Raw genomic sequence first — 114,793 nt, forward strand, 5'->3', positions numbered from 1 at the left:
AACTGACGCAGGGCATGGGCGACACGTCGTTTGACCGACGCGCCCGAGTAATCGCGGAAGTCGTAGCTGTATTTCAGATAGATCGCCTCAATCAACAAGCGCAATTCGATATCGGTATTTCGCTCATTGGCCATCGATAAAACCTGGTCTTTCTGCGGGCGTGGTCAATTGATCCGATCCATTCAGATACGTTCCATTTTCGGCAGCCACACGCGAATCAGCGAGAACAGACGATCCAGATCGATCGGCTTGGCCAGGTAATCGTTCGATCCCGCCTGCATGCAGCGGTCCTGATCGTCCTTCATGGCCTTGGCGGTGACGGCAATGATCGGTAGCTTGCGCCAGCGGGGGTCTTTGCGGATCTCGGCGGTGGCTTCGTAGCCGTCCATCTCAGGCATCATCACGTCCATCAACACCAGATCGATGTCGTCGACCGTGTTGAGCTTCTCGATCGCTTCCAGGCCGTTCCGGCCGACTTCGACGATGGCGCCTTTGTGCTCCAGCGCGCTGGTCAACGCAAAGATGTTGCGCACGTCGTCGTCCACCACGAGGATCTTGCGGCCCTCGAACACCCGGTCGCGGCTGCGTGCGGTCTTGAGCATCTTCTGCCGCTCGTTGGAAAGTTGCGATTCGACCTTGTGCAGGAACAGGGTGACTTCGTCGAGCAGGCGCTCCGGGGAGCGTGCGCCCTTGATGATGATCGTGCGTGAATATTTGAGCAGCTCGGTTTCTTCATCGCGGGTCAGGTTACGCCCGGTATAAACGATGACCGGCGGGAACGCACAGATCTCGTCGGTCGACATGCGTTTGAGCAGGTCATTGCCGAGCATGTCGGGCAGTTTCAGGTCGATGATCATGCAGTCATAGGCATTGTCGCGCAGCAGCTCCAGGGCGTCCTGCGCAAAACCCACCGCAGTGATCTCGACGTCGTCATCGCCGATCAGGCGCGCGATGCTGTCGCGCTGCAAGGCATCGTCTTCGACCAGCAGCACGCGCTTGACCTTCTGAGTCAATTTGGCCTCCAGGCGCGCGAACACGTCCTTGAGCTCTTCGCGCGTGGTCGGCTTGACCGCGTAGCCAATGGCGCCCATCTGCAACGCGGCTTCCTGACGGTCTTCGACGGAGATGACATGCACCGGAATGTGCCGGGTGCTCGGCATCTCTTTCAGGCGCTGCAACACGGTCAGACCGGAATGGTCCGGCAGACGCATGTCCAAAAGAATGGCATCCGGCAAGAAGCTCGACGCCAGATCGAACCCTTCGTCTGCGCCATGGGCGACCAGGCAGTTGTAGCCCAGTTCGTGCGCCAGGTCGTAGAGAATGTGGGCAAAACGCACCTCATCCTCGATCACCAGAATGCAACGCTTGTTGAACGGGGCCTTTTCGCGGTCATCGGCAAATCGCGGAATGGGTTGGCTGACCGGGACAGGCGCCGGTACCGGGGCAACCGGCGCAGGCTTGGGTGCCGCCTGAACGGCGGCAGGCGGCGTCTCCACATACGGGTTCAGCGGATGTTCCACATACTCCTCAGGCAAGACGAGGGTGAAGATACTGCCCTGCCCCGGCGCACTGGTGACCGAAATCGAACCGCCCAGCAGCTTGGCCAGGTCACGGGAAATAGACAAGCCCAGGCCCGTGCCGCCATAGCGGCGGTTGGTGGTCCCGTCGGCCTGACGGAAGGCTTCGAAAATGCTTTCCTGCTGGTCTTCGGCAATGCCGATACCGGAGTCGCGCACGGTAAAGGCGATGCCCTCGCCCGGCTGACGCGACACGGTCAGGCTGACCGCGCCCGCTTCGGTGAATTTGACCGCGTTGGAGAGCAGATTTTTGAGGATCTGTTCCAGACGCTGGCGATCGGTGTACAGCGACACCGGCGCGCCCGGCTGCACTTCCACCGAGAACTGCAATTGCTTGTCGGCCGCCAGCGGCTCGAACGTCATGCGCAGGCCATCGACCAGACGGCTGACGCTGCTGTTTTCCGGGCGCATGTCCAGCTTGCCCGCCTCGACCTTGGAGATGTCGAGAATGTCGTTGATCAGGTTCAACAGGTCGTTGCCGGCGGAATAGATCGATTCGGCAAACTTGACCTGCTCCTCGGTGAGGTTCTCTTGCGGGTTCTCGGCCAGCAGCTTGGCCAGGATCAGCGAGCTGTTCAGCGGTGTGCGCAGCTCGTGCGACATGTTGGCGAGGAATTCGGACTTGTACTTGCTCGACCGCTGCAGTTCGTCGGCCCGCGCTTCGAGCTCGACTTGCGCCACGCTCAGCTCTTCGTTGTTGCGGTCCAGCGCATCACGCTGCTCTGCCAGCGCCTTGCCTTGTTCGGCCAGCTGCTCGTTGGTTTGCTCAAGCTCGGCTTGCTGGGTCTCCAGGTGCGCCTGGGATTCCTTGAGGATCCGCGACTGTTCTTCCAGTTCCTCGTTGGCGGTGCGCAGTTCTTCCTGCTGCACCTGCAGTTCTTCGTTGAGTTGCTGGGTTTCAGCCAGCACTTCCTGGAGACGCTGGCGGTAACGCGCCGCTTCGATGGACGTCCCGACGTTTTCGGCCACCAGTTCAAGGAACTCGAGGTCACGCGCGGTCAGCTCGCGCAGGAAACCCAGTTCGATCACGCCGTTGACCTGATCGTCGTTGCTGGTCGGCACCACCACCACGCTGCGCGGTGAGCCATCGCCCAGGCCCGAGGAGACCTTGAAGTAATCCTGCGGTACGTCGTCCAGCCTGATGATCTGGTCCTGCTCGGCCGCTTTGCCCACCACGCCCTCACCGTTGTAGATCGACTGTTCCTGCAGCTCCTGTTGGCGCGAAAACCCGTAAGAAGCAACACGCACCAGGCCGCCGTGCTCCTGACGCACGTAGACCGCCGCCACCACGGCTCCCAAGTATTGAGCGAAGAACTGCAGCACATTGCGCCCCAGCAGATTCAATGTCAGTTGCCCGATCACTTGCTCGGCAAGCTCGCTCTGACCATTGCGCAGCCATGCAACGTGGGCCAGACGATCGGCGTCTTCCTGTTGGGCCTTGAGGTTGGCGGTGTAGGTGCTGGACAGCGTGGTCATGTCACGGCGCCCTACCCAGGCGAGGATACCGCTGACAATCAGAATGAATACGATGTACAGCGAGACCGAGATTACCGTGGTGTGGGTCACATCGGTATTACGCGTCAGACGCAACTGATGCTCGATATTCGTTGCCTGATCGTACTGTTCACGAATTTCGTCGGCCAGCCGCTTGCCCCGGCGGTTTTGAATCGGTGTTGCGTAATCGCCGTTGGTACGCCGCAGGGTGATCATTTCCTGCGCAAACTGATTCCACGTCTCCTGCATCGCCGCCAGACGTTTGAAGCGGTCGACCTGATCGGGGTTGTCCGCCACCAGGTCTTCCAGGCCTTTGAGCTCGGCAATGATGCTCGGCTTGGCGACTTCATAGGGATCGAGGAAGCGCTCATCGCCCGTCAACAGGAAGCCGCGCATGCCGGTTTCCATGTCCACCGACAGCTTCAGGGAACGGTTGATGTTGTTAATCACCCGATCGGTGTGTTCGACCCACTGGATGACAGATAGCAGGTACGAGATCAGCACAACGAAAAAAGCGCCGCTGAGCACACCGACTGCCAAGGGCAAACTGACGTTGCGGCTTAGAAGTTTGCGGAAACGTTGCTCATCGACTGCAGAGTTTTGGATCATCGCAAGGCCCCAGGGCGAATTCGGCTAAACGACGGAGTTTGCCGTAAACTTCAGCAAAAAACTCCAGCTTCTTACATACAAGATTGAATTTTCAGACTTTAGCTGTAGGACAAAACTCGGCGTACTATACGTTTGAGTGATTCCTTAGCGCCATCACACTCATTTGAATTGTGTCGTTGACGGCGGGAACTTGTCACAATTGCCAGGTCAGTTATTGAGTCGCTATTCAGCTGATCGGACGTACCTTGTCCGATCAGGACCCCGACATTTCCAAGGAAAATTTACATGTCCGACCCAGCCAGCACGATTCTGGTGGTTGAAGATGACGGCATCGTCCGGATGCTGATCGTCGACGTTCTCGAAGAACTCGAATACTGCGTGCTCGAAGCGGCCGACGGTAAAGAGGCAATGGCCTTTCTGCAAAAAACAGACGAGAAGATCGATCTGCTGATGACCGACAAAGGGTTGCCAGACATGGACGGCATCAAATTGGCGAAAAACGCCGCCGAACTGCGACCCTCTCTGCCCATTCTGTTTGCCAGCGGTTACGCCGAAAACATAGAGTTGCCGCCAGGCACACACCTGATCGGCAAGCCGTTCTCCATTGACCAGCTGCGCGACAAAGTGAAAAGCATTCTTGGCCAGTGAACACCTCTCCGCCGACCGCCACACCCATGTCCTGATCATCGGCTACGTATGGCCGGAGCCGCGTTCGTCGGCCGCCAGCGGTCATGTCATGCAATTGATCGACTGTTTCCTCGAGCAGGGCTGGCAAATCACCTTTGCCAGCCCTGCCACCGAGGGCGAGCACAAGGCTGATCTGGCGGCACTGGGCATCACGGAAGTCGCGATCGAGCTGAACAACAGCAGTTTCGACAGTTTTGTCTCTGAACTGCAGCCGGATGTGGTGGTGTTCGACCAGTACGTCATCGAGGAGCAATTCGGCTGGCGGGTCGAGAAACACTGCCCAAACGCCGTGCGTGTACTCGAAACGTCCGACCTGCAAAGCATGCGTCACACCCGTCATCAGTTGATCAAGGACCTGCTACAAGGCCAGCCGGACAGCGAACTCGCGGACTACTTTCAGATGCCCCGAGACACGCTGTTCTCGCACATGTCGGGGACCGACATCGCCCAGCGGGAAATCGCCGCGATCTATCGCAGCGACCTGAGTCTGATGGTGTCGGACATAGAAATCGAGCTGTTGACTGAACAGTTCCGCATGCCCGCCTCCCTGCTGCACTGGGCGCCGTTACTGGTGCGCGAGGTTTCCGAGCAGGCCCCGTCTTTCGAAGCGCGGGAGCATTTCCTGATCATCGGCAATTTTCGACATGCGCCCAACTGGGATGCCGTGCTCTGGCTGAAGAACACGATCTGGCCACTGATTCGTCAGCAGCTACCCACCGCCCACGTGCACGTCTACGGTGCTTACACCCCACCCAAGGCCACGGCGCTGCATAACGCCGCTCAAGGCTTCCACATCATGAACTGGGCCGAAGATGCGCTGGAGGTGATGTCCAGAGCCCGAGTGTCCCTTGCGCCGATACGCTTTGGCGCTGGCATCAAAGGCAAAATCATCGACGCGATGGCCTGTGGCACGCCGACGGTGACCACCCCGATTGGTGCTGAGGCCATGCATGGCGACCTGCCGTTTCCCGGTGCCATCGCCAGCGATGCGCAGACAATCGCCGACGCCGCGGTTCGCCTGTACAAAGATCCATTGCGCTGGGAAGAGGCTCAACGGGCCGGCTGGGCGGTATTGCAGGCGCGGTTCCAGCATAACCGGCACGCGGCCACGCTGATCGAACGTATCAACCAGTTGCGGGACAACCTGTCGGCCCACCGTACGGCCAACTTCACCGGCGCGATGCTTCGTCATCACCAGCACAAGAGCACGCAGTACATGGCGCAGTGGATCGAGGCGAAAAACAAAAACGCCTGAGCGCCAGGCGTTCAGGACGCGTTCAATCCAGCGGGCGGCGTAGCAGGTAGGTGTCCATGATCCAGCCCTTCTCTGCTCGCGCCGCTTCGCGGGTGCGCTTGATCTGCTCGCAGACCTCGCGCAGCGGACCGGCAATCAGGATTTCATCCGGCGTCCCCAGATAAGCGCCCCAATAGATGTGCAGGTCCTGGTCGAGGAACTCTTCGAAGGTGGTGCGCGCATCCAGCATCACCACCACGTTGTCGAGTTCGGCGCCTGGCTGCCGAGCCAGACGCCGGCCGGTCGTGATCTGGATGGGTTCACCGATGCGGTTCAAGGGCACGCGGTGTCGTGCGGCCAGGGCCTGGATACTGGTGATGCCTGGAATCACCTCGTAATCGAACGCCTGCCGGCCTCGCGCCAGCACGCGCTCAAGGATCCGCAACGTACTGTCGTACAACGCCGGATCGCCCCAGACCAGAAACCCGCCAATCCCCTCTTCCCCGACCTCATCGGCGATCAGTTGCTCGAACAGCGCCGCACGCTGCTCATGCCACTGCTCGATGCCATTGCGGTAGGACTGCGGATCGTCTTCGCGTTCAGGGTCACGCACTTGAACCAGCCGGTAATCATCGCCCTGGATGTGCTGCTCGCACAGGTCCCGGCGTAACCGCACCAGATCGTCGCTGGCGTACCCCTTGTCGAGAATAAAAAGTACCTTCGCCCGGTTCAGCGCCTTGATGGCCTGAACCGTGATGTGCTCCGGATTGCCCGCGCCGATGCCGATGACGAGGATTGTTTTCATATGCTTACAGTTCCGACGTAGCGTTGAAGGTGACGAGTCGCAATAGTGACGGCCCCGGCCCGTTGGAGCAAAGTCAACAGGTTGACCTCATACCCATATAGGTATAATTTCCAGCATGTCATACGGATTTGAAAAGCCGCTTTTTTGGGTGGCCAGTAGCAGAAAGGATCTCAGCAGCATGCCCTCGGTTGTGCAAGACACGTTCGGATATGCCTTGTACCTCGCGCAAACGGGTGGCAAACATTCGGAAACCAAACCACTTAAAGGTTTTGGCCATGCCGGTGTTCTGGAGATTGTCGAGGACTTTCATGGGAACACCTATCGCGCCATCTACACAGTGCGTTTCGGCGATGCGGTCTACGTACTTCACTGCTTCCAAAAAAAATCCACGAAAAAAACGCAAACACCTCAACACGACATCGCTCTCGTCAAAAGTCGACTGCTGGCAGCGGAAGCTCATTGGAAAGGACTGACCCATGACTGAAATGGAACAGGGTAGCGGTAACGTTTATGCCGACCTCGGGATCGCCGACGCGAACGAGATGCTGGTCAAGGCGCAACTGGCCGCCAAGATCGGCAGCATCCTCAAGGCGCGACATCTGACTCAAGCCCAGGCGGCAGAAATCCTGGGCATCACACAGCCCAAGGTGTCGGAAATGTTGCGAGGAAAGTTCAGGGGCATCAGCGAAACTAAAATGATTGAATGTCTGGCGCGCCTTGGGCGTGATGTTCAGATTGTGGTGAAGCCAGCGCCACGCTCACGCAAGGAAGGTAAGGTCGAAGTGGTTTTCGTTTGAGGCCTCGTCTCTGTATTACTTGGGTTAATTAGTGCACATTACGCCCAGGCTCTCCCCTGAATCCCGGCAACAGCATGACCAAAACAACAAGAATCACCGACCCTTCCTACGAGCTGATGGACGACCACAACGGCCTGTCGATCATCTACCGCGAACACGGTTTTCCCTGCCCGCTGGTGCGCTGGCATTTCCACAAGGAATACGAGTTGCACCTGATCGTGGCCAGCTCTGGCAAGGTGTTCGTCGGGGATTACATCGGCAACTTCTATCCGGGCACGCTGTTTCTCACCGGGCCCAACCTGCCGCATAACTGGATCAGCCAGGTCGAGGAAGACGAGGTCGTGCCCAAGCGCGACATGCTGGTGAACTTCACCGAGGAGTTGCTCAACAGCGGTAACCAGGTGTTCGCCGAGCTCAAGACCCTGACGCCCCTGCTGGAGCGTGCGCAATACGGCATCGAGTTTCGCTGCAAGCGCACGATCCGTCAGGCCATGAAGCTGATGCAGAAGATCGCCGACTCCTCCGGGATGACCCGCCTGGGCCATTTCTTCATTCTGCTGGAGTTACTGGCCGCCAGTGACGACTTCCAGCTGCTGTCCGGCACCATGGCCTCGCAGCTGTCGGACGATCACGCAGTCGAGCGCACCAACAAGGCCGTTGAATATATCTTCGCTCACTATGCACGGGAGTTGACCCTGGAAGAGGTCGCCGACCATTTGGGGATGAAACCCACCTATTTCTCCCGGGTGTTCAAACAGGCCACGGGGCGCACGTTTGTCGAGTTCGTCAATCGCCTGCGCATCAGCAAGTCCTGTGAACTGCTGGCCGATGGCGAGAAGCCGGTAACCGACGTGTGTTTCGAGTCCGGTTTCAACAATATTTCCAACTTCAACCGGCGCTTTCAAAAGCTTAAAGGCATGACACCCTCGCACTATCGGCGCCTCGCCGTGCAGCGGCTGACTGAGCAAAACCTGTACTGATTCACCCACTTCCCGCCTTCGTCTACTACGCTGGAACTGCGCCAGGCCCTGCCGGAACGCCGTTTCGGTGTGCCGCCGCCTGAACTCCCAGTGCAAGAAAGTATCAGTTCCAGTGCGTCGCAGGATTTGTCAACGTCCCTGCAGACCGTTGTAATCAACTGACCTTCTTCCATGTCTCCGGAAGGAACAAAAACAATAACCAAGCTTCTGCCGTCCTTCGGGACACAGAAGAGGAGTGATAAATGAAGACCTCTGCAAAAGTTCTGCTGGCTGGCACCTGTCTGACACTCTCAACCCTGGCCACCCTGGCCGAAGCTGGCGACGTGACCATCGCCACCGTCAACAACAGCGACATGATCCGCATGCAGCGGCTGTCGAAAACCTTCGAAGAACAGCATCCCGATATCAAACTCAAGTGGGTCGTCCTCGAAGAGAACGTACTGCGCCAGCGCCTGACCACGGACATCGCCACCAAGGGCGGTCAGTTCGACGTTCTGACCATTGGCATGTACGAAGCCTCACTCTGGGGCGCGAAAGGCTGGCTGAAAGAAATGGACAACCTGCCAGCGTCCTATGCGCTGGATGACGTTTTTCCGTCCGTGCGCGACGGCTTGTCGGTCGACGGCAAACTCTTCGCCCTGCCGTTCTACGCCGAGAGCTCGATCACCTATTACCGCAAGGACCTGTTCAAGGCGGCCGGCCTGACCATGCCGGAACGTCCGACCTGGACGCAGATTTCCGAATTCGCCGACAAGCTCACCGACAAATCGAAAGAACAGTATGGCATCTGCCTGCGTGGCAAGGCCGGCTGGGGTGAAAACATGGCATTGATCACCACCGTGGCCAACGCTTTCGGGGCGCGCTGGTTCGACGAACAGTGGAAACCGCAGTTCGATCAGCCTGAATGGAAAAACGCGCTGACCTTCTACACCAACGTGATGAAGAAAGACGGCCCTCCTGGCGCTTCGAGCAACGGCTTCAACGAAAACCTCGCGCTGTTCAACAGTGGCAAATGCGCCATCTGGGTGGACGCCAGCGTCGCCGGTTCATTCGTCACCGACAAGTCCCAGAGCAAGGTGGCCGACAACGTAGGCTTCACTTACGCTCCACACGAAGTGACCGACAAGGGCTCGGCCTGGCTGTATTCGTGGGCCTTGGCCATTCCGACCAGCGCCAAGAACGACAAGGACGCACGCGCCTTCACCGAGTGGGCGACGTCCAAAGAGTACGCGGCGTTGGTGGCCGAGAAAGACGGCGTGTCCAACGTGCCGCCAGGCACACGCGCGTCGACCTACACCGATGCGTACAAACAAGCCGCGCCGTTCGCCAACATCACCCTGGAATCGCTCAAGGCCGTGACGCCAAAATCGCCGACCCTCAAGCCTGTGCCTTATGTCGGCATCCAGTTGGTGACCATCCCTGAGTTCCAGTCGATCGGTACGTCCGTGGGCCAGCAGTTCTCTGCGGCGCTGGTCGGCACCTCTTCCGTCGATCAGGCACTGACCAACGCGCAGAGCGTGTCCGAGCGTGAAATGAAGCGAGCCGGTTACCCGAAAAAGGGATAACGCCCGTTGCTTCAAGGCAGCAGTCGGCAACCCGCCACTGCTGCCACGTTCACGCTTTTGCCCCGGTTCGGAGTCATCATGAACACGTCAACCATTACCCCTCGTACGGCCTCGACCGACGAAAAGTCCTCCTCCAAAGGCAGCGTCACCAAACCCGGCTGGTTTCTGGTCAGCCCGTCGGTGTTGTTGCTGCTGGTCTGGATGATCGTCCCGCTGGGCATGACCATTTACTTTTCGCTGATTCGTTACAACTTGCTGAACCCGGGCGAGAACGAATTCGTCGGGCTCGAGAACTTCGAGTTCTTCGTGACCGACGCAGGCTTTTTGCCAGGCGCCCTGAACACCCTGCTGCTGGTCGGCAGCGTGCTGGCCATCAGCGTGATCCTCGGGGTATTGATCTCGGCGTTGCTGGAAGCCAGTGAGTTTCTGGGTCGCGGGATCGTGCGCGTGTTGCTGATCTCGCCGTTCTTCATCATGCCCACGGTGAGTGCACTGATCTGGAAGAACCTGATCTTTCACCCGGTTTCCGGGATTCTTGCCTCGGTCTGGAAGCTGTTCGGCGCACAGCCCGTGGACTGGCTGGCGAATTACCCGATGCTGTCGATCATCATCATCGTGTCCTGGCAGTGGCTGCCGTTCGCCATCCTGATCCTGATGACCGCCATGCAGTCCCTGGACCAGGAGCAGAAAGAAGCCGCGCGGCTGGACGGTGCAGGCCCCATCGCGATCTTCTGGCACCTGACCCTGCCTCACCTTGCGCGCCCCATCGCCGTGGTGGTCATGATCGAAACCATCTTCCTGCTGTCGGTGTTCGCGGAAATCTTCACCACCACCAACGGCGGTCCGGGCTTCGCTTCGACCAACCTCGCCTACCTGATCTACAACCAGGCGCTGTTGCAATTCGACGTGGGCATGGCATCGGCAGGCGGCTTGATTGCCGTGGTCATTGCCAACATTGCCGCCATCATCCTGATCCGGATGATCGGCAAAAACCTCACCGACAAGTCTTGAGGGCAAGGTCATGATGACGCTCAAACAATCCCGTCGCCTGCAAAGCGTGCTGCTCGGCACCTTGTCGTGGGCGATCGCGGCGCTGATTTTCTTCCCGATCTTCTGGATGGTGCTGACCAGCTTCAAGACCGAGATCGACGCCTTCGCCACGCCGCCACAGTTCATCTTCACGCCGACCCTGGAAAACTACCTGCACATTCAGGAACGCAGCGATTACTTCCACTTTGCCTGGAACTCGATCCTGATTTCCTTCAGCGCCACACTCCTGTGCCTGCTGATCGCGGTGCCGGCCGCGTACTCGATGGCATTCTTTGAAACCAAACGCACCAAAAGCACCCTGCTGTGGATGCTCTCCACCAAGATGCTGCCGCCGGTGGGCGTGCTGATGCCGATCTACCTGCTGGCCAAGACGTTTGGCCTGCTGGATTCGCGCATCGCCCTGATCGTGATCTACACGTTGATCAACCTGCCGATCGTGGTCTGGATGATTTACACCTATTTCAAGGACATCCCTGGCGAGATCCTCGAAGCCTCGCGGCTGGACGGTGCCACCACGCGCCAGGAAATTTTCAGGGTGCTGATTCCGATCTGCAAAGGCGGTCTGGCTTCCACGGCGCTGTTGTCGCTGATCCTGTGCTGGAACGAAGCGTTCTGGTCCTTGAACCTGACCTCGTCCAACGCCGCGCCACTGACCGCCCTGATCGCCTCCTACTCAAGCCCTGAAGGTCTGTTCTGGGCCAAGTTGTCGGCGGTGTCGACCTTGGCCTGTGCACCGATCCTGATCTTCGGCTGGATCAGCCAGAAACAACTGGTCCGCGGGCTTTCATTTGGTGCGGTGAAGTAGCCGGAGTGAAATGACATCCACCCTGTAGGAGCGCGCTTGCCCGCGATTGCGGTGCATCAAGCGATAAATTCTGCGTTGAGCCACCGCAATCGCGGGCAAGCGCGCTCTTACAGTCGGTGTAGAGGTCTAGTGATCATCTACAGCAATTCTTGAAGAATAAAACTGGAGCCCCACATGGCTAACCTGACAATCAGAAATCTGCAAAAAGGCTTCGACGGCCACCAGATCATCAAAGGCATCGACCTGGACGTCAAAGACCGTGAGTTCGTCGTCTTCGTCGGTCCGTCCGGCTGCGGCAAATCGACCCTGTTGCGGCTGATCGCAGGCCTTGAAGACGTCACCAGCGGCAGCATCGAACTCGATGGCCGAGAGATCACTCAAGTCACCCCGGCCAAACGTGACCTGGCGATGGTGTTCCAGACCTACGCCTTGTACCCGCACATGACCGTGGGCAAGAACCTGTCGTTCGCGCTGGACCTGGCGGGCACACCGAAAGCCGAGGTCGAGAAGAAAGTCGCCGAAGCCGCCCGCATCCTGGAACTGGGACCGTTGCTGGAGCGCAAGCCCAAGCAGCTGTCCGGCGGACAGCGTCAACGCGTGGCGATCGGCCGCGCCATCGTGCGCAACCCGAAAATCTTCCTGTTCGACGAACCGCTGTCCAACCTCGACGCCGCACTGCGCGTGCAGACCCGTCTGGAGCTGTCGCGCCTGCACAAAGAGCTGGAAGCAACCATGATTTACGTGACCCACGACCAGGTCGAAGCCATGACCCTGGCCGACAAGGTGGTCGTGCTCAACGGCGGACGCGTGGAGCAGGTCGGCTCGCCGCTGGAGCTGTATCACCACCCGGCCAACCTGTTCGTCGCCGGCTTCCTCGGCACGCCGAAAATGGGCTTTCTCAAAGGCAAGGTCAGCCGTGTCAGCAGCACCGGCTGCGACGTCACGCTGGACGCTGGCGCCACCATCAGCCTGCCGTTCACCAACGCGCAACAGAGCGTCGGCGATGCCGTGACCTTGGGCATTCGCCCCGAACACCTTGAGCTCGCCAAAGAAGGTGATTGCCAGCTGAAAGTGGTCGCCGACGTCAGTGAACGCCTGGGCAGTGACACCTATTGCCACGTGCGCACGACCTCCGGCGAACCCCTGACCCTGCGGATTCGCGGAGACCTTGCCAGCCAGTACGGGGAAACCCTGAACCTGCACCTGGACAGCACCCATTGCCATCTGTTCGACGCCCAGGGCCAGGTCATTCGCAAGGCCCTGCAAGCCGCCGCCTGAGCCGACGAACATCACAGAATCAGAGACCGCCGTCATGAAACTGAACAAGCAGAATCTTACCAACCTGGGTGCTGGCATCGCATTGCCGACCTACGCCCTTGAAGACCGTCGTCAGGGCATCGCCCACATCGGTGTCGGCGGTTTCCACCGCGCGCATCAGGCGTTTTACACAGACGCATTGATGAACACCGGTGAGGGGCTGGACTGGGCCATCTGTGGCGTCAGTCTGCGCGAGGAAGACCGCGCCAATTTCGAAGCACTGAAGAGCCAGGACTTTCTGTTCACGCTGTTCGAACTGGGCGATACCCCGGACACCGAAACCCGCATCATCGGTTCCATGAGCCAGATGCTGATGTCCACCGACAATGACCTGGCGCTGATCGACAAGCTCGCCAGCCCCGAGATTCGTATCGTTTCGCTGACCATCACCGAAGGCGGTTACTGCATCGACGACAGCACCGGCGAGTTCATGAGTCACCTGCCGCAGATCCAGCACGACCTGCAGCACCCGGCCACACCGAAAACCGTGTTCGGTTATCTCTGCGCCGCTTTGAGCCGACGCCGCGCCGAAGGCACCCCGGCGTTCACGTTGATGTCCTGCGATAACCTGCCGCATAACGGCGCCGTGACCCGCAAGGCGCTGCTGGCGTTCGCCAAACAGCGCGATGCCGAATTGCATGACTGGATCGCCGAAAACGTCAGCTTCCCCAACGCCATGGTCGACCGCATCACACCGATGACCAGCACGGCGCACCGCCTGCAACTGCACGACAAAAAAGGCATCGATGACGCCTGGCCAGTGGTCTGCGAACCGTTCGTGCAATGGGTGCTGGAGGACACGTTCGTCAACGGCCGCCCTGCCTGGGAAAAAGTCGGCGTGCAGTTCACAGACGACGTGACGCCTTACGAAGACATGAAGATCAAGCTGCTCAACGGCAGCCACCTTGCCCTGACGTACCTGGGTGCGTTGAAGGGCTATCGTTTCGTTCACGAAACCATGAACGACCCGTTGTTCGTCGACTACATCCGCACCTACATGGACCTGGACGTCACCCCGCAACTGGCGCCGGTTCCGGGCATCGATCTGACCGACTACAAGCAGACGCTGATCGACCGGTTCTCCAACAAGGCCATCGAAGATCAACTGGAGCGGGTGTGCTCCGACGGCTCGTCGAAGTTTCCCAAGTTCACCGTGCCGACCCTCAACCGCTTGATCGTCGACGGCGGCAACATGGACCGCGCCTCGCTGGTGGTCGCGGCCTGGGCCTTGTACCTGCAAGGCAACAAGAACCGCGACTTCAAGGGCGAGAACGGCGTTGAATACAAGGTCGTCGACCCGCGCGCGGACTTCTGCAAGGCGCTGGTGGCCGATGACGTACTGGTCACGCAACGCCTGTTGGAGGTCGAAGAAATTTTTGGCGCGGCGATTCCGAAATCCGCTGAATTCGTGGCATCGTTCGAGCACAACCTGAACAGCCTGAAGCAACTGGGCGTCAGCAAAACCCTGGAAAACCTGTTAGCGAAAACCGTCTGAGCGCATAGGGAAGAGGTGAACATGTTTCTTGGCATCGATTGCGGCACCCAGGGCACCAAGGCAATCGTCCTTGACGCCGTCAGCGGCAAGGTCCTGGGCGAAGGCTCGGGCGCGCATCACATGATCAGCGGTGCCAACGGGCGCCGCGAGCAGGACGTGCAGGAATGGCTCAACGCCTTCGAACAGGCCACCACCGCTGCGCTCGCGCAGGCCGGCATTTCCGGTGCCGAGATTCAGGGCATCGGCGTGTCCGGCCAGCAACACGGGCTGGTGATGATCGACGAGCTCGGCCATGTGTTGCGCCCGGCCAAACTGTGGTGTGACACCGAGTCGGCACCGGAAAACGACCGGCTGCTGGACTACCTGGGTGGCGAAGCGGGTTCGCTGGAGCGCCTGGGCATTGCCATCGCGCCGGGCTACACCGTGTCGAAACTGCTCTGGACCAAGGAGCAGTTCCCTGAGCTGTTTGCGCGTATCGACAAGATCCTGCTGCCTCATGACTTCCTGAATTACTGGCTGACCGGCCGCTGCTGCAGCGAGTTTGGTGATGCTTCGGGCACGGGCTATTTCAACGTCCGCACCCGCGAATGGGACCTCGACCTCCTGCGGCACATCGATTCGACAGGCCGGCTGGTCAACGCCTTGCCTCAATTGCTGGAAGCCCATGAGGCGGTCGGCACGATTCTGCCGGCGATTGCCGAACGTCTGGGCATCAACCCCAACGCCATTGTGTCCAGCGGCGGCGGCGACAACATGATGGGCGCCATCGGCACCGGCAACATCGCCCCGGGATCGATCACCATGAGCCTGGGCTCGTCCGGTACGGTGTATGCGTTTGCCGACGAAGCCAACGTCAGTGCGCAACCGTCGGTGGCGACGTTCTGTTCGTCGTCCGGTGGCTGGCTGCCGCTGATCTGCACCATGAACCTGACCAACGCCACCAGCGCCATCCGCGAGCTGTTTGCCCTGGACATCGGTGCGTTCAATGCCGCGATCGCGTCCTCGCCCATCGGCGCACAAGGCGTACTCATGCTGCCCTTCCTCAACGGCGAGCGTGTGCCCGCCCTGCCCCACGCCACCGGCAGCATTCTGGGGCTGGACAGCACCAACCTGAATCAGGCCAACCTGTGCCGCGCTGTGGTCGAGGGCACGACCTTCGGGCTGCGCTACGGCCTGGACCTGCTGCGCGACAGCGGCATCAAAAGCGCCAACATCCGCCTGATCGGCGGCGGCGCCAAGAGCGCGATCTGGCGGCAGATCGTCGCCGACATCATGGACACCCCGGTCATCTGCACCACGGGCGCCGAAGCCGCGGCACTGGGTGCTGCAATCCAGGCGGCATGGTGTCATTCGCACGCCCAGGGCACCGGAGAGTCACTGCACGCCCTGAGTGAACGTTGCGTGAGTCTTGACCCCGAGAGCGAAACCCGTCCGGTGGCCGAGCACGTGGCGGCGTATCAACAGGTTTATCAGCACTACCGCAATCAATTGCAGGGCGTTTAACGAACGCCCTTTATGGAGCACCTATGTACCTGGTTTGTGGCGAAGCACTGTTCGACTTTTTCAGTCAGCCGGACGTCGATGCAAAGAGCAACCGCATCGGCTACCAGGCCGTCGCGGGCGGCTCACCCTTCAATGTTGCCGTGGGCCTTCGCCGGCTGGGCGTGGAAGCCGGTTTCTTTGCCGGACTGTCCACCGACTATCTGGGCAAGCGTCTGGCGACCGTGCTCGAAGAAGAAGGCGTGCGTGGCGACTTCCTCATTCACTTCGACGCCCCGACGACGCTGTCGATGGTCGCCGTGGGTGCCGATGGCTCGCCGCAGTACAGCTTCCGTGGCGAAAGTTGCGCCGACCGGCTGCTGACCGTGGAGCACCTCCCTGTCCTGGACGCCAGCGTGCGCGGCCTGCATGTCGGTTCGTTCTCGCTGGTGGTGCAGCCGGTGGCCGATGCCCTGCTCACGCTGGTGCGACGCGAAAGCGGCAAACGCCTGATCACCTTCGACCCCAACGTACGCCTGAATCCGGCACCGAGCATCGAACTGTGGCGCAGTCAGGTGGCGAAATTCGCCGAGCAGGCGCACCTGATCAAAGTCAGCGATGAGGACCTGCACCTGCTGTACCCCGACATCGACGCCGAAACCGTCGCCAAGGGCTGGCTCAAGAACAATTGCCAGTTGGTGATCATGACCCGGGGTCGTCAGGGTGCGACGGTTTTCACCCGCGAGTTGGGCACCTGGTCCGTCCCGGCCCGCGAAGTGAAAACCGCCGACACTGTGGGCGCCGGCGATACCTTTCAGGCGGCGCTGATCACGTTCCTCACCGAGCGTGGACTTGACACCCCGGCCAGCCTGCCGTCGCTGGACCGCGAGACGCTGACACAGATGCTGGACTTTGCCGTGGCGGCCGCTGCGGTGACCTGCACACGGGTGGGACCGGATCTGCCGTATCGCGATCAGGTGGTTCTATAAAATCATGCGCGCGGATGTCGTAAGGTCGTCGTGATAGCGAAAGGCTGCAAAACAGCCGCCGTCGATCTCGCTGCGACGTTATGAGTCTTCAGCCGCCGTCGTCGTGCGGGCTTGCCGTGCGTCCATGATGCGCGGCAGGTTCTGTTCGATCCAGGTGGTCAAGCCGTTCACCTGCATTGCCACTTCTTCACCCAGCGGTGTGAGCCGGTATTCGACGTGAGGCGGGACCACCGGCAGCGCTTTGCGATCAACGAACCCGTCCTGTTCAAGGCTTTGCAGGGTTTGCGAGAGCATCTTTTCGCTGACCCCGCCGATCTTGCGTCGCAGTTCACTGAAGCGGTGCATGCCATCGAGCAACACCACCAACACCAACACGCCCCACCGGCTGCAGACATGGTTGAGGACTTCCCGCGAGGGGCAATCGCGCGCCAGGATTTCGCCCATGCGAATGCGCTCAAGCAGCGAAACATTCTCCGCCGACGGGCTGGAAATATCGTTCATGACACTTACCTTTTTGTGCGTACTTACGAAAGGTTAGCATGATGTCTATGCTGATCGCACATTCATTGTCTGCAGGAAATCATCATGATTGTCGTTACCGGTGCATCGGGCCAGCTTGGCCGCCTCGTCATTGATCGACTGCTGCAAAAAATCCCTGCGTCAGAGATTGTCGCAGCGGTGCGCAGCCCTGAAAAAGCGGCAGATCTGGCGGCCAAGGGCGTACAGGTCCGCCAGGCCGATTACGCACAACCCGCCACGCTGGAGGCCGCATTTGCGGGCGCGAAAAAGATTCTGTTGATTTCATCCAGCGAAGTCGGCCAGCGCGTCGCTCAACATCAGGCCGTGATCGACGCGGCGCAGCGCGCCGGGGTTGAACTGCTGGCATACACCAGCGTGCTGCACGCCGACACGTCACAGTTGGGGTTGGCCGAAGAGCACCGCCAGACCGAAGTGGCGCTCGCCGCCTCCGGCGTCCCAGGCGTGGTGTTGCGCAACGGCTGGTACCACGAAAACTACACCGCTGGCATTGCGGGAGACCTGGCCCACGGCGCGCATTTCGGCAGCGCTGGCGACGGGCGAATCAGTTCGGCGGCGCGCGCTGACTATGCCGACGCAGCGGTGGCCGTATTGACCTCCCGTGACGATCAGGTCGGCCGTGTCTATGAGCTCGCCGGCGACGAATCCTACAGCCTTGCGGAGTTCGCAGCGCAGGTGAGTCGTCAATCAGGCAAACCGGTGGTCTACACCGATCTGCCGGAGGCTGGCTACAAGGCAGCGCTGTTGCAGGCCGGTCTGCCGGAGTTCGTGGCGCAGTTGCTGGCTAATTCCGATACGGCAGCGGCCAAGGGCGCGTTGTTCGACGACGGGCGCCAGTTGAGCAAACTGCTCGGCCGGGCGACGACACCGTTGGCCGTGAGCGTGGCCGCCGCTTTGCAGAGCTGATACCTGCCCTGTGGGGCGAAGTCATTCGCAGGAGCGTGCAGGCGAGTTCGCAGGAGCGTGCAGGCGAGAAAGACGGGCCAGATTCACCACCGTTTCGCGAATGAATTCGCTCCCGCAGGGTCATGTGTGCCTGCGACACCGTTGTAAACCACGGAATGATTCACGCCTGACAAGGTCGGAGGTAGTGAACAGCGCATTACGCACTGGATAAGGAGCTTCGAATGAAAAACAAATCGCTCATCGCCGGTCTGACGATTCTGGGCTGTGTTTCACTCGCCAGTTTCGCGGTGCAGGCCGAAGACGCACCTGCGCAGACTGTTCAATCCTCCAAGGACAACCTGCGCGATCTCGAGAAGGGTGACCGCGCGCCGGAAAAATTCCAGCGCCCTGACGCCGCCATCAAGGACTGGAAGGCCAAAGGTCTGAAAGAGCCTTCCAAGCAAAGCCAATGGGTGCGCATCAACGATAAGTATGTCGAAGTGCAAACTACCAACGGCCAGATCACCGACATCACCCCCGTCAAGAAATGAGCCTTCTGGGTGCCCGATATCACTCGGGCACCCTTCCTGCTTCTTACGCCGAGCGCTCTGGACCAAGCCTCCGCGCCAATAAAATCGACGCCTATCAGGCAAGAAAGGTTGGACGCTAACGATTTCCGACCTTAATCTTTGCCGCTTGTTTCAGCGTGTTGCCGTCAAACACCAAGGGCCGAGATCCGATGTCATCCGTTTTAAACGTCCTATTGCCGATCTTTGCCTTGATTCTGGTCGGTTACCTCTGCCGTCGCACCAACCGTCTGGGCCCGACTGCCGCGTCTGAGATTAACCGGATGGTGGTCTGGTTGTGCCTGCCCGCCTTGCTGTTCACGGCAACCGCAACCGCCACTTGGGAACAGATCTGGCACCCCGGGTTCGTGGCGGTGTTCACCCTTTCCACAATGGCGATGTTCGTCATCACCCTGCTCATCCGGCGCAAGAAAGCCGGGCACTTTGCCGACGCCAGCATTGACGCACTCAGCGCTTCCTACGCCAACACGGGCTACATCGGCATCCCGCTGTGTGTGATGGTGCTGGGGCACAATGGCCTCGAACCGGCCTTGATCGCCTCGCTGCTGGTGGTCTGCGTGCTGTTCGGCATTGCGCTGGTGTGCATCGAGATCGGCTTGCAAAGCGAAGCGCAGGTGCATCGCATCGTCCTCAAAGTGCTGAAGGCGCTGGCGAAGAATCCGCTGGTGGTGTCGCCTATTCTCGGCGCGTGCTGGGCCTCGACCGGCATCCCGCTGCCCGGGGCACTGGACAAGTTTCTCAGCCTTTTAGGTGCGGCAACGACGCCGTGCGCGCTGATTTCCCTCGGCCTTTTTCTGGCCCACAAACACCAAGGCCCGCGCCATGGCACGAGCCTGTTGGTGCTGATCAAGTTGATCGCCCATCCCCTGCTGACCTGGGTCCTGGCGTTTCACGTTTTTCACCTGCCGCCATTGTGGGCCAATTCCGCGCTGCTGCTCAGCGCGCTGCCCACCGGGACCGGCCCTTTCATGTTGGCCGAATACTACAAGCGCGAAGCGTCGGTGGTGTCCAGTACGATCCTGATCTCAACCCTGGGCTCGCTGGTGACCTTGTCGTTGTGCATCTATTACATCAACGGCTAGACCTCAGCCGTCCCCACGCGAGACGAAATTGCCGTCAGCTCACACGAACATCCCGCCAGACGCCTCGATGCGCTGCGCCGTGATCCAGCGCCCGCCGTCGCTCAGCAGCATCGCAATCGCCGCTCCGATGTCATCAGGCAAACCGGCGCGTTTCATCGCGGTGTTCGCGGCCACCCAGGCGTTGACGTCTTTGTTATCGCGCACGGTGCCGCCGCCGAAATCGGTCTCGATGGCGCCAGGGGCCAATGCGTTCACCGTAATGCCTCGAGGACCCAGCTCGTTGGCCAAATAACGTGTCCAGACCTCAACAGCGCCTTTCATCGAGGCGTAGGCGGCGTAGCCGATTGGCGAGAAGCGCGCCAGACCCGACGACAGGTTAACGATGCGACCGCTATCGGCGATCAGTGGCAGCAGTTTCTGGGTCAGGAAGAACGGGCCTTTGAAGTGCACGTTCATCAACTGATCGAACTGCGCCTCGGTGGTTTCAGCACAACTGGCGTACAGGCCGATACCCGCGTTGTTCACCAGGTAGTCAAAACGTTCCGCTTTGAAATAACCACTGAGCAGCGCCGACACCTGCGTTGCAAAGGTCTCGAACCCACCGCTGTCGCCAACGTCCAGTTGCAGCATCCTGGCCTTGCCGCCCAGCGCCTCAATCTCGGCGACAACGCTGCGCGCTTCGTCTTCACGGCTGCGGTAGGTGCCAATGATGTCGATGCCCTGTCTGGCCAAATGCAGCGCGGTGCTCTTGCCCAGGCCACGGCTGGCGCCAGTGATAATCGCGATCTTGTTGCTCATCGGTGTTTCCTCGATTGGCTGTGTTCAGTCAGTGAGGAGCAGAGTATTGTTCGATCGGGCTTTGATAAACGCCCATCCAACGAAATGACTGATCGTCAGTGACGAACAATCGAGGGTGATGCCGATGAACAAACTCGAACTGCTGAAGACCTTCGTTCGCGTGGCCGAGCTTTCAAGCTTCACCTTGGCCAGTGACGCACTCGGCCTGCCCCGCTCCAGTGTGTCCGAGCAGATTCGTGCCCTTGAGCAACTGATGAATACACGCCTGTTGCTGCGCACCACCCGCAAGGTGCAAACCACCCCGGACGGTCAGGTGCTGTATGAGCGCAGCAAAGACCTGCTGGCGCAGATGGACGAAGTCGAAAGCCTGTTTCGCCAGGACAATGCGGCGCTCAGCGGGCGCCTGCGGGTCGACATGCCCACTGCCATGGCACGCAGGCTGGTGCTGCCACGCCTGAGGGAGTTCATCGACCGGCATCCCCTCATTGAAATGGAAATCAGCAGCACCGACCGCCGCGTCGACCTCGTGCGCGAGGGCTTCGATTGCGTCATACGCGTGGGCGAGCTGCCTGACACCTCGTTGGTCGCGCGCAACGTCGGCCACTTCAACATGATCAATTGCGTCAGCGCAGGCTACGCCGAGCGTTATGGCGTGCCACACACGCTGGAAGACCTGCAGCAGCACCTGTTGATCGATTACGTCAGCGCCTTCGGCGCAGGCAACGCGATGTTCGAATACCACCGCGACGGCAAGGACCATCGCATCGCCATGCCCAGCAGCGTCAAGGTGAACAACGTTGAAGCCTACGAAGCCGCCTGCCTCGGCGGACTGGGCATCGTCCAGTCGCCGCTTTTGTCCAAGGAACATCAACTGCAACGTGGCGGCCTGGTAGAGATTCTGCCCGACTACAAGCCGGCGCCGATGCCCGTCTCGCTGCTCTATGCCCACCGCCGCCACTTGCCGCAACGTTGCCGGGTGTTCATGGACTGGATGGAAGGCCTGTTGGTGGAATATGGCGTGGTGCGGTGATCGTTTCGGCGCAGCCATGCGTCGCTGAAAACTTTTTCAAAAATATTTATGTCTGGCTGTAACCGTCTTCGTTTCTCCAGCGAACTACCTTTCGGATCAGATGCACAGCGTCACTTAAACGCCGGTGCTGCGACCACCCTCAATCAAGGTAATTGGAGAAACAACATGAACAACATCAAACTCGCTGCCGCTGCTCTGGCTTTCGCTTCCATGGCTTCCGGCGCAATGGCCGCTGAAAAGATGGCCGCTCCTGCCATGGAAAAATGCTACGGCGTGGCCATGGCCGGCAAGAACGATTGCAAGGCTGGCGCTGGCACAACCTGCGCAGGCACCGCCAAGACCGACTACCAGACCAACGCCTGGAAGAACGTTCCAGCCGGCACCTGCACCTCGATCAAAACCCCACACGGCATGGGCTCGCTGACCTCGATGTAATTCGAGCGCTCGCGAAAGCGAACGCGCGAAGCAATACCGTCAACACCATCGCAAGGGCAGGCGTCGATCATGAACACATCACTCACACTGGGTGCCGGACTGGGCCTCAAGGCCGACCACTACGAAGCCGCGTTTGACTGCGCTGCCAAGGGTGTGTGGTTTGAAGTCCATCCGGAAAACTACATGATCGACGGCGGCCCGCGCCTGGCATGGCTGGAAACGATTGGCAGCCGTCACCCGCTGTCACTGCACGGTGTGTCACTGTCCCTGGCGGCCGATTGTCCGCCCGATCTCGAACACCTGCAGCGGCTCAAGGCACTTGCCGACCGCGTTCAGCCAGCCCTTGTTTCCGAACACCTCGCCTGGTCCACCTGGCGGGGTCAGTACCATCCCGATCTGCTGCCCTTCCCTCGCACCGAGCACGCCCTGCAGCGGATTGCCGACAACATTCAGCGCACGCAAGACGTTCTCCAGCGGCGCATCGCCGTCGAGAACCCAAGTCACTACGTGCAGCTTGAAGGTCACGCGTTCAGTGAGACTGAGTTTCTCGCCGAACTGAGCGCGCGCACCGGCTGCGGCCTGTTGCTGGACATCAACAACGTGTTTCTCAGCGCCCACAACATGGGCTATGACGCCAACGCCTACGTCGACGGATTTCCCGGCGACGCCATTATGGAAATTCATCTGGCCGGGCACAGCACCGACCCTGGAGGTGCTGGCTTGCTGATCGATTCCCACGACGCCCCGGTGGCAGAGCCCGTCTGGACCTTGTACCAGCGCTTGATTCAGCGCGTGGGCCCACGGCCGACACTGATCGAACGGGACGACCATATCCCTGCGTTCGGTGAGCTGTTGCTGGAACGCGACCGTGCTCAAACCCTGCTGGAGGGTCTTTCATGCAACCGTCTCTGACCGATTTTCAGGACCTCTTCGTCGAGGCGTTGTACAACCCCGAAGCGGACAGCCTCACCCTGCTCACCGACCAGCCTGGTTTTTCGGTGTACCGCAACACGGTGATGAAGGGTGCCGTGGACGCTTTGCAAGCCAACTTCCCTACGGTGGAGCGTCTGGTAGGCAGCGAATGGTTTCTGGCGGCGGCTGCGATTCACGCACGTCACGCGCCGCCGGTCGATGCGCGGCTGGTGTACCACGGCAGCGGATTTCCCGCGTTTCTCGACCGCTTCGAACACGCGCAGCAGATGCCCTATCTCGGCAATGTCGCGCGGCTCGATCTGCTGTGGAACCAGTGCCATACCGCCCATGAAGAGCCCGGTGTCGATGTCAACCGCCTTGCCAGTCTGGCGCCTGAAGAGTTGGCCACGCTCGTGCTCAAACCCCGTCGTGCCGCGCAATGGCTTTGGTTTGCCGAGCAACCGGTCTTCACGATCTGGCGGCACAACCGCGAACAAATTCCGATGCCCGAAGACCTTGCCTGGCACGGCGAAGGCGCGCTGCTGGTCCGCAGTGGCGGTGTCGTCACCTGGCACGCGCTGACGGTCGGCGAATGTGCCTTTCTCGATGCCTGCAAAGCGGGTGCACCGCTGGAGCACGCCGCGAAACAAGCGACCGAGGTCGAGCCGTCACTGGACATGCTTGACCTGCTGACACGGCTGGTCGGCGCCGACGCGTTTACAACAACCGAGCCTGCCTGACGGCCCACCCCCGAACCTGAAAGCCCTTACCCAAGGGCAAATGGAGAACACCATGGACACCGTACGCACCGACTATGCGGGGCATAAATCCCTGCGCGCCATCTGGGGCCGTGCCGCAGACCGCCTGCACCTGCTGATCAACGATTCGTTGCTGTCACTGGTGGCACGCTTTGCCATTGCTGGCGTGTTCCTGATGTCCGGCCGGACCAAGGTGGAAGGTTTTCTGACCATCACCGACAGCACCTACGAGCTGTTCCGCACCGAATACAAACTGCCGCTGGTGCCCCCGGAAATCGCCGCGCACATGGCGGCCTATGCCGAGCATCTGTTTCCAGTGCTGCTGATCCTGGGCTTGTTTTCACGGTTGTCGGCATTTGCGCTATTGGGCATGACCACCGTGATCGAGGTGTTCGTCTACCCCGATGCCTGGGCCACGCACCTGACCTGGGCAGGACTGCTGCTGATTATCATCGCCAAGGGCGCGGGCAAACTGTCGCTGGACCACAGACTGGGGATCAAGTAGGACAGCGCCCGTTAAAGGCGCGGGCGTGCTCTGCGACCCAGAGCACGCCCGCGACAACGGGGGCTGGAGCAAACTCAGACCGCCCGGGTCTTCAACGCCTGCGCGATGAACTCCGCCTGCCGGATGGCCAGTGTCACAATGGTCAGCGTCGGGTTTTCTCCGGCACTGGTGGTGAACTGGCTGCCGTCGGAGATGAACAGGTTAGGGATTTCATGGCTCTGCCCATGCTTGTTGCACACCCCGTCCTGCGCCTTTTCGCTCATGCGGCACGTGCCCAGGTTGTGGGTCGACGGGTACGGCGGCACCCGAAACGTCTTGACGGCGCCGACCGACGAATACAACGCCTCACCCTGCTTGAACGCATGCTCGCGCATGGCCAAATCGTTGGGGTGATCGTCGTAATGCACGTTGGGCACCGGCAAGCCGTACTTGTCTTTGACGCTGTCATTGAGGGTAATGCGGTTGCTCTCCTGGGGCATGTCCTCGCCCACGATCCACATCGCCGCCAGCTTGCTGTACTGCTCCATGACATCGGTGAACTCCCGGCCCCATGCGCCGGGGTTGAAAAACGCCGCCAGAAACGATGGGCCCAGGGAGACTGTTTCCATCTCGTAACCGCCCACAAAACCGCGATCGGGCTTGTGATGAATCTCATCACCGATGAGCCCGGCCATGATCGTGCCGCGATAAAAGTGGACCTCTTCGTTAAACGAGGCGAAAACGCTGCCCGTGGTGTGACGCATGTAGTGTTTGCCGACCATCCCCGAACCGTTGGCCAGACCATTCGGAAACTGGCTGCTGGACGAATTGAGCAGCAATCGCGGGGTTTCGATGGAGTTACCGGCCACCGCGACCACCCTCGCCTTCTGCCGCTGCTCCTTGCCCTGCGCGTCGAAATACACCACCGCACTCGCCCGCCCCTTGTCGTCGTGCTCGATCTTCGCGACGTGGCACTGGGCCCGCAGCTCCAGCTTGCCGGTGGCTTCGGCGGCGGGGATTTCGGTGTAGAGCGTCGACCATTTCGCGCCCATCTTGCAGCCCTGGAAACAAAAGCCCAGTTGCTGACAGCCAGCGCGCCCGGCACGCGGTGCGCTGTTGATCGCCATGTGCCCGGTCGAGCACTCCTTGTAACCCATCTTCTGCGCGCCGTTGTACATCACTTTGAAGTTGTTGTTGCCCGGCAGACCTTCGATGTTGTTGGTGCGGGTCACGCCCATCTTGTCTTCGGCACGGGCGTAGTACGGCTCGAGTTCCGCCAGGGTAACAGGCCAGTTCAACAGGTTAGCGCCCTCGACTTTGCCGTAAGTGTCGAGCGCGCGGAATTCGTGTTCCTGAAAGCGCAGGCTCGCGCCCGCCCAGTGCGTGGTCGTCCCGCCTACTGTCTTGCAGATCCAGGCCGGCAGATTCGGAAAATCCTTCGCCACACGCCAGCTGCCTGACGTGGTGCGGGTGTCGCCCCATGCCAGCTGTGCAAACGAAGGCCATTCGTCGTTGATGAACGTGCCCGGCGATTGCCGCGCCCCCGCTTCCAGCAGCACCACCGGCACGCCCTTCTGGCACAGCTCGTTCGCCAGGGTTCCGCCGCCCGCGCCGGAGCCGATGATTACCACCACTGAATCGTCGTCAAAATTGTAGGTCGTCATGAGTGCGCTCCTCAGGCAGGGACATTCGGGCTGGCATCGACAGGCGGGTTCGGCAACCATTTCAGGTCGTTGAAACCGCGATGGATGTAACCGCCCTTGGGGAAGGAAGCGCCTTCATAACCGAAGTGTTTGTAGGCCAGTTCGTTGCTGTACAGGCTGTTGACGGAGACACCGCGTACCAGCGCGAAGAAAGGGTCGGATTGAATGTCTTTGAGAAACCCGACCTGCTTGTCTTCGGGCAACTTGCTCCAGTCGCCGCCGGCACGCTGGTCGAGATCGGCCAGCCCTTTTTTCAGGGTGTCGGCGACGCTCGGGTCCTGGGAGGCCTTCTCATCGAGGGCTTTGACGGAAAACGCATAAACCGCGTCTTCCATGGTGTCGTGAGGGAATATGCGACGGATGACCAGCAACAGCCTGCTGCCGGTAGCGCTGTCCAGCGTGTTCATCTCCAAGGCCCATGTCCGGCTTGGAGCAAGCAGTGCAATAGGGCCGGAACCGAATAACAGCGTTCCCAGGAGCAGTCCACCGCTTCCTTGCAAAAAGCGGCGACGATCGAGCTTCAGGTCTCTCATGGCTTTTGTCCTTATTATTTTTTTTGTCGGTGCAGTCAACCTCACTGGATAGTAGTAGCGCCGTCGGCGGAAAGGTAATAGCGAGCTACTACGTCGCTATAAGAGCGTAGCGCAGACCCGGTTGCAGTAACGTGGCGTGTGCCTGGGCCCCACGCGGAGCCGCAGCGGCCCCCGGCTGCCTGTCACTCGGCAGGTTGAGAGTCAGCGTTGGTAGCGGATGTAGATGTTGATCATCCGGGTGCCCACGCCTTCAACTCGGGAAAGAAGGGTGACGTCCTGCTGAGTGATGATGTGATCAAAACCGAGCACGCCCACCACTTGCTTATCGCTTCTGCACCATTGAGCTTCCGTCACGCCCGTTAACGATTCGACCCTGGTGAGGACTTGCTGCAGAAGCCCTTCAAAATGCCCCGCGTCATCAAGGGTCCACATGATGAGGCAGAGACAGGTGGCATTCGAATGGGTCGCTTTTTGAGAAAACACCTCCAGAGCAAGTCGTTGCCTTCCAAGGGTTCTTGGGAGAACACGCTTGCTCCAGGGACTGTTGTTCGAGCCCGAGATTGCCAAATAATCAGGCGAATCGAACACGCCGAAATCCCTCAACTTATAACGCGCCAAGTATCGAGGCCAGCCGGCGATTGCAACCCAGCGCTCTCCACTGACGAATCCCGGCACCCCCATCCTTTGAGGGAAGTGTTCAAAGTCATACCAGTCATTGAATTCCTCTTCCAGCGGAGCAGGAGGCTCCAGCAACACCAGCAGTAGCGCTGCGCTTTGTGGAATTTCATGGAGACGATCAGGCGAGTGGGTCATGTTCAAACTCGGATGTGTGCCAGGCACTGCGCTTCTCCCCGGCAGCAGACAGGACGTAGACCGTGTCCGGGGGAGAAGCGTGTTTGGGCTTTTGCGCGCGACTATACGGACGTCCTGAGCCGTGCGATGAATAGGTGTTGATGGTGTGAGCGACGACCTTCAGCGCTGCTCGTTCACCCTTTTCGCAAACGCAGCAATAGCATCTGCCATTTCCTTAGGGCGCTCAGGTGCCATGGCATGGCCAGCGCCTGCAATGACTGTGTGCTCAACCCGATCCCCCAGCATTGGCTTCAAAATATTCGGCAGCACGACGGCATCGTGCTGCCCCTGAAGATCGAGAATGGGGACGCTGTTGCCCCCTGACCAATAGCTATCGACTGGAGTGGAATCACGCGCATGATCCTGAGCTTTGTGTGTCTCGTCGTACCATCCGGTCAGCCAGGCTTTTGGGTCATTGCCAGGCGCAAAAAAAGCTTCCTGCAGGTAAGCGATTCTCTTTGCTTCAGGGAGTGAATAGTCGCCTGCGCCTTTGATCGCTTCGATCATCCGCCCATAAGGCTTTTCCGATGAGCCTGGCGGGAGCTTGCCGATGGAGGCCGCTGCCAGCACGATTCCTTTCACTAAATCCGGTCGGTCTACTGCCAGGACACGTGCAGGCTGACTGCCCCAGGCGTGACCCACCACGATAGCCGGCCCGGTGTGCGCCTTGTCCATGATCAGCGCGACGTCAGCTGCGAAGTCATGCAGCGTTGGATTCTCCATGGGTGCCCTGCTGCCGTTCACACCTCTCGGTTCAGGTCGGATGACCCTGTAGCCGTCATCAGCAAGGAAGCTGGCTACGCGATCATAGTCATGAGCGCCCCGACCCTTTGAGGGCAAAATCACGATCACATTACCGCTACCTTGATCAAACGCCTCAATGTGAACGTCCCCATTTTCGGCAGTGATCATTCGAACCACAGGAGCTTCCTCCGCTGAACAGCTGATAGCGAACAAACCAGAAAGCATCAATATAGGTAAAGCCGGATTCAAACGCATGCGTGGACCTTTTGTTTTTGTTCAAGAGAGAAACGAATCGGCTAAAGAGTGGAGTGCCCTGCACCGCCGACATCAGCTTGAGTACGAATACGCGTTCATCGACAGGACAGGCAGCAGTGGCTACCTGTCCTGAACCAAGGGCGAATTACTGCTTGGCGTACTGCGTTTTAGCGAAGGTTGCGATGGCGTCGGCCATCGCCTTGGGTTGCTCAGGCGCCATGGCATGCCCAGCATCTTTGAGCACCACGATCTGCACCCGATCACCCAGCATGCTTTTCAGCACACCAGAGAACCGTCGAGGCGCCACGGTATCTGCCTCACCTTGCAAATCCAGAATAGGAACGGTGCCGGCTGCAAAGTAATCATCGACCGGCGTGGTATTACGGGCGTGGGACTCAGCTTCGTGAGTTTCGTCATGCCAGCCGTTCAGCCAGACGGCCGGGTCGTTGCCAGGTGCAAAGAACGCTTTGCGCAGATAGATCAGACGTTGCTCCTTGCTGAGACTGAGGTCACCGGCGCCATCGATTGCCTGGCGCATTTCTGCATTGATCGGTTTTTCCGTCGATCCAGGCGGCACTTTCCCCGCCGATGCAGCGGCCAGCACGACGCCACGCACCAGGTCCGGGCGGTCGGCAGCGAGCATGCGAGCGGGGAAGTTGCCCCAGGCGTGCCCTACTACAACCACCGGCCCTTTATTTTCGTGTTCAACGACCGCTGCCACGTCCTTCGCGAAATCATGCACCGAGAGATTTTCCATTGGGCCTTTGCTCTGACCAATGCCACGCGGTTCCGGGCGCACTACCCGGAAACCATCCGCTTGCAGATAGTTGGCGACTTGATCGTAGTCACGACCGGAACGGCCCAACGAGGGGAGCATTACGATGATCGGCCCTTTACCTTGTGAATTGACCTCGATCTGGACATTGCCGTAGCGGACAACATCTTGCTTGACTGGAGTCCCCGCCAACGCAACGGCAGCGGTCAGGCTCAAGGTTGCAGCAAACAGAAAACGTGAGATTTTTTTCATTGTCATGTTCCTCGGCTTAGTGAGATTTCGCAGGCTCAAGGCCGCTTTTCACGAGCAGTTCACGGGCTTCGTCGCTATTAAGAAAGGCAATGAATTCCTTGGCAGGTTTTGAGTGGGGCGATTGCCCGGCGACGGCCGCACAGAAGCGGCTGACCTTTTGAACCGCGTCGGGAAGCGGCCCCAGATAGTCCACGCCAGGGGTAACCTTCAGCTCACTCACCTGCTGCATTCCGATGTCGGCTTCACCTCGGGCCAGCGCTGTTCCTACAAGCTCCTTCCCTTCAACTTCAACCGTTTTGCCTTTGACCTGATCGGAAATGCCTAGCCGCTCGAAGAGTTCTGTTCTGATGAAGACGCCGCTCGCGCCTTGGGAGTAAGCGATCTTGTCAGCGTTGAGCAGAGCCGATTTCAGCGCGGCAACGGTCGAGATATCCGGTTTAGGTTTGCCGTGAGGTACGCCGACACCAATCCGCGAATCGGCAATCTCCCGGCGTGTCGCCATATCAAACGCGCCCGATGGAGCGAGCAGCTCCAGGGTCTCATCGGCCATGACGGCCAGGTCCATGGGTTCTTTATGCTTAATGCGCTGGGGAATCGACTCTGGAGACTCGCCCATGGACGGGCCCCAACTGATAGACAACGTGTTACCACTGGCCTTTTCGTATGCCGGTTGCAGCGCGGCCATCGCACCTCTGAGGGCACCGCTGGCGATGATCTTCAATTCGGTGGCGTCGGCCATCTGGGTGAACGTCAGCAGGCTGGCCAGGCCAGTCGACAGTAAAAGGGGCGCGGATGTTGTTTTTTTCATAGTGCTTCCTTCATGGCGGGGCGTTTTCAGGCGCCGCGAGTGTTAACGAACAACGAATAAAGAGAGGTCGTGGAGGCCATCAGCAGCCGGTTATTTCGCGGGCCGCCGAAGCACAGGTTGGCGCACCGCTCGGGCAGCTCGATATGACCGATTGCAGTGCCATCAGGTGCAAAGACCCTCACACCGTCGAGCGCTGCGTCGGGAGCGCCCCAACCGCACCAAAGGTTGCCGTCAACGTCTATACGCAGCCCGTCAGGCAGCCCCTCGCCGGCATCAATCAGGACGCGACGATTGCTGACCTCGCCCAGGCGATCGACGTCGTATGCAACGATCCGACGCGGTCGAGCTCTGGACTCGACCAGGTAGAGGGTTTTTTCATCGGGTGAAAACGCGAGTCCGTTGGGGCCTTCCAGATCCTCGGCGATGCACTGGACAGTCCCGGTGGAGTCAATTCGGTAAAGGTTGGCTGGCAGCGATGGAGTCCCTTGTTGACCCATGTAATCACTGACCAGGCCGAAGGGTGGATCGGTGAACCACACACTGTCGTCAGACCTCACTACGACGTCATTCGGGGAGTTCAAAGGCTTGCCTGCATAGCCGTCGGCCAACACGGTGATGCTGCCGTCATATTCTGTGCGTGAGACTCTGCGCGCCCCGTGCTCACAGACAATCAGACGGCCCTGGCGGTCTCGGGTCATACCGTTTGCCTGGCTAGAGGGCTGCCTGAACGTACTCATGGCGCCGGTCACTTCATCCCAACGCATTATTCGGTCGTTCGGCAGATCGGTGAGCAAGACATAACGACCGTCTCCAAACCAGGCGGGGCCTTCTGCCCACCGCATTCCTGTGCCCAGGCGCTCCACTTTGGCGTGGGGCAGTCGGTAGTGTTCGAACCTGGAATCAAGCACGCGTACCCGTGGATCGGGCACGCGGGTGCTTGGACGCCAACTGATTTCGTCCATTACTTACTCCTTTCAGATCAAACGTAATCAGGCGTAGAGGCGAGCCGGGTTGTCGACCATGACTGCTTTTTGCAAGGCAGGTGTGCCGCACACCTGCAGAATGAACTCCATCAACTGAGCGTCGTCGGGGACCGGGCCCTTGATATTGGGATGAGGCCAGTCTGAACCCCAGATGGCTCGCTCAGGCGCGCAATCGAGCAGTGTTCTGACTTGATCCATTGCGTGTGGCCACGGCCCCGGCGCGCCTTGCATCACCCGATCAATACCGGAGAGTTTGATCCAACGGTTCGGTCGCCCGAGCTCAGTCTCAAGTGCAGACAGCACGTCCTTGTCCACAGGCTTGGTGAAGTCCGGCCGGGCCATGTGATCGATCACCAGCGGTGTGTCGAGATCTTGCCAAGCCTGCAAAAACGGCATCAGGTCCTTTATTTCGCCATGCACGAGCACGTGCCATCCCAGTGGCGCAACCCGTTCAGCCATTTGGCGAAGCTTGATCGGATCCCGGGCCCCAGGAAGGTGCCCCATCAGGTTGAAGCGGATCCCCCTCAGGCCACCCTCGTGCAACAACTGGAGTTGCTCATCGGTGGTGTGGTCATCAATGATCCCCACACCGCGATAGCGTCCACCGCTGCTTTTGATTGCGGCCAGGATTGCGGAATGATCTGTACCGTAAGGGGCAGCCTGTACCAGCACGCCCTGACTGATGCCCAGACGTTTATGCAGGGCCAGCAACTGGGAAAATGGAGCCGGTTGTGGGGTGTACGCGGCGTTCGCCGGCAGAGGGAACTGTTCCCACGGGCCGTAGATATGCGTATGGCAATCCCACATACCCGTTAAGTTGGAGGGAGTAGACATAGTAGCTCCGAGGGACTCTTTCACCGCGCCGCCGAGCAAGCCGACGCCTGCGGCAGCCACTGCGGTTTGCTTGATAAACAGGCGGCGCGCCGCCTGGCTGAAGGACAGTTCATCCATGGTGCTTCACTCTTATTCTTATAGGGACAAGGGCAACGGCGTGCGAAGCCCCTGGGTGGATCAGTCGCAACGAGCGCTCATGCCGCCGTCCACAACGATCTCGGTTCCAGTGACAAAACGGGACTCGTCGCTGGCCAGATAAAGCGCAGCAAATGCGGTATCGCGCCCGTCCCCCATGAAACCCAGCGGGATCCGCGCGAGGCGAGAATCGAGGAGCTTGCTGACATCGCCGCCGGTGCGTTGCCCCGCCAGGCGCACTTCGACCATCGGGGTGTGCAGTTGGCCAGGAATAACAGTGTTCACGCGAATGCCTTTCGGGGCGTATTCGACTGCAGTGACCTTGGACAGATGAATAACACCGGCTTTGCTCGCGGCGTATGCAACCTGTGCCGAGCCGGTGAAGCGAATGCCGGACGTCGAAGCCGTGTTGATGATCGATCCACTCCCCTGCGCTTCCATGATCGGCAGTACGTGCTTGCAGGTGAGGAAAACACTCTTGAGGTTGAGCGCAATCTGGGCATCGAACTTGTCTTCGGTCAGGGCGACCGCGCCCCCTGCAGCAGAACCGCCGACGTTGTTCACCAGAATGTCTACCTGGCCATACGTCTCTTTGCAGGCCGCAACCATGGCAGCGACGGCGGTGCTGTCAGTGACGTCGCAGGCATAAGGGGTGACCTCACCCCCAAATTCCCGAATTCGCCCTAACGTCTCTTCCATCGCATCCAGGTTTCGATCCACTGCGAACACCTTTGCGCCAGAAGAGGCGAACAAGACTGCGACGGCACGTCCGTTGCCCCAGCCTGCGCCCACGCAGCCTGCGCCGGTCACGATAGCGACTTTGCCCTTCAGGCGATCACTGGTTGGAAGCGTATCAGTCATGGGAAATTCCTTCGCTTAAGTGAGTAGGGAGTTCGGGGGCGGCACCTGCCGGAGGTGGAACCTCGAACACCTTGATGGTCATGGAAATGAGGGTGTAGTACCCGGCAATACCCACTAGGTCGACGACGGCGTCATTGCCCAACAGGTTCGTGAACTCGCTGTAGAGTGCGTCGCTGATGCCGCGCTGGGCATGGAGTTCGCGAATAAAGCGGTACACCAACAGCTCATCTGCCTTTTTGAATGCAGGCTCAACCCCATCCCGGATCGCGTCGATGATCTCTGGGGCCAGGCCGGCCTCTAACGCAAATGGCTTGTGCGCGGCCCATTCGTACTCCGCCAGCCAGTGGCGACCCATGAGCAGGATCGCGAGTTCAGAGAGACGCGGCTCCAGGCTGCTGTCATACCGGCAATAACGTCCCAGTGCCTGGGAACACTCCGCGAGTTGCGGGCGATGCAGCCATATCGCAAGAGGGCCGCGCACACCTTTGCGGGGGCCGTTTGCAATGCGGTCATAAACCAACCGCTGGGCATCACTCATTTGCTGCGGATCGATTGGCAACAGTCGATTCATGACTTATTCCTGTCAGGAGTTCTGAGATTGAGGTTTGCGGGTCGCCTCAATGGCGCCCTCACGAGAGAGGGTGTCTGCCGATGGACGCAGAAGGGTTCGCGATGGAGTGCGGCCGGTTTCACGTTCAAAGGCTTTGGGATCGAAGGCACCTTCCCATCGGGCAATTGCGAACACGGCGATGGTGTTGCCAACGATGTTGGTCAGGGCTGTGGCAGTTGCCATGATTCGGTCAATACCGAACAGTAATCCAAGGCCGCTGAGAGGCAGGGTCTGCACGGACTGCAGGGTTGCGGCGAGCTTGATGAATGCGCCGCCGGCGACGGTGGTGCCCCCTTTGGACGTCACGCTAAGGATTGCCAGCAGCCCAAGCTGTTGCCACAGCGAAAAAGGTGTGTCGGTGGCTTGAGCGATAAAGCCGACGGCGATGGCCATGTAGATGGCTGTGCCGTCCAGGTTGAAGCTGTAGCCCGCTGGCAGTACGAAACCCACCACGACTTCATCGCAGCCGCTGCGCTTGAGCTTCTCCACCAGGCGTGGGAATGCCACCTCTCCGGATGCCGTTCCGAAGACCAGAAGGATCTCCTCTCTGATAAGGCGAAGAACGCTGCCGAATGGAAGGCCGATTGACCAACTGATCGTACCCAGCACGCCGAAAACGAAGAACAGCGACGCTGCGTAGTAAACCGCGATCAGCTTCAAGAGGTAGAGAAGCGTGTCACCGCCATAGCTGCCGATGGCCGCGGCCATCGCGCCAAATGCTCCGAGCGGGGCAAGCTTCATGATGAAACCGAGCATCTTGAACAGAATGTCCTGGGCTTCACCTATCGCCCGAACGGCGACCGAATCCTGTCCGCAGACACGATTGATGGCAATGCCGGCCAGCACCGAGATCAACAACACCTGGACGATATCGCCTTTAGCGAACGCGTCTACGAGCGTATGAGGAATCAGGCTAAGCAGATACGAAACCATCGACACACTGCCCGCCGCCGAGGTGGCTTTAACGGCTTCTGCAGACTCATTCATGCCTGTCGCATGCAGGCCGACCCCCGGCTGGACGACGTTCACCAGGACAAAGCCGACGATCATCGCGATGGTGCTGACAACCTCGAAGTACAGGAGCGACTTTATCCCCATGCGTCCGAGCTTACGCATGTCCTGAACGTGGGTCAGGCCGTGTACGAGCGTGACGAACACGATAGGCGCGAGCATCATTTTCAGCAGCGCAATGAATGCTTGTCCGATGGGCTTCATGGCGATGGCCCATTGCGGGGCGGCGAAGCCGAGGATGATCGCAGCGACGAGTGCGATGAGCACTTGCACATGCAGTTTCTTCAACTGATTCATGGCGTTTCCTCGCCCTTGGAGGGCGTCATTGTTCTTGTGATTTCGTCTGTCGCGGTGGCAAGTTGCGAACAGGCGAGGTATTTGTCAGGAGCATAGAAAAAAGCAGGGCTAGGCGCAAAAACCTTATTTTGATAAAAAGCTATGCTGAAACGGCATGGGAGTCCTGTGATGGACATAAGAGAGTTACGTTCATTTGTAAAAGTCGCGCACGCAGGTGGATTCAGCAGGGCTGCCAGAGAGCTGTTTATCGCGCAACCTGCGCTGAGTCGGCAAATTGCGAAACTGGAGGAGCAACTCCAGGTAGAGCTGTTTAACCGTCATGGTCGAGGCGTCGAGCTGACTGCGGCCGGTTCCAGGCTTCTCGAGCGTGCAGAAGTGATGCTGCGATACATGGAAGAAACGACCGATCATGTCCGCAACAGCGCGATTGAAGAGCGCGGCCACCTGGCAATCGGATTGCCTCCGTCCATTGGAGCAACGGTGGGGCCGCAGCTGATTGGCCGGTTTCGAGAGCGCTGGCCGAAAGCGTCGTTGCATGCGCTGGAAGGCCAGAGTACCTCCCTGCAGGAATGGTTACTTTCCGGACGAATTGAAGTCGCCCTTGTCTATAACCAGCCACTTTTGGAAGCGTTCGATGTGAGACCGCTCTTCAGTGAGCGCATGATCTTGGTCGGCCCACCAGAAGAAGTCTCTCGAAGCGTGCGAATCGGTGCACTCTCGGAATATCCGCTGATATTGCCAGGCTTACCTCACAGCAACCGTCGGCTTGTAGAGCAGGTTGCCGTCCAAAATGGCGTGCAGCTGAACATCATATTTGAGGTCGATAGCGTCGGCCTGACCAAGAAGCTGGTCTCTGAGGGGATGGGTTATTCAATCATTGCCCACGCGGCGGTGCAGGAAGACATTTCTAAAGGCCTTTTGGTAGGACATCCTATTGAGCGGCCTGGCATTCGATCCACCGTTTCCATGACGACTCTCAGGGACCGTCGGTTGAGCCGTCTGGCGCTGAGTTGGGAAAAAATCGTGCTGGAAACCCTGGAGGAGTTGGTAACCGTTGGTGCCTGGGCAGACGCGACTCACTGGCTGGTTCGCGAAGCAAGCCAATAGGTTTTTGACCGGCCAGATTGTCCCCGGTCCAGAGCAGAGGAAAACGGGGGCTCAACGCAAGATTCAGCTAATCAATGGTGAGGTAGCACGGTGTGTGAAAAGCAGATTGCAGCGGTCACTCAGGCCGTTGAAGCGTCCATTTGGCAAGCGGCCAGTTGGCTGAATAAACCAAGCCTTTGCCAACGCCTATCTGACGACTCTTTAGAGGTTGTCACTGACTTCCAAACCGATTTTTGGCGCGAAACTCATTACGGGTTCGTTCGAGATAGCGGACATTTCCTAGGGTTCGAAACCGCTGGAGATTTTACCGCCCAGGTCAGAGTCAACGCCGATTTTCGCGAGCTTTATGATCAAGCGGGAATCATGGTCAGGCTCAATGAGCACACCTGGCTCAAAGCCGGGATAGAGCATAACGATGGAAGCCCAATGATCTGCAGCGTGCTGACCCAAGGCAAGTCAGACTGGGCACCCAGCGGCTTTTCGGGCGACCCGAACGATTTTTGGCTTCGTCTGACCGTTTCCGAGGGTGTGCTGCGCTTGCAATATTCAACGGATAGCAAGACTTGGCCCTTGCTCAGGCTTGCCCCATTTCCAAAGGCAGAAAGCTATACGGTTGGCCCCATGTGCTGCACACCTCAGCGGCAGGGTTTGAAAGTAAGGTTTTCTGAATGGTCGCTGAGCCAGCCTCTCGGACGAGACCTGCATGATTTGAGCTAGCCAATCGGTGGTGATACGCGACGCTCAAGTCGACAGCAAACGTTGTAGGAGCCGTCGGAGGCTACGACGGCCGCGAATGCGTTCTGTCTGACACACCGCCATGGCGACCGTCGTAACCTCCGACGGCTCTTATAGGGTCATGCGTAGCCTCTGAAAAACCGTAGTAATCCGGTATTACCCGCCCGCGAAGCAGGGTAACTACACTGCAAGACCACTCACTAAGAGCAGCCTGCCATGTCCTTCGTCAGCGAATCTCAACCCGGTGTCTGCCTGACGCCTGATGCCGTCACCCAGGATTACGTGTTCAACCACACCATGTTGCGGGTCAAGGATCCCGAGCGTTCGCTGGATTTCTACACCCGGGTGTTGGGCATGCGGCTGCTGCGCAAGGTGGATTTTCCCGAGGCGAAGTTTTCGCTGCTGTTTCTGGCGATGACCAAAGGCGGTGAGGTGCCGGACGAAACGTCGGCGCGCATGAGCCATACCTTCAGCCGCGAATCGGTGCTGGAACTCACGCATAACTGGGGCACCGAGAGTGACGACTCGCAGTACCACAATGGCAACAAGGACCCTCGCGGGTTCGGCCACATCTGCTTCTCGGTCCCGGACATCGAAGCCGCCTGCGTACGGTTCGAAGCCCTTGGCGTGCCCTTCGTCAAACGGCTGGACAAAGGCATGAAGCACGTGGCGTTCATCGCCGATCCGGACGCGTACTGGATCGAGATCGTCCAGGCTGACCTGCTCGGCAACCTGGGTCAGTAACCGTCTGGTAAAAGCCGCCCTGATCCGGGCGGCTCCGGTCCGCTGAACGGCTATTTCAGCTCGGCGACCACCGCATCAAAGAACACCATCGGGTCGATGGGTTCTTTGTCGACCGGCTTGGGCTGCGCGCCAAACGTGACGATCACCACGTTGTTGGCCGGGTTGACGTAGATGTTCTGCCCCTGGATGCCGACCGCCGCGTAAGCGCCGTCCTTCTTCGACGGATCAGTCCAGGCGGTCCACCACATGTAGCCGTAATCCAGCTTTTTGCCGCCCTTGAGCGTTGTCGGCGTTGTGGCTTCCTTGACCCAGCCCTCCGGCAGGATCGATTTCCCGTCAACCTTGCCGTTGTTCATGAAGAACAAGCCGAACCGACCGTAATCGCGCAGCGTGGCGCTGATGCCACTGCCGCCGATCTCCACGCCATTCGTGGAGTCCAGCCACCATTTGGCGTCGCTTTCCATGCCATACGGCTGCCAGATCTTCTGCGACAGGTAATCGGCCAGCGGCATCTTCACCGCGCCACGCACGATTTCACCCAGGATCTGTGTTTCACCGGTGCTGTAGTTGTTCACCGTGCCGGGTTCCGCTGCTCTGGGCAGTTTGGCCATCAGCGCCACCGCCGACCGCGGCTTCTGTGAAATCTGCGCATTGAGCAACGCACGGCGGTCTGACTTCGGATCCGTGTAGGTCTCGTTCCATTTCACCCCTGACGACATCATCAGCACATCGCGCACGGTCACACCCTCATACGCGCTGCCCTTAAGCTCCGGCACGTAATCGACCACCTGCGCGTCGAGGCCTTTGATCAGGCCGTCATGAATGGCGGCGGCAGCCAGGGTCGAGGTGATGGACTTGGCGACCGACATCGACATCCAGCGGGTTTTCTCGGTGTTGCCGCGCTGATAGGTTTCGTAGGCGATCTTGCCGTCCTTGATCACCAGCATCGCGGTCACGCTGTCCAGCGCGACGTAGTCATACAGGTCGTACTGCTTGCCTTCATACGTGAAATGCACGTTGCCCAACGGCTTGTCGGATTTGGGCAATGTATACGGGTGACCGCCGGCCTTGATGGTGTGGGTCGGGAACAGCCGGTCAATGTTGCGATAGGTGCTTACGGCTAGGTCCGGCAACATGGCACCGTCGTAGATTTGCTCGACGGTGCCGATGGCTTCATGGGCATGGGGGTATTCGGCATCTGCGGCCCAGACACCCGAAACGGTGCCTGTCGCGAGCAGGCTCAAGGAAAGGGTCAGCGGTTTGAGTCGCTGAAAGGGACGAGAAACAGCGCGTGTGAACATAAAGCTTCCTTCTTCTTAATTGACCTTCTTGTTTATTGACGTTGTTGCGAGGTCGGGACTTCTGCCCGCTTGAACCATAGTCCACTGGCTAGCAATCCACCCCACCGTCAGTTAAGCGTTTGCAGAACCTGAGGTGTGAAATCCTGTACGCGACGCAATGCCGATGCCTTTCACACTGGCGTCGTTTTTCTTGAACATGCCTTTCTCACACAACGGAGTGCACATGACCGCCCCCATCACTCACCAGACTGCCAAGCCTTCACCGCGATTGTTCAGCTTCTTCTGCCTTGCCAGTTACCTGCTCTCGATGGCGTATGGCTCGACGTTCCTGCTAGCACTGCTGATCGGCAACCACGGCGGTAATGAAAAGGATGCAGGGTCTGTCATTTCGGCGGCCATGATCAGCACCTTCATCGCCGTGGTGTTTTCCGGCCATCTGTGCGATCGCCTGGGCGCTGCGCGCTCGATTGCGCTTTGCGGCATCGCGCTGGTCATCGCCAACATCGGCTTTGCCGTCAGTGCGAACCACCTGCACCTGATGATGCTGTTTGGCCTGGTGCTCGGGGTTGGCTGGGGCGTGTTTTACACCTTGGGCCCGATCATCGTGGCGATGATCGTCGAACCCACCCAGCGCGCCCGTTACTTCGCGTTGTTGTCCGGCAGCATGATGAGCGGGATCGGGTCCGCACCGCTGCTGGGGCGGCTGGCCACTCAATCGGGGCTGCCCGTTTCCTCGGCATTTTTCATGTCAGCCCTGGCAAGCGTGGTCGGGGTGATGCTGTTCTGGCATCTGGCGGGCGACCTCAACCGACTGCCTGACCGGTCGGGCACCGTGGCGTCGAAGCTTTCGCTGACAGGTGCGGTCGCGGTACTGCGCTCCAAAGCGGTGTTCGCAATTGTGATGGTCGGGCTGGGCGGTGCCATTTTCGGCGGGCTGTCGAGCTTCCAGACCCGCTACGCCCATGACCACTCACTGGATTACTCACTGTTTTTCATCGGTTTCATGAGCGCCGCGATTGCCGGGCGGATGCTGGTGGCCGGCATCGTCGTCAGACGCGATCCCTACGTCATGGCGTGTCTGCTGTCAGGGCTGATCGTCGTCTCGATGCTGATGTTTCAGTACGTCGTCGCCAGCAGCCTTGGCTATCTGTTGGCCGCGATCGTGTTGGGCGTCGGATACGGCCTGACCTATTCGGTGATCAACGGCCTGGCGGCCAACGAAGCCCCCGCGGGCAAAACGACCCAGTCGCTGTTGTTGTTCAGCCTGGCGTACTTCATCGGAGTGTTCGGTTTTCCCTTGCTGGCGGGCAAGGTGATCGTCGAGAGCGGGATGTCAGTGATGCTGACGATCTTGCTGGGGGTGGCGGTGGTGAACTGGTTGATTACCGTGGGGCGGCTGGTGTGGCGGCGTAATGCGGTCTCTGCGCGGCCTCTCGAAGGTTGACCCCGCGTAATGTGCCTACGTGCAGTCCCCACACTGTGGGAGTGAATTCATTTGCGATTGGCCAGCAAGGCCGATGCATCTCAATTGCCTGGCGGTTTTTTCGCGAATGAATTCGCTCCCACAGTGCAGCTGCGCGCCCTGACCGCATGAGCAAACCGCTAACGCCGCCCAATAAAAAACCACCGCCAAAAGGCGGTGGTTTTTTATTGCGCGTTCGCTTCGGTCAGGTTCAGACCTTGACGACCCAACCCGCCGGGCCTTCGATCTCGCCGAACTGGATGCCGGTCAGCTCCTTATACAGGCGCTGGGTCACCGGACCGACTTCGGTCTCGCTGTGGAACACGTGCAGCTTGTTCTGGTAGCTGATCCCGCCGATCGGGGTGATCACTGCGGCGGTACCGCACGCGCCCGCTTCCTTGAACTGATCCAGCTTGTCGATGAAGACTTCGCCTTCGGTGACTTTCAGGCCCAGACGACTCTCCGCCAGTTCGATCAACGACAGGCGAGTGATGCCTGGCAGCACCGACGGCGATTTCGGCGTGATGAACTGGTCATCATGCGTGATGCCGAAGAAGTTGGCCGAACCGACTTCTTCGATTTTCGAGTGGGTCAGCGGGTCGAGGTAGATCGCGTCGGCAAAGCCGTTCTTCTTGGCTTCGGCGCCCGGCATCATGCTCGCGGCGTAGTTGCCGCCGACCTTGGCCGCACCGGTGCCCTGAGGGGCGGCGCGGTCGTAGCTGGAGATCACGAAGTTGTGTGGCTTCATGCCGCCCTTGAAGTAAGGGCCGACCGGAATGCAGAACACCGAGAAAATGAATTCAGGGGCAGCCCGCACGCCGATGTTGTCGCCCACACCGATCACGAACGGACGCAGGTACAGGGCGCCGCCGGTGCCGTAGGGAGGAATGAAGCGCTCGTTGGCACGCACCACGTCCTTGCACGCTTCGATGAACATGTCGGTCGGTACGTGTGGCATCAGCAGACGCGTGCAGCTGCGTTGCATGCGCGCGGCGTTCTGGTCCGGGCGGAACAGGTTGATCGAACCGTCTTTGGCGCGATAGGCCTTCAGGCCCTCGAAGCACTGCTGACCATAGTGCAGCGCGGTCGAGCCTTCGCTGATGTGCAGCACATTGTCTTCGGTCAGGGTGCCCTTTTCCCACTGGCCATCACGCCAGGTGGACAGGAAGCGTTTGTCGGTCTTGATGTAGTCGAAACCCAGCTTGTCCCAATTAATGCTCTCGTTACCCATGACACCCTCTATTTCCTGACCAGCGCGCCCGGCGTTGGCGGGGGCTGGTGTTTCATCAATATGGTCGTGAAGGCCCGGCACAGGACTGGCCTACACCGATGTTGCGCCATATTACTGATTTTTTGCCCGACAAACCGCCTCCAACGCACACGACCTTAAAAAGAACCGCCAAAGACCCGCCAAGGTGGTTCAAAAAAACCGGACAACCTGCGACGCTGACGGCGGTTCTCCTCTTTCACCGGGACCGAGGCACGCGCCATGCTGAGAAAAGTCGCAGACCAGTGGTATTCGCTCGAGAAGATCGACGACGCCATCACGCTGATCACCGAACCCCATGTCACCCCGTGGTTGCGCTGCAATATCTGGCACATTCGCGGGCGCGATCAGGATGTCGTGGTCGACACCGGCATGGGCATCTGCAGCCTGCGCGAGGCCGCGAAGAACCTCTTCGGCCAGCGCATCAGTGCGGTGGCCAGTCATGTGCATCTGGACCACGTCGGCTGTCACCATGAGTTCGATCAGTGCCTGGTTCACAGCGCCGAAGCCGATGGCCTGCGCGGGTCGGACGGCTATTTCACGTTGGTCGAGCCCGACTTCGACCCAAACGACTTCAGCCTCGCGACCCTGGGCGGCGAGCGCCTGGGGCCGATCATCAGCGCCCTACCCTCACCCGACTACGACTTGAACAGCTGGAAGATCCAGGCCGCCCACGTCACACGCACGCTGGAAGAAGGTGATGTCGTGGACTTGGGTAATCGCCATTTCGAGGTGCTGCACCTGCCCGGCCATTCACCGGGCAGCATCGGCTTGTGGGAGGCATCGACCCAAACGCTGTTTTCCGGCGATGCCATTTACGATGGCGAACTGCTGGACAACCTCGTCCACTCCTCAGTCGAGGACTACGTACGTACCATGCGACGCTTGCGAGCACTCCCCGCCCGGGTGGTGCACGGCGGGCATTGCAAGAGCTTCGGCCGCGAACGGTTGATCGAGCTGGCAGACGGCTACTTGAAAAAATTCGACTGAATGCGCCTCCCGCGCGCCCAACGTTCACCTTCAAGGAACAACCATGACCACACCCCTTGACCTGCCCAAACACGGCGCCGTGCTGTTCGCCAAAGACCTGCCACGGGTCGCGGCCAGCCGAGCAACTGCAATACTCTCGACAGTGCACCGAGCGAATGAGCTGTTGAGTCAAGCCCACGCCACGATCAGCAGGTGACCTAATACCTATGGGACTGAGCTTGTTCAGGAGAGCGGCGTGTCCGTCGACTTCACCGTCACTGGGCCGACGCCTTCGCGAGCAAGACCCTCCCACAGTATCAGCGTCGTCCCCAAGTCTTCGTAACGACGCGAACCCTGTAGGAGACGTCCGAGGTTACGAGGGCAGCGAATGCGGTGTGTCAGTCACCGTCGATGCGGCTGACCCACCGCCTTCGCGAGCAAACTCCCACTGGGTCGATTTCGATCGCAAGACCGCGCATTCGCTCAAAGCACAAATCACCCACCTCGTTTAGTATCGGCGCACCGCCGCTTTCACGAGGACCTGTGCATGTCCGATACCTTTGCCCACACCGATGTCGAATCCCTGCTGCACTGGATGAACGAGCGTTCATTCGTCGCCCTGACGGGCGCGGGCATCAGCACCTCTTCCGGCATCCCTGACTATCGCGACAGCGACGGTGTGCGTCGCGGTCGGCAACCGATGATGTTTCAGGAATTCCTCAACGCCCCCGAGGCACGCCGGCGTTATTGGGCCCGCGCCATGCTCGGCTGGCCACGGGTGCGCGCCGCTCAGCCTAACGCCGCGCATGAAGCGCTGGCCACGCTGCAACGTCACGGCATCATCAGCGGCGTGATTACCCAGAATGTCGACACCCTGCACGATCAGGCCGGCAGCCATGATGTGGTCGAACTGCACGGCAGCCTGCACTGGGTGCTGTGCCTGGACTGTCGGCAGCGCACCGAGCGCGACCTCGTTCAGGTCACGCTGCTGGAACACAATCCCTACCTCGCCGGTGTCGACGCCATTCAGGCGCCCGACGGGGACACCCTTCTTGAGCCGGCCTTTGAAGAACGCTTCCAGGTCCCGCATTGCCCGCACTGCGGTGGTGAGAGAATGAAGCCGGACGTGGTGTTCTTCGGGGAAAACGTCGCGCCGCCCACCGCCGCCAAAGCCATGGCCCGGGTCGAACAGGCCGAGGGGCTGCTGGTGGTCGGCTCGTCGCTAATGGCGTATTCGGCGTTTCGCTTGTGCCGCGCCGTCGCCGATCAGGGCAAACCGCTGATCGCCATCAACCTGGGCAAAACCCGCGCGGATGATCTGCTGGATCTGAAAATCGGGGCGTCGTGCGAGGTGTTGCTGCCAGCACTGACCCAGCGCCTCGTTGACGGGCTGGCCTGAGCGGCGCGGACTCCACCCAGACCCAGCGTGCGCCTGCAAAGCCTCAGCGTGCGATGCCCGGCAGCGCGGCCAGCGCCTTCTCCCAGATCTGCCGCGTCCTCACCCACACCACTTCCTGCCAGTCCGGGTCGGCGGGGTAAAACTGCTCCAGCAACCCTTGCTTGATCGCGCGACCGGTTGCGTCCAGCGGGTCGCCGTGAAGGTGCAACCAGTGATCGTCACGCAGATGCCCATGCACGATCTCGCCGGCGTAGGTCCCGCACTCGATGACAAACGGCATCAGATGAACACCCGGCAACGCGTCCAGCAGCATCTGTGAGGTGTAACCCGTGGAAGTCGCTGCCACACCGGTCTCACTGACCTGATTGGCCCCTGTAATCAGGGTGAACAGCCACGGACCGAACAGCGCTTGTGCATCGGCGAGCGCGGGATAGGCTGACTCCACAATGCTCATCAGCATCGGATGACCGTAATCCCCCGCCCCTGTGTGGAGGTCGAAGCACGCCGCCACCTCGACGCCGCTCAGGTGTTTGTCGACAATGGCGCGCAACGTCCGGTTCGACCAGCTCGGCCCAGTCCCGCCATAGAACAGCCCGTCCGCAAACGCGTATTGCCCGGCTTCCACCACCGACATCAAGCCTGACCAGCCCCGCTGCGCGACAGCGGCGTTGAACCGCGCGTCGACCTGATCACGCTGCGGCCCGCGCAGTTGCTCGCAGCTATAAAAGGCATGCACATCGTGGTAGGCACGGTTGTCAGGCAGCGGCTGGCTGAAATCCAGGTAATTGCGGTTCTGGTCGAGATTGTCTTCGTTGACGCGGCGCATCCACGCAGTGCCCCACGGGTTGATCAGGTGAATCATCAGCACCGCCACGCCTTCAGGCAGCGTGCGGCCCTTCAAGCTTTCCAGCCAGCGACTCTGACAGTTGGAACCGTAATACCCCTCCACGCCATGTGTGCCGCTTAACGCCACCAGCACCTTGCTGGCATCCGGTGCACCGATCCAGGCCACGTCGGTGAACAACGCTTCGCCGAACGGCCCCTGAAGCGGATGCGGGTATTCACTCAGTGCCGCACCCACACCGCTCGCAGCCTTCAGAAAACGTTCACGCAGTTGACGGTAACCGGGCTGCTCAGGAAAAAACTGGCTCATCAGGACCCTCTCAAGACTCAGGAACATGGGCAGTCGATGCAGGCGTGAACGCTGTCAATCGACCGCCGCATCAAAATTGTTACAAAAGGACAGCTTTTTGGCACATTTCTTTCAAGGTATTTCACAAGTGGAACGCCAGTACCACCAATAGACCCAAACGCCCCACAAAGCCGTGAGTCTACGCTGCCAATCGGTGCGCAACACGCACCAACGTGCAGGAAAAGGACAGCACCCTGTCCATTAACAGTGCAGGACGCAAACCCGCCGTTTGTCGTCCGTCGATAAGGAATTCGATTCGTGTCTGACCTGTCCCTGCTGTCTTGCGCCACACCCCGCCACACCCTGCCGTTCCCGTCGGTGCCCGTTGCTCTGTCTCAAGCCGTCTTGCGCACCTCGCCGCAGGTCCATCACCTCGTCGTCGAACCGTCCTTGCTCAGCGTCTGATTTTTTAATTCTTACAACACCCGGAGCGCTCGCGTTTTCACGCGGGCCATTCCTTTATTTTTTGCTGTCCGTTAATCGTGATAATCCACTCCAGCTCTTGATGATGGAAAAGACACTAACGATCACACACTTCTCAATTATATCAACGGGACATTCCCGTATAAGAAACAGCACACACATTAAATAGCCATCACTTACCGATGGACACTCTTGCTCACCCGTTGAAAAGACACTCGATAATTAAATGACCCGACAGTCACCTTTAACCTGGACGTTCACCATGCACAGTTAAACCTTCACGCACCAATTCGAACCTCAATTGCCGAGTTTGGTGCACCGCCGGCCGTTTATATAAATACGGGCTTTCGCGAACAGTATTCGCCGGGCTCGGCGGACGCACTCGCACCAACGTTAACCTTGGTTCCAAAGGTTCACCGTTGTTCGCTAACGCTTTAATCGTAGAATCGATAAAAAATTACAGTAATGCGACATCTGCGCCGAATGGGCCAAAAACCCCATTGCAGAGGGCTCTGCTGGCATAGCGGTTGCTATTGAACCTCTGTAGTGACTCAGACACATCGCTGTACATCCAGGTACACAACAAGAAAACAGGGAATATCCATGTCGTCTCCATAACCCACTCTGCACCCTCACTTCCGATAAAGAGCTGACGCACCTCTGTCTGCTCACGGGTGTTTTGCGCCTCATGAAAGTGCAAGCATCAGGGATTCGAACATTCACGAAATGTTTGAACGGAACCTTATTGCCCTTCAATGACCCGAGGGAGCTTTAATGAACGACGCGGTAAACATGAAAGCCTTGCCCGAGCCATCCCCGGAAGAACTTTCCGGGGTTTGGCCGAGTATTCCTTTCACGGAAAACACTTCACGCCCTGGCGGATTGAACCGGCCACAGGTGTTGTTATTGATTGCCGCTTCGGTCCTTATTCACGGGGCCATCTGGTGGTACATGCAAACAGCGAAAGCCGACGTTCCGGAAGTTGCGCCGCAAGTGCCCGAGATGACGGTCGAGTTGAGCAGCCCAACGCCGCCCACACCGGAGCCTCCGCCGCCCGAATCGCCGCCACCTCCACCGCCGCCGCCACCTGAACCGGAGCAACCGGTGGAAGATCCGGACGCGGTCAAGCCGCCACCCAAGCCCGTTGAAAAGCCCAAGGTCGAGAAGCCCAAACCGGTGAAAAAGCCGGAGCCGGTGAAAAAGCCAACGCCGCCCGCGCCCCCCGTGCCCGCCGCACCGAGTACGCCAGCGCCGCCGGCTCCGTCACCGACGCCCGCACCCGCGGCACCTGCTGCTCCAGCGGCACCGGTCAAGGAGTCGGCAGCGATTTCAGGGCTGGCCAGCCTGGGCAACCCGCCACCGGAATACCCCGGCGCGGCACTGCGTAAAGGCATGGAAGGTCGCGTGATTTTGCGCATCAAGGTGCTGCCCAACGGCCGCGCCGGCAGTGTCGAGGTGACCAAGTCCAGCGGCAAGCAAGTGCTCGACGATGCGGCGGTGGAAACGGTGCGCAACTGGAAGTTTATTCCGGCCAAGCGCGGCGATACACCGATTGAAGGCTTCGCGACCCAGACCATCGATTTCAAGTTGCCGGAATGACCCGGCAGGCAAACGACTGACAACTCTTAAATAGCTGGTGAGGTGTAACCATGAACGAATCGCTCTCTTCCATGATTGTCCCTGGCGTGCTTTGGGCACTGGTGGTGTTCTCGGTGTTGAGTTGGGGACTGCTGCTGATCAAATCTGCGCAGTACCTGAAGTTGAAAACCCAGAACAAACAGTTCAGCAAAGCCTTCTGGACAGCACCGGACCTGCTCACCGCTGCCGAACACGCCACCCAATACCCAGGCTCGCTGGCACGTATCGCCAACAGCGGCTTCGAGGCCATGGCGGTCGACGAATCGCCGCGCACCACTCAGCAACTGGCCCACACCATCAACCGCTCGGACCGTCTGGAACGCAACCTGCGCCAACAGATTCAGAAAGAGCGCCGCGCGCTGGAAGCCGGTCAGGCCATCCTCGCCAGTATCGGCAGCACCGCGCCTTTCATCGGTCTGTTCGGCACGGTCTGGGGGATCATGGAAGCGCTGCAAAGCATCGGCGCCAGCGGTTCGGCCAGCCTGGAAACCGTGGCGGGTCCCATTGGCCATGCGCTGATCGCCACCGGCGTCGGCATCGCAGTCGCGGTACCCGCGGTGCTGATTTACAACTTTTTCCTGCGGCGCCTGAAGCTGGCCGTGGCCGACATGGACGACTTCGCCCATGACTTCGACTCGCTGGCGCAGCGCAGCGCCTTCGCTGTCAGCCGTCAGCCCATCGCCCACAAGCACGGCCAGTCCGTGCGGGAGGCGAGCTGATGTCTTTCTCCACTCAGGACAGCGATGAAGTGCTCAGCGAAATGAACGTCACGCCGCTGGTGGACGTGATGCTCGTGCTGCTGGTGGTGTTCATCGTCACCGCGCCGCTGATGACCAACGCAATCAAGGTCAACCTGCCGAAAACCGACGCCGTGGCACCCGCTGAGAAGAAGGATCCGGTGGTGGTCAGCGTCGATCAGGACGGCAAGTTCTACCTCGCCAAATCCGAGATCGCCCCGGAGTCACTGGAGATCAGCCTCAAGGACGTCAAGGCCAAGGACCCTGAAGTGCGCGTGCAATTGCAGGCGGACACCAGCGTCAACTACGGCCAGGTGGCCAAGGCCATGGCGTCGATCGAGCGCTCGGGGATCACGAAGATTTCGGTGATGACCTCCAAATGATCAACGCGCCATGACCTGAGGGCTGCGTCCGAACGCAGCCCTTCGCACCCAACTCCCGATGTAACGGCCGTCCGTGGTTTTGCCATGGAGGGGAGCGGCTTGCTTGAAAAACGGATTTCCCGACCGCCACAACCGCGTCGGAGCAACGAGGGCTCACAAGGCCATTTCAATAACATCTGGAATAAGTCGGAAATTACCATGCTGATGAGTTTTCCTGGTTTTACCCTCAAGCCTCTTGTTGTTGCAGTACGACGGCACCCGCGCGCGTTGATCTGCGCGCTCGCCGTGGGCATGAGCACGGCACACGCGGCGGACAGCACCGATACCGCCGTCGAGGCAGCACCGGCCAGCGAGGCCGCCGTTCCGGCTGCCGCCGCAGTGCCCGCAACCACCCAGCTCAAACGGCTGGAAGTGACCGGCTCGGCGATTCGTCGCGCCGATGCCGAGACCGCCGTGCCGGTGACGATCCTGCGTGCTGACGAGCTGAAAAAACAGGGCGTGACCACCACCGAACAGATGGTGCAGCGCATCACCGGCAGCCAGTCGATGATGAACAGCGCAGGCTCGGTCGGCGCGTCCACCGGCGGTGCGTCCTATGCCGACATGCGCGGCATCGGCGCCAACAAGACCCTGGTGCTGCTCAATGGCCGTCGTCTGGCCAACAACGCGCTGTCGGGCGTCGGCACGCCGAACGGCAGCGCCATCGACCTGAACATGATTCCGTTTGCCGCCATCGACCGGATTGAAGTCTTGCGCGACGGCGCCTCTGCGCTGTACGGCACCGACGCCATCGGTGGCGTCATCAACTTCATCACCAAGAAGTCCATGACCGACGGCACCCTGAGCCTGGGCGGCGACACGCCGACCGCCAGCGGTGGCGGCGCCAGCAAGGACATGAGCGCCAGTTGGGGCTTCGGAGATCTGGACGAAGACCGTTTCAACGTGATGGGTGTGTTCAACTACAACAAGCAGCAGAACCTGGACGCCAACGACCGTTCTTTCGACAAGGATTACGTACCGGGACGCGGCCTTAATCAGACGTCCGGCACCGCCTTTCCCGGCAACTATTATCAAGGCGACAACAGCGCCAACCCCCTCGGTCCGAACTGCGCCGGCCCAAGTCTGGTGGGCGTCGACGGCGTCTGCCGGTTCAGTACCCGTGAGTACATCGACCTGATGCCGCAAACCGAGAAGACTTCCTTTTTCGGCCGTGCGACCGGCAAGCTGGCGGAGGACCACAATGTCAGCCTCGAATACTTCTGGGCGCGTAACAACAACGCCACCAGCATTGGCCCTGCGCCGCTGACCGACCTGAGTATCGACCCCACCTCGCCTTACTACCCGGGCAACGGCATCACCCCGGCCCCGACCAACTTCGCCCTGGACCCGACCCAGCCGGTGGACACTGCCTGGCGCGAAACTGCGGCAGGTCCGCGTGGCAGCAAAGACCAGAACACCAGCCAGCGCTTGCTGTTGACCTTCGACGGCACCGTCGGCGGCTGGGACTACAACGTCGGCGCCAACTACAACCAGAACAAGGTGCTGTCCTCGGTCACCTCGGGCTACGTCAGTGATGCGGCGCTCCGGGCCGGTCTGGCCAGCGGACTGCTCAATCCGTTCGGCCCGCAATCGGCAGCGGGTCAGCAATACATCGAAAACGCGGCCTACCACGGCCAGTACTCAAGCGCGGTCGGTCGCGTGTACGGATTAGACGGCAAAGTCAGCCGCGAGATCGGCGACTGGTTCGGTGCAGGCCAGGCCGGCCTGGCGCTGGGCGGCGAATACCGCAAAGAGAAGCTGCATCAGGACTACGAGGCTTTCGTCGACGACATCAGCAGCCTGGGTCTGGATTCGGCCGGCAGCGTGTCCGGCGACCGCAGCGTCAAGGCCGAATACGCTGAGCTGAACGTGCCGGTGCTCGACAGCCTGGAACTGACCGCCGCCGTGCGCCACGACAAGTACAGCGACTTCGGCAGCACCACCAACCCGAAATACTCGTTCCGATTCCAGCCGTTCAAGGAACTGGTGATGCGCGGCGCCTACAGCGAAGGCTTCCGCGCCCCGTCGCTGTATGAGCTGTATGCCCCGCAGAGCCTGAGCTACAGCCAGGGTTACTACGACGACCCGACCCTCTGCGCTGGCGGCACTGTGCAGCCTGGCGGTCAGACCGGTCGCGACTGTAACCAGCAGTTCCTGAACCTGAGCGGCGGCAACGCCAACCTGGCGCCGGAAAAAGCCCGCAACGTCACACTGGGCTTTGTCTATCAGCCGATCAACAACCTGTCGATGGGGCTGGATTTCTGGTGGATTCACATCTCCAACCAGATTCAGTCGTTCCCTGAATCGACCGTGTTCAACCAGTCGGACCTTTACGGCGACCGCATCATCCGCAACGCCGACGGCTCCATCGCCAATATCGTGACCGGCAACTCCAACCTGGGCATCGTCAAGACCAGCGGCGTCGACGTGACACTGGACTACCGTTTCCCGAACACGCCATACGGGCAGTTCGGCGTCGGTCTGACCGGCACCTACGTGGATCGCTATGACTTCCAGAACACCATTAACGGCCCGTACACCGACAAGGTCGGCGACTTCCAGGGCGACGGCGTGATCGCGCGCTGGAAACACGTGTTGGTGGGCACCTGGAACCTGGGCGACAGCCGCGCGTCCCTGACCAACCGCTTCACCAGCGGTTACAACGACTATGACCGCAGCACCAACGGCACCGTGCCGTCGTACTCGCTGTGGGACCTGTCGGTCGGGCATACCTTCGAGAAGGTGCTGGACATCGACGCCGGCGTGCGGAACCTCTTCGATCGCGATCCACCGTTCACCAACCAGGCCTACAACTTCCAGTCCGGCTATGACCCGCGTTACGCCGACCCGCTGGGCCGTACCTTGTTCGCCCGCGCCACGTACCACTTCTAAGTGACCGCCCCTGACGCGCTCATGCTCCGGCGCGTCAGGGTACTTCTGCGAAATCGCGCCCCCGGCTTTCAGGTCTCGTCCACCTTCCCCGGCCGGGGGATTTTTTCCAGCGCTGGACGTGCGTCGACCTGCAAACCAAGGATTGTCCGAACATGTGCGCCTCCCCCCTTTCGTTGCGACGCCTGCTGCCCGGCATCGCGTTGCTCTACACCGTGGTGTTTTTCATCTCGCTGCTGTCCGGCGTGCCGATGGCCATTGCCGCCCCCGCGCATGCCCTGACCGTGTACGGCGAACCGCCGAAATACCCGGCCGACTTCACCCATTTCGATTACGTCGATCCTTACGCGCCCAAAGGCGGGTCGATGAGCCGCGCGGCCGAGGAGATCGGCCAGTACAACTACCTGACGCCCTATGTGGATCAGGGGATTTCCGTGAGCCAGATCGACACCTGGGTCTACGCGCCATTGGCGTATCGCTCACTCGACGAACCCTACACCGTGTACGGACTGGTCGCGCAAAAGCTGGAACGCGACCCCGATAACCTGTGGGTGCGTTTCTACTTGAATCCCAAGGCGCGCTTCGATGACGGGACGCCGATCACCGCCGAGGATGTGCGTTACACCTACCAGACCCTGATCACGCAAGGCAGCTTCAGCTACCGGCCGTTGTACGGCGACGTCAAGGACGTGGTGATCGAAGCCCCTGGCCAGATCCGTTTCGACTTCAAGAACACCCTCAATCGCACCCTCGCGCTGGACCTGGCGAGCATGCGCATTCTTCCCGAACATTGGTGGAAAACCCGCGACTTCACCAAAGGCGGCGGTTTCGAGCCACCGTTGGGCAGCGGGCCGTACCGCGTGTCCCGCGTCGACGCCGGGCGCAGTGTCAGTTTCCAGCGCGTTAAAGACTGGTGGGCCAAAGACTTGCCGGTCAGCCGCGGGCTGTACAACTTCGACACCCTGACCGTGAATTTCTACGGCGACACCGACGTCGCCCGGCAGCTGGTTCAGGCCGGAAGCTTCGATTACAACCGTGAGTTTTCATCCTCCGGTTACGTGGTCGGCTACACCGCGCCCGCGCTGCTCGACGGCCGCCTGCAAAAAACCATCCTGGCCAAACGGCGCCCGGTTGCCGGGCAAGGGTTCGTGTTCAACCTCGACAAGCCGATGTTTCAGGACCGCCGCGTGCGCGAGGCGCTGGCCATGCTCTGGGATTTCGAGTGGGTCAACGGGCAGATCATGCGCAACTTTTATGTGCGCGAGCAGACCTATTTCCCCAAGAGCGAGATGGCCGCCACCGCGCTGCCAGATGCGCAAGAACTGAACATCCTCGAGCCGCTGCGCGGACAGGTCCCCGACGAAGTGTTTACCCAGGTCTGGCAAGCCCCGAAAACCGACGGCAGCGGCTACATCCGTGACAAGCAATTGAAGGCGCTGAAGTTGCTGGCCGAGGCTGGCTGGCATCCCAAGAACAACCGTTTGGTCAATGCGGCAGGCCAGCCGCTGACATTCACCTTTCTCGACGGCCAGGGCGGTTTCGACCGCCTGGTGCTGCCCTACAAGCGTGTGTTGGCGCAAATCGGCATCACCCTGAACTTTCGCCTCGTCGATTCAGCGCAATACATCAACCGTCTGAACGCGCGGGACTACGACATGATCGTGGTCACGCTGCCCAACAACGGCAATCCGATCCTCTCGCCCGGTCGCGAACTGTACAACCTGTTCGGCTCCCAGAGCGCGCGGCAGGTCGGCAGCTCCAACGCCATGGTGCTGCGCAATCCGGCGGTGGACACGCTCATCGACGGGCTGGTGGCCGCCAACAGCCGCAATGACATGCTGCATTACGCACGTGCGCTGGACCGGGTGCTGCTGTGGGGCTTCTACATGATTCCGAATTATTACTCCCAAGGCACGCCCGTGGTGTTTGCCAACCGGTTTGGACGGAAGAAGGTTGAGCCGATCTATGACGTCGGGCTGGACAGTTGGTGGGAAGTCAGCCCGGTGGCCCTGACCAACGAGGCCATGGCCGCGCGCCTTGCACCCCAAACCAGCGCGCCATCCGCGTCCGCTATTCAGAACGAGGGGCGCTGAGATGCTGGCTTACGCACTGCGTCGACTGTTACTGATCATTCCCACCCTGCTGTGCATTCTGGTGGTCAACTTTCTCATCGTGCAGGCCGCGCCCGGTGGCCCGGTGGAACAGGCGATTGCGCGGGTCCAGGGGCTGAGTACCCACGCCGGGATTGGCGGGGGCGGTGGTGAAGTCGCCGCCAGCGGCAGCGTCAGCCGCAGCTCGCAGGGGCTGGATCCGGCGCTGGTGGAGGCGATCAAGCACCAGTACGGTTTCGACAAGCCGATGCACGAACGCCTGTGGCTGATGCTGACCCACTACGCACAGCTGGATTTTGGCAGCAGCTTCTTTCGCGGCGCGACGGTGACTGGCCTGATTGCCCAGAAACTGCCGGTGACCCTGTCGCTGGGCCTGTGGGCGACGCTGATCACCTACCTGATTTCCATCCCGCTGGGCATCCGAAAGGCCGTGCACCACGGCAGCCGGTTCGATGTCTGGAGCAGCACGATGATCATCATCGGCTACGCCATTCCGGCCTTTCTGTTCGCGATCCTGCTGATCGTGGTGTTCGCCGGCGGCAGCTACCTGAGCTGGTTTCCGGCGCAAGGGCTGGTGTCGGACGACTTCGACAGCCTCTCGACCTTCGGCAAGCTGCGCGACTACCTGTGGCACCTGGTGTTGCCCGTCAGCGCGCTGGTGATCGGCGGATTCGCCACCCTGACCATCCTCACCAAAAACAGCTTTCTCAACGAGATCAGCCGCCAGTACGTGGTCACCGCGCGGGCCAAAGGCCTGAGCGAAAACCGGGTGTTGTACGGGCATGTGTTCCGCAACGCGATGCTGCTGGTAGTGGCCGGGATTCCCCAGGCGTTGATCGACGTGTTCTTCGCAGGATCCCTGTTGATCGAAACCATCTTCGGCGTCGATGGCATCGGCCGCATGAGCTACGAGGCCGCCGTGTCCCGCGACTACCCGGTGGTGTTCGGCACGCTGTTCCTGTTCACCCTGTTCGGCCTGCTGATCAAGCTGGTGGGCGACCTTTGCTACACCCTGGTCGACCCACGCATCGACTTTTCCGCGAGGAGCGCCTGATGTTCGAATTTTCACCGCAAAGCCGACGCCGGATGGCGCTTTTCAAGGCCAACCGGCGTGGGTGGTGGTCATTGTGGATCTTCGTTGCCCTGCTGGTCATCTGCCTGTGCGGCGAACTGATTGCCAACGACCGGCCGCTGATCGTCAGTTACCAGGGCAACCTTTATTACCCGACGCTGCATCAGTACGTGGAAACCGATTTCGGCGGCGAACTGCCCTTTGAGCCGGACTACGCCAGCGATTACGTGCGCAACCTCATTCAATCCCAAGGCGGCTGGATGCTCTGGGCGCCGATCCCGTTCAGCTACGACACCATCAACTATGACCTCAAGGCCCCCTCGCCCAGCCCACCGAGCGCACGCAACTGGCTGGGCACCGACGATCAGGCACGCGATGTGATGGCACGGGTGTTGTTCGGCACGCGGGTGTCGATTCTGTTTGCCTTGTTGCTGACCGCCATCAGCACGGTGATCGGCGTGTTTGCCGGCGCAATTCAGGGCTATTACGGCGGGATGGCGGACTTGATCGGCCAGCGCTTGCAGGAAATCTGGTCGGGGCTTCCGGTGCTGTACCTGCTGATCATTTTGTCCGGTTTCGTCGAGCCGAGTTTCGGGTGGTTGCTGGGCATCATGGCGCTGTTCTCCTGGCTGGCGCTGGTCGACGTGGTGCGCGCCGAATGCCTGCGCGGACGCAATCTGGAATACGTCAAAGCCGCTCGCGCGCTGGGCCTGACCGACAGCGCCCTGCTGCTGCGACACATCCTGCCCAACGCCATGACGAGCACCCTCACCTACCTGCCCTTTATCGTCACCGGGGCCATTGCCACCCTGACCGCGCTGGACTTCCTGGGCTTCGGCATGCCTGCAGGCAGCGCATCGCTGGGCGAACTGATCGGCCAGGCCAAGCGCAATTTGCAGGCGCCGTGGCTGGGCCTGACAGCGTTCTGTTCGCTGGCGCTGATTCTTTCGCTGCTGGTGTTCATCGGCGAAGCCTGCCGTGACGCTTTCGATCCCAGAACCTGAGGTGCGACCTTGAACGACGCTAAACATGAGAGCCTGATCGAGATCCGCCAACTGCGCGTGGCCTTCAATGGCACCGAGGTGGTCCACGGCATCGACCTGAGCATCCGCCGGGGTGAATGCCTGGCACTGGTGGGTGAATCAGGATCGGGCAAGTCGGTGACGGCCCACTCGATCCTGCGCCTGTTGCCGAAGAAGACCGTCACCACGCAAGGCAACATCTGCTACAACGGCATCGATCTGGTGCATGCCAGCGACAGCCAGTTACGCGGCCTGCGCGGCAACCGGATCGCCATGATCTTCCAGGAGCCGATGACCTCGCTCAACCCGCTGCACACGGTGGAAAAACAGATCGGTGAAATCCTCGCGATGCACAAAGGCCTCAAAGGCAAGGCGGCGCGTGCGCGAACGCTTGAATTGCTGGAGCTGGTCGGCATCCACAACCCACAGCATCGGCTCAACGCCTATCCCCATCAGTTGTCCGGCGGTCAACGGCAACGGGTGATGATTGCCATGGCGCTGGCCAACGAGCCCGACCTGCTGATCGCTGACGAACCCACCACCGCCCTGGACGTGACCGTGCAGGTGAAAATCCTTGCGCTGCTGAAGTCGTTGCAGGCTCGACTGGGGATGTCATTGCTGCTGATCAGCCACGACCTCAATCTGGTCAGGCGCATCGCGCAGCGGGTCTGCGTGATGCGTGCCGGCGAAATCGTCGAACAGGCGGACTGTCAAACCCTGTTCAGCCACCCGCAGCATGAATACAGCCGGTTGCTGATCAATGCCGAGCCGGACGGCGAGCCCGTGCCCAGCGTGCACGCGCAAACGCTGCTCTCGGTGGATGAACTGAAGGTCTGGTTTCCATTGCCCAAGCCACTGTTCAGCCGCGAGCGCCAGTACATCAAGGCCGTGGACGGGGTCAGTTTCGAGCTGGTCAAAGGCAAGACGCTGGGGATCGTCGGCGAATCAGGGTCGGGCAAATCCACACTCGGGCAAGCGATCTTGCGACTTATCGATTCCGAAGGCGGGATTCGCTTCGGCAACAAGGAACTCAGCCTGCACAGCCAGAACCTGATGCGCCCGCTGCGTAAACGCTTGCAGGTGGTGTTTCAGGACCCGTTCGGCAGCCTCAGTCCGAGGATGACCGTGCAGCAGATCATCGCCGAGGGTTTGTTGACCCACGGCATCGGCACGCCACAGACGCGCGAAGAAACGGTCATTCGGGTGTTGCGCGAAGTCGGGCTGGATCCGGAAACGCGTCATCGTTATCCCCACGAGTTTTCCGGCGGGCAACGCCAGCGCATCTCCATTGCCCGCGCGCTGGTGCTGGAGCCGGACCTGATCCTGCTGGACGAACCGACCTCGGCACTGGATCGCACGGTGCAGAAGCAGATTGTCGCCTTGCTGAGGGATTTGCAGATCCGCCACGGCTTGACGTACCTGTTCATCAGCCACGACCTGGCCGTGGTCCATGCCCTGGCCCACGACCTGATCGTGATCAAGGACGGCAAGGTCGTGGAACAAGGTCCCTCCCGGCAGATATTCGCTCATCCGCAGCAGCCCTATACGCGGGCGTTGTTGAACGCTTCGGGATTGGTATTCGGAGGCTGACACGTTGAGTCTTCTGACGCTGATCGGTTGCCTCAGTCTGGCAGAACGCTGCTGTGCATACCCGACACACCCTGCAACAGCTACTACACTGGTTTGCGAAAGCGTATCATCGCGCCCCTGTTTTCTTGCCTCGGTGCCCCTCATGTCCACACTCCCGCTCGCCACTGAACGCCGTGGCTGGTCATTTTGGTGGAAACCTCTGGTGTTTCTGCTGGTGGCCGCCATCGGTCTGTACTACGTCAAATGGTCGCCGTATTACCTGAAGTCCTTCGTCGCTGCCGATACGCACAACATCGGCGGCTCGATCATCAACGACAACCCCGCCAACCCGTGGGCCGCTGCGCTGGCTTACGCTCAGGTGTATTTCCTGGCGATCTGGAAAGCGGCCGTGCTGGCGGTGATCCTCGGTTCGCTGCTGCAAGTGCTGATCCCGCGTGACTGGCTGCTGCGCATGTTCGGTCGTGCCGGCCTGGGCTCTACCGTACGCGGCGGCCTGTTCGCCCTGCCCGGCATGATGTGCAGTTGCTGCGCGGCGCCGGTCGCGGCGGGTATGCGAAAGCAGAACGTATCGGTAGGCGCGGCGTTGGCGTTCTGGATCGCCAACCCGGTGCTCAACCCGGCGACGCTGGTGTTCATGGGCTTCGTGCTGGGCTGGGGTTTCACCGCGTTGCGCCTGGTGGCGGGCATTGTGCTGGTGATCGGCGTTTCGCTGGTGGCGCAACGTATTTCACGGCCCGAAGCATTGCCGGAACAGGCCGTGGAAGCCGTGGTTGACGCGGAAGCGCCGGAACAAGGCAGCCTGCTGAGCCGTTGGGGCAAGACAATCTGGCAGCTGTTCTGGACCACCATCCCGATCTACATCGTGGCCGTGCTGGTACTGGGGGCTGCCCGCGTGTGGCTGTTCCCGCATGTGGATGGCGCGATGGGCAACAGCCTGCTGTGGCTGGTACCGCTGGCCATCGTCGGCACGCTGTTCGTGATCCCGACCGCCGCGGAAATCCCGATCGTGCAGACGTTGATGACGCTCGGCCTGGGCACCGCACCGGCCGTGGCCTTGCTCATGACCCTGCCGAGCGTGAGCCTGCCGTCGCTGCTGATGCTGCGTAAATCCTTCGACAGCAAAGTGCTGGTGACGGTGGGCGTGCTGACCATGGTGATGGGCGTCGTCAGCGGCTTGATTGGGGCTGCGGTGTTGTAAAAGTGGACGCAGGACCTGCGTCCAGACTGCCGTCAAATGCGGCGGTCTGGGCCAGGGACTTGTGTTACACCCAGCCCGGACTGTGGGCGCGATTTCATTCGTGAGGCGGTGGTTCAGGCCACGAATGAGTGTCGACCGTATTGGCCTCTCGCGAATGAATTCGCTCCCACGGGGACCCCATCACCCACAGGAACGTCCACACCCTTCCACATCGCCAGGGTTACCGAGCCGTTCTGTGCCTCAAGTACTCAACGACCGCCGCCTGATCACCGGCAAATTCGATCCGCGGGTTCTTGCTGTCGCGCTGATGGACGTACATCGGGTCGTAGTATTCGCTCAACATGGCGCTGATCCAGGCCCGGTGTTGATCGACGTCGCCGCTGCGGGCCTGCTCTTCCAGCGCACTGTCCATGATCGCTGACAGCCGCTGATAACGCTCTCCGCCCAGGCGGCGCACGATGCTCGACAGGCTCTGTTTCAGGCGTTCGGCATAGCCTGCAAAGCCCGTTTCGACACCCTGCACCTCAATGAACTCGGCACACAAGTCGATCACGTAATCCTTGAGAATCCGCTCGACCCGGCCTTCGAAGCTGTCTTCCAGCCACACCAGCGGCGCAGCCTGCATGATCCGGTACAGCTCCAGCGGGACCGCACGACTGCCGACGATCCGGCCTTCATCCTCGATCACGAACTGATGCAGGTGTGTGGCGCGCTTCTTCAGAATGTCGATGGCGAGCTGGTTTTCGAAATCGATCTGCCCCGGCTGCGGCGTCGCGTGTTTGCCGAAGCTTGAGCCACGATGATTGGCGAGGCCTTCCAGGTCCAGCGCGTTGTCCAGTTGCTGCAGCACTTCGGTCTTGCCGGTCCCGGTCAGGCCGCCAATCAGCACGAAATCGCACTCGGCGACGGCTTGCTCGGTGACCCCGATCAGGAAGTTACGCATGGCCTTGTAGCCGCCGATGATGCGCGGGTACTGAATACCCGCCTCGGTCTTGAGCCATTGCTGGGTGATCTGCGAACGCAGTCCACCCCGAAAGCAGTACAAAAAGCCTTCCGGGTGCTCGTTGGCAAAGGCCGCCCACGCTTCGATGCGCGCTTGCTTTAGCTCGCCGGACACCAGTTGGTGGCCGAGCTCGATGGCCGCCTGCTGCCCTTCCTGCTTGTAGCTGGTGCCGACCTTCTGCCGCTCGACATCGTTCATCAGCGGCAGGTTGATCACGCCCGGAAACGCGCCCTTGACGAATTCCACCGGGGCGCGCACGTCCATCATCGGGATGTCGTGGAGAAAGATGTCGCGAAAGTGGGCGCTGTTGTCGCGCATCAAGACACCTCGACGGCGAGCCGCTGTCGCTCGACCAGTTCGCCAATCGGCGACAGGCTCAAGCCCAGCTCAACGGCCATGGCCAGGAACGCGGCCTCCTCGGACGGCTCGACCGCGATCAGCAGCCCGCCACTGGTTTGCGGGTCACAGAGCAGCAGTTTCTGTGCCTCGGTCAGCGCGCCGATACGTTCGCCGTAGCTGTCGTAGTTGCGGTGCGTGCCGCCGGGAATGCAGTCCTGCTCGATGTAGAAATCGACACTGCCCAGGCGCGGCACTGCGGCGGCATTCAAGCGTGCGGTCAGCTGGCTGCCATCGGCCATTTCCACCAGATGCCCCAACAAGCCGAACCCGGTGACATCCGTCATGGCCGTGACGCCTGCCAGCCTGGAAAAGCGGCTGCCGGGTTTGTTCAGGGTGCACATCACGTCGCGGGCCAGGCCCACGTCTTCGTCGCGCAGCAGGCCCTTCTTCTCGGCGGTGGTCAGAATGCCGATCCCCAGCGGCTTGGTGAGGAACAGCTTGCAGCCCACGGTGGCGGTGTCGTTACGCTTCATGAAGCGCTTTTCAACAAGGCCGGTGACGGCCAGGCCAAAGATCGGCTCGGGTGCGTCAATGGAGTGACCGCCTGCCAGCGGAATACCCGCAGCGTCACACACTGCGCGGCCGCCGCGGATCACCTCTCGGGCGATTTCGGGGGCCAGCACGTTGACCGGCCAGCCGAGAATGGCGATCGCCATCAACGGGTCACCGCCCATGGCGTAGATGTCGCTGATGGCGTTGGTGGCCGCGATACGGCCGAAATCGAACGGGTCGTCGACGATGGGCATGAAGAAGTCGGTGGTGGAGACCACGCCCTTTTCGTCATCGATGGCGTAGACAGCAGCGTCGTCACGCGAGGCGTTACCGACCCACAGACGCGGGTCGAGGTTCTGTGCGCCACTGCCGGCAAGAATGGTTTCCAGGACTTTGGGCGAAATCTTGCAGCCGCACCCGGCGCCGTGACTGTATTGGGTAAGACGAACGGTGTCGTTCATAGGAGGCCCCTTGGATTCAAGGCGCTGAAGTCTACCAGAGCCGGGGCGCGTTGGTGCTTCGGGTGGATGGTCGGGATCTGCATCGACCTGTAGGAGCGCGCTTGCCCGCGATCACGATGGGTCCTGTGATAAATCAGTCAAAGGACCACCGCAACCGCGGGCAAGCGCGCTTCTACCGTGGATTTGTCACGAATCAGGACTCGGCCTTGATCAGCGATTCCAGCGAGGCGTCGAACTTCTGCAACGCATTGATCTGCACCTGACGCTGTTGATTGATGTCGGCGGCAATTTCGGGAGCACGTTTGGTGTGGCTCCAGATCGGCGACATCGACTTGGCGTCGCTGCCTTCAGCCTTGCCGATGAACTTGAAATCACCGTCGAAAAACTCGGCAGAGATGCTGGCCTGAACGTCCGAACTGCGCTCGGTCACCAGCTTGCTGCGGGTGTCGAGCAACACGATCACATCAGGCCGGGCGGCCAGGACGTCATCCAGGTTTTCGTAGAAATCGACGGTCGCGAACTGTTTCTCCAGCGACTGGGCGAACCAGTTGATCGCCAGCTCAGGGTCCGAGCTGTTCACGTAGGCCTCAGTGATGCGGCTGTCCGTCAGTTTGGCGGCCAGGCCGTCTTGCGCCGTGGCGTTGTAGCGCGCCATGTAGGCCAGATTGGCCACGGTGTTCTCAGTGAAAATCACCCCAACGGTCTGGGTATGCTTGAGCGCTACGCTGGAGGTCACCGCAGAAGCTCGAAACGGCCCGTCAGGCGCATCGGAATAGCGCGGAGCGCCAGGAACGGCACAACCGGCCAGGGCGGCGACCAGTGTCAACAGGGCAACAATTCGAAGATTCATTCGGCTTTCTCCAAGGGGAGGCTCAGTAGGCGTGCCGCCATGCTGAGCCTCTGGAGGAAAAAGCAGAACTTGAGCCGATCAATGTTGAACATTGATCAAAGCAATAGTGGGATCAGGGCCTGGCGACGCGGCGTGCGCTCAGGACTTGCGCCAACATCAGCACGCCGACACACAACAAGGCGTCGCGAAGCCCGATGAGGTGAGCAACGAAACCGATCAGGGCGGGCCCCAGCAGGATGCCGCAATAACCGATACCGGTGATGACCGCGATTGCCAGCCCGGCCGGCATCGCAGTCTGCGCGCCGACCACCGAGCAATAAACGGGGAACGCGTTCGCCAGCCCGAGTCCGATCAGCGCAAAACCCAACAGGAACAACGGCCACGGCTGCAACAGCACCGCCATGGCAAAACCGACCATGACCAGTAACCCGCCGCCGATCAGCAGCGACACAGCGCCAAACCGTTTTCGCAGCGCGTCCCCAGAGAAACGCCCGGCGGCCATGGTCAGGGAGAACACCGCGTAGGCGCTCCCGGCGACCGACAGGTCAATCTGATGGGCCCGGTTGAGGAACACGGCGCTCCAGTCGAGCACCGCCCCTTCGACCAGCAACGCAATGAAACAGAGCACGCCCACCGCCAGCACCTTGGCAGACGGCCAGGCAAAAGGCGCTGCGGGGTCGTCGGCGCCATACGGCAGCAAATGCCGGGCATGCCAGAGCAGCAATCCGCCGACGATCGCCACGACGACCGAAACCGCGAACAGCGGCGACGCACCGCCCCACAGCAAGACGCTCATTAACAGCGCACTGGCAATGCCGCCCAGACTGAACAAGCCATGAAATCCGGACATCAGCGGGCGACGATGGTCACGCTCGACCATCAGCCCTTGCACGTTCATCGCGACGTCGATGCTGCCAAGTCCCGCGCCGAACAGCGCCAACGTTATTGCCAGCGCGGTGAAGGATGAAAGCGTCGCCAACAGGGGCAACATGCTGCAGATCAACGCCCCACCGATCAGCGACACGAACCGGCAACCCTTGTGGGTGGTCAACGCCCCCGCCAGCGGCATCGCCAGCATGGAGCCCAGGCCAAAGCACAACAGCAGCAACCCGAGTTGAGCCTCGTCGAGCTCTGCCCGCTCACGGGCAAACGGCACCAGTGGCGCCCAGGCGCCCAACGACATGCCGGAGAGCAGGAAGGTCAGGCGGTAACTCCAGAGGTGGACAAGCGTCGGGGCGTTCACGGCTTGCACGGTTACATCATCGGCGAGGCCATGCTCACCACCCGCAATGCCAGGCCTTCATAGGCGTCGAGGGTAATGGTGAACTCGCCCTCCTCCGTCAGATCGCCTTCGACCCGCTCGTTGATGATGTCCACCACCGGGCCCGGAGCAATGCCGGGCAGGTGCAGGGTTTCAACGATGGCTTCAGCGCTGAAGTTGAGCGCCGTGATCTGGGTGCCTTTCCCGGCGGGCAGCTCGTGCACCATGATCAGCAGGCCTGGATGCTCGACATCCGGAATCAGGATCTGCCGACTGGCCGCGATGTCGTAGGCGCGTCGCACGGCGAGTATTTTCTTCAACTGCGAGGCGAAGGAGTCCGGGCTTTGCAGTTGCTCCACGAGGCTGCCGTACAGCGTTTTGGCCCGCGGCATGCCGCCTGTGGAGACATCGGCCTCAGGGTCCATGTCCACCAGGTCGTAAGCGCCACGGTGAATCCAGCGCGTATCGCCATCCCCCATCAAGTGCGCCACTTGCTCGGCAGGCAGCGGCAAGGCGCCCACCAGGTCCCAGCCCGACAGGGCAAAGACACCCGGTTGCATGGCGTTGAACATCACCAGCAGCAGGTGGATATGTTTGATGGTGACGATATCTTTCGCCGTGATGCTGTCCAGATCACGGATGCCCAGCGCAGCGGTAATGATGCTGGCGGTGGTGCAGGACACGCCGTTGGTCACGAACTTGAGGTTGTACGGCGCGTGCTCGCCGGCAAGGCGCTCGTACATTTCCTCACGGATGTGCTCACGCAGGATGTTGCCCGGAAAGGTCTGGCCCATGTACAGGTACTGATCGTGGGCGTGCAGGGTCCAGAAATGCACCAGTTCCAGGGTCAGCTCGTCATGGTTCTGCAGCGCGTGAATCAGTGACGCCGGATCAATGCCGAAGTCATGTACCTGGCGCAGCATCAGGCGCAGGAACTCAGTCCGGCCCGTCAGCAGCGCGTGCTGATAAGCCGGACGGGTGATGAAGTCATAAGACAGGTCAGCACCGCCGTGAGACATGGCAGCGATGTCGTCGATGGTCAGGTTCAGCTCCTGGAAGCTGAAACCACCCGCCTTGCGAATCGCGCCTGCCAGCAGCTGGTTACCGGTAATCGACAACGGATGGCTCTCGGACCAGGCGGTGCCTTCGGCCTTGCGTTCAACGCCCAGGAAGCCGTTGGCATCCAGACGCAGCACCCGCGCGCCCATGACGTCGATCGCGTGCAGGGCGTCGCCGATGATCATCTGTTGAGCAGCGAAGCTGGGGTCCAGCCAGTTCAACGAAGGCTGACCTTCCTTGAAGTAATGCAAATACACCCATCGCCGCGCTTTGCCGTCCACCCCCGTGATCACCGGTGTGGTGCTCCAGTCGGTCTCTTTCACGCCCGGCTCGAAGAAAATCACCCGCTGCAACTGACCGACGATGTAATGCTTGTCGCGCAATGCGTCAACGGTCGCGGGTGGCAGGTTGATCGCATCTCGCCCGGCCGGGACTTCGGGCAACAGTGGCCAGTCCTCCTCCTTGATTTCGACCATGTGGTACAGGCCCGGGTATTCCTCGTAGGCGAGTTCGGCCAGTCGGAAATCCGCGCCTTTACCGGTGTGAGACGGGATCACGTCATCGACGATCACCGCGTTATGCGCGGCGGCGATACGGCTCAGGTTGAGGAATTGCGCGTCGGTGCCCAGGTCGCCATCCACTTCGAAACTGATGCGGTCGAAGTTGCCGTCAATGCTCGGCGTGCGCTGCCGACCCTTGAGGCCACCCGAGGCCTTGAGCGGACCGTTATGGATGCCTTGAATGCCGATTTCGGACAAGGCGTGCCACAGCGTTTCATCGCCCAGCGCTTCCAGCACCGAACCGCCTTCACGGGTGATGATCGACGCCGGATACGCGGTGAACCACACCGATGCAATGGCGGATGCATCTCGCGGCCGGGCCAGTGCATAAGGCCGTTGCCAGAGACGACCCTGGCCACCATAAAGTTTGGCGCGTTGCTTTGCGGCGTTGAGCATCGACTGCTCAACCAGCCATTCCACGTACTGCTTGTCCGGTGTGGTCATAGGGTCCAGGGTTCCGTCTTCAAATGAGGTTTGGAGAGGTCGCCCCAGGCGCTCACGCGCGCGGTCGGGACGATCCTGTCTACGCCGTTGCTTATGTCTATGAGCGTTGACAGACGTAAACGTTGCATGAAGACCGGAAATGAGGGGCTGCCTGCGGGGATGGGGTGACTCGGGAATGCCTGATACTGCGCATGCACAGATCTTACTGCCGGTTCCCGGCAGATCGCGGGCAAGGTGGAACGCCACCCCACTCACAAGCAAGCCCTACCAACACGAAAAAGCCCAACCTCAATACCGCGCCGCGTTAACGATAAACTCCTGATACCCCGAAAAAATCACATACACCGCGAAATAACAGAAAATCGCCGCCGACACCCAATAGGACACCTTCAACAGCTTGTCACCCAGCAGCCGCCCGCCATGACTGGCCGCGAAACAGATAAACACACACCACGCCACACCCGCACTGAAAAAGCCTGACAGAAACAACGCCGTGCTCAGACTGCCATGCCCACCCGCCCGCGAGATCAACGTCCCACCCACGGCGGCAAACCACAGGATCGCAGTCGGCGAGGACACCGCCAAAAACACCCCTCGCGAAAACTCCCTGAGCCCTGAACGATTGTCGACGTCATTGGCCATCACCAGCCCGCTGTGACTGCTCAACGCCGACATCACCATCTTCACGGCGAAACCCATCAGCAGCACCGAGCCGCCAAGCCAAAGCGCCCACCGCACCCACTCGTATTGCAACAATACCGTCATCCCGGCCAGCGCCAGAATCGCGTAGAACAGATCGCCAAAGCAGGTCCCCAACCCCAGCCAGAACCCTTGCAGATACCCGCGCTGCATGGCGAGCGTGATCATTGCGATGTTGGCGACGCCGATGTCCAGGCACAGGGAAAGGCTCAGCAAAAAGCCGCTGGTGAACTCCATGTTTGATATCCGTCGAAAGCTGTTGTGTGGGTGCGATTTAAAAACAGCGCGCAGGATAGCGGGATTGAATGATTTTGCCGATGGCCAGGTTGTCGCGAAGGTCAGGATTACCGACCGAACCCTGCCCGCAACATCAACGCTTAAACCGTCGGCTGTTTGCGAAAACTGACGGCAATCCGATTCCAGCAATTGATCGTCGCGATGCCCACCGTCAGATCGACCACTTCGCGCTCGTTGAAATGCGCGCAGAGTTGCTCATACAGCGCATCCCGCATGGAAGGCTGATCCAGCATCGTCACCGCATCGCACCACGCCAACGCCGCACGTTCGCGCTCGGTGAACAGGCTGCAAGTCCGCCACACCACCAGACTGTGCAGGCGGCGCGGGCTCTCACCGTTCTTGCGCGCTTGCGTCGCATGCATGTCGGCACAGAACGCACAGTCGTTGAGTTGCGACACCCGAAGTTTGATCAGCTCCATCAGGCCCTTTTCAACACACAAGTCGAAGTTGGCCGCTTCCAGCAGCATGATTGCCTTGAGCGCCTCGGGCGAGGCGGTGTAATAGTCCAGGCGAGGTTCCACGGGGCGGCCTTCATTCGGGTGCTCGGAGCCTCAACGTTAACCGCCTGCCCTGCTCCACGCGACGGCCAATCCCGGTTGTTTTCACCTGACCAATGCCCCCGCACAGGAGACCAATCCTGGCTTTTTTGAATGCGCAGCTATACCGCTTTGACGGCGGCTGACTAGAATTCCAGATCGTGGGCCAACGTCGCTCATCTCGTTCGGGAGCCGGTCGTGGAACTTCATATCGTCATTCAAGGCCGCAAAGACCTGGCGAACCAGTTGTATGAGCAGTTACGCGACAACATCGAATCAGGGCGTCTGGCCGCCGGGGTACAACTGCCGCCCAGTCGTCTGCTCGCCGCGCAACTGGGCCTGTCGCGCAAGACCATTTCAGACACCTACAGCCGTCTCACCTATGAGAACTACCTGGTCGGCAAAATCGGCAGCGGCACGTTCGTCAACGCGCTGAACGCGCCGACCCAGCGCCGCCAGACCACCTCACAACTCGCCAGCGCGACGCGGATAAGCAAATGGCAGGACATCTCGCTGCCACTGCGTCACCCGACGCTGGAAGGCACGCTGCGTTGCGACTTTATCGGCGGCGCCACCGCCAAGACTCAGTTCCCCCACGACGAGTGGCGACGCTGCACGCAATATGCGTTGCGCCAGATGACTCAAGCCCGGGGTTTTTACAGTCAGCCAGAAGGCTTGCCGGCTTTGCGCAGTGCCATCGCGGGTCACATTGCGTTTGCCCGTGGGGTGAAATGCACGGCCGACGACATTGTGGTGTGCAACGGCGCGCAACAGGCGCTCGACTTGATCGCCAGGGTGCTGATCGAACCGGGTTGCACCGTGGCCATGGAAGACCCCGGTTACACACCGGCGCGCCAATTGTTCGCGGCGCAAGGCGCTGAGGTGGTCAGCGTCCCGGTGGACAGCGAAGGCATCGTCGTTGAGCAGATTCCCGAAAACACCCATGCGATCTACGTCACGCCGTCGCACCAGATGCCGTTGGGCATGCCCATGAGCCTTGCACGCCGCGAGGCCCTGCTGCACAAGGCCAGTCGCATCGGCGCGATCATCATCGAAGACGATTACGACAGCGAGTTTCGCTACGAAGGCCGGCCGACCGACTCCCTGCAGAGCATGGATCAATTCGGTGTCGTGGCCTATGTGGGCACCTTCTCCAAAACCTTGTTGCCGGAGTTGCGACTGGGTTATGCCGTGTTGCCGGAGGCCATTCGTGAAGCCGTCATCAAGGCCAAGCAACTGACCGACTGGCATACCAGCACGTTGCCGCAATGGGCACTGACCAAGTTCATCAGCGAAGGCCTGTTGAACAAGCACATTCGCCGCTGCCACTCCATTTACGCCGGCCGTCGCGACCGGATTCTGGCCCGATTTGCCGGAGATCTGTCGCCATGGATGGAGGCGATTCCATCGACCGCCGGGTTCCACATGGCGGTCATGTTCAAAGTGCCGATCAATGTGCCGTTGTTGGTTGAACTGGCGCGCAAGGTCGAGATCGGGCTGTATCCGCTGACCGGGTTCTTCACCGACGCTGCGCCACGGGACGGCCTGATTCTCGGGTTTGGCGCAGTCGAAACCCTGGACATCGATCCGGCGCTGGACCGGCTGCGCGATGTGCTGACTCAGATCGCATGAGGGCCAGCCTTATTTTGTCAGCGTGTCTTCACTCCAGGCCCTGTCCGAAACTGATCCTCAATCGGTTCCAGCTGTTGACCGTCGAAATCAGCAGCGTCAGGTCCACGCGTTCACTTTCAATGAACTGAGTCGACAACCAGGCGTAATCGGCATCCGGGGCATGGCTGCGGGCGATGCCAGTAACACTTTCGGTCCAGGCCAGGGCCGCCCGCTCACGCTCGCTGAACAAGGGCGACTCCCGCCACAGCGCCACCGCGTAAAGCTTGCGCTCGGATTCGCCCTGCAAACTCGCCTCGTGGGTGTAACGGTCCACCGACCAGGCACACCCGTTGAGCTGCGACGCACGCACCTTGACCAACGCAACCAGCGACGGCTCAAGGGGCAGCCGATTCACCGCCTGCTCCAGCGCTAGCATGGCCTTGATCGCAACCGGAGAAACCGAGGGAGAGTCGAGGCGGGGACGGTCTATTGGCGGGCGCATGGCGACTCTCGTTGTCAAAGACAGACCGCCAGCTTATGCGCCGCACGGGTCACGTCCCAATAGCCAATACCGGAAAAGATCAAGTGGCCATTGCCCATCGGTACGCGGTGAAAGGGAACTTCCGCGGCGCTCGCCTGCCGACTACAGAGGCGCCGGACACTTCGTCCGCTGAATAAAGGAGGCTTTTCACATGCCTGACTCAAACGGCAAGGTTCGCTACGCGGTGGTCGCCGGGGGCTGGATTTCTCAGGGCGCGTTCATGCCCGGGCTGGAGCAGACCGACAATTCGGTGATGACCGCGCTGGTCACCGGTGACCCGGTGAAAGCCGACGAACTCGCCGCGCTGTATGACCTCAAGAGCTATCACTATGACGAGTTTCAGACACTGCTGACGTCGGGCGAGATCGACGCGATCTACCTGGCGACGCCGAATTTTCGTCACCGCGAATTCGCGGTGCCTGCGCTGGAAGCCGGCATTCATGTGCTGCTTGAGAAACCGATGGCGAGCAACGAGGAAGACTGCCTGGCCATTGCCGAAGCGGCCAAACGCTCGGGCGCAAAATTGATGGTCGCTTACCGACTGCACTTCGAGCCGGGCACAGTGGAGATGATCAGTCGTGTCAGGGCCGGCGATATCGGCGACCTACGGCTGTTCACCGCGACGTTTGCGCAGACCACCGACCCCGCCAATCACCGCATGCAGAGCGGATTCGATGCCGGCCCGGTCGCTGACATGGGGCCGTACCCGATCAACGCCGTGCGTAACCTGTTCGCCGCCGAGCCTTTGGAAGTCCACGCGGTGGGTATCAAGACGCCGGGCCGTGAAATCAACACGTTCGACACCGTCAACGTTACCCTGCGCTTCGCCGAAGAACGCCTGGCCACCTTTACCGTCAGCTACAGCCTGCCCTCCACGGAGCGCTTTCAGCTGATTGGCACGCGGGGTGAGTTTGAGGCATCGCCCTGCTTCGGCTTTGGCAAGGGCGTGGCGATCACCTACCGCGCGATCATTGATGGCACCACCACCGAACACAGCCATCCGGTCGTCGATCAGTTTGGCGGCGAGACGCAATACTTTTCCGACTGCATCCTGCAAAACCGCGAACCGGAGCCCGATGGCGACGAAGGTTGGCGCGATGTCCGCGTGGTCGAGGCCGTCGAGCGTGCGTTGCTCACCGGCAAACCGCAAAAGCTTGAGCCATTGCCTGAACGTCCGGGCATCGGCATCGAGCAGGCACGCCGCCTGCCGCTGGCCAAGGTGCCGCCGTATATCAATACCGATGAGCCTAACGCGTAAGTAAACGTTTACGGTGGGGAGCACTTGCGCGCTGAGTAAGCTGCGTGAAGAGGTGTTCGCAAGCAAGTTCGCTCCCCTATCGACACGCGTGGTTTTGCGGACAGTCCACGCCTTGCGGGTAAAAACATGCAGTTGTATGATGTCTGTCAACATTCGATAACCCTTGGGCTATCGTCGCTTTGCTTCATGCACGTCCAGAGATTCCCTGTCAGGCGCGTTGCCTGATCGTTTCGACCCAAAAATAACAGGAGAAGCAGATGCCTACCGTTCTCGGCCAGAACTTTATCGGCGGCGCCCGCAGCGGCCTCGGCGAAGCACGCCACAAGAGCCTCGATGCCACCACTGGCGAAGCCCTGCCCTACACCTTTCACCAAGCCACTGACGGCGAAATCGACGCCGCGGCCCTGGCAGCCAAAGAAGCCTTCGCTGAATTCCGCCAGCTGAGCCCGGCGCGCCGTGCAGAGTTCCTTGACGCCATCGCCGATGAACTCGACGCATTGGGTGATGACTTCGTTGCCCTCGTTTGCCAGGAAACCGCGCTGCCGGCCGGTCGTATCCAGGGTGAGCGCGGTCGTACCAGCGGCCAGATGCGCCTGTTCGCGAAAATCCTGCGTCGCGGGGATTTCCTGGGTGCGCGTATCGACCTGGCACTGCCTGATCGCAAGCCGCTGCCGCGCGTTGACCTGCGTCAACAACGCATCGGCGTCGGTCCGATTGCCGTGTTTGGCGCCAGTAACTTCCCGCTGGCGTTCTCCACCGCCGGTGGTGACACCGCGTCGGCACTGGCCGCCGGTTGCCCGGTCGTGGTCAAAGCGCACAGCGGCCACATGGCGACCGCGGATCTGGTCGGTCAGGCCATCGTTCGCGCCGCTGAAAAAACCGGCATGCCTAAAGGCGTGTTTAACATGATCTTCGGCAGCGGTGTCGGTGAAGGTCTGGTCAAGCACCCGGCCATCAAAGCCGTAGGCTTCACCGGTTCGCTGCACGGCGGCGACGCGCTGTGCAAACTGGCCGCCGCGCGTCCTGAGCCCATCCCGGTCTTCGCCGAGATGTCCAGCATCAACCCGGTCGTCTTGTTGCCAGGCGCGCTGTCGGCCCGTGGCGCTGCGATCGCGGCCGAGCTGGCGGCGTCGGTGGTCATGGGTGCCGGCCAGTTCTGCACCAACCCGGGCGTGGTCATCGGCATTCGTTCCCCTGCCCTGACCGCGTTCACCGAGCAGTTGCAAGAGCACATGGGTGGCCAGGCGCCGCAGACCATGCTCAACGAGGGCGGTCTGCGCAGCTACAGCAAAGGCGTTCAGAAGCTGATGGCGCATCCGAGCGTCACTCACCTGGCGGGCAAGCCGCAGGAAGGCCGTCAGGCGCAGGCGCAGCTGTTCAAGGCTGACGTGAGCATGCTGCTCAACGGTGACGAACTGTTGCAGGAAGAAGTCTTCGGCCCGACCACGCTGCTGATCGAAGTGGCTGACGACGCTGAACTGAACGCCGCGCTCCTGGCCCTGCGCGGTCAACTGACAGCGACCCTGATCGGTGAAACCGCCGACCTGCAGAAATACCAATGGCTGGTTCCGGTGCTGGAAGAGAAAGTGGGCCGCATTCTGGTCAACGGCTACCCGACCGGCGTCGAGGTCTCTGACGCCATGGTTCACGGCGGTCCGTACCCGGCAACCTCCGACGCGCGTGGCACTTCGGTCGGCACGCTGGCGATCGATCGCTTCCTGCGTCCGGTCTGCTACCAGAACTACCCGGACAGCCTGCTGCCGGCTGCACTGCAAAACGCCAACCCGCTGGGCCTCAAGCGCCTGGTGAATGGCGAGTGGAGCAGCGACGTCATCGCCTGATGAGGTCTTGATCCGCTGAAACGAAAAACGGCGCGTCCTGCAGAGGACGCGCCGTTTTTTATTCGGTGATCATCATCGGGTGATATCGCTGCAGCGGATGAACCTTCGTCTCGCGAATGAATTCCCTGCCCGTGAGCAGGGGTGGCTGCGACCAGGCATTGCCAGTCACGGAGAGCGCCTTTAGCATCGTCGCCAGCTCACTCACGCGGTAACGGATTTGGCCATGAACGAAGAATTACAGATCATCGACCTGTTGGAAGGCACCGGCAAAGCGGCGGTCAAAGGCGCGCTGATCACCACCCAGTACACCGGCACGCTGGAAGACGGCACCGTGTTCGACTCGTCCTGGGACCGAGGCAAACCCTTCCAGTGCGTGATCGGAACCGGTCGCGTCATCAAGGGATGGGACATCGGCCTCATGGGCATGAAAGTCGGCGGCAAGCGTCAACTGAAGGTGCCGTCGCACCTGGCTTACGGCGAACGCTCGATGGGCGCACACATCAAGCCGCATTCGGACCTCACGTTCGAAATCGAACTCCTGGAAGTGCTGACGCGGGATGACTGAGGACCGTTGGAAAGCTGCTGAAGTTGATGACAGTGGCGAATGCGGTGGGACAGGTACAACGTCGGTGACCGACACGCCGCTTTCGCTGCCCTCGTAACCTCGGACGTCTCCTACAGGGCCTGCGTTGCACCCGAGCTCTGTGGCACTCATCAAACAGTTGGAAGTCTCCCGCCCAGATTGGTCAGACCAAGGTGTCATGACCGCCGCAAGACCTGTAGGAGCTGCTGGAGGTTACGACAGTGGCGAATGCGGTGGGACAGGTGCATCGGCGGTGACCGACACACCGCATTCGCTGCCCTCGTAACCTCGGACGTCTCCTACAGGGCCTGCGTTGCAACCGAGCTCTGTGGCATGCCTCAAACAGCTGCAAGTCTCCCGCCCAGACCGGGCGGACCAAGGTGTCATGACCGCCGCAAGACCTGTAGGAGCTGCTGGAGGTTACGACAGTGGCGAATGCGGTGGGACAGTTACATCATCGGTGACTGACACGCCGCTTTCGCTGCCCTCGTAACCTCGGACGTCTCCTACAGGGCCTGCGTTGCACCCGAGCTCTGTGGCATACATCAAACAGTTGGAAGTCTCCCGCCCAGACCGGGCGGACCAAGGTGTCATGACCGCCGCAAGACCTGTAGGAGCTGCTGGAGGTTACGACAGTGGCGAATGCGGTGGGACAGGTACATCATCGGTGACTGATACACCGCTTTCGCTGCCCTCGTAACCTCGGACGTCTCCCACAGGTCCTGCGTTGCAGCCAAGCTCTGTGGCACTCATCAAACAGCTGGAAGTCTCCCGCCCAGATCGGGCAGGCCTAGGTGTCATGACCGCCGCAAGACCTGTAGGAGCTGCTGGAGGTTACGACAGTGGCGAATGCAGTGGGACAGTTACATCATCGGTGACTGACACACCGCATTCGCTGCCCTCGTAACCTCGGACGTCTCCTACAGGGCCTGCGTTGCAGCCAAGCTCTGTGGCATGCCTCAAACAGTTGGAAGTCTCCCGCCGAGATCGGGGACACCAAGGTGTCAGACTGTCGCAAGACCTGTAGGAGCTGCTGGAGGTTACGACAGTGGCGAATGCGGTGGGACAGTTACATCATCGGTGACTGATACACCGCTTTCGCTGCCCTCGTAACCTCGGACGTCTCCCACAGGTCCTGCGTTGCACCCATGCTTCGCGGCGGACATCAAGCCGCTGGAAGTTGCCGAGAGTATCGCGTTGCAGCCAAGCTCTGTGGCACTCATCAAACAGCTGGAAATCTCACGCCCAGATCGGGCAGGCCAAGGTGTCATGACTGCCGCGAGACCTGTAGGAGCTGCTGGAGGTTACGACAGTGGCGAATGCGGTGGGACAGGTACATCGGCGGTGACCGACACACCGCATTCGCTGCCCTCGTAACCTCGGACGTCTCCTACAGGGCCTGCGTTGCAACCATGCTTCGCGGCGGACATCAAGCCGCTGGAAGTTGCCGAGAGTATCGCGTTGCAGCCAAGCTCTGTGGCACTCATCAAACAGCTGGAAGTCTCTCGCCCAGATCGGGCAGGCCAAGGTGTCATGACTGCCGCGAGACCTGTAGGAGCTGCTGGAGGTTACGACAGTGGCGAATGCGGTGGGACAGGTACATCGGCGGTGACCGACACACCGCATTCGCTGCCCTCGTAACCTCGGACGTCTCCTACAGGGCCTGCGTTGCAACCATGCTTCGCGGCGGACATCAAGCCGCTGGAAGTTGCCGAGAGTATCGCGTTGCAGCCAAGCTCTGTGGCACTCATCAAACAGCTGGAAGTCTCTCGCCCAGATCGGGCAGGCCAAGGTGTCATGACTGCCGCGAGACCTGTAGGAGCTGCTGGAGGTTACGACAGTGGCGAATGCGGTGGGACAGGTACAACGTCGGCGACCGACACGCCGCATTCGCTGCCCTCGTAACCTCGGACGTCTCCTACAGGTCCTGCGTTGCAACCAAGCTCTTTGGCATGCTCCAACACAGCTAAGAGTCTCTCAAAGGTATCGTCTCGCACATACCCTTCGCGGCGGACATCAGATTGCTGGCGGCCCTGTGCGGCTGCACCTAAGACACGGCACCTGCACCCGTCTTCGTCAATATATTCGCCAGCTTCCTCGCCAGTTCCTCTTCCTTGTACGGTTTCTGCACGATCAACTGTTGATCGACCTCGAGGATGTCGATATCCGCGAAGCCGGTGATGAACATGACCGGCAATTCAGGGTGATCGCGTCGGACGATGTCGGCCAGCTCGGCACCGGTCATGTTCGGCATGGCGAAGTCGGTCAGCACCAGATCAATGCTCGCATCAATCTGTTTCAACGCGTCGCTGCCGTTCTCGGCTTCCACCACCGCGTAACCAAACGAACTGAGCATCATGGCAGTCACGGAGCGCACATCCGGGTCGTCGTCCACCAGCAGAATGGTGCGGTGCAGATCGTCCGCGTCTGCATGGCCGGGCAAGTCAGAGAGGGTGGCAGCAGGCGTCGGGGACCGGGCGATGCTGGGTAGATACACCTTGATGGTGGTGCCGGCATTCTCGGCGGTGTCGATGCGTACGCCACCGCCGGATTGCTTGGCAAAACCAAAGACCTGCGCCAACCCCAGCCCCGAGCCCTTCCCCACCGCCTTGGTGGTGAAGAACGGTTCGAACGCCTTGGCCAGTACCTCTTCGCTCATACCGCAGCCGGTGTCGGTGACCGACAGCACCACGTAGGCGCCGGGATCCGGGTCTTCAGGCCGTTGTGGCAGGCGATAGATAATCTCGTTGCCGGTACTCAGGTGCAGTTGTCCGCCTTGCGCCATGGCGTCACGGGCGTTGATCGCCAGATTGAGGATGATCATTTCGGTCTGCGTCGGATCGACCAGCGCGCTCCACAGATCGTCAGCCAGTTGTGTTTCGACCCAAACGCTGCCCCCCAGCGCACGTCCCAACAACTCGCGCATGCCGCCGATGGTGTCGTTGAGGTTTAGCGCGACCGGCTCCAGACGCTGCCGCCGTGAGAACGACAGTAACTGGCTGGTCAGCTTGGCGCCACGTTCGCCGGCTTCGCGGATGTTCTGCAACCGTTGGGGCGACTTGGTGAACACGCCTTTTTCCAAATCACGGCCGAGGAAGTTGGCGCTCGTGAGAATCACCGTCAGCAAGTTATTGAAGTCGTGGGCGACCCCTGCCGTGAGCTGCCCGACCACTTCCAGCCGTTGCATCTGCTGAAGCGCCGCTTCGACCCGCTCACGCTCGCGGATCTGATCACGCAAACGCTTATTGGTGGCGGCCAGTTCATCGACCACCGCCCGCTCGCTGGTAATGTCGCGCACGGCGGCATACATCAGCCCTTCGTCCGGCACGATGGTCCAAGACAACCAGCGATAGCCGCCTTCAGCGTGGCGCATGCGGTTGACGAAACGCGTCGTGACATTGCCTTTGGAGACGCTGGCGGTTTCACGCAGGGTCGCCTCCAGATCGTCCAGATGAATCAACTCGCCCAGGCTGTGCTCGGTGAACTCTGCCCGCGTCCAGCCCAGCGTCGCCTCCCAGGCCGGATTGAGCGCAATAGGCGTCAGATCGAAGCTGAACACCCCGAGCAATTCACGTGAAAGCTCCCAGGTGCGGTCACGCTCACGGGTACGCTGCACCACCCGCTCACCCAGAATTTCGTTGAGCTGGTGCAGGGCCTGAGTCGCCTGCTTGCGCTCGCTGATGTCCTGCATGACGCCGGTGAAGCGCACGCATTTACCGTCTTCGAATAGCGAGCGGCCGTTGGAAAAGACCCAGCGCTCGCCATCGCCTTCCACATGCAACCGGTGTTCGATCTGAAACCCGGTGTCCGCCGCGAGCGCTGCGGCGACCTTGCTCTGCAAAAGATCACGGTCATCGGGATGACAGCGGGCAAACATGAACGCCATGCTGACCTGGGCATCGGCGGGCAATCCGTAAAGGGTCTTGCAGCGCTCATCCCACAGAAGGGTGTCGGTTGCAGGATCGTAGGTCCAGACGCCCATGTCGGCGGCATCGATCGCCAGATGCGCTCGCACCTCGGCATCCTGCAGAGTCTCTTCAGCCCGCCGACGCTTTTCCCGCTCACGCACCTCGGAGACAGCACGGACGACCGCCTTGGGCAGCATTTTCAGGTTTTGCTTGAGGACGTAGTCGATGGCGCCCATGCGCATCATCTCGACGGCATGCTGTTCGCCGAAAATCCCGGAAAGGAAAATGAACGGGGTTTGCGGCGCCAGGCGCAACGCGCAATTGAGCACTTCGGGCCCGGAAGATCCGGGAAGCAGGTAGTCACTGAGAATCAGATCAAAATGCTGAGCCAGCAACTCCCGTTCCACGTCCTGATGGTTGTAGACCAGGGTGGCGTCGATTTTGAGCCCACTGTTTTCCAGTGTGAGCAGCGTCAGTTCGGCATCATGCGGACTGTCTTCAACCAGAAGCAATTTGAGCAGCGATAGCGGCATGAATAGTCGTCGTTCATTTCAAAAAGGCCTGCGCCGTCAGCCCGAAGCAGCACAGCACAGGCCGACGGAGCGCTTGAATCAAGAGCCTGGGCGGCGTGCCAATCGCAGGGAGCCTGGCGGCGGCTCATTGAGAACGGCCCAGAAAACCCCGAGATCGGAGATTGCCGAGACGAATTCCTTGAATTCGACCGGTTTGACGACGTAAGCGTTCACTCCCAGCGAATACGCGCGTTGCAAATCGGGTTCTTCACGCGAAGAGGTCAGCATCACCACGGGAATACTGCGCAGGTCGTCGCTTTCGCGAATTGCCTTGAGCACTTCCAGGCCGTCAAGCTTGGGCAGTTTCAGGTCGAGCAAAAGCACCGCCGGGTTACCCGCCGCACGGTCCTGGTACTGATTTCGCCGAAAGAGGTAATCCAGCGCCTCGGCGCCGTCACGCAGGACGATCACTTCATTGGCCAACTGGCTACGTTCGAGAGCGACCAGGGTCAGCTCAAGATCGTTGGGATTGTCTTCCACCAGAAGAATGGGTTTTAACATTGGGCGTCTCCTCGGACACTCAAAGGGTTACGGTGAGACTGCGCTTGGGCAGCGCAAAGTAAAATGTGGCTCCTTGCCCCAACTGGCTGTTTGCCCACACCGAACCGTCGTGCCGTTCGATGATACGGCGCACGCTCGCAAGCCCAATGCCGGTGCCTTCGAACTCTTCCATGCGATGCAGGCGCTGGAACACACCGAACAGCTTGCCGGCGTAATTCATATCGAAGCCCACACCGTTGTCACGGATATACACCACCACCTTGCCGTCTTCCTCGTAGCTGCCGATCTCAATCACGGCAGCGGTCTGGTTTCGGGTGTACTTGATGGCATTGGACAACAGATTGCGCATCGCCAGATGCAAAAACGCCGCATCAGCGATCACCACCGGCAAGGGTTCAGGGACCGACCATCGCAGATCACGACCCTCGTAATCGGGCTGCATTTCCTTGCGGATGGCGTCGACCATCGCGTTCAGATCCACCTGCGAGTAACGCATGGCCGAGCGGCCCATCTGTGAAAAGCTCAGCAGGTTGTCCACCAGCGTGCCGGCGAAACGTGCCGACTCGCCAATGTTTTCCAGGAAACGCACCCCACGGTCGGACAACTTGCTGCCCTCGATATCCCCCAACAGTTCGGCGTAACCGGCGATATGCCGCAACGGCGCTCGCAAGTCATGGGACACGCTGTAGGAGAAGGCTTCGAGTTCCTTGTTGGATTTTTTCAGTTCCTCAGCCAGGGAGGCCATTTCCTCGGCCTTACGCAGCACGATACCCAGTACCGCAGCGCGTAATTCCACCACGCCTTCGGTGTCCAGATCGTCCCAAGGGCGGGAGTATCCGCGAACGGTTTCCTGCCACTGTGCAAAGCTGTGACGCGGGCTGAGGGATCCGTCGTCGCTGACGGCTTTTTCCGGTTTACCGGCCCAGTTCACCACGCGGGTCTGCTCCGGGCGGAACCAGATGATGTAATTGGAATGCAGCTCGGAGATCGCCATGGCCAGCACGCCGCTGACCGACTGGGCAAGCTGGGGTAACTCGGGAATGTCGCGGCCGACGTTATCGGACTGAAACACCTCGTGAGTCTCCCGCTGACTGAGCCATTGGGTCAGCGCCTTGATTTCTTCGCGGTCTGGCGTTTCGCCGTACACATCCACCGTGGACTCGGAAATCACCGCGGCACCGGTGGCATCGACAAACGCCAACAGCACGTCAGGCATTGAGCGCAGGCCACCGATCACGCTGTCCAGGTCCGCCATCGCGGCGAGCATCTGCACGATCTGCCGGCGCAGGCTGAGCATTCGCTGGGTCCTGGCCTGCGCTTCTTTGGTTTCGATCTGCAGAGACAACACGCTGCCCAGCAACTCGCAGGCAGTGCGGGTCTGGAAACTCACCGAGCGAGGCGTCGCGTGGTGGCAGGAAATCAACCCCCACAACTGCCCGCGCACCACGATAGAGATCGACATCGAGGCAAGGGTCTGCATGTTGCGCATGTACTGCAAATGCACGGGCGATACACTGCGCAGCGTTGCGAAACTCAGGTCAAGCGGCGCGCCGGTGACCGGGTTATTGACCGGGACCAGGGGCGACGGCTGATAGTTCGCGTCCTCAATGACGCGAATGCGGTTTGCCAGATACAGCGCCCTCGCCTGCGACGGAATGTCGGACGCCGGAAAACTCAGCCCCAGATAACTCGGATAGTCCGCGTCGGCGATCTCGGCGTTCACCCATCCGCTGCCGTCAGCGTCGAACCGGTACGCCTTCACCCGGCCAAAACCGGTGATGCGTTTGACTTCAGACGCAGAACGCTGGCAGAGCGCGTCGATGCTTTCGGACTCTTCCATCTGGCTGATGAACGTGCGCATCAACGGATACACGTTGCCATACGCAGACGTCATGTCGCTGGAGGGCTCGAACTCGGCAATCAGGACCTGATCATGCCGATGAACCATCATTGCCGTCGGCAAGCCTGCACGATCACCTTCCAGAAAACGCACATCGCCCACATGGAACGGGTTCTGGTCGTCCTCGGGCAGCGCAGCCAGCCGAGCCAGCAGATGCTGGCAATCGTCGAACACTCGCGTCAGTGGCGCACCGATCAGCGTCTCGGGCGCAAGCCTCAGCCAATGGGTGACGTTGGCACTGACCTGCGCGATGGTCATCGTCGCTTCATCGATGACCAGCAAGAAGCCTTGAGGCTGAATACTGCCTGGAATCTTGATCGGCTCACGGGCGCAGTTGTCGATTGCGCTCTGGTGAAGTTCCTGGCTGAGGGTCAAAACTGGATCTCCTTCACCCGCCGGCGAGTCTTGCAAACAATCGCCGAAGGTGTGTGCCCGATGGACGGCACCGAATGAATTGGCGTGCAGGTTAACAAAAGTTACGGATTCGTATGTACGCCTTGCGCTGGTTTTCAGGTTTACGGGTCAGCCATCCAGCATCTTTCTGACCTTGTCGAGGAATTCAATCATCTGAAAAGGCTTGATCATCATGTCCATGCCTTCCCCAAGAAAGTGTTGCCGGTTAAGGGCATTTTCCGCGTAGCCGGTCATGAACAGCACTGGCAACTCCGCACGCCAGCCACGCGCGCGCTGCGCCAGCTCCCGGCCGTTCATCATCGGCATGCCAACGTCTGTCAGCAGCAGATCGATGGACGTGTCATGCTCGAGCATCGACAGCGCGGTCATCACGTCGCCGGCCTGCGTGCAGCGGTAACCCGAGTCGGTCAGGACTTCATTGACGAACATGCGGACCGACGCCGTGTCCTCGACAATAAGGACATGCTCGCCAGCCCCAAGTTCGACACTTTCCTGCACACGCTGCGGCGCCACTGTTTGGTCGGCAGCAGCCGGCAACATCAATGTGACCTCAGTCCCGTGCCCCACGACACTACGGATGTGCACATCGCCGCCGGTCTGGCGCGCAAAGCCGTAGATGGTGGAAAGCCCAAGCCCCGTGCCTTCACCGATCGGCTTGGTGGTGAAGAACGGGTCGAATACCTTGTCGATCAGGTGATGCTCAATCCCGACCCCGTCGTCACGCACCGTCAACGCAATATAGGGGCCGTCCTCCAGGCGAGCGTTACCCTGAGAATAAGCCTCGTAGGTGCTGATCCAGATATTGCCGCCTTCAGGCAACGCATCGCGCGCGTTGATGACCAGGTTCAGCACCGAACTCTCCAGCTGTCCGGAATCGACCAACGCCACGGCACTGCGCGACGTCAGCTCAAGCGTCAGCCCGATGCGTTTACCCACGGTCCGGCTGATCAGCTCCTCCAGTGAGCGTACGTTCTGGTTCACGTCGATGGGGCGCGTATCCAGCGGTTGCTGCCGTGCGAAGGCCAACAATCGATGGGTCAGCGTCGCCGCACTCCTGGCCGAGGCCAGCGCGGCGTCGGCATAGGCCAGGACTTTCTCGGGCCGCGCGTCTTCGGTGCGCTTCTTGATCAATTCGAGTCCGGTGACAATGCCGGTCAACAGGTTGTTGAAATCGTGTGCGATGCCGCCCGTGAGCTTGCCGAGGGCGTCCATTTTTTGCGCTTGAAGTAACTGCTGCTCGGTTCTGGCGCGCTCCGCGACCTCGTGCGCCAGCTGGGTATTGACCGAATCCAACTGCAGTAGATGCGACTGTTCGCGGCGCCGGTGCTCGGTGACGTCCTCGATGAACACCAGGCTCAACCCGGTCGCGCGGTACGGCGAGACCTGCCATTCCGTCTCCCGCACGTCGCCTTTGACCCGCATGCTTAGCGTGCCCTTCCAGCGCTCTCCCGACACCAGCGCCTCACGCAAACCCGCGATCACAGAGTCCTGATCCTCTGCAAAGCACGACAGCACCGAACTTTCGGTGAAACTCTGAGCGATCAGACGCGCAAAGGCATGGTTGCACTCATGCACTTTCAACTGGCCGTCCATCACGCCAATAGGCGCCGACACGTTGACAAAGATTTCGCGGAAACGGTTCTCGCTGTCGCGCAGGGCGAATTCGGTATCGCGCACGCGCAACAGTGTTCGAAGGGTGGCGAGCAGGACATCGGGGTCTACCGGATGCACCAGATAGGCATCGGCGCCCGCCTCAAGCCCCGTGACGATGTCGCCGGTCTGAATCGACGCCGCCGACACGTGAACCACAGGCAACAACGCCGTACGAGGCTCGGCGCGTAACTGGCGGACGACGTCGAAACCGCTCATGTCGGGCAAATTGACGTCGAGGATCAAGGCATCCGGAATCTGCTCTGCGATCAGGTCCAGGCCTTCGGTGGCGGTTCCCGCTTCCAGCACTGTGAACCCATGGCGCTCCATTCGCCGCCGCAACGCGTAGCGCGTCGCGGCGTTGTCGTCGACGATCAGCAACCGGGTTTCAGCTTTCATCAACGTGCTCCTGCGCCAAGGCGAGGGGGATGACCACAAAGAACGTCGAACCGACGCCAGGCTGGCTTTCCATACCCACCGTGCCACCCAGCAGCTCAGCGAATCGTTTACACAGCGACAACCCCAACCCCGTGCCCCGCAGGCGCTTTTGCAGCGGGGAGTCGACCTGCGCGAAGTCTTCGAACAGCGTACCGTGAAGCTCGGCTGGAATGCCGATCCCGGTGTCCGTCACCGCGAAGCGCACCGCGTGTTCACCTTCCAGACGGGCGGAAATTCGGACCTCGCCGCGCTGAGTGAATTTCAGGGAGTTGGAGATGAAGTTACGCAGGATCTGCGCGAGCTTCTTGTCGTCGGTGTAGAGCCGGGGCAACCCTATCGGCTCTTCGAAAATCAGGTCCACTGCCGAGGTGTCGACAATCGGTCGAAACATGCCGCGCAAGGCGGAGAACAGGTCGAACATGTCGAACCACGCTGCCGAGATGCTTATGCGCCCCGCCTCGATCTTCGCCAGATCAAGCAGATCATCGACCATGTCGCTCAGCTCGCGGGCCGCGGTTCGGACGAACGCGACCTGCTTGTGCTGCTCCGGGCTGAGGGGGCCGTCGAGCTCATCCGTCAGCAGGCTGGCGATACTCAGGATCGAACCCAGCGGCGTACGAAACTCGTGGCTCATGTACGAGAGAAACCGGCTTTTCAGATCTGACGCCTGACGCAACTGCTCTGCCTGCATGTCGAGTTCTGCGTAGAGCGCCAGAACACCCTGATTGGTTTCATCAAGTTCGGCACGCAGCGCGGCCGACTCCTCTCGCAGTTGCAAAAGCTCCGCGCATGCCTCAGGGGCACCGTGGACAGCGTTGTCAGTCATCAAGCATCTCCAGAGCAATCACCAGTACCGTTACGTCATCCCTGCCGCGGCAAAAATCGCGATGCAGCACGGCCGCGATAATCGCCGGGTGTCGGTACATCAGACCTGGATAGTCGCGAAGATTCCATCGCGATTGCAGCCCGTCGCTGTACAGGATCAACAGCTTGCCGGTGCACTCAGCGTAGTCGACCACCGGGACCTTCCGGTACTGCAGGCCGACGATGCCGGGGTGCGACGCCAGGCCGCGAGGCTTGTCCTCGCCGATCAGCGTGGCGCCGATGTTACCGATGCCGATAAAGCGCAACCGGTCCTGTTCGGCATTGAATTGCGTCACCGCAACCGCGCCGCCGCGGGTCCCGCGCATGTCGTGGTGAATTTCTTCCAGCAATACGCCCGGGTCGGCGAAGGGCTCGCGATTGAACGCCGTGGCGCCGGCTTTGGCCGCGTCTTCGGCCTCCGGGCCATGGCCAAGGCCGTCAATCATCAGGATGCTCACGTGCGAACCCTTGATTGCCAGTTCCCAAACGTCGCCACAGGCCGGATCGTCGTGCAGGGAGTGCTGGGTCACGCCCACGCGCAGGTCCTTGATCGTGGCCCCACGGGGGTAAAAGCGCGTCAGCAATACGGTGCCACTGGCGTCGGTGTGCACGTCGAACACCTGCGCCTGGCGCAGCATCGAACCCAAGCCGATACCTTGCGTGCCGCGCGTGGAGAATCCGTCGGCCATGCAGTCCTGCAGATCGAAACCCTTGCCGCGATCAATCGCGATGACCTCAATGCCCGAGGCACTGCCCGGCAGCACACGCAGGTGCAGCTCGCCATTGCTGGCATGCTTGAGGATATTGCTGGCGACTTCGGTGACCACCAAAGCCACGCGACCGGCGTCCGTGGCATCGAAGCCCGACTGCTCCGCCAGTTTCTGCGCGGTTCGACGGGCGAAACCTACCTGGCTGCTGTCCTCAATGGGCAACACGTGCGTCAGGCTGCTGTGCAATCTCAAGTCCATTTGCAGATCGTCACCCGAGTACCCGCGCCGGGCGCCGTCTCCAGCTCGAAGTCGTCGACCAGTCGCTTGGCCCCGGTCAGGCCCAGGCCCAAACCGCCGCCCGACGTCCAGCCGTCCGTCATCGCCAGTTTCAGGTCGGGAATGCCGGGACCTTCATCACGAAACGTCAGACGCAAACCGGTGCGCGCGCCGTCCTCGATGATTTGCCAGTCCATGTCGCCGCCACGACCATAGGTCATGGTGTTGCGGGCCAGTTCGCTGACCGCCGTCACCAGCTTGGTCAGATCGATCAGGCGCATGCCACATTCTTGCGACAGTTTGCGCGCCAGCTGCCGTGCCAGCACTACATCCTGCTCGATATGAATGCCTTGTGTGCCGCTGCTGCGCACGTTCATTGGGAATAGGCCCGCTCACGCAACAGCGTCATGCCACGCTCGACATTCAGCGCCGTGCTGACCCCTGGCAGCGTCATGCCCAATTCCACCAGCGTGATCGCGACCGCCGGCTGCATGCCGACCAGCACGGTCTCGGCATCCATGATGCGCGACAGGCCCGAAATCATGCCGATCATTCGACCGATGAACGAGTCGACCATGTCCAGCGCCGAGATGTCGATCAGTACGCCCCGTGCAGAGGTTTTGCTGATCCGCTCAGACAGGTCGTCCTGCAGCGTCAGCGCCAGTTGGTCATGCATGTCGACTTGAATGGTGACGAGCAGAAAGTCGCCCATTTGCAGGATTGGAATGCGCTCCATGGCCTTATACCGCAGCCTTGGAGACCGTCAGACCCAGACGGCGCAGCGCCAACGCCAGCGCGTCGGCCAGGTTGGCCTTGGTCACGACCCCCTGAAGGTCCAGCCCCAGGTGAACGATGGTCTGCGCAATCTGCGGACGCACGCCGCTGATAATGCAGTCGGCACCCATCAGGCGGATCGCGGTCACGGTCTTGAGCAGGTGCTGGGCCACCAGCGTATCGACGGTGGGCACGCCCGTGATGTCGATAATCGCGATTTCCGAGCCGGTGTCGACGATGCGTTGCAACAAAGACTCCATCACCACTTGGGTGCGCTGGGAGTCGAGGGTGCCGATCATTGGCAAGGCGAGCACGCCGTCCCACAGTTTGACCACGGGCGTGGAAAGCTCCAGCAGCTCTTCCTGTTGACGCTTGATCACCGATTCGCGGGACTTCTGAAAGGTGCGGATGGTGTGCATGCCCAAGGTGTCCAGCAGTTGGGAGATTTCCCAGAGCTGTTCGGCGAGCAACGTAGGCTGCTCGGCATACGCATGCTGCAACAGGGTGAACAACGGGCCTTTGAGTGCAAAGATAAAATGGGCGGTCTGCTGCGAGTCCTGTCCGGCCAATGCACGTTGATGAGAAAGCTTCTCCAGAAACTGACGGGTCTCGTCCCATTCAGCCGTCGTGATGCTGTGCGTACCGCCCTTTTCCAGTACGGCGGTCAGCAAACGCAGAAACTCCGACGCCTGCTGATGAAGGTCTTCGGCCTTCAGATTGCGCGTGGCGCCGCTGGCTTCGAGGTCCGCGAGCCAACGGGCGGACAATTGGGCTTCGGAACGGCGCAGGGCGTCGACGGTGGTTTGCTGCAGTACTGCCATGAGGTTGGCTCCTGAATTTTTTAGACGCCGGTCCGGTACGGTGGTGATCCGGCGAGGGCAGACACCAGAGAACGGGTCAGGCAGTGCCTCCACGATGGAGGGCAGTCCCTAACCTGTTAAATGCAAAGCGCTTTTTAACGCCAAAGGATGGAGACGAAATACCTGCCCGCCACCCTTGGTGTCAAGTTAACATCACCGCTCGGCAAAGGTTCCGTCGAGAGTGTAGATAATTTAGAGGGGAGCGCTTTCGACCCGACGCCTGGGGCTCACGCCCCTCGAGAGGCCGCGAAGAAGGCCGGGGTCGAACCGAAAGGTGTGACACAGGTTCGCAGGTCGTAACGCAGTTCGGCCACCAGTTCCGCGACGCCGCGGACGGTCGTCACGTTGGCAATGGCCACGTTTTCGACCTGCATGGCCACCGTGCCGGTCTGGGGGTCAAAGATTTTCACCATCAGCGCACCGCCTGGCATCAGCGTGCACTCACACGCCAGTGGCAGGAACGCACTTTCCAGGGTCCTGCGCAGTTCAGGGGTAAACAGCATTCCACCACCTCCATGTAGAGCGGAGCCGGGCACCCGCCTGCCCGTCTGACACCAGACCGATAAACCAGTGTAGTCACGCCTCGCAATCCCCTGCGCCCATCGTGATACCGATGTGCGCTGAGTCACACTTCACCCGGATGCCAGTGGCGTCTGCAAATGGAACGGCTGGCTCAAAACGCCATGTCAGTGGTTTGCGCATAGATGGAAAATGCCCCGAGCAGGAACCAGAACACGCTGAACAGCCAAGGCGTACGCATGGAAAACAACAGCGATTTGCGATAGCCCTTCTCGCTTGACTCATGCTCACAGAACAGCGGGGAATCATCGTAAGCGAGCCCCATCGCAGGCTGGCTGTGCAACAGCTGGCTTTGCTTGAAATGCCAGTGGTCGATGATCTCGTACGCAGCGCGGATCCCAGGCCACGCATGCATCGAGCTGATCATGCCCAGCAGCGTGAGAAAAGGCGGCACCACCAGCGTGAACAACTTGCCCCACTCCGGGTTGAGGTTGGCCATTGATGAGGCGAACGCGATCACCAGAAACGACTGGGCAGAGAGATAGGCGTTGGTTCGGTTAGAAAGAATGGCGGTTTCGTACTGGATTTCCTTGCGGTAGAAATCCAGACGGTCCTTGGGGGATCCGAACAAAAGTGCCTCAGCCGCCTGTTCAGCCGACTGAGTGTCCGTAACGGGCACGCCACCCTGACTGCTCGTAATGATGGTGGGAATAACGGGGTCGGGACTCAAAACCAGTGGTTCCTTGAAAAAATGACTCAAAAAAGCCGAAGACAAGGCATTCACCCTGCTTCGGCGGCCGACAGCATCGTGCTAGCGCAAGTCGTCGGAAAGCGGAGTGGGTTCATCGGCAGGCGGTACTTCGTCCGAAGGCGGCTCTTCCCAATCCACCGGACGCTGCTGCTTTTCTTCCTCGCGTTGCTGCTCTTCGCGAAAGTCTTCGTCATCCATGGCATCCGGATCCAGATCGGCTTCAGCAGGAGACGTCGGCGTGACGGGCGGGACGCTGGTGGGGAATTCAGAATCGACTGGCATAGGCACCTCTGCTGTAAAGGCCCTGATGCACAGGGCGGTTACAGGTTCGAGACGCGCACCGCCAAGGGGTGCCGAGATTTGGACCAGCGGTCATGTGTGGCGTCGAGCCGTTGACGACCGCAATTATCTGAGTTTGCCCGACGCCCGCGTCATGCAGCGCACTCGGCGCTCTTCAACGCGCTGGGCAAACCAGGCCGTCGTGAGCTTGCGGGTGATCTTCGGACTCTCCAGCACGATGCCCGGCAGAATCGCGCGAGGCAGCGGTTTGCCCGCGGCCTTGTCCGCCAGGGCAAACACCTGTTTATAGAGGTCGGTGTCCTCGAACGCGAGGGTTTCGCCCTTCTCCAGCTGGCTGCGGATCGTCGGGTTGCGCATGCCCAGTTGCGTGTGCAAGCTGCGGACCGCCAACTCGGTCTGCCCCAACGACGGCCCAAAGCCGTAGCTGATCAGGTCACCATCCAGTGCCAGTCGCTTACCCGACACACGCGCCACCGCGCTTTGAAAGGCTGCGTTGCGGCTGGCGTACCACCCGGCATTGAAATCGGCAAAACGGTAAATCGGCTTGTCATAGCTGACCGGATACCCCAACAGGTGGGCGATACCGAAATACATCCCGCCTCGCCGGCTGAATACCTCGTGTCGAATCGAGCCGTCTACCGGGTAGGGGTAATCCTGCGCCTGACGCTCGGCGAACTCGATGCTGACTTGCATCGGTCCCGCCGTGTGAACCGGATTGAAGTGACCAAACAACGTTCGCCCCAACGGCACCATGCCGATGAAGTCGTCGAAAATCGCGCTGAGGTCTTTTTCGGTGCGCGCGGCGCTCAATCGCTCGTTATAGGTCTTGCCAGTCGGTGAGCGGACGTCCAGCGCGCTGCGCACCAGCAGGTTGGGAATATGCGCCTTGCTGGCCCGGCGATCGATTTCGTCCTGTGCGATCTTGCCCATGCCCGGCACGGGCGGGTCGACCTGAAAATTCGACTCCTGCTCGGTCACCGCCACCACTGAACAGAGGTTTTCGACCGTGGGATCAATCTTCTGCGTCTCAAACGCGGTATAGATGTCCGTCGCCCATCCCTGTCGGTCTGACGCGCCCGCCGGCAACAGCCGCACGATCTCGCTGCGCACCAGCTCCGGAGGTGGCGGCGGCGACGTCTGGCCACGCTGGGTGCCACAACCGGCGAGCACTGCCAGCAAGGTGACCGTGATAAACGCCGTGGCGTGGCGGGTGAATCCGTTCGCAGGCATGGCCGCTCCTTCGCAAGGTAAGTTGCCGGATTGGACAACGTCGAGAATAGAGTGACTCATGCATCAACCACGGACAGGGTCAATACTGGACCCCACACCCACTCCACCCCAATCGAGGAAGCAGACATGTCCAAATCAGCGCTCATCGTAGTCGATATCCAGAACGACTACTTCCCTGGGGGCAAATGGCCTCTGGTCGGAGCCGATGCCGCCGCCGACAACGCGGCAAGGATTATTCAGGCCACACGGGACAGCAACGGCCTTGTAGTCCACATCCGTCACGAGTTCACCCGGGACGATGCGCCGTTCTTCACGCCGAATTCCGAAGGCGCGAAGCTGCACCCCAAGGTTATGAACCAGGGGCAAGAGCCCGTCATCCTCAAGCACTACCCCAATTCGTTCCGGGACACGGGCCTTAAAGCGCTGCTGGATAAGGAAGGTGTCGAGGCGTTGGTAGTGATCGGTTCGATGAGCCACATGTGCATCGACGCCACCACCCGTGCAGCGGCAGACATGGGGTACACGGTCAGGGTCATTCATGACGCCTGCGCCAGCCGAGATCTTGAGTTCAGTGGCACCACGGTGCCGGCCGCACAGGTGCATGCAGCGTTCATGTCAGCGCTGGGGTTTGCCTATGCCGAAGTGATATCAACCGAAACGCTTTTGAACGGACAGTAAGCGCACGCACAACGAGCGTGCTCGCGAAGGCGGTGGTTCAGTCGCGATTTGTTCGCTGACCCACCGCGCTCGTCAGCACCTGAATACCCGCAGGTCCTGCATTAGTCCCTAAGCGTCCAACCCTTAATGAACCCGCCGACGCCTGACGTCTTTTCGCACAGATCACCGGCATTTGATTAACAAACGAACACGCGTACGATTGCCCTACGTTGTACGATGACGTATAAGAAAGCATTCGTATTGAGTTGCCTTCCAACGTTGATCACGAGCCTCTAATAACAATGAAAACACAGACACTCCCTTGCCCAGACCCCGCCGTATACTTGGCTTCTTCGTTCAACATCTCTCCTTCCAGCCGCGCCCGAAGTTCGCAATAGCTTCACCGGCACACCAGAGCCTGCGCCCGAAAATTGACCGTGTTGTCTGTTAACAGACACTTGATCGCGACACACATGCTCGATACACCAGACCACGCACCCTGCCACCAGGGGACGCAGAGAACATGGACCCAAGAATAACAATCATCCTTTGCCTGACCGCGGGCTACTTCATCGTCATGTCCTACATCGGCTACAGCGTGCGTAAACACGCCAAGAGCAGTGACGGATTCACCGGCGGCGGACGCAGCTTTCCACCCTTCCTGATCGGCGCCCTGCTGCTCTCGGAGTTCATCGGCAGCTCGGTGAGCATCGGCACGGCGCAAAAAGGCTTCGAAGCCGGTATCTCCGCTGCCTGGAACCTGGTTGCGTTGTCCCTGGGCTTCTTGCTGCTGGCATTGGTGCTCGCCAAGAAATACCGTGACACCGGCCTCAACACCATCTCCGGCATCCTCGCGCAGAACTACGGCCAAGGCACGCGCTACGCGGCCTCGGTGCTGACGATTTGCGCCCTGAGCATCGTCTCCGTCGCGCTGTATGCCAGCGGCGGCGCCGTGCTGGCAGCGGTGCTGAACATCGACAAGACCCTGGCGATCCTGCTGGTCGGGGTCATTACGGTGTTCTACGTCAGCGTCGGTGGCATGCGCTCGGTGGTCTACACCAACTTCGTGCACGCGGTCATCAAGTACATCGGCATTGTGCTCGCGCTGGCGTTCGCCCTGAATGCCACCGGCGGCATCGGGGCCATGCAAGCCAGGCTGCCTGCGACCATGTTCGACTTCACAGGCGTGGGCTGGGGCCAGATCTTTGCCTGGATGATCGGCGGTATCGGCTCGATCTTCGCGACCCAGTACGTGATTCAAGCCCTGGTCAGCACCAAGGACGAAAAAACCGCAAAACGCGCGTGCTTCTATGTTTCATCCCTGATGATCCCCTTCGGCCTGATGGCGGCGGGCATCGGCATGTGCAGCGCCTACCTTTACCCAGGCATCAAGTCCATCGACGCATTTCCTGCCCTCATCGCGCACATGCCGACCTTCTCGGCGAGCCTGGTGGTGATCGGTCTGGCCGGTGCGCTGTTCGGCGGTATCTCGGCCAACACCCTGGCCTCCGCCACGCTGGCGATGAAGGACTTCTACGACCCCTTCTTCAACAAGGAAAAGAACGATCGCAAATCGGTGATCTTCATCCGTCTGGCCATCATCGTCATCGGTTTCCTGCCGTTGATCCTGGCGCTGTACGCCGACAAGATCCTGCTGATCGCGTTCTTGGGCAAAGCCCTGCGCGCCACCCTGGCGGTGATCGTGCTGATGTGTTTCTACGCACCGAAATTCGGCACCGGTCGTGGCGCGCTGGCCGGGGTGATCCTGTCGGTGTTCTCGACCATCGGCTGGTTTCTGGCGGGCAACCCTTACGGCATCGACAGCTCGTACTTCGCGTTGTTCGCGCCCCTGCTCACCATGGCCATCGCCGAACTGCTCAAAACCGGGCGTTGCGACGCACAACCTGTGTTAAACAAGAACGGCTGAAGCGAATCCGTCAGTCAAAGCCGTGTAAAAAAGGCGTGACCTCGACTGATCGACGGTGCGCCGCAAGGAGGAAACATGAGCGACAAGAAAGCCGACGTACTGGTTTGGGGGCCGATGCATGCGGCATTGACGCAGAACCTGGATCGCGATTTCACCGTCCACAACCGCTGGGAAATCAAGGACCTCGACGCCTGGGCCGCCGAGCATGGCGACAAGGTCCGTGGCGTAATCACCAGCGGCGTGTACGGCACCGACAACGCCCTGCTGGACCGCCTGCCGAACCTGCAAGTCGTCAACAGCTTCGGCGTCGGCTACGACGCCGTCGATACAGACTACCTGGCCCGCCGCGGCATCCAGCTGAGCAATACGCCCGACGTGCTGAACAACGCCGTTGCCGAAACGGCCATGGCGCTGATGCTGTGCGTTTCGCGGCGCATCAGCCAGGCCGAGCGGTTCGTGCGTGCGGGCCAGTGGACCTCGGGTAAATTTCCGCTGGGCAACGACCTGTGCGGCAAAACCTGCGGCATCGTCGGCCTGGGCAAGATCGGCAAGACCATCGCCAAGCGTGCCGCAGCATTCGACATGAACATTGCCTATTTCCGTCGCGGCGCGCCGTACGCTGACGTGGAGTACACCCACTACGCCGACTTGCAGGAACTGGCGCGGGCGTCGGACTACCTGATCGTCATCGTGCCCGGCGGTCCCGACACCCAGCACCTGATCAACCGTGACGTGCTCAAAGCCCTGGGGCCGAAGTCCTACTTGATCAACGTGGCACGCGGTTCGGTGGTCGACGAAAAAGCCCTGGTGGCATCGTTGCTGGAATCGGAGATTGCAGGCGCGGGCCTGGACGTGTTCGAAGACGAGCCGAATGTGCCCGCCGAACTGATGTCGCTGGACAGCGTCGTGCTGACGCCGCACATCGGCAGCGGCACCTACGAAACGCGCCAGGCCATGGCCGACCTGGTGTTCGCCAACGTCAGCGCCTACTTCGCTGACGGCTCACTCGTCACGCCCGTTCAGCTTTAACCTGGACGTCGCAGGAAGCGCGCCAAACGACATTGTCGTTCGGCGCGCTTCTTGCGACCGTAGGTCAGTCTTCACATCCCTTTCTCAACTTTTCTGGATAATGCCGGTCGAACCGCCCCAAACACGATCACGCAACTCGGGAGAATCCTGTTTGAACATTGCCGGCGTCATTTTTGACTGTGACGGAACCCTCGTGGACAGCGAGCGACTCGCTGCCGGGCTTCTGCGCGACATCCTGGAAGAACATCGGGTTTCATTGAGCCTCGAACAGGTGCTGGAACGCTTTCGCGGCGTGCAGTTCGCCCTGTGCATGGAAGGGTTATGCCGCGAATACCCGTGGCTGCCCAACAGCGAAATCGTCAACACCTTCAGAGCGCGGACCCTGCCTTTGCTGCAGGAACGTCTTGAGGAAATGCCGGGCGCCGTGGAGTTTGTCCGCGGGTTGTCGCTGCCCAAATGCGTGGCGTCCAATGGCCCGCGCAGCAAGATCGAAACCTGCCTGAGCACCGTGGGCTTGCTGGACGTTTTTCACGGCTTGATCGTCAGCGCCTACGAAGTGGACGCCTGGAAGCCCTCGCCGATCCTCATCGAACACGCCGCTGACCTGCTCGGCCTGAAGCCCGAAGAATGCCTGCTGGTCGAAGACAGCGTACCGGGCGTTCAGGCGGGTTTAGGTGCCGGTGCACAGGTTGCCGGCTATGGCCACGACACTGACTTCTCAGCATTCCTGGACCACGCAAACTTTCACCGGGTGAAGAATTTCGGCGAACTGAAGGATCTGGTGCAACGCATCAGTTAGGCGTGACGCAGGAAGGGCTGCCGCTCATGCCCGGGTGTCCCCCTCCACGCTTATCTATTCATTCGGCCCTTGTTCATCGCGCAACATCTCGATACTGTATATAAAAACAGTATCGAGAATTCCCATGCAGCTGATCGACAAGCTGAGCATCCTCGCTGACGCGGCCAAGTACGACGCTTCCTGTGCCAGCAGTGCCGCACCCAAGCGCAGTTCCGAGGGCAAGTCCGGCATCGGCTCTACCAACGGCATGGGCATTTGCCACAGCTATACCCCCGACGGACGCTGCGTCTCGCTATTGAAAATCCTGCTGACCAACTTTTGCCTGTACGACTGCCAGTACTGCATCAATCGCCGCTCCAGCGACGTCCCCCGTGCACGGTTCACCCCGGAAGAAGTCGTCACGTTGACCCTGGACTTCTACCGCCGCAACTGCGTCAGCGGCCTGTTCCTCAGCTCCGGCATCATCCGGTCGGCCGACTACACCATGGAACAGCTGGTGCGGGTGGCGAAGCTGCTGCGCGAAGAACACGAATTCCGGGGCTACATTCACCTCAAGACCATCCCCGAAGCCGACCCCGCTCTCATCGAAGAAGCCGGCCGTTATGCCGATCGTCTGAGCGTCAACATCGAACTGCCGACCCAACTCGGTCTGCAAACCCTGGCGCCGGAAAAGGAAATGGGCTCGATCAAGCAGGCGATGCAGACCATCTACACCGGACAGCAGACCGTGCTCAACGAGCCGAGAGCGCCGCGTTTCACGCCCGCCGGGCAAAGCACCCAGATGATCGTCGGCGCCGACGAGACGGACGACAGCACGCTGCTGCACACTGCCGAATCGCTGTACGGCGATTTTCGTCTCAAGCGGGTGTATTACTCGGCCTTCAGCCCGATTCCCAACAGCCCGAAAAGCGTGCCGCTGGCTGCACCGCCGCTGTTACGCGAGCACCGGCTGTACCAGGCCGACTTTCTGCTGCGCAGTTATGGCTACAACGCCAAGGAACTGCTGGACGGACCCGGGCATCTGGCGCTGGACATCGACCCGAAACTGGCCTGGGCGCTCGAACACCGGGATGTGTTTCCCCTCGACTTGAACTGCGCCGAGCCTGCCATGATTGCGCGCATCCCCGGCATCGGGATTCGCACCACCAAACGGCTGGTGGAATTGCGTCGTCAGCGGCGCATCCGGTACGAGGACCTGACGCGCTTGCGCTGCGTGTTGGCCAAAGCCAGGCCGTTCATCATCACCAGCGATTACCACCCGCGCCAGGCAGACACGTCCAGCATCGCGTTGCGTGAGCAATTGCGTGACCGCCCGCAACCTCAGCAGATGGCGCTGTGGGCATGATCGTTCTCGATTGCGACGACCTGTTCGAGACCTGGCGCCAGCAAGCCCGCTGGCTGTTGAGCCATCAGATCGATCCGGATCAGGTGAGCTGGAGCGTTAAAGAAGACGCCGACCTGTTCGCCAGCGACGATCACTATCCGCCACACAACGGACCCTTCCAGGCGCGCGTCCCGCTCGAACTGCTGGCGCTGCTGCAGAACGCTGCGCAGTATTGCGGCGATCAGCGCTGGAGCCTGTTGTACGAAGTGCTGTGGCGAGTGAGTCATGGTGACCGGACGGCCATGCTGGCGGGCGACAAACTGGGCAGCGAAGTGCATCGTCGGCTCAAGCAAGTGAGCCGCGAGGCGCATCACCTGCATGCCTTCCTGCGCTTTATCGCCTTGCCGCCCTGCAACGTTGGCAAAGACCTGGAGGTCAAGGCCGCACTGCTGGAGACACAAAAACTACCCGAATACGTGGCCTGGCATGAGCCTGCCCACGATATCCTGCACAGCGCCAGTCAGCACTTCGTCGGCCGAATGGGCAAGCATCGCTGGATGATCGCGACGCCCAAGGATGGCGTGTTCTATGACGGAGAGCGCTTGATCCACAAACGCCAGTGCCCCGCTGCGTGGCAGTCACTGGCGCGCAATGCCGATGACCCGCACGGCGAACTCTGGCTGACCTATTACAGCCACATCTTCAACCGCGCGCGGCTGAACCCGAAGGTCATGCAAGGCCACCTGCCGACGCGATTCTGGAAGAACTTGCCAGAAGGCCCTCTGATCCCTGCATTGATCAGCGAAGCGCGCACCGGCAAACAGCGCGACGGCCAGGCCCGGCAGATCGCCGAGCGGCGCGGGAAAGTGATTCGGTCGGGGCATTGATCGAACAGGCTTGCGAGTTTTTGCGGTTGGGCCGCTGACTGCGAGCGTTCGGCCTGCGAGTAATCTGGTGGAGATTTGCACCCAATCTGAAGAACGTGGTCGAGTTGTTACTTCCGAGTCGCAGGGTTTTATCGTCAGCAAGCTGACCTTGCAAGGTGTGCATTTCCACTATTGGGGTGACGCTGATGGTTGGGTTTGTCCTAACGGCCAAACTGTTCCGCCTTCGGCGGGTTACTTGAAAAGACCCCAAGTAACCAAGGGTCCTATGCTCCTGGTTGGGCCCGACTTCGTCGGGTTCCTTCACTCCGGCGACGCTCCGTGTGCCCGCGCTGAACGGACATCCATGTCCTAGCAGCGCTCTCGCGGCATCCATGCCGCTCGGCCCACTCCGCATCGCCTGCGTTCAGCCTGCACCCAAGTCGCGTTTTGTGGTGTCTGGCCTGCTGCGGTATGAAGATCAAAAGCCAGAGCGCGCTCTACGGCGCCGGAGGACGTGGAGCTTCCCAGCGTGGCGCTCCATTTTCTCAGCGATCTGCAAAAGAACTGGCAGCAACACCAAACGCCTGGGTGCGCCAGTCAGCACTGCATCAGCACGACTTACTGCCGATGCACCGCCGTCTGCATCCCGGCCGTACTGATCGGCGAGCCTAATGCCGTACCAAAGAACCGCACCGCCTCGCTGCTCAGATTGCGGTGAATGTCTTCACGGTCGACACCGATGGCGTCGGTGCACAACACAGGCTGCGTGGCACGCTGTTCGTCATCACAAGGCGCCATGAAAACAAAGTGCCCGGCACCGGCCAACAGTTTGAAGTCCGACACATCGGGTAATTTGCGCGCCAACGCCTCAGCATTCTTGTCGATGGCCAGCAGTTCATCGCCGTCACCGCTATACAGCAGCACCGGCACATGAACGTCGGCCAGGGTATGGCGACCAAACATCAAACCCAGCGGCGCCATCAGCATCAATGCGCCAACGCGAGGGTCAGCTTGCGCGTGGAGGTCGTCACGGTCCGCCACCAGTTCGCCCTGAGTCTTACAGGCGTCGCGGTCCTGGGGGCGTTGCGTGCAGTAATGACGCAAACGCTGCAGGTCAGGCTGCGCGCCCGCCAGAATCAACGCTGTCTCCCCGCCCGCCGAATAGCCGATGACACCGACACGTCGAGCACTGATGTAGGGAGAAAGCATGGGGTCGAGCAGTGCAGCGCTGATAGCTTCGGAAATCTGCAGCGGTCGCCCATACAGATTGCTCAAGCTACCGAGGCGACTGTGATCGAGGTAGTTATCGCCGGGATGGAACACGGCGACCACGACAAAGCCCTTGCGAGCCAACGATGTCGCCAGGTCGTGCTGAGCCAGGGGTGTGCCGGTATTGCCGTGGGAAAGCATCAGCAGCGGAAAACGCCCCATGGCGATCTTCGCGTCTTCCGTCGCTTCGATAGGATAACCCTGAACACGAGTCACCCTCTCGTCATCGGTCGAGGGATAAAAGGCGTAAGCGTGCATGGGCTGTGAATCCAGCGGATCAAGGAAGGTCAGCTCGTGAAACCCCACGCTCCAGGTCTCCAGTTCGCTGGCCTGCACCGAAATCAGGCTGCTGAACAGGCTAATCACCATCACTGCACAAAGACGCATCATTGCAATGCCCCTCACCTTAACAATCCGTTTTTCCGATTCAGACGCCTGTGGCCTGAGGTCCTTGTGAAACGCTGCCTGTAGCCATCTGACACATCGGTATCGATAACATTCAGAGCCGTTCTTAGATCATTAGTGCACAAGGCGGGCCAAGCTCAGAAAATTAACAGGCGTTGGCCGAATCACAGGAAGCGGTGGCCGAATCTGCGGCGATTTTACTGCGATCCGTACTAGGTTACGCGCAAAGAAAGCGCAAAGGCTGTCGCCGGGCTGAACGCTGCGTTTTTAACGACGCGAAAACGACAAAAGCCCCGTCACCGTTTGGCATGAGGCCTTGGGCGATGGGGCTTCTGGTCATTCGAAGAGCGAGTGCTGCGGGCTGCGATGAGCGCTTACCGGCTAACAGCGCTCACCTCGGCAATCAGGCAAACAGCGTCTCTTCGATGTGTTTCTGTGCAGCGGCCATGGCGTTGACGCGCGGCTCGTCACCGTAAGCCAGGCCGTGAGCGAACACGAACTGCAGGTCAGTCACGCCGATGAAACCGAACAGCACCTTGAGCAGGTCTTCGTGACCCACGCTGGTCGGCTGACCTTGATGCAGACCGCCTGCGGTGGAAACGATCACGACTTTCTTGCCCTTGCACAGACCTTCCGGACCGGTTTCGGTGTAACGGAACGTGCGACCGGCAACGGTGATGCGGTCGATCCACGCCTTCAACTGGCTAGGAATGGTGAAGTTGTACATCGGAGCGCCGATGACCACGACGTCGGACGAGAGGAATTCTTCCAGCGTGGCTTCGTTGGTTTCCACTTCCAGCTTCTGTGCCGCGTCACGGCCTTCAGCTGGCGTACCGGCTGCAGCCAGGGTAGCGCCGGAGAAGTGGCTCAGCGCATCGTTGGCCAGGTCGCGGTAAACCACTTGGGTGTCCGGTTGAGTGGCGGTGAACGACTGAACGACGCTGCGGCTCAGTTGGCGCGAAGCGGAGTGATCGCCAAGGATGCTGGAATCGATGTGCAAAAGTTTCATAACGTGCTTCCCAAGTGAGAATCGCCGCTTGGCGATCAAGTGGCGATAATCCTACCCCGGAAGCTAATGGCTGATTAGTCGGCAAAAATGCGATAGTTTGTCCCATCAGCAGGACAATAGAGCCCATGATGCAAGACCTTAACGATCTCTACTATTTCGCCAAAGTGGTCGAGTGCGGCGGTTTCGCGGCGGCCGGGCGCACCTTGGGCATTCCCAAGTCACGGCTGTCACGGCGGATCGCTGAACTGGAGACACGGCTCAACGCCAGCCTGCTGCAGAGGACCACGCGCAAACTGGCGCTGACCGCCGTTGGCGAGCGTTACCTTCAACATTGCCAGGCGATGCTGCTGGAAGCCGAGATGGCGGACGAGGCTGTCGCCACGCTGTCCGCCGAACCTCGGGGGCGCTTGCGCGTGTCGTGCCCGGTCGGCATGACTCACTGGAACCTGAGCGGGGTCGTTTCGGACTTCCTGGCGCGCTATCCGCAGGTTCAGCTTGAGCTGCTACTGGTCAATCGCCGCGTCGACCTGGTCAACGAGGGCATCGATGTCGCCCTGCGTGTGCGCGACGTCGGCGACGAAGACCCGAGCCTGATCGTCCGTCACCTGGCCCCGGCCAAGGCCGTGCTGGTCGCCTCTCCCGGGTTGCTGGCCGACAAGAACATCCGCACACCGGACGACCTGTATCAATTGCCGGTGCTCGGCGCGATCGAGGCCGATCGCAAAGTGCACTATCAATTGGTGCACGAGGAGGGTCGACGCCAGGAGGTAACCCTAGAGCCGCGCCTGGCCATCGACGACTTCCCGATCCGCAAGGCGGCGGCGCTGGCTGGATTGGGCATGACGATGCTGCCCATGATGAACTGCCATGACGCACTCTCGGACGGCACTCTGGTGCGTCTGCTCCCCGACTGGTCGATGCCGAGCGGCAACCTTCAGGCCGCCTACACCCAGCGTCGCGGCACGCTGCCAGCGGTGCGTGCATGGATCGACCACGTCGCGGCGGAGTTCACTGCCCACTCGGTGGGCGGCGTGTGAGACGAGCCGATCCTTTCGTCTATTGCGTGATGTTCAACGGCGGCGCACCGGTGAAGTGCCTGTACAACACGACGGGCCTGAGCATCAGCGCTCGCCGGCGGTCGTAGGCGCTGGGGGCGCACTTGGCGTATTCGTCCAGCTCCCGCTGTACCCGTCCATCGGCGTCGAGGGCAGGCGCGAGCACTGCCTTGTCGGCGCACGCAGGCAATGAGTTGCGGAGGCGCACGTTGATCAGCAGCTCCTCCGTTGCACCCTCCCCTGGCGGAACGCGTGCAAGGCTCTTGTCCCAGTATTTCTCCAGCCACAACCGGAACACCCAGCGCTGTCCCTCCTTGGTCCGCAACGCCGCGCGTATCCAGGTGCGGAAAGTCTGCCAATCAAGCGAGGTCAAGGCAGGATTCTTGTATTTCTGGCAGTAGCCAACGTTGTGCGAGTTCTTGAAATGCTTGAACGCCGCCCCGTCCAGGTCCACATCGATCGCCAGCGGGGCACACTCGCCGGCCGCGCGTAACTGACCGTACACACCGCCTTGCGTGGCGGGATAAAGCGAAGGGACGGTCAGACGCGTGAAAGCGGCCCGGTGATCATCCGGAACAAGACCCGCTTCCAGCACGTACCGCATGAATGCAAGCAGGTCACCCTGATCGAGGTGAGCGATACCGACGCCCCCAACCCCGTAGCTCATCAAATGCTTGCCGGTGTTGTGGCTGGTCTGCGCCTTCCAGTCGTTCTGCGCCGGATCTTGCGGCAAGCCTCCAGGGTCATCGATACCCCATTGCGCAACGCTCAGGGTCAGGGCCAGCAAGCCAAGACCTGCCTGCGCGCTTCGTTCCTGAGGTTTGTCTCGATAATCGAGGATCACCGCTTTGACGAAATCGGCCTTTAGGGTCTCGCCCTGAACAGTGTCATCCGCTGACGGAGACCAGCCGCCACGCTCCAGAATGTAATCGATGAGGGTGTCAGGCAGGGTCAGTTCGGCAGCACTGGCTGTCGGAAAAAAGCCGCCAATGTGCCCACCGCCCCAGCGCAAACCCAGCGCCGCACTGACTGCACCGGGCACGCAGATGGCCGCGCCGCCAAGGAGAATCTCGCGTCGTGTCAGAGGCATTGCTTCTCTCCAGAGTTCTCGCCATGTGGCGCCCCCTACAACCGACTTCAGTTGGCACTCATGGGTATAGCAGAAGCATTCAGGCAAAAAACAGGGCTTGATCGAAGCACTCGAGCAAGCCCCTTCTTACCCCTCGTTGGCAGACATTCGCCCGCCGATTCTGATAAAACGTGGACCCGCAACCCCTCTTCCCCCAACAGGAGACCCCATGGACACCGAAGACGTCGCAGCCTTTTGCCTCAGCCTCCCAGGCGCTCGAGAAGATTACAAATGGGGCGGCGTGCGTGTGTTCTCCATCGCGGAAACCAAGATGTTTGCGGTCATGGGGCTGGCGGGCAACGACCTTGCGTTCAAGGTCGGCCCGGACCTGTTTCTTGGTTATGTCGACCGGCCGGGCATCCGACCGGCGCCTTATCTGGCGCGCGCCTACTGGATCACCCTTGCCCATCCCTACGCCATGGGCAAGGACGAACTGTGTGACCTGCTGACCCGCTCGCACCAGTGGGTGGTCAGCAAACTGCCCAAGCATCGGCAGGTCGCCCTGAAGCTCTAGCGGCTCAGACCCGGCGCGACCTCAGAAAAAATGCCGGGACAAAAAATTCCCGCCCAACAGCACGCGGTCGATCCAGAACAGTTCATGCACCAGGACTATCAGCCAGAACACACTCTGGTAGGACACCTTGCGTGTCTTGTGCCGAAACACCTGCTGAGCCACCAGCGCTCCCGGCCAGCCACCCAGAATCTCCGCCGCATGCAAGAGCTTCTCAGGCGTGCGCTGACCCTGGGTTCTCGCCTGCCTTTTGTCATGACCGTACAGCGCGAACGTAATCACGCTCATCAGCGGGTAGATCGCCATTGGCAACCCGCTGCCGCCGTGCAACCCGATCGACACCACGCCGTAAACCGGCAATGCGCAGAGCAACACCAGCATCGACAGTTTGAACTTGAGCCAGCGCATCGAGGTTTTCTCGGCACGCTTCTCAGGCTTGGGTTGAAAACGCGGATTCATCCTTTCACGGCTGCGCATTGGACCAGTCGACCCAGCCGAACACCCAGGTCGCCAGAATCAACAGCCCGAAGGCGATCCGATACCAGGCAAACACCGCATAACTGTGCGTCGCGATGAACCTGAGCAAGGCACGCACGGCAATCATGGCGAAGATGAACGATGTAATGAACCCCACCGCGAACACCGCGAAGTCATCGGGCTGGAACAGGTTGCGGTACTTGTAGCCCGAGTACAGCGACGCGGCGATCATGGTCGGCATCGCCAGAAAGAACGAGAACTCGGTGGCCGTCTTGCGAGACAGGCCAAACAGCAGCCCGCCGATGATGGTCGAGCCCGAACGCGACGTGCCAGGGATCATCGCCAGACACTGGGCAAAACCCACTTTGAGGGCATCGGCCCAGGTCATCTCGTCCACGGTCTCGGCGTGGACTTCATGCTGGCGGCGCTCGGCCCACAACATGATGAAACCGCCGATGACCAACGCGGCCGCCACGGTGATCGGGTTGAACAGGTAGTGGTGGATGAGGTCGGAAAACATCACGCCGAGCACAACAGCCGGCAGCACGCCAATGATCAGGTTAAGGGTGAAGCGACGCGCCTGCGGTTGGGTCGGGAGGCCGGTGACGACGTCGACAATCTTGCGCCGGAACTCCCACATCACCGCCAGGATCGCGCCGAGCTGAATGATGATGTTGAACGCCATTGCCCTTTCGCCGCCAAAGCCGATCAAGTCGGCGACGATGATCTGGTGACCGGTACTGGAGATCGGCAAGAACTCCGTCAACCCTTCCACAACCCCAAGTATTAACGCCTGTGCGGCGGTCCAAAGATCCATCATTCCCCCAGAATGGAGCCTGCTCGTGGCGAAGCTCTCTTGATATGTTTTGAGCACTGTTCAGCGCACGTTAAACGGTCCGATGTAAAAACCGCATGAACAGTCAAGACTGCGGGCTCAAGCACGCGAGCGCCGCGATCCTAACAGACCTTCGCGGCGAACGCTCTAGCATGGATATTGGCGCGCAGGCCTTGACGTAACAGGCGGTCCGGCAATGTTTTTCCTATGGGCGACGCACTGACACTTCCCTTTGATTCAACACGCCACAATGGTTCACAAACGGCTTACAATCGCGGGCCTTTTTTCCTCCCTTTCCTCTCCATAGGAGTCTTCATGTCCGGGCTTGAACTGTTCGCCGCTGCACTCGGTGTCATTGCCGTCTGGCTGACAGTCAAACAGAACCCGTGGTGCTGGCCGATCGGACTGATCATGGTGTTGCTTTACACCTGGATTTTTTTCGACGTGAAGCTCTACTCGGACATGCTGCTGCAGGTTGTCTATGCCGTGTTGCAATTGTATGGCTGGTGGCAATGGACACGGCGCGGCGAGATCGTCGACGGCCGCCGCGTGACGTCCTTGAGCGGCGGTGCCCTGACGTTAAGTCTGGCGGCAGGCGCGGCGGTAAGTCTGGTATTGGGCGCGGCCATGGCGCACTTCACCGACGCCGCACAACCCTGGCTGGATGCTGCACTCACCGGTTTCAGCCTTGTTGCCCAAGTGTGGATGGCGCAGAAACGCGTGCAATGCTGGCCGTTGTGGATCGTGCTCGATGTCATTTTTGTCGGGCTGTTCCTTTATAAAGCGCTCTATCTGACGGCGGCGCTGTACGCGTTGTTCACGTTGCTGGCCGTGCAGGGATGGCGTGACTGGCGCGCCGATCCCGCGCTTGCGCGCTGATGCCGGGCATGAAAGTCCTTGTATTGGCAGGTCCTGAGTCGAGCGGCAAGAGCTGGCTGGCGGAACACCTTCAGCAGCGTTTTGGCGGGGAACTGGTCAGTGAATACGTACGCCATTTCATCGAACAGGAACAGCGGGACACCTGTTATGCAGACATTCCCGTCATCGCACGCGGGCAATTGGCGCAGGAAGACGAAGCGCGGTCCCGGGCCCCGGAACTGTTGATCCTGGACACCCATCTGCTGAGCAACATCCTGTGGAGTCAGACGCTGTTTGGCGACTGCCCGCCGTGGCTTGAGCAGGCACTTCTGACTCGACGCTACGATCTGCACCTGCTGCTGTCGCCCGACGGCGTCGAATGGGTGAGCGACGGTCAGCGCTGCCAGCCACTGCTCAGCGAGCGTCAGGCGTTCTTCGACGCCAGTCGGGCGTGGCTCGACCGGCATGGGCAACGTTACGAAGTGATCGAAGGCAGTTGGAGCTACCGCATGGAACGAGCGGTTGAAGCGGTGGAAGAACTATTGGGACGCCGTGCGCAGCCCCGTGTCTGACCTTGGACCTGCGGACGTGGGCTCGCTCAGCGAATCTGATGTTTGTGCAGCAACCGGTAAAACGTCGGCCGCGAGATCCCGAGCACCTTGGCCGCTACGCTGAGGTTGTCGCTGTGACGCGTGAGCACATCACACAGGGCCTGGCGTTCGGCGCGGCATTTATATTCATCCAGCGTGCCCATACTCGAGCTGATTTCCTCCTCGCCCAGCAAGCCCAGGTCAAACGCTTCGATCTGCCTGCCTTCGGCCAGCACCAGCCCTCGCCGCACGCGGTTCTCCAGCTCGCGAACGTTCCCCGGCCAGTCGTGCTTGCCCATGGCAACCAAGGCATCCTGGCTGAAGTTTCGGGGCCGCCGACCGGTTTCCTGGCTGTAGAAATGCGCGAAATGATTGGCCAGCAACGCCAGATCACCATGCCGCTCCCGTAACGGGGCAGTGCCGACCTGCAGGACGTTCAACCGGTAATACAGGTCCTCGCGGAAGCGTTTCTTGCGAATCGCCGCTTCAAGGTCGACATGGGTCGCGGCAAGGACGCGCACATCCACCGCCACGCGTTCACCGTTCACGTCGATGTGTCGGTCCTGCAGAAACCGCAACAGGTTGGCCTGAACATCGAGCGGCAGGTCGCCAATTTCATCGAGGAACAGGGTCCCGCCGTTGGCCGCTTCAATGCGTCCGGTCTTTCGTTGTTGGCCTCCACTGAAGCCGTCTTCTTCGTAGCCGAATAACTCGGCCTGCAACTGATGTTCACCCACCGCGCTGCAATTGATTGAAACAAACGGCTGGTTCCGGCGCTGGGATTGCTGGTGCAGGGTGCGCGCCACCAACTCCTTGCCCGTGCCGGTTTCGCCCCGGATCAACACGGGTGATTCAGTGGGCGCCAGCTTGGTCAGCAAACGGCGCAACTCACGGATCGGGCGGCTCTCTCCGAGCAATTCATGTTCTGGCCCGTTTCCGTAAGTGGCGCCCTGCGCGCGCAACCTTGCCATGCCGTAAGCGCGGCCAAGGGTGACTTGAACCCGCGCGACGTCGAACGGAAGCGTATGAAAGTCGAAGAACCACTCGCAAACAAAATCGCCGATCAACTCGCGACGCAAATCCTCGGCGGTGAGCACGGCAATCCATTCTGTGTTGCTGCGGGTAATCAGCTCCTTGATCAACTGCGGCTGTTCGAAGTGCTGTGGCATCAAACGGATCAGTCCAACGTCACAGGGGCGGGACGCCGCCGCATCCAGGGTGCAGCTATCCACCTCCCAACCTGCGATGCGCAGGCCCGGAATCAGACGCAGACACTCTTCACACGGTTCGACAATTAACAGGCGGCGGATCGATGCCAGTTCATGCATATGAAATTCCTTGGCGCCAGGATTCAAATAATATTCCGGAGAAAAAACATTTTAGAAACAGTGTCTTGGCGACCCTGTTTGTTACAGTAGCAACTTTTTTGACACGCGCTTGGACCGTTTAACTATAAGCCTAAGATCGAAACGTGCTTAAACCTGCCAAAAAGGCATTAAAGAGGTAATCAGGCCGTTGGATCAGCACTGAAACACTCGCAAGCCCACAAAAAGCGCACGCAGTTGCAAACGAGAACGTGTGAAAAAGCGAAATAAATGGAAAAAAATCGAAATACGGTGTGACTTACCCCCCGGCGCAAGTCATCAGTACAAGTATCCAACCGATCGGGAAGCCCGCCGTCGGGGAATGAATTGATACGGGCACTTGAGGATTTTCCATGAACGCCCCATTACGCTTTAACGATGCCTTGCTGATCGCCGGTCATGCCTTCGAGCCTTTCCAGTGCGTGGCCTGGGCCCCACAAGACGGCAACGGCGAACTGAGCCTGACGGTCGTCGATCGCACCAGTACCCGTATCGGTCGCAAGCAGATTCCAAGCAGCGCTTACTCCGATCCCAAGCAACTGGCGCAGGTTCTGGAACAGGCCCGTGCTGAAATCAGCGGTGAAGGCTACAGCCTCGAGCCTTGGACCATGCCGGCCTGATTGTCCCGTTGACTCCGAACCCTCATTGCAGACGTTTTGTCCTGAGTGTTCGGAGGGTTGGGCGATTTTTGCTGAACAGGATGTGCACTACTCTGGCGGTCAACCAGTAGACCCCCATCGAACGGTCAGTTCGAGCGGGTCACTCATCACCGTCAAGAGCACATCCTTATGCGAGTCATCACGTTCGAGCGCTACGGCGCACCTGAAGTGTTGCAGTACCAGGAAGTGGGCGAGCAAGTCCCTTCTGACAACGAAGTTCTGATCCGCGTAAAAGCCATCGGCCTTAATCGTGCCGAATCCATGTGGCGCCACGGCGAATACGTCGAGCCTGTCAACTTGCCTGCCCGCCTGGGGTATGAAAGCGCCGGGATCGTCAGCGCGGTAGGCGCCAACGTGACCCACGTCAGCCCCGGCGACGCGGTCAGCACTATTCCTTCGTTCTCCCTCAATGACTACGGCATGTACGGCGAAGAAGTCCTCGCCCCGGCGCACGCCGTGGTCAAACACCTGTCGAGTCTGTCGTTCGCAGAAGCCGTGTCCATCTGGAACCCCTATATCACGCCCTATGGCGCATTGATCGCGACCGGCCTGCTCAAGGCGACCGACACGGTGTTGATCAACGCGGCCTCCAGCAGCGTGGGGGTCGGCACCATTCAGATGGTCAACATGATGGGCGCAACCTCGGTGGCATTGACCCGCACCCGGGAAAAGCGTCAGCAATTGCTCGATGCCGGCGCGCAGTACGTGATCGCCACCGAAGAACAGGACCTGGTCGCTGAAGTGATGAACATCACCGACGGTCAAGGCGCCTCGATCATCTTCGACCCCGTCGGCGGCGCACACTTCCCCCAACTGATCTCTGCGCTGACGCCGGGCGGCACAGTATTCATCTACGGCGCCCTCAGCACCGACGTGACGCCGCTGCCGATTCTGGACGTGATCGCGAAAAAACCGATCATTCGGGGTTACAACCTGTTCGAGATCACGACACACCCTGAGAGCCAGAAAAAGGCAGTCGAGTTTATTTCCCGGGGACTGGAGTCCGGTGCCTTGAAGCCTCTCATCGAGAAGACATTCAAGTTCGACGAGATGGTCCAGGCCCACCACTACCTGGAAAAGAGCCAGCACCTGGGCCGTATCGTGGTCGTCGTCGATTAAACCGCTGCGGCGACCGCATCCCCCGTCTTTCCTCCAACGCTCCCTCAAGCGCCCTGCTGCCGATCACCGGCAGCAGCAACGCCTGTGTGCGGCCGTTTGAAACAACTTCCGAGATCCCTTTAATGAATGACGCTAAATCAGGGTCAGTGGCAGAACTGTCTGCCGCTGACATGACGAACCACACCGTTGAGGCTTCAAGCCCGCGTCAGTGGATGTCTGTGTTTTCCGTGGCGTTGGGCGCTTTCGCTTTCGTGACCACTGAATACTTGCCGGTGGGCGTGTTGCCGCAGATCGCCACGGAACTCGGTGTCACCAACGGCACAGCCGGACTGATGGTGACGATCCCCGGCATCGTGGCGGCAATCTCTGCGCCCGCCATGATGATCGGCGCGGGCCGGATCAATCGTCGCTCCTTACTGATTCTGCTGGCTGCGCTGCTGGTGGCCTCGAACCTGATCAGCGCCCTGGCACCGAACTTCACGACCATGCTGCTGGGTCGCGGGCTGCTCGGCGTCGCGCTGGGCGGATTCTGGGCCATCGCGATCGCCGCGGCCGGACGTCTGGTGAACGCCGACAAAGCGGCCAAGGCCACTGCGATCATCTTTGCCGGCATTACCTTCGCGACGGTACTGGGTGTGCCGTTCGGTACGTTCATCAGCACGCTGTTCTCCTGGCGCGCTTCGTTCCTGGCGACCGCGGCGCTGGCGTTGATTGCACTGACGGCGCAAACGCTGACGCTGCCTTCACTGCCCGCCAGTGAAAGCCTGAGCGTGCGGACCTTGCTGCGCTACGTCAGCAAGCACACCACCCAGCGCAGCATTTTGCTGATGGGGCTGATCATCGGCGCGCACTTTGCCTCGTACACCTACATCGCGCCGTTTCTGGTTCAACAGGCCGGGTTCAGCGCCGGGACCATCACCCTGACACTCCTGGGTTTCGGCCTGGTGGGCATGCTCGCCAACTTCCTGGTGTCGGCCAGCGTCACCCGCCATTTGCAACTGTCGTTGGGCGCTGCCGTGGGGCTGATGGTCCTCTCGCTGGTGGCGCTGCCGTACGTGGTCAGCAGCGGTCTGGGCGTGATCACGTCGGTGCTGGTCTGGGGCGTGGCCTACGGCGCTATCCCGCTGGCGTTGAGCAGCTGGATGCAGCTCACCTCGCCGCAGCTACCGGAAGCGAGCTCGGCGATGCTGGTCACCACCTTTCAGATCGCCATTGCCTCCGGGTCGTTGGTCGGAGGGCTGATCGTTGACGGTTACGGGCTTGCTCCAGCGCTGTTCTTTGGCGCCCTTCTGGGCGTGCTCGGCCTGCTGGTCGTCGCCACCTTCGGCCTGGGCCATGATCGTCTGATCGAGAAGCTGCAAAACTGACGCGTCAAGCGAGCTCATTGATGTGCCGGTAGTCAGCCCCCAACTGACGCGCCATTTCACTCGCCCTGCCCAGCCGGATCGGGCCTTGCTCGGTGTCGATCAGCAGGCTCGGGCAATCGAAGGGGCTCAATGTGGGCATGTCTTTGACTCGGCCATCGGTCAGGATCACCAATCGGTGTTCTTCGGCCGGGTAGCGCGTGTGACGCTTGTCCAACCAGTCACCCGCCTGTTCGATCGCGTCCACCAGCGGTGTACCGCCGCCCGCGCCCAAAGCATCCAGCCAAGGCTGCAACGACGAGCCGGCCTTCAACCCCTGATGCTGCCAGCGCGCCCGCGTGCCGCTGGCGGTGAGCAGCGCCAGTCGGGCGCGTTGCCGGTAGGCATCATCGAACAGCTGAGCCAGGAAGCCTTTGGTCTGGCTCAGCGCCTGATGGCGTCGGGTGGACGCCGAGGCATCGACGATCACCAGCCACAAGGTCTGCGGGCGACGGGTTCTGGGCTGACGCACCAGATCGTGACGGGTTTTGGGGCGTCCGCGTAGCAGGCTGGGCAGCCAGGCGATGGCGCCGTCGACACCGGCGCGTGGAGCGCCACTTTTGCCACCGCTGAGCCTGCCGGGTCGAGGGCTGGCATCCGCCCCCGTCACATGGCGAGGGCGGATGCCTAGGGCTTTTTTGGCCAGCTCGGCACTTCACGACGCGCACCAGTGGCCACTGGTTGCGCAGGCATTTCACCCCAGTTGCCGTCTCCCTGTTCCGGCGGTTTTTGCGGCGATTGCGCCGGGTTGTCCGGCGCAGCGGAGGTCGGGGACTGTGGCGCTTGAGGCTCACGCCGCCGGTGACGCAAGGCAAACTCGGCCACCGCATCGATATCGTCTTCGGTGATGGACGACGCGCCCCGCCACGCAGCGTGGGCCCGCGCGGCACGCAGCCACACCAGGTCCGCGCGCAGGCCATCGACGCCTGCCGCAAAACAACGCTCGGTGATGGTTGCCAGGCTCGTATCGTCCAGTTCAATGCCCGCCAACAGGCCACGAGCGGTTTCGCAGCGGGCCTTGAGGGCCTGCTGTTCGTGCGCCCATTGTTCGATGAACACTTCGGGCGCCGCATCGAAATCCAGCCGACGGCGAATGATCTGCCCGCGCTGCTGCGGCAGGGTTTGCCCGCTCAACGTCACGTTCAGCCCGAACCGGTCCAGCAACTGCGGGCGTAATTCGCCCTCTTCCGGGTTCATCGTGCCGATCAGGACAAAACGTGCCGCATGGCGATGGGAGATGCCGTCGCGCTCCACCAGATTGACCCCACTGGCCGCGACGTCGAGCAGCAAATCGACCAGGTGGTCCGGCAGCAGGTTGACCTCGTCGACGTACAACACGCCGCCGTCGGCCTTGGCCAGCACGCCCGGCGAGAAGCTGGCCCGGCCTTCGCCCAGCGCCGCATCAAGGTCCAGCGTGCCGACCAGGCGCTCTTCGGTAGCGCCCAGGGGAAGCGTGACAAACTGCCCGCTCGCCAACAGATCCGCCAACCCGCGTGCCAGCGTCGACTTGGCCATGCCACGCGGCCCTTCGATCAACACACCACCGATTTTCGGGTCAATGGCGGTCAGGCACAGCGCCAGCTTCAATTCATCGGCGCCGACCACGGCGGCGAGCGGGAAATGTGGTGTGTCTGTCATGTTCGGGCTCTATTTCGTACATCAAAAGTAAGTATGACGCTGCCCGCTTCTGCCCGGTGGGCGTAGGAGCGTGGCTTGTCCCGCGATCTGCCGGAGCCCGGCAGCAAACCTGCCGAGCGCGATGTATCCAAAACGACCAAGGCACTCAATTCTACTGCCGCTTCGCGCCAGATCGCGGGACAAGCCACGCTCCTACGGCCTTCGGCCAGAATCAAAAGCGTTGAAACGTGTCGTGGCCCGCTTCTGCCAAAGGCGTAGGAGCGCGCTTGCCCGCGATCTGCCGGGAACCGGCAGCAAACCCGGCTGATGCGGTCTCTCTGACACACCGAGTTGCCTGACTCTACTAGCGCTGCGCGGCAGATCGCGGGCAAGGTGGAACGCCACCCCGGTCGCTCCTACGCCCTGCGGGCAGCATCAAAGCCTCCAGAAGAGGCTGTACATGTAGCGTGAGGAAGACAGTTGCTACGGCCTTCGGCCAGAATCAAAAGCATCCGTTCCAGTCGGGTACGCCAGACAATTACCCACCCACTCAGCTCTCTTCTATATCCAGCAACAGGTTTTCCAGCGCCTCGCGGTAAGCGCCGGGCGTCTCCCAAAGGCCGCGCTGCTGCGCTTCCAGCATGCGCTCGGTCATGTCCCGCAAGGCATCCGGGTTGTGTTGCTGGATGAACTCACGGGTCGACGGGTCCAGCAGGTAAGCATCCGCCAGCAACGCGTATTGGTGATCGTCGATCAACTCGGTGGTGGCGTCGAAGGCGAACAGGAAATCCACCGTCGCCGCCATTTCAAACGCGCCCTTGTAGCCGTGACGCTTGACCCCTTCGATCCATTTCGGATTGGCCGCACGAGAACGCACCACCCGGTTCAGTTCTTCCTTGAGGGTGCGAATCTTCGGCAGATCGGGCTGGCTGTGATCGCCATGGTAACTGGCGACCTTGCCGCCACTCAGGCCCTCCACAGCGGCCAGCATGCCGCCCTGGAACTGGTAGTAGTCATTGGAGTCGAGCAGGTCGTGCTCGCGGTTGTCCTGGTTCTGCACCACGGCCTGCACCTGGCTCAGGCGTTTGGCAAAATCGGCCCGTGCCGGCGTGCCTTCATCGGCGGCCCCGTAGGCGTACCCGCCCCAGTTCAGGTACACCTCGGCCAAGTCTTCCCGGGTCTGCCACAAGCGGCCGTCGATGGCGTTTTGCACGCCGGCACCGTAGGCACCGGGTTTGGCACCGAAGATCCGCCAGCCCGCCTGCTTCGCCGCCTGCTCATCGCTCAAGCCTTCATCCTTCAGTTGCGCACGTTCCTGGCGAACGCGTGCGGCCAACGGGTTCATGTCGTCCGGCTCATCCAGCGCCGCCACGGCTTGCACTGCGGCATCGAACAAACGAATCAGGTTGGCGAATGCATCGCGGAAGAAGCCGGAGACGCGAAGCGTCACGTCCACCCGGGGGCGGTCCAGCAAACTCAGCGGCAGAATCTCGAAATCGTCGACCCGCTGGCTGCCGGTCGCCCACACCGGGCGCACGCCCATCAACGCCATGGCTTGAGCGATATCGTCGCCGCCCGTGCGCATCGTCGCCGTCCCCCACACGGACAAGCCCAACTGGCGCAGATAATCACCGTGGTCTTGCAGGTGTCGCTCCAGCAAGAGATTGGCCGACTGGAAGCCGATCCGCCACGCGGTCATGGTGGGCAGGTTGCGCACGTCCACGGAGAAGAAATTACGCCCGGTCGGCAGCACGTCCAGCCGCCCACGACTGGGGGCGCCGCTCGGTCCGGCCGGCACGAAACGTCCGCTCAGCGCGTCCAGCAGACCGCGCATTTCCGCCGGCCCACAGGCATCCAGGCGAGGAATCACAACCTCTTTTATTGCATTAACAACTTCTTTTAATTCATTGTTTCCAAACGCATTAATTGGCTCACCATCAATGAAAACCCGCTCGATCAGTCGGGCCGCATACAGTTCCAGCCGCTCGCGCGTATCGCCGACGGTACGCCACGGATCGCTGCTGACTTCATGCAGTACATGAGGTTTCAAACCGGTCCACGGCTCGCCGAGCACACAGTCCAGCGGGTCGAAATCCAACAGCAGCGCCTTGCTCAAAGCGCGCAACAGGCTGGCCTGCGGACCACGGCCATCACCACGGGGCACGCGCAGGATGGCCAGCAAGGTATCGATGCGCAGCCGTCCGCTGGGCGACTCGCCGAACACGTGCAAGCCATCGCGAATCTGCGACTCCTTCAAGTCGCACAGGTAGGTGTCCAGCCGTGGCAACCAGACCGCTGCATCGGCATCGCTGTCGAGGTCTTCTTCCAGCGCCAGTTCGCGATCGATATGGGTTTCGCGGACCAGACCGAGAATGTCTTTCTGCAGCTCGCGTGCGCGCCGTGGGTCGAGCAACTGGGCTTCGTAATATTCGTCAGCCAGCAGTTCCAGGTTGCGCAGCGGCCCGTAGGTTTCTGCCCGGGTCAGCGGCGGCATCAGGTGGTCGATGATCACGGCCTGGGTACGCCGCTTGGCTTGAGCACCCTCGCCAGGGTCGTTGACGATGAACGGGTAAATGTTCGGCATGGCCCCCAGAATCGCGTCCGGCCAGCAATGTTCCGACAACCCGACGCCTTTACCGGGCAGCCACTCCAGGTTGCCGTGCTTGCCCACATGAATCACGGCATGCGCGCCATAGGTTCTGCGCAGCCAGAAATAGAACGCCAGATAGCCATGGGGCGGCACCAGATCCGGATCGTGGTACACCGCGCTGTGATCGACGTTAAAGCCCCGGGCCGGTTGAATGCCGACGAAGGTCATGCCAAAACGCAGACCGGCGACCATCATCCGCCCGTTGCGGCACATTGGATCGTGCGCCGGTTGGCCCCAACGCTCGATCACCGCCGTGCGATTGGCTTCGGGCAAGGTTTGAAACGCCGACAGGTACTCGTCCATCGCCATGCTCTGATGGCAAGGCCGTTGATCGAGGCTGTCCGGGTCATTGGTGACGCCGCCGAGCAAGGCGTGAATCAGGGCCGTGCCGCTGTGTGGCAGCCCTTCGACGGGGAAGCCTTCGCCCTGCATCGCCGTGAGGATGTTCAGCGCCGCTGCGGGCGTGTCCAGCCCCACGCCGTTACCGATCCGGCCATCCCGGGTCGGGTAATTCGCCAGAATCAGCGCCACGCGCTTATCTGCATTGGCCGTGCGCGCCAGCAACACCCAGCGCCGTGCCAGTTCGGCGACGAAATCCATACGCCCCGGTTGCGCGCGATAGCAGACCACGTCGGACTGACTGCGCTCGCTGTACCAGGCCAGGTCCTTGAAGCTGATCGGTCGGCTGATGATGCGTCCGTCCAGCTCTGGCAACGCAATGTGCATCGCCAGATCCCGGGAGCCAAGCCCTTGCTCGCTGACCTGCCAAGCCGGTTCGTTGTCCTGCGCGCAGATCGCCTGAATAACCGGAATATTGCGCCGGAACGGGCGCAAATGCGGTGCTTCAGGGCTCGACTGGGCAAACCCGGTGGTGTTGAGGATGACCTCACACGCTGTCTCGTCCAGCCAGTCTTGCACGGCGGCCAGGCATGCTGGCTCTTTCAGGCTGGCGACGGCGATGGGCAGCGGGTTCAAGCCTTGCGCCAACAACCGTTCGCAGAAGACATCAATGAAACCGGTGTTGGCCGCCTGCAGGTGCGAGCGATAGAACAGAACCGCCGCCACCGGGTGATCCGTACGCCAGTCGGCTTGCCAGTCAGCCACACCGGCCTGGGCCTTGGTCGGGTGATAAATCGCCGTGCGCGGCAACGTCTGTGGCTCATCCCACGCATAATCGCGCGCCAGCCACCGACTGGCGATGCACCGGAACAACGCCAGCGCATTCTGCTTGCCGCCCTGGCGCAAGTAATGCCAGAGCCGGTCACGGTCTTCGGCGGGTTCAGTGCTCAGGTCGCTAAGCTCTGGATCCGGGCGATCGTCGCCGGGGACCAGAATCAGCTTCACACCCTTCGCTGCCAGCTCCACCAGTCGTTCGACGCCGTAACGCCAGTAACCAATACCGCCGTGCAACGAGATCAGAATGACCTTGGCGTGCCGCAGCACTTCATCGACGTAAAGGTCCACCGACGCATGGTTCTGCACCTGCATGGGGTTGGCCAGACGCAGGCTGGGGTAATCGTCCGGCAATTGCTGCGCGGTTTCCGCGAGCAACGCTAGATGGGAATCGCCGCTGCACAGAATCACCAGCTCGGCGGGGGTTTGCCCGAGGTCAGCGATGCTGTCGTCGGGGACAAAGCCACCGGGCTGGGTGCGCAGCAGGTGCATGGTTTAGCCTTTGAGCTCGGCTGCGGTGACGGCAGCGCGCAACTGAGCCTCAAGCACGCCAGCGTCGAGTTCCTGGCCAATCAGCACCAGATGGGTCAGACGCTCTTCGTCGGCCTTCCAGGCGCGGTCGAAGTGCTTGTCGAACCGGGTGCCGACGCCCTGCACCAACAAACGCATCGGTTTGCCGGGAATCGCGGCAAACCCTTTGACGCGCAGGATGCCGTGCTGAACGACCGCCTGGGTCAAGGCGTCGAGCAGCAGCGCTTCATCGGCCTGCGGCAGCGAGATGGAAATCGAATCGAACGCGTCATGGTCGTGATCGTCGTGGTCATCGCCCTCGTGATGATCGTGGTGCGTCTTGCGCCCGTCGATGTGCAGCTCGGACTCGGCGCCCAGACCCAACAGGACGCTGATCGGCAACTGGCCCTTGCTGGCTTCGATGACTTTCACGGCAGGCGGCAGTTCTTCGGCAACTTCAGCGCGCACTGCGGCCAATGCGTGAGCGTCGAGCATGTCGGCCTTGTTGAGAATGACCAGGTCGGCGCTCGCCAGTTGGTCGGCGAACAGCTCGTGCAACGGGGACTCGTGGTCCAGGTTCGGATCGAGTTTGCGCTGCGCATCGACCTGATCCGGAAATGCCGCGAACGTACCCGCAACGACGGCCGGGCTGTCGACCACGGTGATGACGGCGTCAACGGTGCAGGCGTTGCGGATCTCAGGCCACTGGAAGGCTTGAACCAGCGGTTTTGGCAGAGCAAGGCCGGAGGTTTCGATGAGGATATGGTCCAGATCACCACGGCGGGCAACCAGTTCCTGCATCACCGGGAAGAACTCTTCCTGGACGGTGCAGCACAGGCAGCCGTTGGCGAGTTCATAGACGCGACCGTTGGCTTCTTCTTCGGTGCAGCCGATGGTGCATTGCTTGAGGATTTCGCCGTCGATGCCCAGCTCGCCGAACTCGTTGACGATCACCGCGATACGGCGCCCTTCGGCGTTGTCGAGCATGTGACGCAACAGGGTGGTTTTGCCCGAACCGAGAAAGCCGGTGACGATGGTGACAGGAAGTTTGGCCAGTGTTTTCATCGGATGCCCTATGGCGTAGCGGCGGGCAAGCAGGACGAGAACCGCGCAGCCGTCGAGGTCGACAGGCTCGCCATTCGATTCGCCACCGGATCACCCCGCCCGATTGTAATGAGAATTCGCAGGGCCTTGCTCAAAGCAGGCCCGTCTTCGAGGCAGGTCTCCTGGCTCACGGCGGCGAAGTGGCTGACACGATCGTCAGGCCGCTCGCGTTCATCACGCCTTCCCGCTCGCGCAGTGGCTGTGCAATGAACATGACCGTTTACAGTTGCGGGGGCAGCTGCGGCATGTACCGCATTCCCTTCTTAGCGCCGGTGTCAGGAAACCCGAGCCGGCGAACCTCAAGTGCGCAAGGCTACGCAGTGGTCAGGCGAAGGTCAACGAGCAAACGTTTGATGGCCAAGCAGTCAGCTGCCGCCTGCCGATTGACTGAGGCCCGGCACCGTGGTCTCCTACACGCCTTGTTACGGGTGCCCTTCACAGGGTGAAACGGGAAACCGGTGCGCGCAGACCTCAGGGTGTGTGCAAGTCCGGCGCTGCCCCCGCAACGGTAAGCGAGTGAAGAGTCAGATCCACTGTGTCGGTAGCGATATGGGAAGGCGATTCTTGAAG

At 60.5% G+C, this 114,793-nt stretch carries 104 protein-coding genes and 2 riboswitches (2 of these 106 cut by a window edge); of the genes, 54 read left to right on the forward strand and 50 right to left on the reverse strand.

Features of this window, described 5'->3' with window-relative positions; genetic code table 11:
- Both BLS87_RS24675 and BLS87_RS24680 read right to left on the reverse strand, forming a co-directional pair.
- Window positions 1-134, reverse strand: the beginning of a protein-coding gene (locus BLS87_RS24675) for a CheR family methyltransferase (protein ID WP_074756634.1). Its footprint begins 688 nt before the window's first position; 134 of the gene's 822 nt are visible here — the first part of the coding sequence; it begins with the start codon at window positions 132-134; its stop codon lies beyond the left edge, outside the window.
- Window positions 135-182: 48 nt separating this feature from the next.
- Window positions 183-3,680, reverse strand: coding sequence for a response regulator (locus BLS87_RS24680; protein WP_074756636.1), 3,498 nt, complete (start codon window positions 3,678-3,680; stop codon window positions 183-185).
- A gap of 285 nt (window positions 3,681-3,965) precedes the next feature.
- Between BLS87_RS24680 and BLS87_RS24685 the strand changes: the two genes are divergently transcribed.
- Entirely contained in the window at window positions 3,966-4,328 is a 363-nt protein-coding gene (locus BLS87_RS24685; protein WP_074756638.1) for a response regulator, read from the forward strand.
- Window positions 4,318-5,622 carry a glycosyltransferase gene (locus BLS87_RS24690; protein ID WP_074756640.1) on the forward strand — a complete coding sequence of 435 codons (1,305 nt, stop codon included), beginning with the start codon at window positions 4,318-4,320 and terminating at the stop codon, window positions 5,620-5,622. The genes BLS87_RS24685 and BLS87_RS24690 overlap by 11 nt, the downstream gene beginning before the upstream one ends.
- A gap of 22 nt (window positions 5,623-5,644) precedes the next feature.
- Here the strand turns inward: BLS87_RS24690 and cobF are convergent, their stop codons facing one another.
- Window positions 5,645-6,406 carry a precorrin-6A synthase (deacetylating) gene (cobF, locus tag BLS87_RS24695; RefSeq protein WP_074756642.1) on the reverse strand — a complete coding sequence of 254 codons (762 nt, stop codon included), beginning with the start codon at window positions 6,404-6,406 and terminating at the stop codon, window positions 5,645-5,647.
- A gap of 115 nt (window positions 6,407-6,521) precedes the next feature.
- On the opposite strand from cobF, the gene BLS87_RS24700 reads away from it, so the two are divergent.
- The 10 genes from BLS87_RS24700 to BLS87_RS24745 all read left to right on the forward strand — a co-directional run bounded on the left by BLS87_RS24700 (window position 6,522) and on the right by BLS87_RS24745 (window position 16,883).
- A complete protein-coding gene (locus BLS87_RS24700; RefSeq protein WP_279616230.1) occupies window positions 6,522-6,890 on the forward strand; it encodes a type II toxin-antitoxin system RelE/ParE family toxin in 369 nt (122 codons plus the stop codon).
- Window positions 6,883-7,203, forward strand: coding sequence for a helix-turn-helix domain-containing protein (locus tag BLS87_RS24705; RefSeq protein WP_074756646.1), 321 nt, complete (start codon window positions 6,883-6,885; stop codon window positions 7,201-7,203). The genes BLS87_RS24700 and BLS87_RS24705 overlap by 8 nt, the downstream gene beginning before the upstream one ends.
- Window positions 7,204-7,277: 74 nt before the next feature.
- Entirely contained in the window at window positions 7,278-8,183 is a 906-nt protein-coding gene (locus tag BLS87_RS24710) for an AraC family transcriptional regulator (protein WP_074756648.1), read from the forward strand.
- Between the two features lie 242 nt (window positions 8,184-8,425).
- Entirely contained in the window at window positions 8,426-9,748 is a 1,323-nt protein-coding gene (locus tag BLS87_RS24715; protein WP_074756651.1) for an ABC transporter substrate-binding protein, read from the forward strand.
- Between the two features lie 78 nt (window positions 9,749-9,826).
- A complete protein-coding gene (locus BLS87_RS24720) occupies window positions 9,827-10,759 on the forward strand; it encodes a carbohydrate ABC transporter permease (protein WP_074756653.1) in 933 nt (310 codons plus the stop codon).
- A gap of 10 nt (window positions 10,760-10,769) precedes the next feature.
- A complete protein-coding gene (locus tag BLS87_RS24725; protein ID WP_074756655.1) occupies window positions 10,770-11,603 on the forward strand; it encodes a carbohydrate ABC transporter permease in 834 nt (277 codons plus the stop codon).
- Between the two features lie 174 nt (window positions 11,604-11,777).
- Window positions 11,778-12,881: an ABC transporter ATP-binding protein gene (locus BLS87_RS24730; protein ID WP_074756657.1), complete on the forward strand. Its 1,104-nt coding sequence runs from the start codon at window positions 11,778-11,780 to the stop codon at window positions 12,879-12,881.
- A 34-nt stretch (window positions 12,882-12,915) separates the two neighbouring features.
- Window positions 12,916-14,415 (forward strand): mannitol dehydrogenase family protein, encoded by a 1,500-nt coding sequence (locus BLS87_RS24735; protein ID WP_074756659.1) that lies wholly within the window; start codon window positions 12,916-12,918, stop codon window positions 14,413-14,415.
- A 21-nt stretch (window positions 14,416-14,436) separates the two neighbouring features.
- Window positions 14,437-15,918 (forward strand): xylulokinase, encoded by a 1,482-nt coding sequence (gene xylB / locus BLS87_RS24740; RefSeq protein ID WP_074756661.1) that lies wholly within the window; start codon window positions 14,437-14,439, stop codon window positions 15,916-15,918.
- 23 nt (window positions 15,919-15,941) lie between these two features.
- A complete protein-coding gene (locus BLS87_RS24745; protein WP_074756663.1) occupies window positions 15,942-16,883 on the forward strand; it encodes a carbohydrate kinase family protein in 942 nt (313 codons plus the stop codon).
- A 78-nt stretch (window positions 16,884-16,961) separates the two neighbouring features.
- Here BLS87_RS24745 and BLS87_RS24750 read toward each other — a convergent pair whose 3' ends face one another.
- Complete coding sequence (locus BLS87_RS24750; RefSeq protein ID WP_074756665.1) at window positions 16,962-17,384, reverse strand: winged helix-turn-helix transcriptional regulator; 423 nt, start codon at window positions 17,382-17,384, stop codon at window positions 16,962-16,964.
- Window positions 17,385-17,468: 84 nt separating this feature from the next.
- Here BLS87_RS24750 and BLS87_RS24755 point away from each other — a divergent pair, with 84 nt between their 5' ends.
- From BLS87_RS24755 to BLS87_RS24765, 3 genes are all read left to right on the forward strand, one after another.
- Window positions 17,469-18,326 carry an SDR family oxidoreductase gene (locus BLS87_RS24755; protein ID WP_074756667.1) on the forward strand — a complete coding sequence of 286 codons (858 nt, stop codon included), beginning with the start codon at window positions 17,469-17,471 and terminating at the stop codon, window positions 18,324-18,326.
- A 221-nt stretch (window positions 18,327-18,547) separates the two neighbouring features.
- The gene (locus tag BLS87_RS24760; protein ID WP_074756669.1) at window positions 18,548-18,856 is read left to right on the forward strand and encodes an RcnB family protein; all 309 of its coding nucleotides are present in this window, start codon (window positions 18,548-18,550) and stop codon (window positions 18,854-18,856) included.
- A 188-nt stretch (window positions 18,857-19,044) separates the two neighbouring features.
- Window positions 19,045-19,974 (forward strand): AEC family transporter, encoded by a 930-nt coding sequence (locus BLS87_RS24765; protein ID WP_074756671.1) that lies wholly within the window; start codon window positions 19,045-19,047, stop codon window positions 19,972-19,974.
- Between the two features lie 39 nt (window positions 19,975-20,013).
- Here the strand turns inward: BLS87_RS24765 and BLS87_RS24770 are convergent, their stop codons facing one another.
- Window positions 20,014-20,772 (reverse strand): SDR family NAD(P)-dependent oxidoreductase, encoded by a 759-nt coding sequence (locus tag BLS87_RS24770; RefSeq protein ID WP_074756673.1) that lies wholly within the window; start codon window positions 20,770-20,772, stop codon window positions 20,014-20,016.
- Between the two features lie 124 nt (window positions 20,773-20,896).
- On the opposite strand from BLS87_RS24770, the gene BLS87_RS24775 reads away from it, so the two are divergent.
- The 5 genes from BLS87_RS24775 (at window position 20,897) to BLS87_RS24795 (ending at window position 24,412) form a co-directional block, all read left to right on the forward strand.
- Complete coding sequence (locus BLS87_RS24775; protein WP_074756851.1) at window positions 20,897-21,802, forward strand: LysR family transcriptional regulator; 906 nt, start codon at window positions 20,897-20,899, stop codon at window positions 21,800-21,802.
- 165 nt (window positions 21,803-21,967) lie between these two features.
- Window positions 21,968-22,237, forward strand: a complete 270-nt coding sequence (locus BLS87_RS24780; protein ID WP_074756675.1) for a BufA1 family periplasmic bufferin-type metallophore — start codon at window positions 21,968-21,970, stop codon at window positions 22,235-22,237.
- Window positions 22,238-22,306: 69 nt separating this feature from the next.
- Window positions 22,307-23,149: an MNIO family bufferin maturase gene (gene bufB / locus BLS87_RS24785; RefSeq protein WP_074756677.1), complete on the forward strand. Its 843-nt coding sequence runs from the start codon at window positions 22,307-22,309 to the stop codon at window positions 23,147-23,149.
- Window positions 23,134-23,889 carry an HvfC/BufC N-terminal domain-containing protein gene (locus BLS87_RS24790; RefSeq protein ID WP_074756679.1) on the forward strand — a complete coding sequence of 252 codons (756 nt, stop codon included), beginning with the start codon at window positions 23,134-23,136 and terminating at the stop codon, window positions 23,887-23,889. Before bufB ends, BLS87_RS24790 begins: the two co-directional genes overlap by 16 nt.
- A gap of 52 nt (window positions 23,890-23,941) precedes the next feature.
- Window positions 23,942-24,412 carry a DoxX family protein gene (locus BLS87_RS24795; RefSeq protein ID WP_074756681.1) on the forward strand — a complete coding sequence of 157 codons (471 nt, stop codon included), beginning with the start codon at window positions 23,942-23,944 and terminating at the stop codon, window positions 24,410-24,412.
- 74 nt (window positions 24,413-24,486) lie between these two features.
- Here BLS87_RS24795 and BLS87_RS24800 read toward each other — a convergent pair whose 3' ends face one another.
- The 11 genes from BLS87_RS24800 to BLS87_RS24850 all read right to left on the reverse strand — a co-directional run bounded on the left by BLS87_RS24800 (window position 24,487) and on the right by BLS87_RS24850 (window position 35,044).
- Window positions 24,487-26,055, reverse strand: a complete 1,569-nt coding sequence (locus tag BLS87_RS24800) for a GMC family oxidoreductase (protein WP_074756683.1) — start codon at window positions 26,053-26,055, stop codon at window positions 24,487-24,489.
- A gap of 11 nt (window positions 26,056-26,066) precedes the next feature.
- Window positions 26,067-26,627 carry a tat (twin-arginine translocation) pathway signal sequence gene (locus BLS87_RS24805; RefSeq protein WP_074756685.1) on the reverse strand — a complete coding sequence of 187 codons (561 nt, stop codon included), beginning with the start codon at window positions 26,625-26,627 and terminating at the stop codon, window positions 26,067-26,069.
- Window positions 26,628-26,828: 201 nt separating this feature from the next.
- Window positions 26,829-27,440, reverse strand: coding sequence for a hypothetical protein (locus tag BLS87_RS24810; protein WP_074756687.1), 612 nt, complete (start codon window positions 27,438-27,440; stop codon window positions 26,829-26,831).
- A 159-nt stretch (window positions 27,441-27,599) separates the two neighbouring features.
- Entirely contained in the window at window positions 27,600-28,478 is an 879-nt protein-coding gene (locus BLS87_RS24815; protein ID WP_074756689.1) for an alpha/beta fold hydrolase, read from the reverse strand.
- Between the two features lie 145 nt (window positions 28,479-28,623).
- Window positions 28,624-29,505 carry an alpha/beta fold hydrolase gene (locus tag BLS87_RS24820; RefSeq protein WP_074756691.1) on the reverse strand — a complete coding sequence of 294 codons (882 nt, stop codon included), beginning with the start codon at window positions 29,503-29,505 and terminating at the stop codon, window positions 28,624-28,626.
- A gap of 16 nt (window positions 29,506-29,521) precedes the next feature.
- Window positions 29,522-30,244: a substrate-binding domain-containing protein gene (locus BLS87_RS24825; protein ID WP_244165899.1), complete on the reverse strand. Its 723-nt coding sequence runs from the start codon at window positions 30,242-30,244 to the stop codon at window positions 29,522-29,524.
- Between the two features lie 95 nt (window positions 30,245-30,339).
- The gene (locus tag BLS87_RS24830; protein WP_074756695.1) at window positions 30,340-31,275 is read right to left on the reverse strand and encodes an SMP-30/gluconolactonase/LRE family protein; all 936 of its coding nucleotides are present in this window, start codon (window positions 31,273-31,275) and stop codon (window positions 30,340-30,342) included.
- Between the two features lie 27 nt (window positions 31,276-31,302).
- Window positions 31,303-32,247: an amidohydrolase family protein gene (locus BLS87_RS24835; protein ID WP_244165900.1), complete on the reverse strand. Its 945-nt coding sequence runs from the start codon at window positions 32,245-32,247 to the stop codon at window positions 31,303-31,305.
- A 60-nt stretch (window positions 32,248-32,307) separates the two neighbouring features.
- Window positions 32,308-33,126, reverse strand: a complete 819-nt coding sequence (locus BLS87_RS24840; RefSeq protein ID WP_074756697.1) for an SDR family NAD(P)-dependent oxidoreductase — start codon at window positions 33,124-33,126, stop codon at window positions 32,308-32,310.
- The gene (locus tag BLS87_RS24845) at window positions 33,119-33,697 is read right to left on the reverse strand and encodes a carboxymuconolactone decarboxylase family protein (protein WP_074756700.1); all 579 of its coding nucleotides are present in this window, start codon (window positions 33,695-33,697) and stop codon (window positions 33,119-33,121) included. Before BLS87_RS24845 ends, BLS87_RS24840 begins: the two co-directional genes overlap by 8 nt.
- Window positions 33,698-33,709: 12 nt before the next feature.
- Window positions 33,710-35,044: a cation:dicarboxylate symporter family transporter gene (locus tag BLS87_RS24850; protein WP_074756701.1), complete on the reverse strand. Its 1,335-nt coding sequence runs from the start codon at window positions 35,042-35,044 to the stop codon at window positions 33,710-33,712.
- Window positions 35,045-35,212: 168 nt separating this feature from the next.
- On the opposite strand from BLS87_RS24850, the gene BLS87_RS24855 reads away from it, so the two are divergent.
- The 3 genes from BLS87_RS24855 (at window position 35,213) to gloA (ending at window position 37,630) form a co-directional block, all read left to right on the forward strand.
- Entirely contained in the window at window positions 35,213-36,151 is a 939-nt protein-coding gene (locus BLS87_RS24855; RefSeq protein WP_074756703.1) for a LysR family transcriptional regulator, read from the forward strand.
- Window positions 36,152-36,289: 138 nt separating this feature from the next.
- Window positions 36,290-36,868 (forward strand): DUF1349 domain-containing protein, encoded by a 579-nt coding sequence (locus BLS87_RS24860; RefSeq protein WP_208605196.1) that lies wholly within the window; start codon window positions 36,290-36,292, stop codon window positions 36,866-36,868.
- A 234-nt stretch (window positions 36,869-37,102) separates the two neighbouring features.
- Window positions 37,103-37,630 (forward strand): lactoylglutathione lyase, encoded by a 528-nt coding sequence (gene gloA / locus BLS87_RS24865; RefSeq protein WP_074756706.1) that lies wholly within the window; start codon window positions 37,103-37,105, stop codon window positions 37,628-37,630.
- Window positions 37,631-37,680: 50 nt separating this feature from the next.
- Here gloA and BLS87_RS24870 read toward each other — a convergent pair whose 3' ends face one another.
- A complete protein-coding gene (locus BLS87_RS24870) occupies window positions 37,681-38,931 on the reverse strand; it encodes a serine hydrolase domain-containing protein (protein WP_074756708.1) in 1,251 nt (416 codons plus the stop codon).
- A 223-nt stretch (window positions 38,932-39,154) separates the two neighbouring features.
- On the opposite strand from BLS87_RS24870, the gene BLS87_RS24875 reads away from it, so the two are divergent.
- Complete coding sequence (locus BLS87_RS24875; protein ID WP_074756710.1) at window positions 39,155-40,375, forward strand: MFS transporter; 1,221 nt, start codon at window positions 39,155-39,157, stop codon at window positions 40,373-40,375.
- A 229-nt stretch (window positions 40,376-40,604) separates the two neighbouring features.
- Here the strand turns inward: BLS87_RS24875 and BLS87_RS24880 are convergent, their stop codons facing one another.
- Entirely contained in the window at window positions 40,605-41,624 is a 1,020-nt protein-coding gene (locus tag BLS87_RS24880; protein WP_074756712.1) for a branched-chain amino acid aminotransferase, read from the reverse strand.
- Window positions 41,625-41,882: 258 nt separating this feature from the next.
- On the opposite strand from BLS87_RS24880, the gene BLS87_RS24885 reads away from it, so the two are divergent.
- The 3 genes from BLS87_RS24885 to BLS87_RS24890 all read left to right on the forward strand — a co-directional run bounded on the left by BLS87_RS24885 (window position 41,883) and on the right by BLS87_RS24890 (window position 44,028).
- Window positions 41,883-42,650: an MBL fold metallo-hydrolase gene (locus BLS87_RS24885; RefSeq protein ID WP_074756714.1), complete on the forward strand. Its 768-nt coding sequence runs from the start codon at window positions 41,883-41,885 to the stop codon at window positions 42,648-42,650.
- A 43-nt stretch (window positions 42,651-42,693) separates the two neighbouring features.
- Complete coding sequence (locus tag BLS87_RS34270; RefSeq protein WP_167362101.1) at window positions 42,694-42,846, forward strand: hypothetical protein; 153 nt, start codon at window positions 42,694-42,696, stop codon at window positions 42,844-42,846.
- A gap of 330 nt (window positions 42,847-43,176) precedes the next feature.
- Window positions 43,177-44,028 carry an NAD-dependent protein deacetylase gene (locus tag BLS87_RS24890; protein ID WP_074756716.1) on the forward strand — a complete coding sequence of 284 codons (852 nt, stop codon included), beginning with the start codon at window positions 43,177-43,179 and terminating at the stop codon, window positions 44,026-44,028.
- 43 nt (window positions 44,029-44,071) lie between these two features.
- On the opposite strand, the gene BLS87_RS24895 is transcribed toward BLS87_RS24890, so the two are convergent.
- A complete protein-coding gene (locus tag BLS87_RS24895; protein WP_074756718.1) occupies window positions 44,072-45,181 on the reverse strand; it encodes a DUF2817 domain-containing protein in 1,110 nt (369 codons plus the stop codon).
- A gap of 297 nt (window positions 45,182-45,478) precedes the next feature.
- Between BLS87_RS24895 and BLS87_RS34275 the strand changes: the two genes are divergently transcribed.
- The 10 genes from BLS87_RS34275 (at window position 45,479) to BLS87_RS24940 (ending at window position 58,322) form a co-directional block, all read left to right on the forward strand.
- The gene (locus BLS87_RS34275) at window positions 45,479-45,625 is read left to right on the forward strand and encodes a hypothetical protein (RefSeq protein ID WP_167362102.1); all 147 of its coding nucleotides are present in this window, start codon (window positions 45,479-45,481) and stop codon (window positions 45,623-45,625) included.
- Window positions 45,626-46,417: 792 nt separating this feature from the next.
- Window positions 46,418-47,242 carry an energy transducer TonB gene (locus BLS87_RS24900; RefSeq protein ID WP_143024476.1) on the forward strand — a complete coding sequence of 275 codons (825 nt, stop codon included), beginning with the start codon at window positions 46,418-46,420 and terminating at the stop codon, window positions 47,240-47,242.
- A gap of 50 nt (window positions 47,243-47,292) precedes the next feature.
- Entirely contained in the window at window positions 47,293-48,000 is a 708-nt protein-coding gene (locus BLS87_RS24905) for a MotA/TolQ/ExbB proton channel family protein (protein ID WP_143024477.1), read from the forward strand.
- A complete protein-coding gene (locus BLS87_RS24910) occupies window positions 48,000-48,401 on the forward strand; it encodes an ExbD/TolR family protein (RefSeq protein WP_074756720.1) in 402 nt (133 codons plus the stop codon). The genes BLS87_RS24905 and BLS87_RS24910 overlap by 1 nt, the downstream gene beginning before the upstream one ends.
- Before the next feature lie 198 nt (window positions 48,402-48,599).
- A complete protein-coding gene (locus BLS87_RS24915) occupies window positions 48,600-51,332 on the forward strand; it encodes a TonB-dependent receptor (protein ID WP_083370756.1) in 2,733 nt (910 codons plus the stop codon).
- Window positions 51,333-51,580: 248 nt separating this feature from the next.
- On the forward strand, window positions 51,581-53,422 hold the full coding sequence (locus tag BLS87_RS24920) for an extracellular solute-binding protein (RefSeq protein ID WP_143024481.1): 1,842 nt from the start codon (window positions 51,581-51,583) through the stop codon (window positions 53,420-53,422).
- Between the two features lies 1 nt (window position 53,423).
- Window positions 53,424-54,494, forward strand: a complete 1,071-nt coding sequence (locus tag BLS87_RS24925; protein WP_074756726.1) for a microcin C ABC transporter permease YejB — start codon at window positions 53,424-53,426, stop codon at window positions 54,492-54,494.
- Window positions 54,494-55,516, forward strand: coding sequence for an ABC transporter permease (locus tag BLS87_RS24930; RefSeq protein ID WP_074756728.1), 1,023 nt, complete (start codon window positions 54,494-54,496; stop codon window positions 55,514-55,516). Before BLS87_RS24925 ends, BLS87_RS24930 begins: the two co-directional genes overlap by 1 nt.
- Before the next feature lie 9 nt (window positions 55,517-55,525).
- Window positions 55,526-57,124, forward strand: coding sequence for an ABC transporter ATP-binding protein (locus BLS87_RS24935; protein ID WP_074756730.1), 1,599 nt, complete (start codon window positions 55,526-55,528; stop codon window positions 57,122-57,124).
- Between the two features lie 142 nt (window positions 57,125-57,266).
- Complete coding sequence (locus BLS87_RS24940) at window positions 57,267-58,322, forward strand: permease (RefSeq protein ID WP_074756732.1); 1,056 nt, start codon at window positions 57,267-57,269, stop codon at window positions 58,320-58,322.
- 220 nt (window positions 58,323-58,542) lie between these two features.
- On the opposite strand, the gene mnmH is transcribed toward BLS87_RS24940, so the two are convergent.
- The 7 genes from mnmH to BLS87_RS24975 form a co-directional block, all read right to left on the reverse strand.
- On the reverse strand, window positions 58,543-59,643 hold the full coding sequence (gene mnmH, locus BLS87_RS24945; RefSeq protein WP_074756734.1) for a tRNA 2-selenouridine(34) synthase MnmH: 1,101 nt from the start codon (window positions 59,641-59,643) through the stop codon (window positions 58,543-58,545).
- Window positions 59,643-60,677 carry a selenide, water dikinase SelD gene (selD, locus tag BLS87_RS24950; RefSeq protein ID WP_074756736.1) on the reverse strand — a complete coding sequence of 345 codons (1,035 nt, stop codon included), beginning with the start codon at window positions 60,675-60,677 and terminating at the stop codon, window positions 59,643-59,645. The genes mnmH and selD overlap by 1 nt, the downstream gene beginning before the upstream one ends.
- Window positions 60,678-60,870: 193 nt before the next feature.
- Window positions 60,871-61,527: an ATPase gene (locus BLS87_RS24955; RefSeq protein WP_074756738.1), complete on the reverse strand. Its 657-nt coding sequence runs from the start codon at window positions 61,525-61,527 to the stop codon at window positions 60,871-60,873.
- A 112-nt stretch (window positions 61,528-61,639) separates the two neighbouring features.
- Window positions 61,640-62,779, reverse strand: a complete 1,140-nt coding sequence (locus BLS87_RS24960) for an MFS transporter (protein ID WP_074756740.1) — start codon at window positions 62,777-62,779, stop codon at window positions 61,640-61,642.
- Between the two features lie 2 nt (window positions 62,780-62,781).
- Entirely contained in the window at window positions 62,782-64,851 is a 2,070-nt protein-coding gene (treS, locus tag BLS87_RS24965) for a maltose alpha-D-glucosyltransferase (protein ID WP_074756742.1), read from the reverse strand.
- A gap of 288 nt (window positions 64,852-65,139) precedes the next feature.
- Complete coding sequence (locus BLS87_RS24970; protein ID WP_074756744.1) at window positions 65,140-65,787, reverse strand: LysE family translocator; 648 nt, start codon at window positions 65,785-65,787, stop codon at window positions 65,140-65,142.
- Window positions 65,788-65,927: 140 nt separating this feature from the next.
- Complete coding sequence (locus BLS87_RS24975; RefSeq protein WP_074756746.1) at window positions 65,928-66,368, reverse strand: carboxymuconolactone decarboxylase family protein; 441 nt, start codon at window positions 66,366-66,368, stop codon at window positions 65,928-65,930.
- Between the two features lie 213 nt (window positions 66,369-66,581).
- On the opposite strand from BLS87_RS24975, the gene pdxR reads away from it, so the two are divergent.
- On the forward strand, window positions 66,582-68,015 hold the full coding sequence (pdxR, locus tag BLS87_RS24980) for a MocR-like pyridoxine biosynthesis transcription factor PdxR (RefSeq protein ID WP_074756748.1): 1,434 nt from the start codon (window positions 66,582-66,584) through the stop codon (window positions 68,013-68,015).
- 28 nt (window positions 68,016-68,043) lie between these two features.
- On the opposite strand, the gene BLS87_RS24985 is transcribed toward pdxR, so the two are convergent.
- Window positions 68,044-68,496 carry a carboxymuconolactone decarboxylase family protein gene (locus tag BLS87_RS24985; RefSeq protein ID WP_074756750.1) on the reverse strand — a complete coding sequence of 151 codons (453 nt, stop codon included), beginning with the start codon at window positions 68,494-68,496 and terminating at the stop codon, window positions 68,044-68,046.
- Between the two features lie 190 nt (window positions 68,497-68,686).
- Here BLS87_RS24985 and BLS87_RS24990 point away from each other — a divergent pair, with 190 nt between their 5' ends.
- The 3 genes from BLS87_RS24990 (at window position 68,687) to BLS87_RS25000 (ending at window position 72,199) form a co-directional block, all read left to right on the forward strand.
- Window positions 68,687-69,793 carry a Gfo/Idh/MocA family protein gene (locus BLS87_RS24990; protein ID WP_074756752.1) on the forward strand — a complete coding sequence of 369 codons (1,107 nt, stop codon included), beginning with the start codon at window positions 68,687-68,689 and terminating at the stop codon, window positions 69,791-69,793.
- A gap of 257 nt (window positions 69,794-70,050) precedes the next feature.
- A complete protein-coding gene (locus tag BLS87_RS24995) occupies window positions 70,051-71,634 on the forward strand; it encodes an aldehyde dehydrogenase (NADP(+)) (protein WP_074756754.1) in 1,584 nt (527 codons plus the stop codon).
- A gap of 223 nt (window positions 71,635-71,857) precedes the next feature.
- The gene (locus BLS87_RS25000; RefSeq protein WP_074756756.1) at window positions 71,858-72,199 is read left to right on the forward strand and encodes an FKBP-type peptidyl-prolyl cis-trans isomerase; all 342 of its coding nucleotides are present in this window, start codon (window positions 71,858-71,860) and stop codon (window positions 72,197-72,199) included.
- 2,065 nt (window positions 72,200-74,264) lie between these two features.
- Here the strand turns inward: BLS87_RS25000 and BLS87_RS25005 are convergent.
- The 13 genes from BLS87_RS25005 to BLS87_RS25065 all read right to left on the reverse strand — a co-directional run bounded on the left by BLS87_RS25005 (window position 74,265) and on the right by BLS87_RS25065 (window position 87,884).
- Entirely contained in the window at window positions 74,265-76,658 is a 2,394-nt protein-coding gene (locus tag BLS87_RS25005) for a hybrid sensor histidine kinase/response regulator (RefSeq protein ID WP_074756758.1), read from the reverse strand.
- Window positions 76,659-76,736: 78 nt separating this feature from the next.
- On the reverse strand, window positions 76,737-77,198 hold the full coding sequence (locus BLS87_RS25010; RefSeq protein ID WP_074756760.1) for a response regulator: 462 nt from the start codon (window positions 77,196-77,198) through the stop codon (window positions 76,737-76,739).
- A gap of 19 nt (window positions 77,199-77,217) precedes the next feature.
- Window positions 77,218-79,473: an ATP-binding protein gene (locus BLS87_RS25015; protein ID WP_074756762.1), complete on the reverse strand. Its 2,256-nt coding sequence runs from the start codon at window positions 79,471-79,473 to the stop codon at window positions 77,218-77,220.
- Window positions 79,474-79,620: 147 nt separating this feature from the next.
- The gene (locus tag BLS87_RS25020; RefSeq protein ID WP_074756764.1) at window positions 79,621-81,561 is read right to left on the reverse strand and encodes a response regulator; all 1,941 of its coding nucleotides are present in this window, start codon (window positions 81,559-81,561) and stop codon (window positions 79,621-79,623) included.
- The gene (locus tag BLS87_RS25025) at window positions 81,551-82,426 is read right to left on the reverse strand and encodes a sensor histidine kinase (RefSeq protein WP_074756766.1); all 876 of its coding nucleotides are present in this window, start codon (window positions 82,424-82,426) and stop codon (window positions 81,551-81,553) included. Before BLS87_RS25025 ends, BLS87_RS25020 begins: the two co-directional genes overlap by 11 nt.
- Window positions 82,419-83,432 (reverse strand): ATP-binding protein, encoded by a 1,014-nt coding sequence (locus BLS87_RS25030; RefSeq protein WP_208605195.1) that lies wholly within the window; start codon window positions 83,430-83,432, stop codon window positions 82,419-82,421. The genes BLS87_RS25025 and BLS87_RS25030 overlap by 8 nt, the downstream gene beginning before the upstream one ends.
- Window positions 83,423-83,827 carry an anti-sigma regulatory factor gene (locus BLS87_RS25035; RefSeq protein ID WP_074756768.1) on the reverse strand — a complete coding sequence of 135 codons (405 nt, stop codon included), beginning with the start codon at window positions 83,825-83,827 and terminating at the stop codon, window positions 83,423-83,425. Before BLS87_RS25035 ends, BLS87_RS25030 begins: the two co-directional genes overlap by 10 nt.
- A complete protein-coding gene (locus BLS87_RS25040; protein ID WP_062381930.1) occupies window positions 83,824-84,186 on the reverse strand; it encodes an STAS domain-containing protein in 363 nt (120 codons plus the stop codon). Before BLS87_RS25040 ends, BLS87_RS25035 begins: the two co-directional genes overlap by 4 nt.
- A 4-nt stretch (window positions 84,187-84,190) precedes the next feature.
- Entirely contained in the window at window positions 84,191-85,045 is an 855-nt protein-coding gene (locus tag BLS87_RS25045; protein ID WP_074756770.1) for an STAS domain-containing protein, read from the reverse strand.
- A 266-nt stretch (window positions 85,046-85,311) separates the two neighbouring features.
- Complete coding sequence (locus BLS87_RS25050; RefSeq protein WP_074756772.1) at window positions 85,312-85,587, reverse strand: DUF1652 domain-containing protein; 276 nt, start codon at window positions 85,585-85,587, stop codon at window positions 85,312-85,314.
- A gap of 170 nt (window positions 85,588-85,757) precedes the next feature.
- Window positions 85,758-86,282, reverse strand: a complete 525-nt coding sequence (locus tag BLS87_RS25055) for a hypothetical protein (protein ID WP_074756861.1) — start codon at window positions 86,280-86,282, stop codon at window positions 85,758-85,760.
- 132 nt (window positions 86,283-86,414) lie between these two features.
- Window positions 86,415-86,636 (reverse strand): hypothetical protein, encoded by a 222-nt coding sequence (locus BLS87_RS25060; RefSeq protein WP_074756774.1) that lies wholly within the window; start codon window positions 86,634-86,636, stop codon window positions 86,415-86,417.
- Window positions 86,637-86,759: 123 nt separating this feature from the next.
- Window positions 86,760-87,884, reverse strand: a complete 1,125-nt coding sequence (locus BLS87_RS25065; RefSeq protein WP_074756776.1) for a DUF1615 domain-containing protein — start codon at window positions 87,882-87,884, stop codon at window positions 86,760-86,762.
- 126 nt (window positions 87,885-88,010) lie between these two features.
- Between BLS87_RS25065 and BLS87_RS25070 the strand changes: the two genes are divergently transcribed.
- The 6 genes from BLS87_RS25070 to BLS87_RS25095 all read left to right on the forward strand — a co-directional run bounded on the left by BLS87_RS25070 (window position 88,011) and on the right by BLS87_RS25095 (window position 94,507).
- Window positions 88,011-88,562 carry a cysteine hydrolase family protein gene (locus BLS87_RS25070; RefSeq protein ID WP_074756778.1) on the forward strand — a complete coding sequence of 184 codons (552 nt, stop codon included), beginning with the start codon at window positions 88,011-88,013 and terminating at the stop codon, window positions 88,560-88,562.
- 502 nt (window positions 88,563-89,064) lie between these two features.
- The gene (locus BLS87_RS25075) at window positions 89,065-90,468 is read left to right on the forward strand and encodes a sodium:solute symporter family protein (protein ID WP_074756780.1); all 1,404 of its coding nucleotides are present in this window, start codon (window positions 89,065-89,067) and stop codon (window positions 90,466-90,468) included.
- 75 nt (window positions 90,469-90,543) lie between these two features.
- Window positions 90,544-91,497, forward strand: coding sequence for a 2-hydroxyacid dehydrogenase (locus BLS87_RS25080; RefSeq protein ID WP_074756782.1), 954 nt, complete (start codon window positions 90,544-90,546; stop codon window positions 91,495-91,497).
- Window positions 91,498-91,648: 151 nt separating this feature from the next.
- Entirely contained in the window at window positions 91,649-92,296 is a 648-nt protein-coding gene (locus BLS87_RS25085) for an HAD family hydrolase (RefSeq protein WP_074756785.1), read from the forward strand.
- A gap of 124 nt (window positions 92,297-92,420) precedes the next feature.
- The gene (locus BLS87_RS25090) at window positions 92,421-93,641 is read left to right on the forward strand and encodes a putative DNA modification/repair radical SAM protein (protein ID WP_074756787.1); all 1,221 of its coding nucleotides are present in this window, start codon (window positions 92,421-92,423) and stop codon (window positions 93,639-93,641) included.
- The gene (locus tag BLS87_RS25095) at window positions 93,638-94,507 is read left to right on the forward strand and encodes a TIGR03915 family putative DNA repair protein (protein WP_074756789.1); all 870 of its coding nucleotides are present in this window, start codon (window positions 93,638-93,640) and stop codon (window positions 94,505-94,507) included. Before BLS87_RS25090 ends, BLS87_RS25095 begins: the two co-directional genes overlap by 4 nt.
- Window positions 94,508-95,104: 597 nt before the next feature.
- Here the strand turns inward: BLS87_RS25095 and BLS87_RS25100 are convergent.
- Window positions 95,105-96,145 (reverse strand): alpha/beta hydrolase family protein, encoded by a 1,041-nt coding sequence (locus BLS87_RS25100; RefSeq protein ID WP_074756791.1) that lies wholly within the window; start codon window positions 96,143-96,145, stop codon window positions 95,105-95,107.
- A 418-nt stretch (window positions 96,146-96,563) separates the two neighbouring features.
- Window positions 96,564-97,169 carry an FMN-dependent NADH-azoreductase gene (locus BLS87_RS25105; RefSeq protein ID WP_074756793.1) on the reverse strand — a complete coding sequence of 202 codons (606 nt, stop codon included), beginning with the start codon at window positions 97,167-97,169 and terminating at the stop codon, window positions 96,564-96,566.
- Between the two features lie 128 nt (window positions 97,170-97,297).
- On the opposite strand from BLS87_RS25105, the gene BLS87_RS25110 reads away from it, so the two are divergent.
- Window positions 97,298-98,206, forward strand: coding sequence for a LysR substrate-binding domain-containing protein (locus tag BLS87_RS25110; RefSeq protein WP_074756863.1), 909 nt, complete (start codon window positions 97,298-97,300; stop codon window positions 98,204-98,206).
- A 19-nt stretch (window positions 98,207-98,225) separates the two neighbouring features.
- Here BLS87_RS25110 and BLS87_RS25115 read toward each other — a convergent pair whose 3' ends face one another.
- Window positions 98,226-99,314, reverse strand: coding sequence for a hypothetical protein (locus BLS87_RS25115; RefSeq protein ID WP_074756795.1), 1,089 nt, complete (start codon window positions 99,312-99,314; stop codon window positions 98,226-98,228).
- Between the two features lie 208 nt (window positions 99,315-99,522).
- On the opposite strand from BLS87_RS25115, the gene BLS87_RS25120 reads away from it, so the two are divergent.
- Complete coding sequence (locus tag BLS87_RS25120; protein WP_074756797.1) at window positions 99,523-99,867, forward strand: MmcQ/YjbR family DNA-binding protein; 345 nt, start codon at window positions 99,523-99,525, stop codon at window positions 99,865-99,867.
- A 21-nt stretch (window positions 99,868-99,888) separates the two neighbouring features.
- Here the strand turns inward: BLS87_RS25120 and BLS87_RS25125 are convergent, their stop codons facing one another.
- Window positions 99,889-100,323: a DUF1294 domain-containing protein gene (locus tag BLS87_RS25125; RefSeq protein WP_074756865.1), complete on the reverse strand. Its 435-nt coding sequence runs from the start codon at window positions 100,321-100,323 to the stop codon at window positions 99,889-99,891.
- Window positions 100,324-100,327: 4 nt separating this feature from the next.
- Window positions 100,328-101,158, reverse strand: coding sequence for an undecaprenyl-diphosphate phosphatase (locus BLS87_RS25130; RefSeq protein WP_074756867.1), 831 nt, complete (start codon window positions 101,156-101,158; stop codon window positions 100,328-100,330).
- A gap of 333 nt (window positions 101,159-101,491) precedes the next feature.
- Here BLS87_RS25130 and pnuC point away from each other — a divergent pair, with 333 nt between their 5' ends.
- Together pnuC and BLS87_RS25140 are read left to right on the forward strand one after the other, a co-directional pair.
- Window positions 101,492-102,055, forward strand: a complete 564-nt coding sequence (gene pnuC / locus BLS87_RS25135) for a nicotinamide riboside transporter PnuC (RefSeq protein ID WP_074756799.1) — start codon at window positions 101,492-101,494, stop codon at window positions 102,053-102,055.
- A gap of 8 nt (window positions 102,056-102,063) precedes the next feature.
- Window positions 102,064-102,606, forward strand: a complete 543-nt coding sequence (locus tag BLS87_RS25140; protein WP_074756869.1) for an AAA family ATPase — start codon at window positions 102,064-102,066, stop codon at window positions 102,604-102,606.
- A gap of 26 nt (window positions 102,607-102,632) precedes the next feature.
- Here BLS87_RS25140 and BLS87_RS25145 read toward each other — a convergent pair whose 3' ends face one another.
- On the reverse strand, window positions 102,633-103,952 hold the full coding sequence (locus tag BLS87_RS25145; protein WP_074756801.1) for a sigma-54-dependent transcriptional regulator: 1,320 nt from the start codon (window positions 103,950-103,952) through the stop codon (window positions 102,633-102,635).
- 389 nt (window positions 103,953-104,341) lie between these two features.
- Here BLS87_RS25145 and BLS87_RS25150 point away from each other — a divergent pair, with 389 nt between their 5' ends.
- From BLS87_RS25150 to BLS87_RS25160, 3 genes are all read left to right on the forward strand, one after another.
- On the forward strand, window positions 104,342-104,608 hold the full coding sequence (locus BLS87_RS25150; protein ID WP_074756803.1) for a hypothetical protein: 267 nt from the start codon (window positions 104,342-104,344) through the stop codon (window positions 104,606-104,608).
- A gap of 168 nt (window positions 104,609-104,776) precedes the next feature.
- The gene (locus BLS87_RS25155) at window positions 104,777-105,766 is read left to right on the forward strand and encodes a zinc-dependent alcohol dehydrogenase family protein (RefSeq protein WP_074756805.1); all 990 of its coding nucleotides are present in this window, start codon (window positions 104,777-104,779) and stop codon (window positions 105,764-105,766) included.
- Between the two features lie 122 nt (window positions 105,767-105,888).
- Window positions 105,889-107,133 carry an MFS transporter gene (locus BLS87_RS25160; protein WP_083370757.1) on the forward strand — a complete coding sequence of 415 codons (1,245 nt, stop codon included), beginning with the start codon at window positions 105,889-105,891 and terminating at the stop codon, window positions 107,131-107,133.
- A 4-nt stretch (window positions 107,134-107,137) separates the two neighbouring features.
- Here the strand turns inward: BLS87_RS25160 and BLS87_RS25165 are convergent, their stop codons facing one another.
- The 4 genes from BLS87_RS25165 to cobW form a co-directional block, all read right to left on the reverse strand.
- Window positions 107,138-107,695, reverse strand: a complete 558-nt coding sequence (locus BLS87_RS25165; RefSeq protein ID WP_074756873.1) for a vWA domain-containing protein — start codon at window positions 107,693-107,695, stop codon at window positions 107,138-107,140.
- Window positions 107,696-107,796: 101 nt separating this feature from the next.
- Window positions 107,797-108,807 (reverse strand): magnesium chelatase ATPase subunit I, encoded by a 1,011-nt coding sequence (locus BLS87_RS25170; protein ID WP_074756807.1) that lies wholly within the window; start codon window positions 108,805-108,807, stop codon window positions 107,797-107,799.
- 529 nt (window positions 108,808-109,336) lie between these two features.
- Window positions 109,337-113,101: a cobaltochelatase subunit CobN gene (cobN, locus tag BLS87_RS25175; protein WP_074756809.1), complete on the reverse strand. Its 3,765-nt coding sequence runs from the start codon at window positions 113,099-113,101 to the stop codon at window positions 109,337-109,339.
- Between the two features lie 3 nt (window positions 113,102-113,104).
- Window positions 113,105-114,184, reverse strand: coding sequence for a cobalamin biosynthesis protein CobW (gene cobW, locus BLS87_RS25180; protein ID WP_074756811.1), 1,080 nt, complete (start codon window positions 114,182-114,184; stop codon window positions 113,105-113,107).
- A gap of 134 nt (window positions 114,185-114,318) precedes the next feature.
- Window positions 114,319-114,534, reverse strand: a riboswitch (cobalamin riboswitch).
- Window positions 114,535-114,632: 98 nt separating this feature from the next.
- A riboswitch (cobalamin riboswitch) is annotated at window positions 114,633-114,793 on the forward strand; it runs 62 nt beyond the window's last position.

Source organism: Pseudomonas abietaniphila (genome assembly GCF_900100795.1).
GTDB classification, from domain to species: domain Bacteria; phylum Pseudomonadota; class Gammaproteobacteria; order Pseudomonadales; family Pseudomonadaceae; genus Aquipseudomonas; species Aquipseudomonas abietaniphila.

Bases quoted from the DNA above. Each gene is read 5' to 3' on its own strand.
- BLS87_RS24775 (WP_074756851.1), top strand. From the start codon at position 20,897: ATGAACAAACTCGAACTGCTGAAGACCTTCGTTCGCGTGGCCGAGCTT.
- BLS87_RS24900 (WP_143024476.1), top strand. From the start codon at position 46,418: ATGAACGACGCGGTAAACATGAAAGCCTTGCCCGAGCCATCCCCGGAA.
- BLS87_RS24840 (WP_074756697.1), bottom strand. From the start codon at position 33,126: ATGACTGATACGCTTCCAACCAGTGATCGCCTGAAGGGCAAAGTCGCT.
- BLS87_RS25105 (WP_074756793.1), bottom strand. From the start codon at position 97,169: ATGAAACTTTTGCACATCGATTCCAGCATCCTTGGCGATCACTCCGCT.
- BLS87_RS25045 (WP_074756770.1), bottom strand. From the start codon at position 85,045: ATGGCAGTACTGCAGCAAACCACCGTCGACGCCCTGCGCCGTTCCGAA.
- BLS87_RS25035 (WP_074756768.1), bottom strand. From the start codon at position 83,827: ATGAACGTGCGCAGCAGCGGCACACAAGGCATTCATATCGAGCAGGAT.
- BLS87_RS24760 (WP_074756669.1), top strand. From the start codon at position 18,548: ATGAAAAACAAATCGCTCATCGCCGGTCTGACGATTCTGGGCTGTGTT.
- BLS87_RS24905 (WP_143024477.1), top strand. From the start codon at position 47,293: ATGAACGAATCGCTCTCTTCCATGATTGTCCCTGGCGTGCTTTGGGCA.
- BLS87_RS25095 (WP_074756789.1), top strand. From the start codon at position 93,638: ATGATCGTTCTCGATTGCGACGACCTGTTCGAGACCTGGCGCCAGCAA.
- treS (WP_074756742.1), bottom strand. From the start codon at position 64,851: ATGACCACACCGGACAAGCAGTACGTGGAATGGCTGGTTGAGCAGTCG.
- BLS87_RS24875 (WP_074756710.1), top strand. From the start codon at position 39,155: ATGACCGCCCCCATCACTCACCAGACTGCCAAGCCTTCACCGCGATTG.
- gloA (WP_074756706.1), top strand. From the start codon at position 37,103: ATGTCCTTCGTCAGCGAATCTCAACCCGGTGTCTGCCTGACGCCTGAT.
- BLS87_RS24995 (WP_074756754.1), top strand. From the start codon at position 70,051: ATGCCTACCGTTCTCGGCCAGAACTTTATCGGCGGCGCCCGCAGCGGC.
- BLS87_RS25060 (WP_074756774.1), bottom strand. From the start codon at position 86,636: ATGCCAGTCGATTCTGAATTCCCCACCAGCGTCCCGCCCGTCACGCCG.
- BLS87_RS25090 (WP_074756787.1), top strand. From the start codon at position 92,421: ATGCAGCTGATCGACAAGCTGAGCATCCTCGCTGACGCGGCCAAGTAC.
- BLS87_RS25000 (WP_074756756.1), top strand. From the start codon at position 71,858: ATGAACGAAGAATTACAGATCATCGACCTGTTGGAAGGCACCGGCAAA.
- BLS87_RS25020 (WP_074756764.1), bottom strand. From the start codon at position 81,561: ATGAAAGCTGAAACCCGGTTGCTGATCGTCGACGACAACGCCGCGACG.
- BLS87_RS24940 (WP_074756732.1), top strand. From the start codon at position 57,267: ATGTCCACACTCCCGCTCGCCACTGAACGCCGTGGCTGGTCATTTTGG.
- bufB (WP_074756677.1), top strand. From the start codon at position 22,307: ATGAACACATCACTCACACTGGGTGCCGGACTGGGCCTCAAGGCCGAC.
- BLS87_RS24795 (WP_074756681.1), top strand. From the start codon at position 23,942: ATGGACACCGTACGCACCGACTATGCGGGGCATAAATCCCTGCGCGCC.
- BLS87_RS25130 (WP_074756867.1), bottom strand. From the start codon at position 101,158: ATGGATCTTTGGACCGCCGCACAGGCGTTAATACTTGGGGTTGTGGAA.
- cobF (WP_074756642.1), bottom strand. From the start codon at position 6,406: ATGAAAACAATCCTCGTCATCGGCATCGGCGCGGGCAATCCGGAGCAC.
- BLS87_RS24725 (WP_074756655.1), top strand. From the start codon at position 10,770: ATGATGACGCTCAAACAATCCCGTCGCCTGCAAAGCGTGCTGCTCGGC.
- BLS87_RS24855 (WP_074756703.1), top strand. From the start codon at position 35,213: ATGGACATAAGAGAGTTACGTTCATTTGTAAAAGTCGCGCACGCAGGT.
- BLS87_RS24745 (WP_074756663.1), top strand. From the start codon at position 15,942: ATGTACCTGGTTTGTGGCGAAGCACTGTTCGACTTTTTCAGTCAGCCG.
- cobN (WP_074756809.1), bottom strand. From the start codon at position 113,101: ATGCACCTGCTGCGCACCCAGCCCGGTGGCTTTGTCCCCGACGACAGC.
- BLS87_RS24990 (WP_074756752.1), top strand. From the start codon at position 68,687: ATGCCTGACTCAAACGGCAAGGTTCGCTACGCGGTGGTCGCCGGGGGC.
- BLS87_RS25010 (WP_074756760.1), bottom strand. From the start codon at position 77,198: ATGTTAAAACCCATTCTTCTGGTGGAAGACAATCCCAACGATCTTGAG.
- BLS87_RS24765 (WP_074756671.1), top strand. From the start codon at position 19,045: ATGTCATCCGTTTTAAACGTCCTATTGCCGATCTTTGCCTTGATTCTG.
- BLS87_RS24885 (WP_074756714.1), top strand. From the start codon at position 41,883: ATGCTGAGAAAAGTCGCAGACCAGTGGTATTCGCTCGAGAAGATCGAC.
- BLS87_RS24970 (WP_074756744.1), bottom strand. From the start codon at position 65,787: ATGGAGTTCACCAGCGGCTTTTTGCTGAGCCTTTCCCTGTGCCTGGAC.
- BLS87_RS24810 (WP_074756687.1), bottom strand. From the start codon at position 27,440: ATGACCCACTCGCCTGATCGTCTCCATGAAATTCCACAAAGCGCAGCG.
- BLS87_RS24715 (WP_074756651.1), top strand. From the start codon at position 8,426: ATGAAGACCTCTGCAAAAGTTCTGCTGGCTGGCACCTGTCTGACACTC.
- BLS87_RS25025 (WP_074756766.1), bottom strand. From the start codon at position 82,426: ATGACTGACAACGCTGTCCACGGTGCCCCTGAGGCATGCGCGGAGCTT.
- BLS87_RS24710 (WP_074756648.1), top strand. From the start codon at position 7,278: ATGACCAAAACAACAAGAATCACCGACCCTTCCTACGAGCTGATGGAC.
- BLS87_RS24880 (WP_074756712.1), bottom strand. From the start codon at position 41,624: ATGGGTAACGAGAGCATTAATTGGGACAAGCTGGGTTTCGACTACATC.
- BLS87_RS25160 (WP_083370757.1), top strand. From the start codon at position 105,889: ATGAATGACGCTAAATCAGGGTCAGTGGCAGAACTGTCTGCCGCTGAC.
- mnmH (WP_074756734.1), bottom strand. From the start codon at position 59,643: ATGCGCGACAACAGCGCCCACTTTCGCGACATCTTTCTCCACGACATC.
- BLS87_RS25120 (WP_074756797.1), top strand. From the start codon at position 99,523: ATGGACACCGAAGACGTCGCAGCCTTTTGCCTCAGCCTCCCAGGCGCT.
- BLS87_RS34270 (WP_167362101.1), top strand. From the start codon at position 42,694: ATGACCACACCCCTTGACCTGCCCAAACACGGCGCCGTGCTGTTCGCC.
- BLS87_RS24915 (WP_083370756.1), top strand. From the start codon at position 48,600: ATGCTGATGAGTTTTCCTGGTTTTACCCTCAAGCCTCTTGTTGTTGCA.
- cobW (WP_074756811.1), bottom strand. From the start codon at position 114,184: ATGAAAACACTGGCCAAACTTCCTGTCACCATCGTCACCGGCTTTCTC.
- BLS87_RS24705 (WP_074756646.1), top strand. From the start codon at position 6,883: ATGACTGAAATGGAACAGGGTAGCGGTAACGTTTATGCCGACCTCGGG.
- BLS87_RS25040 (WP_062381930.1), bottom strand. From the start codon at position 84,186: ATGGAGCGCATTCCAATCCTGCAAATGGGCGACTTTCTGCTCGTCACC.
- BLS87_RS25170 (WP_074756807.1), bottom strand. From the start codon at position 108,807: ATGACAGACACACCACATTTCCCGCTCGCCGCCGTGGTCGGCGCCGAT.
- BLS87_RS24845 (WP_074756700.1), bottom strand. From the start codon at position 33,697: ATGAATCGACTGTTGCCAATCGATCCGCAGCAAATGAGTGATGCCCAG.
- BLS87_RS24920 (WP_143024481.1), top strand. From the start codon at position 51,581: ATGGCCATTGCCGCCCCCGCGCATGCCCTGACCGTGTACGGCGAACCG.
- BLS87_RS24680 (WP_074756636.1), bottom strand. From the start codon at position 3,680: ATGATCCAAAACTCTGCAGTCGATGAGCAACGTTTCCGCAAACTTCTA.
- BLS87_RS25115 (WP_074756795.1), bottom strand. From the start codon at position 99,314: ATGCCTCTGACACGACGCGAGATTCTCCTTGGCGGCGCGGCCATCTGC.
- pnuC (WP_074756799.1), top strand. From the start codon at position 101,492: ATGTCCGGGCTTGAACTGTTCGCCGCTGCACTCGGTGTCATTGCCGTC.
- BLS87_RS25155 (WP_074756805.1), top strand. From the start codon at position 104,777: ATGCGAGTCATCACGTTCGAGCGCTACGGCGCACCTGAAGTGTTGCAG.
- BLS87_RS24930 (WP_074756728.1), top strand. From the start codon at position 54,494: ATGTTCGAATTTTCACCGCAAAGCCGACGCCGGATGGCGCTTTTCAAG.
- BLS87_RS25030 (WP_208605195.1), bottom strand. From the start codon at position 83,432: ATGGACTTGAGATTGCACAGCAGCCTGACGCACGTGTTGCCCATTGAG.
- BLS87_RS24800 (WP_074756683.1), bottom strand. From the start codon at position 26,055: ATGACGACCTACAATTTTGACGACGATTCAGTGGTGGTAATCATCGGC.
- BLS87_RS25125 (WP_074756865.1), bottom strand. From the start codon at position 100,323: ATGAATCCGCGTTTTCAACCCAAGCCTGAGAAGCGTGCCGAGAAAACC.
- BLS87_RS24955 (WP_074756738.1), bottom strand. From the start codon at position 61,527: ATGAATCTTCGAATTGTTGCCCTGTTGACACTGGTCGCCGCCCTGGCC.
- BLS87_RS24850 (WP_074756701.1), bottom strand. From the start codon at position 35,044: ATGAATCAGTTGAAGAAACTGCATGTGCAAGTGCTCATCGCACTCGTC.
- BLS87_RS25110 (WP_074756863.1), top strand. From the start codon at position 97,298: ATGCAAGACCTTAACGATCTCTACTATTTCGCCAAAGTGGTCGAGTGC.
- BLS87_RS24815 (WP_074756689.1), bottom strand. From the start codon at position 28,478: ATGCGTTTGAATCCGGCTTTACCTATATTGATGCTTTCTGGTTTGTTC.
- BLS87_RS25075 (WP_074756780.1), top strand. From the start codon at position 89,065: ATGGACCCAAGAATAACAATCATCCTTTGCCTGACCGCGGGCTACTTC.
- BLS87_RS24870 (WP_074756708.1), bottom strand. From the start codon at position 38,931: ATGTTCACACGCGCTGTTTCTCGTCCCTTTCAGCGACTCAAACCGCTG.
- BLS87_RS24825 (WP_244165899.1), bottom strand. From the start codon at position 30,244: ATGGCCGACGCCACCGAATTGAAGATCATCGCCAGCGGTGCCCTCAGA.
- BLS87_RS24755 (WP_074756667.1), top strand. From the start codon at position 17,469: ATGATTGTCGTTACCGGTGCATCGGGCCAGCTTGGCCGCCTCGTCATT.
- BLS87_RS24985 (WP_074756750.1), bottom strand. From the start codon at position 68,496: ATGCGCCCGCCAATAGACCGTCCCCGCCTCGACTCTCCCTCGGTTTCT.
- BLS87_RS24820 (WP_074756691.1), bottom strand. From the start codon at position 29,505: ATGAAAAAAATCTCACGTTTTCTGTTTGCTGCAACCTTGAGCCTGACC.
- BLS87_RS24770 (WP_074756673.1), bottom strand. From the start codon at position 20,772: ATGAGCAACAAGATCGCGATTATCACTGGCGCCAGCCGTGGCCTGGGC.
- BLS87_RS25080 (WP_074756782.1), top strand. From the start codon at position 90,544: ATGAGCGACAAGAAAGCCGACGTACTGGTTTGGGGGCCGATGCATGCG.
- BLS87_RS24895 (WP_074756718.1), bottom strand. From the start codon at position 45,181: ATGAGCCAGTTTTTTCCTGAGCAGCCCGGTTACCGTCAACTGCGTGAA.
- BLS87_RS24890 (WP_074756716.1), top strand. From the start codon at position 43,177: ATGTCCGATACCTTTGCCCACACCGATGTCGAATCCCTGCTGCACTGG.
- BLS87_RS24780 (WP_074756675.1), top strand. From the start codon at position 21,968: ATGAACAACATCAAACTCGCTGCCGCTGCTCTGGCTTTCGCTTCCATG.
- BLS87_RS24805 (WP_074756685.1), bottom strand. From the start codon at position 26,627: ATGAGAGACCTGAAGCTCGATCGTCGCCGCTTTTTGCAAGGAAGCGGT.
- BLS87_RS24750 (WP_074756665.1), bottom strand. From the start codon at position 17,384: ATGAACGATATTTCCAGCCCGTCGGCGGAGAATGTTTCGCTGCTTGAG.
- selD (WP_074756736.1), bottom strand. From the start codon at position 60,677: ATGAACGACACCGTTCGTCTTACCCAATACAGTCACGGCGCCGGGTGC.
- BLS87_RS25065 (WP_074756776.1), bottom strand. From the start codon at position 87,884: ATGCCTGCGAACGGATTCACCCGCCACGCCACGGCGTTTATCACGGTC.
- BLS87_RS24700 (WP_279616230.1), top strand. From the start codon at position 6,522: ATGTCATACGGATTTGAAAAGCCGCTTTTTTGGGTGGCCAGTAGCAGA.
- BLS87_RS24830 (WP_074756695.1), bottom strand. From the start codon at position 31,275: ATGGACGAAATCAGTTGGCGTCCAAGCACCCGCGTGCCCGATCCACGG.
- BLS87_RS25150 (WP_074756803.1), top strand. From the start codon at position 104,342: ATGAACGCCCCATTACGCTTTAACGATGCCTTGCTGATCGCCGGTCAT.
- BLS87_RS24910 (WP_074756720.1), top strand. From the start codon at position 48,000: ATGTCTTTCTCCACTCAGGACAGCGATGAAGTGCTCAGCGAAATGAAC.
- BLS87_RS24720 (WP_074756653.1), top strand. From the start codon at position 9,827: ATGAACACGTCAACCATTACCCCTCGTACGGCCTCGACCGACGAAAAG.
- BLS87_RS25100 (WP_074756791.1), bottom strand. From the start codon at position 96,145: ATGATGCGTCTTTGTGCAGTGATGGTGATTAGCCTGTTCAGCAGCCTG.
- BLS87_RS24730 (WP_074756657.1), top strand. From the start codon at position 11,778: ATGGCTAACCTGACAATCAGAAATCTGCAAAAAGGCTTCGACGGCCAC.
- BLS87_RS25145 (WP_074756801.1), bottom strand. From the start codon at position 103,952: ATGCATGAACTGGCATCGATCCGCCGCCTGTTAATTGTCGAACCGTGT.
- BLS87_RS24735 (WP_074756659.1), top strand. From the start codon at position 12,916: ATGAAACTGAACAAGCAGAATCTTACCAACCTGGGTGCTGGCATCGCA.
- BLS87_RS24790 (WP_074756679.1), top strand. From the start codon at position 23,134: ATGCAACCGTCTCTGACCGATTTTCAGGACCTCTTCGTCGAGGCGTTG.
- BLS87_RS25070 (WP_074756778.1), top strand. From the start codon at position 88,011: ATGTCCAAATCAGCGCTCATCGTAGTCGATATCCAGAACGACTACTTC.
- BLS87_RS24925 (WP_074756726.1), top strand. From the start codon at position 53,424: ATGCTGGCTTACGCACTGCGTCGACTGTTACTGATCATTCCCACCCTG.
- BLS87_RS25140 (WP_074756869.1), top strand. From the start codon at position 102,064: ATGAAAGTCCTTGTATTGGCAGGTCCTGAGTCGAGCGGCAAGAGCTGG.
- BLS87_RS24835 (WP_244165900.1), bottom strand. From the start codon at position 32,247: ATGGATGAACTGTCCTTCAGCCAGGCGGCGCGCCGCCTGTTTATCAAG.
- BLS87_RS25050 (WP_074756772.1), bottom strand. From the start codon at position 85,587: ATGCTGTTTACCCCTGAACTGCGCAGGACCCTGGAAAGTGCGTTCCTG.
- xylB (WP_074756661.1), top strand. From the start codon at position 14,437: ATGTTTCTTGGCATCGATTGCGGCACCCAGGGCACCAAGGCAATCGTC.
- BLS87_RS25005 (WP_074756758.1), bottom strand. From the start codon at position 76,658: ATGCCGCTATCGCTGCTCAAATTGCTTCTGGTTGAAGACAGTCCGCAT.
- BLS87_RS24685 (WP_074756638.1), top strand. From the start codon at position 3,966: ATGTCCGACCCAGCCAGCACGATTCTGGTGGTTGAAGATGACGGCATC.